This is a genomic window from Pyxidicoccus sp. MSG2 (genome assembly GCF_026626705.1).
GTDB lineage: Bacteria > Myxococcota > Myxococcia > Myxococcales > Myxococcaceae > Myxococcus.
Window position 1 is genome coordinate 3,557,420 of record NZ_JAPNKC010000001.1, and the last position, 115,343, is coordinate 3,672,762.

The window sequence follows — 115,343 nt, forward strand, 5'->3', positions numbered from 1 at the left end:
CCGCACCGGGTCGCCCAGGGTGAATGCCTGCTCGGTCTGTACGAAGAGTCCCGTATGGGACAGGTTCTCCGTCACGTCCCGGGCCTGGCGCCCGTCCGTGTAGTCCACCCTCAGCACGGCCGGGACCCGGGTGTGCTGGCGCTTGTTCTCTGGTCCCGGGCTCATAACAAGGCGTTGAAATCGCTCGGCAATTTGCTGATGGCCGCCCAGTGTAGCGTCGAGGGTTTATGTTGACAACGCAGCCATTGGGGCAATACGTACGCCCCGCCATGGCGGAGCCCCTGTTCACCCCTGAAGAGCAGAAGAAGTTCGACGCGGGAATCGCGGAGATCATCTCCCACTACCCCCCGGATCGCAAAAGCGCGGGCATGCTCCCGGCGCTGCGGCTGCTCCAGGAGCTCAAGGGTTGGCTCCCTCCGGAAGGCCTGCGGCTGGTGGCGAAGAAGCTGGACGTCACCCCGGAGCGCGCCATGGAAGTGGCGAGCTTCTACGTGATGTACCACCTCAAGAAGCCCGGCAAGTACGTCATCGACGTCTGCACCAACCTCTCCTGCTCGCTGTGGGGCGCGGAGAAGATGCTCGCCTACCTGGAGGAGAAGCTCGGCCTCAAGGCGGGTGAAGCCAACGAGAAGTTCACCTTGCGGGAGACCGAGTGCCTCGCCTCGTGCGGCACCGCGCCCTGCCTGCAAATCAACGAGGATCATCACGAGAGCCTCACCAAGGCGAAGCTGGACGCCATCCTCGCCAGGCTGAGCTGATCCTCCACCCCTTCCCTTTCAGGACGTCATCCATCATGGCCTCTACGGCAAAGGCGATTGAACCGATCATCTCGGCGGCCTGGGGCAAGCCGCAGTCCTGGACCCTGGACAGCTACCGCAAGCGGGGCGGCTACGAGGCGCTGAAGAAGGCGCTGGAGATGCAGCCGGCCGCCATCATCGACGAGGTGAAGAAGTCCAACCTCCGCGGGCGCGGCGGCGCCGGCTTCCCCACCGGCCTCAAGTGGAGCTTCGTCCCCAAGGACAGCCCCAAGCCCAAGTACCTCGCCGTCAATGGCGACGAGTCCGAGCCGGGCACCTTCAAGGACCGCTACATCCTCAGCGACGACCCGCACATGATGCTGGAGGGCATCGCCATCGCGTCCTACGCGCTGGGCGTGCACACCTGCTACGTGTACCTGCGCGGCGAGTTCAAGCACGAGGCGCAGCGCACGCAGGCCGCCATCGACGAGGCCTACAAGGCGGGCATCTTCGGCAAGACGCTCCTGGGCAAGGACTTCGAGCTCAACTGCTACCTGGTGCGCGGCGCGGGCGCGTACATCTGCGGCGAGGAGACGGCGCTGCTGGAGAGCCTGGAGGGCAAGAAGGGCTGGCCCCGGCTGAAGCCTCCGTTCCCCGCGGTGGTGGGCCTGTTCGGCTGCCCCACGGTGGTGAACAACGTGGAGACGCTCGCCAGCGTGCCCGCCGTGTTCCAGAAGGGCGCGGACGCCTACGCGAAGCTGGGCACCGACAAGTCCGGCGGCACGCGCCTCGTCTGCCTCTCCGGTTCGGTGAACCGGCCGGGCGTGTACGAGGTGTCCATGTTCACCACGCTCTCCGAGCTCATCTACGACGACAAGTACGGCCGGGGCATGCCGGCGGGTCGCAAGGTGAAGGCGGTGATTCCGGGCGGCTCCTCGGCGCCGGTGCTGGGCGCGGACGAGCTGGACGTGGCCATGGAGTTCGAGGCCCTCAAGGTGAAGCAGACCATGGCGGGCTCCGGCGGCGTCATCGTCATGGACGACGCCACCTGCATGGTGCGCAGCCTGTGGCGCGTGGCCCGCTTCTACGCGGAAGAGTCCTGCGGCCAGTGCACGCCGTGCCGCGAGGGCACGCCCTGGCAGACGCGCCTGTTGCGCAAGATTGAAGAGGGCCGTGGCGAGCCGGGCGACATCGACATGTTGTCCAATGTCGCGTCCTCGATTGCCCCCTACCCGCCCATCGGCCTGGGCAACACCATCTGCGCGCTCGGCGACGCGGCCGCGCTGCCCACGCACTCGTTCCTCATGCGGTACCGGGACGAGTTCGAGGCCCACATCCGTGAGCACCGCTGCCCGTTCGGCGACAAGCCCTGGGGTTCGTTCGGAGACTGGTCTTGAACATCGAGCTCATCCTCTTCGGGGCGTTCGCGCTCCTGACGCTGCTGTCGGCCGGCATGGTCATCTTCGCCCGGAGCCCCATCAACTCCGCCATGGCGCTGGTGTCCACGTTCTTCTTCCTGGCCGGCCTCTACGTGCTCTTGTGGGCGCACACCGTGGCGGTGATGCAGGTGCTCGTGTACGCGGGCGCCATCATGGTGCTGTTCCTCTTCGTCATCATGCTGCTCAACCTGGGTGAGTCGCCCACGCGCGGCCGGCCCACGCTGGCGCGCCTGGCGGGCGGCGCGGCGACGGTGGGCCTCCTGGCGGTACTGGCCATCACCCTGCTCAAGCTGCCCGAGGGCTCCAGCGCCATGGGCCCGGAGGCGCAGGCCTCCTTCGGCACCATGGCGACGATGGGCGAGGTCATCTTCACCCAGTGGCTGTTCCCCTTCGAAGCAGTGAGCCTGCTCTTGCTGGTGGCCATGGTGGGCGCGGTGGTCGTGGCCAAGTCGCGAATCTGATCGCCGTTTCCGGACAACTTTCTGTGCTACATGGCGGCGCACGGTTGCCGCTCGCGAGGCCCCGAATCGGCCCATGGTCCCCATCACCTACTACCTCCTGCTTGCCGCCGCGCTGTTCTGCATGGGCATGTTCGGCGTGCTGGTGCGCCGCAACGCACTGGTCGTCTTCATGTGCGTGGAGTTGATGCTCAACGCGGCGAACCTGACGTTCCTCGCCTTCGCGCGCATGCGCGGTGACAGCATCGGCCACGTGTCCGCCTTCTTCGTCATCGCCGTCGCGGCGGCGGAGGCGGCCATCGGCCTGGCCATCGTCATCGCCGTCTTCCGCAGCCGTGGCAGCGTCCTGGTGGAAGACATCCGGACGATGAAGCACTGACGCCCGCCCCGCCAGGAGCCTTCTTCCCATGAACCTTGCCGAATTCTTCCAGGTGGCGCCCGTCGCTCCGGAACTGCTGGCGCCCTCTCTGGGGCTCATCATCGCGCTGCCGCTCTTGGGCGCGTTCATCTGTGGCGTGTTCGGCAAGATGCTGGGCCGCGCCAACGTGCACCTCATCGCCTGCTCGGCGGTGGCCGGCGCCTTCGTGCTGAGCGTGCTGGCCTTCTGGGCCACCAGCCACACCGCCCCCGGCACGGGGGACGGCGCGCGGCGACTGCTCGCCTTCTACCGGAACCCGTTCGGCATCGAGGCCGACTTCGTCCGCTACGCGCTGACGTATGACTACGGCACGTGGTTCGCCGTGGGCGACTTCCGGGTGAACTTCGGGTTGGCGGTGGACCACCTGTCCGGAATCCTCCTGCTGGTCATCACCGGCGTGGGCTTCCTCATCCACCTGTACTCCACCAGCTACATGGAGCACGACGACGGGTACTGGCGGTACTTCGCGTACCTCAACCTCTTCGTCGCGGCGATGCTGACGCTGGTGCTGGCCGACAACCTCGTCCTGCTCTTCGTGGGCTGGGAGGGCGTGGGCATGGCCAGCTACCTGCTCATCGGCTTCTGGTACACGGACCCGGCCAAGGCGTGGGCGGGGCGCAAGGCCTTCGTCACCAACCGCATCGGCGACTTCGCCTTCCTCATCGCCACGTTCCTGATGGTGCTGCTGGTCTCCGCCTTCACGCGCCAGGCGAACGCCGGCGACTACGCCAACGCCGGCAGCAACAGCCAGCGCTACCAGGCCGCGCTGCAGGAGAAGGGTCCGCTCACCTTCAAGGGCCTGGAGAAGATGGCCGAGGGCCTGGTGGACACCAGCAGCGACACGGTGGACCTGTCCACCCCCATCGAGGCGGGCCCGCTGGAGGGCTACACCTTCGGCGGGGTGATGACGGCCGCGATGCTGCTGTTCCTGCTGGGCGCGGCGGGCAAGAGCGCGCAGCTTCCGCTCTACGTCTGGCTGCCGGACGCCATGGCCGGCCCGACGCCGGTCTCCGCCCTCATCCACGCGGCGACGATGGTGACCGCGGGTGTCTACCTCTTCAGCCGCATGTCCGCGCTGCTGGTGCTGAGCCCCACCGCGATGGCCACGGTGGCCATCATCGGCGCGCTCACCTCGCTGCTGGCGGCGCTCATCGCCTTCGCGCAGGACGACATCAAGAAGGTGCTCGCCTACTCCACCGTGTCCCAGCTGGGCATCATGTTCATGGGCGTGGGCATGGGCATCTTCTGGGCGGCGGTGCTGCACCTGGTGACGCACGCGTTCTTCAAGGCCTGCCTCTTCCTCGGTGCCGGCAGCGTGATGCACGGCAACGGCGACGAGACGGACATCAAGAAGCTGGGCGGCCTGCGCCACGAGATGAAGTGGACGTGGGGCACCTTCCTGGTGGCCACGCTGGCGATTACGGGCATCTTCCCGCTGTCCGGCTTCTTCTCGAAGGACGCCATCCTCCACGGCGTGCACCACAACCATCTGGAGGGCCTGCACTGGGTCTCCAGCGCCGTCTACTACCTGGGCCTGGTCATCGCCGCGAGCACGGCCTTCTACATGACGCGCCTGTACCTGCTCACCTTCGAGGGTCCCCGCTCGAAGGAGGCCCGGGTGGCGCACGCGCACGAGAGCGCCTGGCAGATGACGCTGCCGCTGGTGGTGCTGGCGGTGCTCAGCGTGGTGGCCGCGGTGTACGCCTTCCCGCTGATGCGCTCGTCCTCCGGCCAGCCGCAGGCGGTGTTCGAGAACTTCCTCAGCCCGGTGTTCGGCGGCATGAACCGCATCGTCAACGGGGCGAAGACGGTGGAGCTGGACACCAGCGTCCCGCACCTGGCCGACTACGTCTTCGCCTGGCTCGTGGCGCTGTCGGGCGGCGGGGCGGCGGCCTTCCTGTACCTGCGCTTCTTCCCGGCGCGGGCGGGCCAGCCGGCCCCGGCCTTCGCCCGGGCGGTGCGCCGCACGGCGCAGAACAAGTTCTACGTGGATGAGCTGTACGAGCTCATCGTCATCCGGCCCGTGAAGTTCATGAGCTTCATCCTCTTCCGCGTGGTGGACGCGCTCCTCATCGACACCGTCGCGGTGCGCGGCACGGCGTGGGTGACGGCCCGCGTGGGCAGCGCGCTGCGCTACGTGCAGACGGGCGACGCCCAGGCCTACGCCGCAGTGATGGCCATCGCCCTGCTGGGCGGCGTGGCCTACGCCCTCATCCAGGTGATGCAATGAGCTTCTTCGACACCCACCTGCTCAACCTCGTCGTCTTCCTGCCGCTCCTCTTCGCGGCGCTGGTGCTGGTGCTGCCCGGCAGCGAGCCCGGGCAGATTCGCACCGTCACCTTCATCGCCATGTTGGTGGACGCCGTCTTCGGGGTCTGGGCCTACCTGCGCTACGTGCCGGGCGGGCCGGAGTTCCAGCTCGAGTACCGGGTGCCCTGGTTCGAGATGTTCGGCACCAGCTACCACATCGGCGTGGACGGCCTGGCGGTGAGCCTGCTGCTGCTCACCGTGTTCCTGGGCCCCCTGGTGGTGCTGGCCTCCACCACGTACATCAGCCACCGCATCAAGGAGTTCCACCTGGCGCTGCTGGTGCTCCAGACGACGATGCTGGGCGCGCTGGTGTCGCTGGACGTGCTGCTCTTCTACGTCTTCTTCGAGGCCATGCTCATCCCCATGTACCTGATGGTGGGTGTGTGGGGCGCCGAGGACCGGCAGATGGCGGCGGTGAAGTTCTTCCTCTACACGCTGGCCGGCTCGCTGCTGATGCTGGTGGCCATCATCGCCGTGTACTTCATCAGCACTCCCGTGGGCGGCCGCTCGTTCGACTACGCCGCCATCTACAACGGCCTGCTGGACGCCAACCGACAGGTGACGGCGTGCATGGGTGGGCCGGCGGGCGCGTGTGACTCGCTGAGTGGCCTTGCCAGGACGCTGCACACCTGGGGCCCGTGGCTGTTCGCCGCCTTCGCGCTGGCGTTCGCCATCAAGGTGCCGATGTGGCCGGTGCACACGTGGTTGCCGGACGCGCACGTGCAGGCGCCGGTGGCCGGCTCCATGATTCTGGCCGGCGTCATGCTGAAGATGGGCACCTTCGGCTTCTGGCGCTTCGCGATTCCCTTCTTCCCCGCGGCCGCGCAGAACGCCCGGCCGTTCCTGGCGGTGCTGTCCGTCATCGGCATCGTCTACGGCGCGCTGATGTGCCTGGCGCAGCGGGACATCAAGAAGCTGATTGCGTACTCGTCCGTGAGCCACCTGGGCTACTGCATGCTGGGCATCCTCGCCGTGACGGCCGAGGGCGCCACCGGCAGCGCGTACCAGATGCTCAACCACGGCGTGTCCACGGGCGCGCTGTTCCTCCTCTTCGGCTTCCTCTACGAGCGTCGCCACTCGCGGCTCATGGCGGACTTCGGCGGCATCGCGAAGGTGATGCCGGTGTTCACCGCGTCCTTCCTCATCATCACCTTCTCGTCGGTGGCGGTGCCGGGCACCAACGGCTTCATCGGCGAGTTCCTGGTGCTGCTGGGCACCTTCAAGAGTGATTTGGGCGTGGCCGCCGGCAACCCGCACCTGACGTTGGTGTTCGGCGCCTTCGCCACGCTGGGCGTCATCCTGGGCGCGGCGTACATGCTGTGGATGGTGCAGAAGGTGTTCTTCGGCGGGCTCACCCACCGGGAGAACCAGCACCTGCGCGACATGAACCTGCGCGAGGGACTCACCGTGCTGCCCTTCATCATCCTCGTCGGGGTGATGGGCCTGATGCCGCAGCCCTTCCTGGACCGGCTCGCCCCGTCCACGGACCGCTTCCTCGCCCGCGCCCGCGTGGGCACTCCCGGGGCCCCGGTGCAGGACGACCAGGTGCGCGTGGAGGTGATGTCGCTGCCTTCGAGCGTCACCGCCGCCGCGCCGTCCGCGCCCGTTCCGCTGGCCGCCGTCCCCTCGCAGCGGCAGTAGGCCGAAAGAGCTTCCACCATGAACCTGCCCAATCTCGTCCTGGCAGACTTCCTCCCGCTGCTGCCCGCCATCATCATGGTGGTGGGCGCGTCCATCCTGCTGTTGTCCGAGGTCTTCCTCTCCGCGACCTCGTCGCGCGCCTACCAGGCCGTGCTGACGGTGGCGACGGCGGTGGCGGCCGGCGCGGTGGCGGTGGCGGTGATGTTCGAGCCGCCGCGCGAGGTGATGCTCGGCTTCGGCGTGCTGGACCCGTTCTCCAGCTTCCTCACCCTCGTGGTGTGCGTGGGCCTGGCGCTGGCGGCGCTCAGCGCGGTGAGCTTCCTGCGCAAGCGCGGCGCGGAGCGCGGTGAGTTCTACGCGCTGATGCTCTTCGCGTCCGCGGGCATGAGCCTGCTGGCCATGTCCAACGAGCTCATCACCGTCTTCGTCAACGTGGAGGTGCTCTCCATCGCCACCTACGCGCTGGCGGCGTACCTGCGCCGCGGCACGCGGCCGAGCGAGGCGGGCTTCAAGTACTTCATCCTCGGCGCCTTCTCCTCCGCGGTGCTGCTGTACGGCGCGGCGCTCCTGTACGGCGCCACCGGCACCACGCAATTGACGGCCATGGTGGGCCCGCTGGGCGCGGCGCTGCGGAGCCAGCCGGCACTGGTGTACACGGGTGTGGTGCTGGTGGGCGCGGGCTTCGCCTTCAAGGTGGCCGCGGTGCCCTTCCACATGTGGACGCCGGACGTCTACGAGGGCGCCCCCACTCCCGTCACCGCGCTGATGAGCGCGGGCGTGAAGGCGGCGGCCTTCGCCTCCATGGTTCGCGTGTTCATCACCGTGGGCAAGGGCATCGACCCGCAGATGCTGCTGGCCATGTTCTCCACCCTGGCCTTCCTCACCATGGTGGCGGGCAACCTGCTGGCCATTCCGCAGCGCAACGTGAAGCGCATGCTGGCGTACTCGTCCATCGCCCACGCCGGCTACCTCCTGGTGGGCGTGGCGGCCCTCTTCGTCACCGCGCCGGGTGAGAGCTTCCGCCTGCTGGGCGCCTCCGCGCTGACGGGCGGCACCGCGCTGGACGTGGCCCGCTCCGAGGCGCTGCGCGGCATCCTCTACTACCTGCTGGCCTACACCTTCAGCGCGGTGGGCGCCTTCGCCATGGTGTCCGCGCTGGAGCGCCGCGAGGACGAGGAGAAGGGCACCGCGTGGGATTTGGAGCGCTTCAGCGGGCTGGCGCAGCGCCGGCCGGGCTGGGCCTTCGCCATGGCGGCCTTCATGCTGTCGCTGGGCGGCATTCCCCCCACCATCGGCTTCATGAGCAAGCTGCTCATCTTCCAGGCGGCGGTGGACGCGGGCCTCATCGGCCTCACCATCGTCGGCGTGCTCTCCAGCGCCGCGGGCGTCTATTACTACCTGCGCGTGGTGGTCTACATGTTCATGCGGCCGGTGCCCGAGGGCGCGCAGACCCTCGAGCGCAGCTGGTCCACCGAGCTGGCGCTGGTGCTGTCCACCGCGGCGGTGGTGGTGCTGGGCATCATCCCCGGCCCCGTCATGGGCTGGCTCGTGCAGGCCAGCACCATCTTCGGCCAGTAGCCTCGCGCAGGGCCTGTGCCCTGCCCGTCCAACGCCCGCCCCGGCCTCGTGCCCGGGCGGGCGTCGTCGTTTCAGGGCAGCGGGCCGCGCAGCTCCAGCGTCTCGTTGCGCACCTCCGCGCCCGCCGCGCGCAGGAGCGCGTCCAGCGGCGCGTCGTCCGTCACCACCACGTTGAGCGACTCCACCGCGTCCCCGCACCGGGCGAAGGCGTCCTCCAGCAGCGCCCGCGCATGGCCGGGCGATGCCGCGAAGAAGGGGAAAAGGAGCTGCGACGAGGCGCGCACGTCCATCAGCCCCGGCGGGCCTTCCGCGCCCCGGCCCGGTTCCTCCAGCCGCAGCAACCGGTGCGACGCCTTCGTGGCGAAGCGCGCCAGCTTGCCCGGCATCAGCCCGAAGGCGGCCGTCAGCGCGTCCTGCTCCGCCGGCGCCACCGGCACCACCCGCAGGCCCGGCGGCGCGGCGGGCAGCCCCGCCACGTGGGCCCGCGTCAGCTTGAGGTTGGCCGCCTGGCGCGCGGGCAGCAGTCCCACCGAGGCGTAGAGGCGCAGCGCGGGCGTGTTGTCCCGCTTCACGTACAGCGCCCACCGCTGACAGCCCTGCGCCCGGAGGCGCTCCGCCAGCCGCGCCATCATCCACCGTCCCAGCCCCTGTCCGCGGGCGGACGCGTCCACCACCAACTGCCCCACGTAGCCCACCTCGCCCAGCGCCTCCGTCACCCCGTAGGCCACCACCCCACCCGGGCCTTCCGCGAAGACGGTGAGCGGCGCGAACTCGGCCGCCCACAGCGGCGGTGGAGGTGGCGGGTCATCCACCCCCAGCTCCCGGAACAGCCGGGTGAAGAGCGCATGGTCCTCGGGCCGCGCGGGCCTCAGCACCCACGGTGGCGCCTCTTGTCCCACTTGCACTGCCATCAGTCACCTCTCCAAGCGCATTGGAAGGGCAACGACGGAAACCCGAAAACTTTTTGGACGTAGAAAAGAAGGCGGCCCGGCACCCCAGAAGGGTACCAGGCCGCGGGTCTTCTCAAGGTGACTCACCGGAAGTGCTGAAGGGGTGGGGGGGAACCGCCTTCAGCCTCGCTTCGATGTGTCCCGCGCATTCCTTTAGCAGCCCTCGTGCCAGCGCCCTTTTGGGAGCAAAGTCCAATTTTCTCAAGGGCTTAGCCCATCACCTGACGTTGCTGGCACCGGCCCTTTGCATTTCAGCCCTGAAATGGAGTTGCAGATGTGAAAATACCAAGCAAATTCAACCCTTTGGCCTTTTCACCGATGAACCCCGCCCATTTCGGATCTGAATCCATGAGTGCGGAAAAGTTACACCGGTATGCCCAGGCCCCACCCCGTCGCTATTCGCGGGCCAGATCTGTGGGCGGGCGGAGGTTGAGGCGCTTCATCTTCCTCCAGAGGGTGGTGGAAGAGACGCCCAGCTCATCCGCGACGCGGGCGAGGTCCACGCCGTGCCGCTCCAGGGCCTGGGTAATCGCGTGGCGCTCGGCCTCCTCGACGACCTGGGCCAGGGTGGGCCCGGTGCCAGCGGGGCGGCTGCCCTGCCCGTCCAGGAAGGCCACGCTGGGGGTGCCATGGGACGGCGTGAGGCGGCCCTGGCGCAGGGGGAAGTCCTCGGGCAGCAGCTCGTCACCCTCCGAGAGGGCGGCGGCCTGCTCCACCAGGTTCTCCAGCTCGCGCACGTTGCCGGGGAAGTTGTAGCCCATCAGGTGCGACACCGCGGAGGCGGACAGGCGCTTGGGCTTGGGGCTGCGGGCGTTGGCGCGCTCCAGGAAGTGTTCGGCCAGGGCGGGCACGTCCTCCAGGCGCTCGCGCAGGGGCGGCACGCGCAGGGCCACCACGTTGAGGCGGTAGTAGAGGTCCTGACGGAAGCGCTTCTCGCGCACCTCCAGTTCAATATCGCGGTTGGTGGCGGCCACGGTGCGCACGTCCACGCGCAGCGCGGTGGACTCGCCCACCCGGCGCACCTCGCCCTCCTGCAGGGCGCGCAACAGCTTGGACTGGAAGGTGGGGCTGGTCTCCGTCACCTCGTCGATGAAGAGCGTGCCGCCGTCCGCCTCCTCGAAGAGGCCGCGGCGGGCCTTCACCGCGCCGGTGAAGGCGCCCTTGGCGTGGCCGAACAGCTCGCTCTCCAGCAGGGACTCGCTGATGGCGGCGCAGTTGACGGGGACGAACGAGCGCACCTTGCGGCGGCTGTGCGCGTGGAGCGCGCGGGCCACCAGCTCCTTGCCGGTGCCACTCTCGCCCTGGATGAGGACGGTGGCGTCGCTCTGGGCCACGCGCATCAGCCGCGAGGTGAGGTCCCTCATGGCGGGGCTGCGGCCCACCAGCGCGGACAGGCCGTGGCGCTGGTTGAAGTCGGTGGCGAGGTTGTCCACGTCGCGCAGCAGGCGGGCACGCTCCAGGGCGCGCTCCACGCGGTAGCGCAGCTCGCTCTCCTTGAAGGGCTTGGTGACGTAGTCGTAGGCGCCCAGGCGCATGGCCTCCACCGCGCTCTCGATGGAGCCGAAGGCCGTCATCATGATGACCTGGAGGCGAGGGGCCACCTCCAGCGCGCGCCGGAGCAGCGTGAGCCCATCCATGGGCTCCATCTTCAAGTCCGTCAGCAGCAGGTCGATGCTGCCGCCGGCCAGCTGGGCCAGGGCCTCCTCGCCGGTGGCGGCCTCGAAGGCGATGTAGTGCTCCGCCCGCAGCAGCATTGCAGTGGTGGCGCGCAGGTTGCGCTGGTCATCCACGACGAGGATGCGTCCACGAGAGGGCGGGGTGTTCGCGTCGGTCATGGGAAGGACGGGGGCTGCGACAGGGGCAGCCGGAAGGTGAAGGTGGTACCGCGGCCGGGCGTGCTCTCCACGGCGATTTCTCCCCGATGCTCCTCGAGGATGCGCTTGACGACGGCCAGCCCCAGTCCGGTGCCCTGGGCCTTGGTGGTGAAGAAGGGCTCGAAGACGCGGTGGAGCAGCTCCGCGGGAATGCCCGGCCCCTGGTCCGCCACGTCGATGCGCAACTGGTCCTTGCCCGCGTAGGCCTCGCGGCGGGCGCGCACCTGCACCATACCTCCCTGCGGCATGGACTGAATCGCGTTGACGGCCACGTTGACGAGCGCCTGGCGGATGAGCCGCCGGTCCATGGGCACCGGCGGCAGCCCCGGCTCCACGTCCGATTGGATGTGGACGGGCCGGTCCGCGCCCCCACCCTGCACCCGCGCGGCCTCCAGCGAGTCCTGTAGCACGCGGCCCAGATCCTCGTGCTGGAGCACCGGGTCTCTCGGGCGCGTGTAGTCCAGCAAGTCACCGACGATGCGGTTGAGCCGGTCACTCTCCTCGCCCAGGATGTCCAGCAGCATGGCCGCGTCGCCGCCCGGGTCCAGCAAGCGGCGCAGCGAGGCCACCGCGTTGAAGATGACCCCCAGGGGATTGCGCACCTCGTGGGCGACAATCGCGGACAGCTCGCCCAGCGCGGCCAGCCGCTCGCGCTTCACCATCTCCGCGCGGGTGGCGGCCAGCTCCGCGTAGCTGGCCCACAGGGACTCGTACAGGCGCGCGTTGGCGATGGAGAGCGCCAATTGGCCGCAGGTGGCCTCGGCCAGCTCGATCAACTCCGGCCCGAAGGCGCGCGGCCGGCGCGTGTCGTCCACCACCACCACGCCGATGAGCTCCTCGCGCGAGGTGAGCGGCAGGGCGAGCAGCGCCTTCTCCCCGAAGCGCTGGGCCAGGTGCGAGTCGAAGCCGCTGCCCGAGGCGGCCACGTCCTCGACGGCGATGGGCCGGCGCTCACGGGCCACCCGCGTGGCCAGACTGTCCCCGTGCAGCGGCAGCACCACCGTGCGGAAGAAGTCGCGGTGGGCCGTGGAGGCGGCGGCGCCGCGCAGCAGCTTCGCCCCCTCGTCGTAGAGCATGATGTAGCAGTTGGACACGTCCAGCAGGTGGACGAGGAAGTCGGACGCCACGTCGAGGATGCTGGAGGTCTCCAGCACGCCCGACGTGGTGCGTGCCAGGTCCAGGAGCAGGCGCGTCTCCGCGAGCTGGCGCGAGGACTCCGCGCGCAGCCGCCGCTGCTCCAGCAGCGTCACCAGCAGCTCCGCCAGCGTCCCCAGGAGCCGCACGTCCCGCGTGTCGAAGGCGTGGCCGGCCGCACGCAGCACCTGGAGGGTGCCGCACACCTCGCCGCCCCGGGTGAGGCGTGCCACCGCGCCACACCCCAGCCGCCCGCCGGACAAATCGCCCAGCGCCGCGCCCTGGGCCTGCGTGGACAGGCCACCCTCCCCCGCCGCCGCTACCGCCAGCAGGCCGGTGAGCCGCGCCGCGTGCTCGCCGTCGCGCACCAGGTCCGCCAGCCCCACGTGGGTGGCCAGCGCCAGCGCGCCGCCCTGCGGGGGCGTCAGGTGCAGTGCCGCGGCGCTCCCCTGCAGCAGGTCCGCGACGCGCGCCAGGAAGTCCTCCAGCGAGGGCGGGACGGGCTGCGCGACGAAGCGCGCCACCTGGGCCACGGCCTCCATCTCCCAGCGGCTGCGCGCGCCGTCCGCCTGCACGCGCGCGTCCGTCAGCGCGGCGCCCACCACCTTCGCGAAGAGCGTCAGCACCGAGCCATGGCGGGGTGCCACCCACGACCCCTGCACCCACAGCACCTCGTCCTGCGGGCCGCCCACCGGAATGTAGACGTGCGTGGGCGAGGCGCGGTCCGCGCCGCCGAACACGGGGCGCCCGTCGGACAGCGACTCCAGGCCCAGGCGCACGTCCTCCGGCAGGGGCTCGCCGTCGCGCGCCAGCAGCCGCTCACCGTCCCAGCGCAGCAGGCGGACGCGGAAGCCCGCGTCCTGGAGTCCCTTCAGCGCCACGCGGCGCACCGCGTCCTCGGAGTGCGCGGACACCAGGCTCGCGGACGTGTCCACCAGGCACTCGGCGACGGTCATCTCCGGCTGCCGGTCCTGCATGAGCAGGCAGTTGAGCAGCAGCGCGCTGCCGCCGCCCTCCAGCTGCACGCGCGTCGAGAAGAGGGCCACCTCGCGGGTGATGCCGCCCGCGCAGGGCACCTGGTAGACCTGCGTCTGCGGGACCATCGGCGCGTCGCCGGACTCCAGCAGGCGGTAGCGCTCGGACAGGCGGCTGCGCTCCTCCGGCTGGACGAAGTCCATGACGGAGCGGCCCTCCACCTGCTCGCGAGGAAGCCCCAACATCGCCAGGTAGGCCGCATTGACGGCGGACACGCGCCCGTCGACGACCGCCACCATGGGGTTGCCGAAGGGCTCGATGAGGGCGCGCAGGTCGGCCTCGCTGTAACGCTTCGTGCTCATCCGCGACGCAGCACCCGCTTCTCGCCCACCCTGAGTGTCACCTTCTCCCGGTCGAAGTACTCCGACAGCGGGATGACGAACTTGCGGCTCTGGCCGACCATTTCCTTGAAGGCCTGGGTGGTAATGTCCTTCTTCTCGCGAAGGTGGGCAACCAGGCGCTCCCGCAGGCCCGCGAGCGCCCCCGCGTCGAAGCACAGCTCGTCGCTGACGCGCACCGCCATGCCCCCCGCCACCATCACCTTCAACAACTCCTGGAGCCGGGGCATTGGCAGCTGGAGCTTCTGCGCCAGCTCATTGAGCGTGGGAGGCGCCAGCCCCGCCGCGGACAGCTCCGCGGCCAGCTTCGTCCGGGCCGCCTCGTCCCCCAGCGACAGCGTGCGACCCCGCCCCTTGAGGCGCACCACCTCCTTGTCCAGCTCCACCTTCCCCGCGTCCACCAGCGCCTGCGTCACCCGCTGGAAGGTGCGCGAGTCCAGCTCGGCGGACAGGCGCTGGCGCAGCTCCTCGCGCGGCAGGCCTTCACGCAGGGGCTCGCGCTCATGGAAGGCAGCCAGCAGGGCCAGCGCCCGCCCCTGCAGTCCCTCGAACACCTCGCCGGAGAGGTACAGCCGCCGCTCGCGGTCCACCAGCAGCGCCCCGCCCCGCGCGCCCAGCAGCTCCAGCGCGCGCGTCAGCGCCTTCGGCCCCAGCCCGGAGCGGCCGAACAGCTCCGGCTGCGTCAGCCCCCGGTAGCCGGCCTGGCGCAAGAGCCACGCCACCTGCTCCGACGGGTCCGCCTCCAAGAGCGGCGCCACCACTGCCGAGCCCCCCTTGCGGCGCCGGGGCGGCGTAATCGACAGGATGCGGCCGCCCGCCACCGTGGCCCCGCGGCCGGGCAGCGCGCGCGAGCCGCGCAGGATGAAGCGCTGTCCCACCAGCGCGCCTACGGGCCCGTCCAGGCGCAGCTGCGCGAGCGCCGTCTCGCCGGGCTCCAGCCGCTCCACGTCCAGCAGCGCCACCGTGGCCTCCACCTGCGCGGTGCCCAGGTGCAGCAGCAGCTTCCGGCGGCGTGGCAGCGCCGCTTCCGCCGCGGGCAGCAGCGCCAGCTCCACGTCCAGCATCCGCGTCTCCGGCAGCTCCCCCGAGCGCACCAGCACCATGCCCCGGTGCAGCGCCTCCGGCTCCACGCCGGTGACATTCACCGCCGCGCGCTGGCCCGCCTCCACCCTGGGCACCGCCTGCCCGTGCACCTGCACGCCGCGCACGCGGAAGGGGCCGGGCAGCCCGGGCAGCAGCGCCACCGCGTCCTCCACCGCCACCGCGCCCGACAGCAGCGTGCCCGTCACCACCGTGCCGAAGCCCTTGATGGTGAAGACCCGGTCCACCGGCAGGAAGGCGGGCCCCTCCGACGGGCGCTTCGGCAGCGCGCGGGCGGCGCGGGTGAGCGCGGCCTTCAGCGCATCCAACCCCTCGCCCGTCTTCGACGAGCAGGGCACCACGGGCGCGCCCTCCAGGAAGGTGCCGGCGGTGAGCGCGACCAGGTCCGCCTCCACCAGCGCGCGCCACTCCGGGCCCAGCTCCGCCAGCAAGTCCGACTTGGTGAGGGCGATGACGCCGGCCCTCACGCCCAGCAGCCGGCAGATGTCCAGGTGCTCGCGCGTCTGGGGCATGACGCCCTCGTCCGCGGCCACCACCAGCACCGCCAGGTCCACGCCGCCAGCGCCCGCGGCCATGGCCTTCACGAAGCGCTCGTGGCCGGGCACGTCCACCACGCCGGCCACCGTGCCGTCGTCCAGCGTCAGGTGCGCGAAGCCCAGCTCCAGCGTGATTCCACGCCGCTTCTCTTCCTTGAGCCGGTCGGTGTCGATGCCGGTGAGCGCCTTCACCAGGGACGTCTTGCCGTGGTCGATGTGCCCCGCCGTCCCGACAATCATCGCCCCACCGCGCCGGGGTTCACGCCCCCGCCTTGTCCGGGTCCTCGTCGAAGCGCGCGTCGCCGGTGGCCGGCTCGTAGTCCCACGGGAAGACCACCAGCGAGGCGGTGGCCAGCGCGCAGTAGTCCGGCGCGAAGCCCTCAGGCCGCGCCACCAGGCACGCCGTCTCCACCTGCTTCGCGCCCACCTCGCGCGCCAGTTGCGACGCCAGCTCCAGCGTGTCGCCACTGGAGGCCACGTCGTCCACAATCAGCACGCGGCGCCCCTTCAGCTCGCGCGGCATCTCCCCGGCGACCTTCGGCTTGCCCCGGGCCCGGGCACCCTCGCCCCTGTCGCGGCTGCGGCGGCTGATGCGCACCGGGAAGAACTCGCAGCCGAGCGCCGACGACAGCGCCCCGCCCACGAAGACGCCGCCGTGGGCCACGCCCACCACCGCCTGCGGTGCGAAGGACTCGCGGATGGCGCCGGCCAGTCCCTGCACGGCACGGTCGAACTCCGCCCAGGTCAGCTCGCGCACGCCCTTGGACTTCTTGCGCGACTGGTCCTTGCCCGTGGGCTGGCGGGGGGCCTCCACCTGCGGCGCCAACACCATGTCCGCGGGAATGGAGACGAGCTTCTCCGCCTGCCTCCGGTCCGCCTTCGACGCGGGGGTGGGCTGGGTGGAGGACTTCTTCGGAGAGGACTTCGCGGTGGGCTTGCGCTTGCCCTGGGCCCTGGGCCCGGGCGCTGCCCGCTTGGTGGCCACGGCGTTGACTCCGGCTGGGGTGCGTGCGGGCCCCGTCATACCCCGAGCCACACGCCCTGGCCACATCCGGCCGCCTCTTCGGCGTCAGAAGCCGAAGAGGCGACTCGCGGCCCGCCTTCAGGCGCTCAGCTTCTCTTCCACCATGCGGTCGGCCACCTGCTCGGGGCGAAGGCCGGAGTCCTTCGCGCGGGCCAGCACCGTGTCGATGGTCTCGAAGATGAGCGCGGCGCGGGCGTAGGCCTTCTCCCGGTCATACCCCGCCCACTCCTGGGCCACGTTGATGAGGCCGCCCGCGTTGGCCGCGTAGTCCGGCACGTACAGGATGCCGCGCTTCGCCAGCTGCTCGCCGTGGCGCGTGGTGAGGAGCTGATTGTTGGCCGCGCCACACACCGCCTTCACACGCAGCATCGGCAGGGTGGTGTCGTTGATGGCGCCGCCCAGCGCGCAGGGGGCGTAGATGTCCGCCTCCATGCGGTGCAGCTCGTCGGCGCTCACCGAGGTGGCCCCGTACTGCTTCACGGCATGCTCCACGCTCGCGGAGTTGATGTCGCTCACCCACACCTTCGCGCCACGCTCGTGCAGCTCCTTCACGAGGTACATGCCCACGTGGCCCACGCCCAGCACCGTGACGCGCAGCCCCTTGAGGCTCGGCCGGCCGAAGAGGTGCTTCGCCGTGGCCTCCATGGCGCGCGCCACGCCGTACGCCGTCACCGGCGACGGGTCCCCGCTGCGCTCCTTCAGGCCCACGACGTACTTCGTGTGCTTGCGCACGTGCTCCATGTCGTCCGTGCTGGTGCCGCTGTCCTCGGTGGTGATGTACCGGCCGCCGAGCGACTCCACCGCGCGGCCGAAGGACTCGAAGAGCTTCGCCCGGTCGAAGTTGCCTCGGGGCAGCATGATGACGGCCTTGCCACCGCCGTGCGGCAGCCCGGCCAGCGCCGCCTTGTACGTCATGCCCCGCGCGAGCCGGAGCGCGTCGGCGACGGCTTCCTCCTCGCTCGTGTAGGTCGACAGCGCGCGCGTGCCGCCCAGGCCCGGCCCCAGCCGCGTGTTGTGCATGCCGACGATGGCGCGCAGGCCCGTCCGCGAATCACTGAGAAGGTGGACGGCCTCGTAGCCGCCCTCGAGCAGTTGCGTGAAGTAGCTCATGGCGCGGCGGCAAGTACCGTTGAGGCCCCCTCAAGTCAAATCCCACCGGCCTCCAACATGGCCCGAATTTCCTCTCCTGGAATGACATAGCGCGTCGTGCAGAACTGGCACGTGGCCTCCGCCTGCCCTTCCTTCTCCAGCAGGTCCGTCAGCTCCTCGCGCCCCATGGCCAGGAGCGCGCGCTTCACGCGGTCCTTGCTGCACGAACAGCCAAAGCGCAGTGGATAACGCGACATCACCTCGAAGTCCGACTCGGGCAGCAGCGCGCGCAGCACCGCCGACGCGCCGGACGCCGCATGCGCCTGGAGCACGGGCACGAAGTCGCGGCGCAGGCGCAGGCCCAGCGCCTTGAAGGCGTCCATGTCCCCGCTGGGGAGCGGCTGGACGAGCAGGCCCGCGACGATGCCCAGCGACTCCGCCGCGCCGTCGCCACCGGAGGGCAGTTGGGCGAGCAGCAGGTGCGAGGGGAGCTGGTCGGACTGGTGGAGGTAGCGCTCCAGGTCGGCCGCCAGGTCGAAGTGCACCAGGTCCACCGAGGAGCGGTAGAACTCGCCGCCACCCTGATCGCGCAGCACGGACAAGAAGCCCTTGTTTCCGAACACGGGACGCCAGTGGTACTGGCCCTCGCCGCCCACGTACTCCACCTGCGGGTTCTTCACGTAGCCGCGCACGAGCCCGGAGGCGTCGCCATCCACGAAGAGGCCGCGCAGGGGGCCGTCACACTCCACCTGGAGGTTGATGCGCGAGTCGTGTTTCTGGAGGGCGCCCAGGAGGGCGGCGGCGGTGAGGGCCTGCGACAGGAGGGCCGCGGCGGCGGGCGCGGTGCCATGGGTGGCGCGCGCCTGGCGGGACAGCTCCGGGGTGGTGGCCAGCACCACGCGCAGGTCCGTATTCTTCAGCAATCCACTGACGAGCTCATCGGACATAGGCAAGCGACTAGCGTGCCCGAGCCCGCATTGCCCGCCAACGACAGAAGGCGGGCGCCCCTCCGCCCGTCGGGGGAGCAGCAGCCTGCCCCGGGGTGACGCATAAGGTCAGCCTTATGCCTTCGTGTGGGGCGGCTGGTATCCGGGGATGCGGAAGAAATCCAGCCCCCCGGCCGGAACGGTTATAAACCGCCGTCCGACTTGTCACCTGACATTGACTTGGACGCGGTACCCGCCCGCGCGCCGTCGCTGGAGACCCGATGAGCAGCCAAGCCGCCGCAGCCGTTCCGACGAAGACACCGCTCCTCAAGTCCCGCCTGGGCTCGTTCCTGGCAGTGGTGCCCCTGTCCATCTGGGTCATCAACCACATCTGGGACAACCTCTCCGCCTTCAAGGGCGCGGCGGCATGGGAGGCGTCGGTGACGACGTACTCCAACCCCTTCGGACAGGCCTTCACCTTCGTCATCGTGATTCTGCCGCTGCTCATCCACACCTTCTGGGGTCTGGCGCGGCTGTTCAGCTTCAAGCCCAACAACGCGAGCTACAACAACTACGGCAACCTCAAGTACATCGTGCAGCGCATCAGCGCGGTGGGCGTGCTCTTCTTCCTCGGCGCCCACATCTGGCTGGCCTTCCTGCACCCGCGCCTGGTGGAAGGGCACGCGGAGCCGTTCTCCGACATCTCCCGGGAGATGCACCACCACCTGCCCACGCTCCTCGTGTACCTGCTGGGCACGCTGGGCACCGCGTACCACCTGGCCAACGGCCTCCAGGGCTTCGCCATGTCCTGGGGCATCTTCGCCAGCGACCGCTCCATGCGCCGCTTCGAGCCGGTCGCCATCGGCCTGTTCCTGCTCCTGACGGCGATGAGCTGGGGCGCCATCTACGCGCTCTACACCGCGGGCGCCGCCTTCAGCCCCGAGCTCGCCTCCCTCATTCCGTGACGTGAGGCCGGGCCCGGGAGCACGGGCCCTCGCAGCGCCGCGAAAAACAACCGGCCGCCCCCCAGTTTCGGGGAGCGGCCGGTTTCATTTCCAGGGGCTCGCGCGGGTCAGAACGGGATGTCGTCGTCACCACCGGCGTGGCCACCACCCATGTTGTTGCTGTCATCCATGGGGGGCGGCTGGCCGAAGTCGGTGTCCATGCCGTTGCCGCGCTGGGGACCCCCGGAGGAGCGGCGTCCGCCACCACCACCGCCGGCGCTCATGCCCTCTCCGGCGTCACGACCGCCGAGGAACGTCACGGCGTTGGCCACGACTTCCGTGGTGTAGTTCTTCCGGTTCTCCTTGTCGGTCCACTCGCGCGTCTGCAGGCGGCCCTCGACGTAGCACTGCCGCCCCTTCTTCAGGTACTCGCCGCAGAGCTCCGCGAGCTTTCCCCAGACGACGATGCGGTGCCACTCGGTCCGCTCCTGCTTCTGGCCATTCTTGTCCGTCCAGCTCTCGCTGGTGGCGATACGGAAGTTCGCCACCGCCTGACCGCCCGGGGTGAAGCGAACCTCGGGGTCCGCCCCCAGGTTGCCGATGAGAATGACCTTGTTCACGCCTCCAGCCATGACTGCGTTCCTTTCGTCGATAGCCGACCCACCACGGGCCGGCCACTTCCCGCCAGGACAGCTCCTGGCAGGTTGGCTTCCACCTATAGCAGTGCACACCGACATCCGGTCGGGCGCCAGAAATGTTCCGGGGGGCTTGTCAGCCTGCCTGCTCCCCGGGTGTGGAGGCACACACCCGGGGTCGTGAAGCCAGAGGAACGCGGGCCTACCCGCCGGGACGCGTCTCGGCGGTGCGCGACTCGGGCGGGTTGCCGGGGCGCGGGGCGTTGCCGGCCGGGGCCACCACATTCACGGGGGTGAGGCCGTCCTTCGGCGGGGCCTTGGCCTCGGCCACCTTCTGCGACAGGGTGGAGTCCAGCCCCTTGGCGAAGGCGGCGAGCTGCGGGTCCGAGGCGCCCAGGGTGCGGCGCAGGGACTTCCAGAAGGGATGGTCCGCCTGGCCGGCCTGCACCAGCGCACGGGCCAGCAGCGTGGTGGAGGCCTCGCGGTCTCCAGCGTTGGCGCCGCGCAGGGCCACCACCAGCTCCTCGGGGGCGGTGCGGGCCACCTCGCCCAGCGCCTCGGACATCTCCTGCTGCGACTGCACGTCCGCCCCGGTGGCGCCCGCCAGCTCCAGCACGCGGGCCAGCGCCTCGGTGTTACCGCCGGCGGCCAGCTCCACCATGCTGCTGACGCCCGGCACGTCGACGGAGAGGACGCGGGCCACCTCCCTCAAGCGGCCGTACACCTCGCCGGTGGCGGCGTAGCTGTCCAGCAGCGTGCGCGCGCCCAGGTAGTCATGCGGGTTGGACTGGTAGAGGCTCTCCGCCAGCACCGCGCGCACCGCCGGGTCTCTTTCGCTGCGCCACGCGGTGCGCAGGAAGCCGATGTTGCGTTGGTCTCGCTGCCTGCCCAGGTCCAGGTACGTCTTGATGCGGGCGGCCACGTCGTTGATGGCTCCGGCCGGACGGCCGTTGTCGGCCAGCGCGGCCACCGCGTTGGACGGCCCCAGGCTGGAGCCGGTGGCGGCCACCGCCGCGCCCAGCGCGTCCAGGCCGGCGACGATGGGGCCGGCGCGGCCCGCGAAGTCGTTGGCGATGATGGAGAAGGTGAAGCGCTCACCGCCCGCGCTCGTCACGTAGCCGCTGAGCGCGGAGACGCTCTCCAGCGTGCCCGTCTTCGCGCGCAGCTTGCCCACCGCGTCGCTGCCCTCGAAGCGGTACTTCAGCGTGCCGTCCTTGCCGGCAATCGGCACGGAGGACATGTACTCGGGCGCGAAGGGGAAGCGCTCGTACATGTAGCGAAGCAGCCGGTTGAGCTGCGCGGTGGAGAAACGGTTGGCGTCGTTGAGGCCGCTGCCGTTCTTCATCACGTAGGTGCCGCGGGAGATGCCCACCTCGCGCTCGAGGAACTGCTCCACCACCTCCACGCCCTTGGTGAAGGAACCCGGCGTGCCCTTGACCTCCGCGCCCATCGTCTTGAGGAGCTGCTCGGCGACGAAGTTGCTGGAGAGCTTGTTGAGGCGCTTGAGGATGACGTCGAACGTGTCCGACTGGGACACGTACAGCATCTTCGCCTTGGAGGGCGTCAGGCCGACCTTGACCTTGCCCTTCATCTTCACGCCCCGGGTGGTCAACATCTGCTTGAGCGTCTGCCCGTAGTACATGGGCGGGTTGTCGATCTTCTTCCAGACGCTGACGGCACCACCGCGCTCGCTGGGAAGCTGGCCGCGCACGACAATCTTCTGCACCGGGCCGGACGGGTCGGACGTCACGGACACGCGGCGCGCGCGCGCCGAGCCCGTGCTGAGCTGGTTCTCCACGACGAAGTAGTCGCTGGGCGGCTCCATCTCCACCGTGCCCTTGGCACCGGGGGCGTTGCCGGGGCGCAGGTAGATGGCGGCCGCGTTCCAGTTGAGGCTCAGCGCGCCGGTGGGCGCCATGTACGCGCGGTCCGAGTCCTCCTGGTCATAGCCGGGCGGCGTGCGCTCGGCGTCGAACCAGGAGTCGTCCACGACAATCTCGCCCACCTCGCGCACGCCGGCGTGCCACAGCTCGGCGACGACGCCCCAGAGGCGCTCGGACGTCATGGATGGATCGCCCTTGCCGCGCACGTAGAGCGTCTTGACCTTGCCGTCCGCGCCCAGCTCCGGGTCCACGAGGAACTCGGTGTCGTAGCGGAACTCGGGCCCGAGCGACGCGAGCGCCGCCGCGGACGTGACGAGCTTCACGTTGGACGCCGGGTTGAGCAGTTCGTCTGCGTTGTGGCTGAACACGATGGCGCCGTCGTCCAGGCTCTGCATCTGGACGCCCACGCGACTCGCCTTCAACGGCGAGCGCTGGAGCACCTCCATCAACGCCTGCTTCAACGCCTCACGGTCCGCGCGCTTTTCCGCGGATGGAGGCGCCGACCATGCGGCGCTCGGGAGTGTCAGGAAAATGATGGCTGCTGCGGCCAAGTAGGGGCTGGCTCGATGGACCTGCACACTCTCTCCGGGGAAGTCGCTGGCCATTATGCGGAAGGGGGTGAAAGCCCGGCAAGGGAGAGAGGCAGCGGGAGTCCACGGTTGGGCGCTCGCTCTACCACCAGGCAGCAAGCGAGTACCTGGCATGTGGACTTCTTTTCACTGCCTCACTCTGAGAGTCCGAGACTGCACGGGCGAAGAATGGCCTTTCCCCCTGACATCCGACCTGTAACCGTGTGACGGACAGGTTCCGAAGGATGCCCCCTCTCCCCACCCGGGCCCTCATGCGCGGCCTCCGCGGTCGCTTCGTGCCGTGCCTGCTCGCCCTGTTCGGGACGGTGGGGTGCCGGGCGGAATCGCCCGTGGACGGCATCACGGTGCTGCTGGAGTCGCCGCCGGACAGCCTGGACGACCGCTTCGCTTTGACGGCCAACGGTCAGCGGCTGGCGGCGCTCATCACCCCGGGGCTCCTGGCCTTCGACGACGCGAGCCAGCCGGTGCCGGTGCTGGCCGAGTCCTTCCGCGAGGTGTCCCCCACCCTCATGGAGTTCACGCTCCGCCCGGGCCTCACCTTCCATGACGGCACCGCGCTCACGGCCGAGGACGTGAAGGCCACCTTCGACGGGCTGCGGGACGCGAAGGTCCGCAGTCCCCGCGCGGAGCGGTACGCGGCGCTGAAGTGGGTGGAGGCGGTGGACGCGCGCACCGTGCGCTTCCACCTGGAGCGTCCCTACGCGCCGCTGCTGGCGGAGCTGTCCGCTGGAATCATCCCCTCGGAGCGGACGGGCGCGGACAGCGTGGCGGCACAGGGCGAGCACCCGGTGGGCGCGGGGCCCTTCCGCTTCGAGTCGCATCCGGATGAGGAGCACCTCACGCTGGTGCCCTTCGAGGGCTGGTACGCGGGAGCGCCCTCCCTGCCCCGGCTGCGCTTCCGCGTGGTGCGCGACGAGACGACGCGGGTGCTGGAGTTGCTCAAGGGACGCGCGGACCTGGCGGTCAACGTGGTGTCTCCCGCGGTGCTGCCGGTGCTGCGGCGCGAGCCCCACCTGCGCGTGCTGTCGCGCCCGGGGACGGGCTTCGCGTACGTGGGCCTCAACCTGCGTGAGGGGCCGCTGGCGGACGTGCGGGTGCGGCGAGCGCTGTGCCACCTGATGGATGTGGGGCCGGTGGTGGAGCACAAGCTGAACGGGCTGGCGCGGCCTTCCCAGGGACTGCTGCCTCGCGCGAACTGGGCGTGGGCACCGTCGGCCGGGTGCCCGTATTCGCCCGAGGAGTCCGCGCGGTTGCTCGATGAGGCCGGGTATCCGGACCCGGATGGGCCAGGCGGCAGGCCGCGACTCACGCTGTCCTTGAAGACGAGCACGGACCGGCTGCGCCGCGCGGTGGGGCTGGTGCTGAAGGAGCAGCTCGCTCGCGGTGGTGTGCAGGTGGAGGTGCGGGCGCTGGAGTTCGGCACGTTCTTCGACGACGTGCGCAGGGGACGGTTCGAGCTGTTCACCCTCAAGTGGGCGTCCGTCATGGAGCCGGACCTGCTGCGGGGCGCGTTCCACTCGATGAACATCCCCACGGCGGAGAACCACTGGGGTGGGTTCAACCGGGGTGGCCTTCGCGACGCGGCGCTGGACTCGATTCTGGAGGAGGCGGCTCGCGCGCCGCGTGAGGAGCGCAAGGCCCTGTATGCGGAAGCGCAGCGGCGACTGGATGCGCTGATGCCGATTCTTCCGCTGTGGCACGAGGACAGCGTGGCCGTGGTGTCCACGCGGCTGGAGGGCTTCGAGCCCAGTGCGCATGGCCTGCTCACTCCGCTGGCCCGCGCGCGGCTGGCACCGGGCGCGCGCGAGGGCGTACCGTGAGGCGGCGGCTCGACTCCGAGGCGACAGCACACGTGGGCACCGTCCCCGTGAGGGAGGCCACTTCGTGAGGCGGCGCATCGGGTCCGCTGCGGTGGCGCTGGTGGGCGCGCTGCTCCTCGTGTCGCTCTTCCTGCATCTCGTTCCGGGAGACCCGGTGGACGTCATGCTCGGAGAGCAGGCTACCGAGGTGGACCGCGAGGCCCTGCGGCGCGCCGTGGGTCTGGACCTGCCGTGGTACTCGCAGCTCGGCGTCTTCTCGCGGCAGCTCGTCACCGGGGAGCTGCGCACGTCGCTGCCGCCCTTCCAGCGCAAGGTGCTGCCAGCCATTGGCACGGCGCTGCCGTACACGCTGGTGCTCACCGTCGCGTCCATGCTCATCGCGCTGGCACTGGCCCTCCCGCTGGGCGTGGCGGCCGCGGCACGACGCGGCACGACGGTGGATGCGGTCGCCATGGGCACCTCGGTAGCGGGAGTGGCGCTGCCGCGCTTCTGGCTCGGCCCCGTGCTCATCATCGTCTTCGCGCTGAAGCTGGACTGGTTGCCCGTCTCGGGCGCGGAGTCGTGGCGGCACCTGGTGCTGCCCGCTCTCACGCTGGGCACCGCGCTGGCCGCGTTCCTCGCGCGGATGACTCGCGCCTCCATGCTCGATGCGCTGCGCGAGGACTACGTCACCGTCGCCCGCGCCAAGGGCCTGTCCCCGCGCGTGGTGCTGTGGAAGCACGCCTTCCGCAATGCACTGCTGCCGCTGCTCACCGTGCTGGGCCTGGAGTTCGGCACGCTGCTGGGCGGCGCCATCGTCACCGAGAAGGTCTTCGCGTGGCCGGGCATGGGCACCCTGCTGCTCATCGCGATCGAGAAGCGCGACTACAACACCGTGCGTGCCACGGTGCTGGTGTTCACGCTCTGCTACGTGGCCGTCAACACGCTCACGGACGCGGCCTACGCCCGGGTGGACCCACGCGTGCGGAGGCGCGAGTGAGCCACGTCACGCGCGGCTCGGCGGCCGACACCCGGCTCACCCACCGGGTGTGCTCTCGCGTGCGGAGGCGCGAGTGAGCCGCTTCCGCCTGTCCTCCTGGGGTGGCCGCTTCGGGCTCGCCGTGGCCGCGCTGTGGGTCCTCACCGCGCTCTTCGCCCCACTGCTCGCGCCGTACGCGCCGGACCGGGTGGACCTGCCCTCCGAGCTGGCACCTCCCGGCGCCGCGCACGTGCTGGGCGCGGGGGAGAACGGCATCGACGTGCTCACCCACGTGCTGTACGGGGCCCGCGTGTCGCTGCTCGTCTCCGTGTTCGCGGTGGTGCTGTCCGGACTGGTGGGCGTGACACTGGGAGGCATCGCCGGCTACGCGGGCGGCTGGGTGGACGAGGTGCTGATGCGCATCGTCGACGTGCTGCTCGCCTTCCCTGGAATGCTCCTCGCGCTGTTCATCACCGCAGTGCTCGGCCCCAGCCTCGCCAACGTCGTCTTCGCCCTCTCCTTCACCGGGTGGACGGGCTACGCGCGGCTGGCACGCGGGCAGGTGCTCACCCTGCGCGAGCGCGAGTACGTGCAGGCCGCGCGCGCCCTGGGCAGCGGGCCCGGACGCATCCTCTTCCACCACCTGCTGCCCAACGCCGCGGGGCCGCTCCTGGTGCAGGCCACCTTCGCGCTGCCGGGCGCGATTCTGGCCGAGGCCTCGCTGAGCTTCCTCGGCCTCGGCGTCCCACCCGGCACGCCGTCCTGGGGCGCACTCGTGGACCAGGGCACGCAGTACCTCCTCGTCGCCCCGCATGTGGCCCTCTTCCCCGGCGCGGCCCTGGCCCTCACCGTGCTGGGCTTCAACCTGCTCGGGGACGCGCTGAGGGATGCGCTGGACCCGCGCCACCTGGAGCGATAACGGAAGGGATTTGGACGGCCGGCCATGGCGCCCGGCCCGGGAGAACAGTTCGATGCGAGCCGTGGTGCAGCGAGTGCTGGAGGCGTCGGTGACGGTGGAGGGCCAGCGCGTGAGTGAAATCGGCCCGGGCCTGCTCGTGCTGCTGGGCGTGGGCAAGGGCGACACCGAGGCGGACGTGGCGTGGATGGCGGAGAAGCTCGCCACCCTGCGCATCTTCGAGGACGCCGCCGGGAAGATGAACCTCTCCCTCGAGGACACCTCGAAGCAGCTCATTGTCGTCAGCCAGTTCACCCTCTACGGCAACGCCCAGAAGGGCCGGCGCCCCAGCTTCATCGACGCCATGGAGCCCACCGTCGCCAAGGCCCTCTACGAGCGCGCCTGCGAGTTGCTCCGCCAGCGCGGCCTCACCGTGGGCACCGGCGTCTTCGCCGCCGACATGAAGGTGGCGCTCGTCAACGACGGGCCCGTCACCATCCTCCTGGAGAGCCCCGGCCCCGCCGCACCGAAGCCCGCCTAGATTCGGACGCCGGAGCTCTTCGTCACCATCGCGGCCAGGCCCTGCTTCGCCAGCGCGGCGTTCCTCACGTGCGCCGTGAGCGCACCCAATTCGCGCATCCAGTTGGCCGCGCGCGGCCCCAGCCCGGAGAAGGCCACCGTCAGGGGCGGCGGCAGGGCCACCTTCCCCATCCAGTAGGCCAGCACCTCGTCCTTCTCCGGCAGCGAGGACAGCTTCATCCGCTCCTGCTCTCGCGCGAGCAACCGCTCCAGCTTGCGCGGCAGGTTCACCTGCCAGTGCGCCACCATCCGCGACGGGCGCCAGGCCCAGTCCGCGAAGGCGAAGCGCCCGCCCGGGAAGTACTCCCCGCGCCCCTGGGTGCTGAAGACGCGGTCCGGGGGAAACTCCGGGAAGGGCTCCCACTGCCCCGCCAGCAGCGAGGCCAGCCCCATGTCGGCCATGGGCCGGAAGCGGATGCCGTCCCGCACCTCGCGCGCCCCGCGCGCGTCCCAGTACGGATAGCCCGGCTCCTCCAGCATCAGCGCCAGGTGCAGCGCCTCGTCCCAGACGTCCGCGTAGCCGGCCTGCACGCCGCCCACCTCCCAGCCCGCCGGGCCCTCCTGCCAGAGCAGGAAGATGAGCCGGTCCATCAGCTCCGCCCAGGGCTCCGCGTCCACCCCGCCCAGGCCTCCGGGCACCGCCGTGGACAGCATGCGCTCGCAAAGCACGCGGGCCTGGGGGTCCCCCAGCCCGTCGAGCAGGGCCTCCAGCGCACCCGGAGCATCCGCCATGGCACGGGTGAGGAACGGCAGCACCTGCTCGTGGAAGAACCGATCGTTGATCGGCCTCAGGACGACGTCCATGTTGCTCCCCCCGGAGAAAGCCTCAGGGCCGTGCGTCTTCCTGGATGATGAGGGCGTGGATGTCCGCGGCCGTGGGCGCCTCGAGGATGGCGGTCCGGAAGCGCGGGTTCTTGAAGAGCCGGGAGATGCGGGCCAGCGCCTTGAGGTGCACGCCCGCGCTGTTCTCCGGCGCCACCAGCGCGAAGAACAGGTGGGTGGGCCGCCCGTCGATGGCCTCGAAGTCCACCCCCGCGCGGGACACGCCGAAGGCGGCCTGGAGCTGGGCCATGCCCGGCAGCTTGCCGTGCGGAATGGCCACCCCCTCGCCAATGCCGGTGCTGCCCAGCTTCTCCCGCTCGCGCAGCACCTCCACCAGGCGGTCCGCGGGGAGCGCCGGGTGGGCGCGCACCAGCGTGGCGCTCAGCTCGCGCAACACCTCCGGCTTCGTCCGCGACTGCATGTCGGCGATGACGGCTTGGGGGCTGAGGAACTCGGCGATTCTCACTGACGCTCCCGCGCTGGCGCTCCTGATGGCCGCAATTACTCCTCGCCCTTCCATAGCGCAAGGGTCGCCTGTCTTCCGGAGACCATCTGCGCCCACTGCGCATCATGGCGGACGGGCCAAGGGAGCGCCACACGACGCGGCAGCCCTCCCGTACTGGGGGGCGATATGCGATTCACGGCGCGGCGTTTTTCGGAGCGAGTCCACCACGCACCACTGGACGCGAAGGAGCCGCCATGAAACGCCTGCTGCTGTCGACCGCCACTGCCCTCTCCCTGCTCGGCACGGGCTGCGCCGCCACCTCGGGCGCCCATGCCTCCACCAGTAGCGTCGCCCTGGGTGACGCCTCCGGCGAGCCCCTGCGCATCGAAGGTCCGGCCATCACCGGTCCCCACTCGTCCCTCGTCATCGGGGAGGACGGCATGCGCGGCCGCTTCCGGACCCGGAACGTCTCCCTCAAGTGGGACTACCAGCAGATGACCGGCTCGGTAGGGGACCTCGCCACCGACCTGCAGCTCGCGGAAGGGGACGACACCCGCGTCTGGGGCACCTTCGGTGGCCTCGCGGTGGACCTCACCGAGGACGGGACGTGGCTGCATGGCCGCGTGGGCGAGTGCGCCTACGCCCTCAAGCGCGAGGGGGACGGGTTCAAGGGCATGCGGGAGTGCGGCCAGGTGCTGGAGAAGGACATCGACGTATCCTTCCCCCAGGCGCTCGCCACCCGGCCGGTGGGCGAGCGGGCCGCGCTGATGACGCTGATGCTGGTGAACACCAAGGCGAAGCCCGTGGCGCCCCGGATGGGCATCGCGCCCAGGGGCGGCGTCGAGCGCAACAACAAGTTCAGCGACTGCCGCTACGCCAGCTTCTGAGGGGCCCCGCGACAGTCCGGCAGATATGCGCCCGACGGGCGGGCGTTCTGCTGGGGGAAGGTTTTCGAGACATGCCCTGGCCACACACCGGGCCAGGGCTCGCGCGCTCCGTCACCTTGAGGGGGGTGACGGGGCGCGCTTTTTTTCAAGCCCCGGGGCTCAGGTGCCCGTGGCGGCGGCGGGCGTCGCGGGCTCGTGGGGCTCGATGAGGCCGTACTGGCCATCCTTGCGCCGGTAGACGATGCACAGCGCATCCGACTCCACGTTGTGGAAGACGTAGAAGTCGTTGTTCATCAGGTTCATCTGCATCACCGCGTCATCCACCGACAGCGGCTTGACGGCCAGGTGGGTGGCCCGGACGACGCGCGCGGAGGGCGGCACGGAGTTCGTCGTCATGGGCGCCACGGAGGCCGGCCTCGGCTCGGGGGCCGCGCCCTGCGCCTCGTCGGTGTACGTGGCCACCTCGTCGGAGTCCGGAGGCATCTCGAACACCGCGTGACGGACCTTGAGGTGATTCACCAGGTCCTGCCGGTGGTGGACGCGCTCCTTGCCGTGATGCGTCTTCAGCTTGTCCCGGTAGCGCCGCAGCTGCCGCTCGATTTTGTCCATCGCCAGGTCGATGGACGCGTACATGTCGTCGCTCTTCTCACGCCCTCTCAAGACCCACGCGCCCGAATGGATGGTGATGTCCGCGTGGTGGAGGTGCCGCTCCAGCGAGAGCACCACGTGGGCTTCCCCGGCCCTGTCCAGCAATCGGTTCACCCGTTCGACCTTCTCTCGGGCGTACTCCTTGAGGGAATCCGACGTGCCGAATTGACGGAAGGTGATGTTGAACTGCATGCGCGGCTGCCTCCTAGGGAGAGAGGGGAGCTCCGTGACAGATCAGAAACGGTCTGACCCCGCGAAAGCAACCCGCCCCCCCAGGTTCCCTCTTCCCGAGCGCACCGCGCGTCCGAGGCCGGACATCCGGAAGCAACCGGGCGTCGCTGGCCTCGGCCCGCATTGAGTCCCGGGCCCGCGAGCCTGCTAGACTCACGCGCCGCGTCAGCTCGGACTACTGGATGGTGACGACCCGCTCCTCCGAGTGGAACACCGCTCCGCTGCACGAGGCCACGCCCGCGCATTCCAGCACCGTGGCGCTCGCGCTCCCGCTCAGCGTCAGCAGGTGGTTGGCCACCGGCGTGCTCGCGGGGATGGTGAAGGTGACGAGCCCTCCGTCCTGCGTGGAGGGCACGGTGGCCGCGGCCGTGCCGCCCTCGCGCAACAGGGTGACGGTGACGGGGCCGGGGACTTCGTCGCTCGGCTGCCAGCGGTACGAGTAGGCCTGCCCGCGCGACAACCGGTCCGCGGCGCCAGCGCCCTCGAAGGAGAAGGTGCGCTTGGCCTTGCCGTTGTCGAGGACGAGGGACACGGTGCCGCTGCCGTCCTGGATGACGAAGCGGGCGTCCTCGACGGGCTGCTGCGCCCAGACGTTGGGGTCCACGTCGAGGAAGGCGCGGGTGGGCTCGCACACGTCCCGGCCCGCGGTGCCGTTGATGCCCCCGAGCTCCAGCGTCATCGGCTGGCCGTTGAAGGTGGCCGTGGCGCCGTCATTCAGGCGGGTGCAGCGCTCACCGCCGGCCAGGGAGAAGTCGAGCGTGACGCGGTGGGCGCCGGGCGGCTCCACGCCCTCGAAGACGTCCACGTCGCTGATGGCCCAGGTGAGCGTGCGGTCCGCCAGCCCGGTGAGGGAGAGCGTCTCGGATTCGGCGTCGTCACCGCAGCCCGTCAGCAGGCCGACCGTCACGAGCGAGCCCACGACGGTGACGGCCGCACGACGAAGAGAGGAGAGGAGGTGCATACGTGCCGCACCCTATACCCACCGGGCCCCGGAACCGGGAGCGAACGGCGGGGCAGGTGTCCGGTTTCAGCGGGCGAGGAAGCCCTCCAGGCGGGCCTTCACCTCGGGCCACTCGGTGTCGATGACGCTGTAGTACGCGCTGTCGCGCACGAAGCCGCCCCGCACCAGCATGTGGTTGCGGAGGATGCCCTCGAACTTCGCGCCCATCCGTTCAATGGCCGCGCGGGAGCGCACGTTGCGCCGGTCCGTCTTGAGCTGGACACGCATGCACCCGAGCGTCTCGAAGGCGTGGCGCAGCAGCAGGTATTTGCACTCGGTGTTGATGCGCGTGCGCCAGACGCGGCGGGCCAGCCACGTGAAGCCAATCTCCAGCGTCCGGTTGTCGCGCTGGATGTCCAGGTAGCGCGTGCTGCCCACCGGCTGGCCCGTCTCGCGCTCCAGGATGACGAAGGCCTGGTCCGTGCCGCGCTCCGCCCCGGCGAGCGCGCCGGAGATGAAGTCCTCCACGTCCGCCCGAGTGCTCAGCACGCGCGAGAACCAGGTGAAGATTTCGGGCTCGCACAGCGCCGCCAGCGCCGGCGCATGCTCCCGCCGCAGCGGCTCCAGTCGGACGGCCTGCCCCTCCAGGACGACGGGCGGGACGACGAGCGGCACGGGCTCGCGGCGGGGCGAGTCAGCGGAATCAGACGGGGAAACGCTCATGGCACGGCACTGTGCCGCCATGCGGGCACGGTGACCAGGGACAGTCTCCCGAGGGGGAGGCCGTCACAGTCACCGGCCCGGACTTCGGAGCCTGTTCGAGGCTCAGTAGTACCGCTTGCGCTTGCTGCTCGGGAGGATGCCCAGCACCTCTCGGTACTTGGCCACCGTGCGGCGGGCAATCTCGGTGCCCTGCGCGCGCAGGAGCTCCACAATCTTCTGGTCCGAGTACGGATTGCGCGGGTCTTCCTGCGACACCAGCTGCTTGATGTGGTGCTTCACCGCCTCGCTCGCGGTGTCCTCACCGGAGACGCGGGCGATGGACGAGTTGAAGAAATACTTCAGCTCGAAGATGCCCTGCGGCGTGTGCACGTACTTGCTGGTGGTGACGCGGCTCACCGTGGACTCGTGCATGCCGATGTCCTCGGCCACGTCGCGCAGGATGAGCGGCTTCAGGTGGGCGATGCCCTTGTCCAGGAAGTCCCGCTGGAACTTGATGATGCTCTCGGTGACCTTGTAGATGGTCCGCTGGCGCTGGTGGATGGAGCGGATGAGCCACATCGCGCTGCGCAGCTTGTCCTGGATGAAGTCCTTCGTCTGGCCGGGGCCCACGGCGCCCGTCTTCAGCGCGTTCCGGTAGGTGCCGGAGATGCGCAGCTTGGACAGGCCGTCGTCGTTGAGCACCACCGTGTAGTCTTCCCCCATCTTGTAGACGAAGACATCCGGGGTGATGTACTGCGCGTCGTCGCCGCTGAAGTTGCGGCCCGGCTTCGGGTCCAGCTTGGGCAGCAGCTTCACCGCCTCCACCACCTCCTCCATGGGGACCTTCAGGTCCTTGGCGATGGCGGGCAGGTTCTTCGACTCCAGGTACTTCATGTGGCGCTTGATGATGAGGCCGAGCAGGGCCGCGCCCTTCTCCTTCATCCCCTGGAGCTGGATGAGCAGGCACTCCTGCAAGTCACGAGCGCCGCAGCCGCGGGGCTCCAGCCGCTGGATGCGGCTCAGGGTCCGCTCCGCCACGTGCATGGGCACGTCCGCCTCGTTGGCCAGGCGGATGAGCGGGTCTCCGTCGACGTCCGGCAGCTTGAGGTAGCCGTCGTCATCCAGGTTGCCGAGGATGAGCATGGCGACGCGGCGCTCGGCGTCGTTCAGGCGCAGCGTGCCCAGCTGCTCCTGGATGTGGTCGACCAGGTCCTCCTTCTTCACGAGGTTGGCCTCGAACGACGGCAGGTCGTCCGTGGCCACGTTGCCCTTGTTGGAGGCGGTGGTCGGCTCGTTGAACTGGTAGCTGTTGAGGTACTGCTCCCAGTCGATTTCCGGCGGGCCCTCGCCGTCGGCCTTGAACTCGGGGGCGGTGTCGGCCGTGGCGGCCGGCATCTCCATGTCGCGGGGCACCTCGGCGTTGTCCGCCTCCAGGGAGGCCTCGCCCGGCTCCTTGTCGACCAGGTCGCCAGGCGCCTGCTCGTCCGGCTGCTCAAGGAGCGGGTTCTGCTCCATCTCCTCGCGGACCTGCTCGAGCAGTTCCATGCGCGAAAGCTGGAGGAGCTTGATGGCCTGCTGCAGCTGCGGCGTCATCACCAGCTGCTGCGCAAGCTTCAGGCTTTGTTTCAGTTCCATCGCCATGAGACGGGGCTCCCGAGTTGACTCAGTCCCTCACAATCTGGGACCACAATCAAAGACCGTGCCAACGTAACAAGATGCCCCGGGTTCGTCTAGTGGCGAAAAGGTGGTCCCTTGCTTGCATAGTTCAAATTCTGCAAGGAAACCAACATGTTACACACACTCCGCGTGAGGCGCGGGTGTTCACCGGCCGACGCAAAAGCGAGGCCAACCCATCTTAGTCACTCGGTTGGCTGGTGGGGAGTCGTGTTCAGAGCGCCTGTTGCAGGCGGAAGCGCTCTCCCAGGTAGACGGCGCGCGCCTTGGGGGAGGCGGCAATCTGGGCGGGAGTGCCCTCTTCGAGAATCTGCCCCTGTGCGATGATGTACGCGCGGTCGCAGATGCCGAGGGTGTCCTGGACGTTGTGGTCGGTGATGAGGACGCCGAGGCCGCGCTCGCGCAGGAGGAAGATCTGCCGCTGGAGGTCGCCCACGTTGATGGGGTCCACGCCGGCGAAGGGCTCGTCGAAGAGGATGAAGCGGGGCTGGGGAATCAGGCTGCGGGCAATCTCCGCGCGGCGGCGCTCGCCACCGGAGAGCGTCTCGCCCAGCGACTCGGCGACGTGCGAGAGGCCGAACTCCTCCATGAGGGCGTCGGCGCGCTGCTCGCGGGTGCGCTTGTCCAGGCCCTTCTGGAGCTCCAGCACGGACAGGAAGTTGTCGCGCACGGTGAGCTTGCGGAACACGGAGGCTTCCTGCGGCAGATAGCCCACGCCGCGGCGCGCGCGGCGGTGCATGGGCAGGTGGGTGAGGTCCTCGTCGCCCACGCGCACGCGGCCGGCGTCGGGCGTCACCAGGCCCACCACCATGTTGAAGCTCGTCGTCTTGCCGGCGCCATTGGGGCCCAGCAGGCCCACGACTTCTCCGGGCGCGACGGTGAAGGACACGCCCCCCACCACCTTGCGCTTGCGGTAGGTCTTCTCCAGGCCTTCAGCGGAAAGCTTCGCGCTCACTTCGCCGTGCCTCCCTGCGCCGCGGGCGGCGCGGCCGGTGCTGGTGCCGCCGGTGACGGGCGGGCGGGAGTGCCAGCGCCCTTCCGCCGGGGCGGCGTGGGGGCCGTCGAGGGCGGCGGCTCGAAGATGATGACGGCGTTCTCCACTTCGAGCCGTTCGCTACCCAGCGTGAGGCGAACCTTCGTCCCCCGCATGTACGTGGTCCCCTGCCGGGCCTCCGGGGAGCCCGTCACCACGAGCGCACCGCTGGCCACGTCGTACTCGGCGCGCTCGCCGCGGGCCATGCGGTCGCCGTCCTCGGCCTGCACGCCGCCGGTGCACACCACGCGCGTCACCACGCGGGGCTGGGTGTAGTAGGCAATCATGCGGTCGCAGCGCAGGTTCATCGTCCGGTGCGTCGCCTTCACGTTGCCCGTCAGGGTCGCCTGGGTGCGCTCGCCCTCGATGCGGTCGGCCGAAATCTGCACCGGCTCCTTCAGGTTCGTCGGCGCCAGCGAGCTGCCCGGGCGCGAGCCCGCGTCGGCGGCGGGCGGCACTCCCCCGTCGACGGGAGCCGCCGCGGCGGCGGGCACCGGTTGGGCGACGAAGAAGGCCATCACGAGGAACTCAATCACTCTGCCGCTCCCAGCACGGTTTCCACCGAGCCATCGAAGATGAACGTCTCGTCCTGCGTGGACAGCTCGAAGCGGTCCGAGCGCAGCCGGTAGTCCGGCCCCTTCACCGTCACGCCCTCGTTTCCTCGCGCCTGCCCGGTGGTGGCGTCGTACGTCAACCGGGGCGTCTCCACCACCATGCCCTCCCCCGTGCGGATGACGACGCCGCCGGAGGCCACCAACTGCTTGGACGCGAGGTTGCCTTCCATATTCGGGGCGCGCACCACCATGCCCCCCGAGGTGCCGGCCGGGCCCTTCACCGCACCCTGCCCCGGGGGCACCTTCAGCACCGCATTCGTCCCCTGCACGTCGCCGCCGGCCCGCTGGTACGTGAGCCGCTCGGCGGTGCCGGACAGGGTGAGCTGCTCGCCCTGGTAGGACTCCAGGCGCGCGCCGTGGAGCACCACCTGGGGTGGAGGCTGCTCCTGGGGCCCTTCCTCGCGGGGACGGGGCGTGCAGGCGGCGAGCATCAGGACGGCGAGGCTGGCGGCGGGCAGACGCGGCACGGGCCCCTCCTTATCACCGGGCCGGGGCCGGCGCCGCCTCGGGAAGCGGCGAAGGTGCGGCGGGGGACGGACGCGTCTTCCAGCGCTGGTGCATCCACACCCACTGTTCGGGCGTGCGGCGGATGGCGGCCTCGATTCTCGCGGACAGCGCCGCGGTCAGCTCGAGGGCCGCGGTCTCGCGGTCGTCAGCCTGGGGCACCGGCACCTCTTCCATGGACAGGCGGTACCCACCCTCCACGCGGTGGCAGAAGCCCGTCACCACCGCGGCGCCGGTGCGGATGGCGAGGTCCGCCGCCGCGCGGGGCGTGGCCGCCAGTTGTCCGAAGAAGGGCACGAAGAGCGACTGCACCCGCGTGTCCTGGTCGATGAGGATGCCGAGGATTTCGCCACTGCGCAGCGCGCGCAGCATGGCCCGCGCCGCGCCCTCCTGGCCGCGCCAGATGCTCCGCACGCCGCCGCGCTCGCGAAAGCGCCCCACCAGCTCCGTGAGCCGGGGGTCGGTCGTCTCCTTGGCGATGCTCTGGCTGGGGTAGCCCGCGCGCGCCACGCGGCGGGCGAGCAACTCCCAGTTGCCCACGTGCCCGGAGACGAAGACGACGCCGCGCCCTCGGGCCAGCGCCGTCTCCAATACGCGACGGTCCTCCTCCGGCCAGGCGACGAGGCGCTCCAGCCCCCGGTCCAGCGCGCCGGTGCAGGCCACCTCCAGGGCGGCGGCGCCCAGGTGGCGGAAGGCGGCGCGGGCCACGGCCTGCCGCTCCGCGTCGGACTTCTCCGGGAAGGCCACGGCCAGGGACTTCAGGGCCTTGCGCCGCTCACCGCCGGCCAGCGTGTAGGCCAGTGCCCCCAGACGTGCGCCCAGGGCCCGGGCGACGCCCAGGGGGAGGGGTTGAAGGAGCAACAGCACTCCGCGGATGAGCACGTAGCGGAGGAAACGTTTGAGGCGCTTTGCTAAGGGTGGACGCTCCACGAGGCGTTCAATATCCCATGCGCGAATACAACTTCGACGGGCTCGTCGGCCCCACCCACAATTACGGCGGCCTCTCGCCCGGCAACCTGGCGTCGCAGAGCCACGTCGGAGAGCCGAGCCACCCCCGGGAGGCGGCGCTCCAGGGCCTGGAGAAGATGCGCTTCGTGTCCGGCCTGGGCGTGGGCCAGGCCGTGCTGCCGCCCCAGCCGCGCCCGTCCCTGCGCGCCCTGAGGGCGCTGGGCTTCACCGGCACCGACGAGGAAATCATCACCCGCGCTGCGCGCGAGGCGGAGCACCTGCTACGGCTGACCTCCAGCGCGTCCGCCATGTGGACGGCCAACGCGGCGACGATTGCGCCGAGCGCGGACACGGCGGACGGCCGCGTCCACCTGACGCCCGCCAACCTGTCGCAGATGTACCACCGCGCGATCGAGGCGGAGACGACGCACGCGGTGCTGCGCTCCATCTTCGCGGACGAGCGGTACTTCACCGTGCACCCGCCCCTGCCGGGCAGCGGCCACTTCGCGGACGAGGGCGCGGCCAACCACACGCGGCTGGCCACCCCGGGGCACCCCGGCATCCACCTGCTCGCCTGGGGCCGAAGCGCGTGGCAGGACGTGCAGGGGCCAAAGCGCTTCCCGGCGCGGCAGACGCTGGAGGCGAGCCAGGCGCTGGCGCGGCTCCACAAGCTGGACCCGAAGTCGGTGCTCTTCCCGCAGCAGCACCCGGCCGGCATCGACTCGGGCGCGTTCCACACGGACGTGCTGGCGGTGGGCAACGAGCGCTTCCTGATGCTGCATGAATTGGCCTTCGTGGACCACCCGGGGCTGCTCCAGGTGCTGCGCGAGAAGCTGGGCCCGGACTTCCGCGCGGTGGTGGCCAGCAGCGCGGAATTGCCGCCGAAGGACGCGGTGAAGTCCTACCCGTTCAACTCGCAGGTGCTGACGCTGCCGGATGGCACCATGGCGATTGTCGCGCCCATGGAGAGCCGCGAGACTCCCGCGGCGCGCCAGTTCCTGGAGCGCGTGGTGGCCGAGGACACCCCGGTGAAGGCCGTGCACTACCTGGACGTGCGCCAGTCGATGAACAACGGCGGCGGCCCGGCCTGTCTGCGCCAGCGGGTGTGGCTGACGGACGCGGAGCGCAAGGCGGTGACCGCGGACGTCTTCTACACGCCCGCGCTGCACGACTCGCTGGCCGCCTGGGTGCGGCGCCACTACCGCGAGGTGCTGCGGCCCAAGGACCTCCAGGACCCGCAGCTGGTGCGCGAGACGATGAACGCGCTGGACGACCTGACGCGCCTGCTCAAGCTCGGCAGCGTCTACGACTTCCAGCGCTGAAATCCGGCTCCCCCGCTCCCCTGCCCTACCGGCGGGCCTCCAGGCCCCCGGTGGGTGGGAATGCCCACGGTGGAGCCAGACGGCGGCGTCGTACCATGGTCTCAACCGGCGGGACGCATCACCTTCTCCGACAAGGAGGTGACATTCCCCATGATTCCGGAATCCATCCAGCATTACCTCCAGCGCCACCGCGTGCGCTTCGAGCGCTACTGGCATCCGCATGCGGTCAGCGCCCAGGAGTTGGCGGAAGCGCTGCATGTCTCAGGCTGGCGCGTCGCCAAGTCCGTCATCGTGCTGGCGGACCGGCAGCCGTGGATTGTCGTCGTGCCCGCGGCGGGCACGGTGGACCTGCAGCAGGTCCGCGACATCCTCAGCGCGCGCAGCGTGCGGCTGGCCACGGAGGCTGAGTTCTCCAGCCACTTCCCCGACTGCGAGGTGGGCGCGGAGCCCCCCTTCGGCGAGCTCTATGGCCTGCCGGTGGCGGTGGACGAGTCCCTCAGCCTGACGGAGCGCCTGCTCTTCCGGGCGGGCTCGCATGAGGAGGCACTGGAGATGCGCTTCCAGGACTTCGCCACGCTGGAGTGGCCCCTGGTGGCGTCGTTCATCCGGCGTGAGCAGCGGCAGGCGGTGGGCATCCCAGCGGTGGCGATGGAGTCCCACGCTCCCGCGTGACGACGCGAGCGGCACGGGCTACGGGATGTCGGCCGCTTCGCCCGCGCCACCGGTGTTGCCCAGCAGGTGCTGCAGCTCCTGGGCGTGCGGGTCGTCCGTGAGCTCCTTGCGGCGCGTGTCCACCCGGGTGCGCTCCTCGGCCTCCAGCCGGGCCGCCCAGGCCTCGGCCTCCTTGCGTGAGCCGGCAGGCAGCAGGCGCAGGCCCTCGTGGACCGAGCGGGCCGCGGCGTCATACCGGTGCAGCGCCTCCTGCGTGCGGGCCACGGCGAACCAGGCATCCGGTCCGGGTGCCAGCCGCGCGGCGGTCTGCCGCAGCTCCACGGCGCGGGACAGCAGCCCCTCACGCTCCAGGCACGACGCCTCCATGGACAACAGCCGCGCGCGCTGCGCGTAGTCGGTGAGGAACGGGGACACCGCCTGCAGCGTGTCCTTCGCCCGCCGCGTCAGCCCCGCGTCCAGTTGCTGCGAGGCCAGCGTGAAGGACAACTCCACATGGCCCGGGAAGCGCGCCAGCAGTCGCTCCAGCGTCTGGAGTGCCTCGTCGCGTCGGCCCTGGGCCCGCAGCACCTCCGCGCGCAGCAGGTGCGTGTCCAGGGACTCCGGCTCCAGGCGCTCCACCTCGGCGCACGCCGTCTCCGCGGCCGGCAGCTCGCTCTTGCGCAGCCGCAGCCGCGCCTCGCGCGCCCACAGCGCCGCCTGGCCCGGGCGGCCCTCGAAGTGCTCGCGTGCCCAGCCCGAGTAGGCCAGCGCCGCGCCCAGCCGTCCCGGCGTGTTGCCCAGCGAGTCCAGCAGCCGCACCGCCACTTCCGGCGCGTCCGGCGTCAGCGCGGCCAGGTCCTCCAGCGAGCGCACCCGGCGCAGGGCCTCGCCCTGGAGCACGGACAGGTCTCCGGCCTCGTACGCCAGCCGGTACTCCAGGAAGCCCTGCGAGCGGCGTCCCAGCTCCAGCAGCGCCCGCGCGGCCACCCGGTGCGCGACGGCGTCATGGGGCGACAGGTACAGCGCGCGGTTGATGAAGGCCAGCGCCTCGCCCGCGACCTCGGGGCCCCGGGCCGCGTAGGCCGAGGCCACCAGCCGGTAGAGCAGGTAGTCCGAGGGGTGCCGGTCGATGAGCGTCTGCCCGCGCGCGCGCACGTCGGACTCCGGCGCTCGCGCGGTGACGAGCCCCGCCAGCTCCGCCTCCGCGTCGGACAGGTGGTGCCGGCCGGGCACCAGCGCCACCAGGGCCAGCCCCGTCAGCGCCACGCCCGTGCCCAGCACCCAGGCGGAGGGCTTCACGCACCCCGGCTTCGTGGCCCCGGTGCGCTCGCGCTCGCGAGGCCGGGCCACCGCGCCCAGCACCACCAGCGCCGCCACCGCGCACGCCGGCAGCTCCAGGCTGAAGTCGAAGAGGTCATGCAGCGCCAGCGCCGCCACGCCCGCCAGCGCGGACAACTCCAGCGCGTCCAGGCCCTCACGGCGCAGCAGGCGCGCGAAGCCCCATGCGGCCACCGCCAGTAGCAGCAGGCCCGGCACGCCCAGCTCCACCGCCCCTTGCAGCACCGCGTTCTCCGGGTGCGTGAAGGTGTTGGGGTTGGGCTCGGACTGGTAGCGCGGGAAGGCCGCCTCGAAGGCGCCGCGCCCCATGCCCAGCACGGGGAAGGCGCGCGCCGTCCGGGCCATCATCGGCCACAGGCCCACCTTGGAGTGGCGCAACTCCTCCACGCTGTCCGCGCTGCGCGCCTCCGCCCACAGCCGGTCCGCCGCGGTGTACGCGCCCACCGCCAGCACGGCGAGCAGCCCCAGCAGCGCGGCGGCGCTTCGAGCCCACACCGGGGGCGTGCGCCCCGCCGTTTCACGACGCCGGCGCAGCAGCAGCACCGCCAGCAGCGCCTGGCCGAAGACGAAGAAGGCGATGCCGCCGCGCGACAGCGTCAGCACCACGCCCAGCCCGCCCGCCCCCGCCGCCAGCGCGTACGGCAGCGCGCGCGAGCGGGGCCGCGTGGTGAGCGCCAGCCCCAGCGCCACCGTGGAGGCCAGCCCCAGGAAGCCCGCGAGGTGGTTGGGGTTGCCGAAGGGCGTCACCAGCGTGGGCCGCGCGTCGACCCAGGGCAGCACGCCGAAAAGGGACTGCACGCCGAGCAGCGCGTGCCCCAGCCCCACCACCACCAGCGCCGCGCCGGTGAAGGCCAGCACCGCCAGCAGCCGCTCGCGGCTGAGGCGCGCGCGGCACACCTGCACCGCCGCGAGGAAGGAGAGGAGATACGCCACGTGCTTCGCCAGCTCGCGCCAGGTGGCCGGCGGGTCCAGCGACACGGGCCGCGCGCCGCCCAGGCCCATGGGTACCAGGGCGAAGTCGCGCAGCGCCGCGGCCTCCGGGCTCAACACGTCCAGCACGCCCGCCGGCAGCGGCACCAACTGCACCGCGCACAGCACCGCGCCCGCGGCCAGGGGCACCGCCAGCAGCGGGAAGCGCAGCGACTGGCCCTGCCGCCTCGCGGCCACCGCCGCCAGCACCGCCGCCGCACCGGAGAGCGCCACCAGCGGCCACAGCACCCAGCGCGCCGCGCCACCGAGCGCCACCGGGCCCAGCACCACGAGCGCCGCCAGCGCCGCTTCGGCGAGCAGGGTGAATCGGGACGTGCCGCGGTGGGAGGATGACATGGGGGGCGGGGGGCCGGCGGAGTATGTCACGGCCCTTCACACCCGCCCGCTTCCGGCCCCTCCACCCGGCCGTAAAGGGGCCGGGCGTGCGTGGGGCGGCGCGTCAGAAGCGCAGGGCCACCAGGGGCAGCGTGGGCCGGGGCTGCCAGCGGCGCGCCTGCAAGGTGCTGCGCGCGTCGCGGCGGGCCTTCAAGTCCCGCAAGTCGTCCTCCATGCGGATGCGCTCGCGGACGAGCTCCTCGCGCCGGGCCCGGTTGGCGCTGGACTCCTGATAGCCGGTGACGAGGCCCGCGATGAGCAGCCCCGCGCCCACTGCGCCCGCCACGGTCAGCCCCGTGCCCAGGTTCACCAGCGTGTCCCGGTCATCGACGTTGTCCTCATCAACGCCGATGATGATGAGGGGGATTCCAATCAGCGCCAGCGGCGTCAGCACGTAGCCGAAGTACGCCATCACCAGCGAGCCGATGGGGAAGTTCACGTCGATGGAGCGAATCTCGCTCTGGAGCAGGCCCACCTGGGTGGTCAGCTCGCGGATGCGTGCGTCCAGCTCCGCGTCCCCGGGAAGCGCCGCGGGCGGCGCGGAAGGCGGCGCGGGCGCCACGTCCGGGGCGGTGTCCTGGGGGGCCTGGGCCACCAGCAGCCGCGCGGACAGGTGCCGGCCGGAGGTCGGGGGCTCCGGGGACAGCAGGGATGGCCGTTGAGAAGCGGGCGAAGCGGCCAGCAGGACGGTGACCAAGAGTGACAGCATGAGGCGGGTCCCCCCGGAGTGTGGAGCAGGCGGGCAACCCTAGCATCCGCCCCGCCACTCCTGACCTCGCGGGCTGCTTGCATCCGGGGGTCCTTCTGGCATCTTCGCCGCACACATGCGCCGCCTCCTCATCACCGCCGCCCTCCTGTGCTCCACCCTGACCGGCCTCGCCGGCTGCAAGGGCGCCTGCCGCGAGCTGTCGGAGAAGCTCTGCGACTGCTCCACCAACTCCGTGGAGAAGGAGCTGTGCCTCCAGCGCGCCGCCCAGGAAGAGAGCCGCGTGGAGCCCACCGAGGAGGACGAGGCCGTCTGCGAGGGGCTCGTCGAGGGCTGCGACTGCCGCGAAATCGAGACCGAGGCCGGCAAGCGCGCCTGCGGCCTGTCCCGCTGACGTTCCTCCGCGAGGCCGGGGCCCGCGAGCCCGAGGCTCAGGCCCCCGGCACCACCGGCCGCGCTGACACGCGCGACTCCCCGTCCACCCACGGCTGAAGCGCCCTGCGCACCCGCGAGCGGGAGGGCGTCTCCACGTAGCGGTGCACCACCACCGAAGCCAGCACGCTCAGCGCCAGCACCAGCAGGGGCGACTGCAGGTCCACCCACTGCCCCAGCGCGACGAAGCCCTCCCATAGCGGAAACTGGAGGAGGTAGAGCGCGTAGCTGGCCCCGCCCAGTTGCACCAGCAGCGGGCGCGACAGCAGCCAGCCCAGCGGCCCGCCTCCGCGCGCCAGCCCGTACACCAGCAGCCCCGACGCGGGCGCCAGCAGCGCGTTGTGCATCAGCGGGTACGGAATCCGCGGGCCCGCCGCGCCCGCCGCCACCAGCAGGGCCGCGCCGGTGAAGGCCAGCACCGCGCCGCTGCCCTGCTTCACTCCCTCCGCGCGCTCACGGACGAAGCACCAGCCGAGCAGCACGCCGAAGAGGAACTCCGGCAGGCGCAGCAGCGGGTTGAACTTGATGATGGCCAGCCCCGTGGACCAGGTGGACGCGTCCACCGGGGGCGCCTCGTCCGGGCGCAGCGCCAGGAACAGCAGCGGCGGCACCAGCCCGAGTACCCACACCGCGCCCATCAGCGCCGGCAGCCTCGAGGGGCGCAGGCGCGGCAGCAGCCCGAGCGCGAGTCCCGGAAAGAGGACGTAGAAGAAGGCCTCCACCGCCACGGACCAGCCTGGCGGGTTCCAGTACAGCGCCAGCCGGGGCACCCACGCCTGCACCAGCGCCAGCGAGGTGAGGCCGCCCACCGCCAGCTTCCCCGCGGCCACCGACCACCCGTTGGCTTCCACGGACAGGGCGATGGTGGGCGCCGCCGACAGGAGGAACGTCAGCAGGTAGACGGGGTACACCCGGGCCACGCGCGCGACGAAAAAGGCGCGCGGCCCCGTCTCCATGCGGCCGTCCCGGTCCAGGTAGTTCCAGGCAAGGACGAAGCCCGACAGCACGAAGAAGACGCCCACGGCGGAGTAGCCCGCCCCCACCCAGTTGCGCAGTCCCTCCGGCGCCGTCACCAGGTACGGCCGCGCGAAGTGGAACAGCACCACGTGAAGGGCCGCGAAGAAGCGCAGCCCCGTGAGGGAGTCGAGCGACCCGCCCCGGCTCATCGGCGGCCGATGCCGTAGTACGTGAAGCCCAGCTCGCGCATGCGCACCGGGTCGTACACGTTGCGGCCGTCGAACACGACGGGCGACTTCATCAGGCCCTTCATGCGCTCGAAGTCCGGGTGACGGAACTCGTTCCACTCCGTCACGACGAAGAGGCCGTCCACGCCCTCCAGCGCCTCGTAGGGCACCGTGGCGTAGCGGATGCGGTCACCGAAGACGCGCTTCGCGGTGTGCGCGGACACGGGGTCGTGCGCCACCACCTGCGCGCCCTTGCCGATGAGCCCCTCGATGACCTCGATGGCGGGCGCCTCGCGCATGTCGTCCGTCTTCGGCTTGAAGGCCAGGCCCCACACGCCGAACTTCTTCCCTTCGAGCGTGCCGTAGTGCTTCACGGCCTTGTTCACCAACAGCTTCTTCTGGCGCTCGTTGGTGCGCTCCACCGCGCGCAGCAGGTCCAGCTCCAGGCCGTAGTCGCGCGCGGTGGCCACCAGCGCCTTCACGTCCTTGGGGAAGCAGGAGCCGCCGTAGCCCACGCCCGGGAAGAGGAACGGGTAGCCGATGCGCTTGTCCGAGCCCAGGCCCTTGCGCACGAAGTCCACGTCCGCGCCGACCTTCTCGCACAGCGCGGAGATGTCGTTCATGAACGAGATGCGCGTGGCCAGCATCGCGTTGGCGGCGTACTTCGTCAGCTCCGCCGAGCGCGTGTCCATGTAGATGACCGGGTTCTCGGTGCGCACGAAGGGCGCGTACAGCTCGCCCATCACCTTGCGGCCGCGCTCGGAGTCCACGCCGATGACGACGCGGTCCGGCTTGAGGAAGTCGTCCAGCGCGGCGCCTTCCTTGAGGAACTCGGGGTTGGAGACGACGTCGAACTCGATGCTCGTCACCTTGCGGATGGCCTCGCGCACCTTGTCCGCGGTGCCCACCGGCACGGTGCTCTTGTCCACCACCACCGTGTACTGCTTCATCGCCTTGCCGATCTGCTCGGCGGCGGCCAGCACGTACTGGAGGTCGGCGTCGCCGCTCTCGCCCTCGGGCGTGCCCACGGCGATGAAGACCACCTGCGCGGGGGCCACGGCCTCGGCCAGGTCGCGCGTGAAGAACAGGCGCTTCTCACGCACGTTCTTCTTGATGAGCTCCTCGAGACCCGGCTCGTAGATGGGCACCTCGCCCGCCTGGAGCATGCGGATCTTCCGCTCGTCGATGTCCACGCACGTGACGTCGTTCCCCGAGTCCGCGAAGCAGGTACCCGCGACGAGGCCGACGTAGCCCGTTCCGATGATGGCAATACGCATTGAAAGAGTCCCAGTTGGGAAGTGTCCGGAGCAGGACTCATACGCCGGGAGGCGCACCGAAAGGAAGCCCGTCCCCCAGGGCAGGAGGGCAGGCGGGCGGACTTACTGGCCTGTGAGAAGCCGGCGCACCCGCTCCAGCCCCTTGAGGGCCGTGGACCGGCCGGGGGTGCTCACAGGACCCACCACCGTCCTGTCGAGCAATTCACGCGTGGCCCGGCGCAGCGGGGGGAAGGCGGCGGTGGCGTCCGCGGCGGCCTCCGGGAAGAGCCGCGCGACAATGGACAGGGACGTGTACAGGGCACGCTCCAGGCGCCACTCCGCGGCCCGGGCCAGCAGGGCGCCCACGTCCACCGGGCGCGAGTACGGGCCCCCCATGGCCTTCGCGCCGGTGACGAGCTCGCGCACGTCCAGGAACGACAGCCAGGGTACCTCATAGCCCTGACGTGCCTGCTCCAGGACGGCCAGGAGCAGCGCGTCCTCCAGGTCGGCGCGGAACACGGACGGGCCGTACATCTTCATGGGCCGGGCCCGCTCGAGGATGCCGGAGACCTGCTCCTTGCGCTGGGGACCGAATACGTCCGAGTAGAGGAGGATGAGGGTGCGCCCGTCGGACACCACCTTCGTGGCGCCGGAGCCGGCGGCGTCCTCGGGCTTGAACTCGTGGTTGGAGAGGAAGCCCGCGAAGCCGTCCACGTCCAGCCGCCGCATCAGCAGTTGCAATTCCGTCACCGGGCGGAAGGCGACGTGGGGGTAGAGCGAGTCGGCGAAGGCGGCGCCGCCGAACAGCACCAGCCTGCGGCCCTGAAGGTCGTCCACCATCTGCTTGAAGTTGACGAGCTTCATCACATTGTCGTTGGCCGAGCCCTGGTAGATGGCCAGCAGCCTGTCGCGCACCCACTCCGGCACGGCCGCGCCGCCCAGCCGGTACTGGAGGTTGTACGCGGCCAGGGGCGCCAGGCCCTGGGCGATGGCCCAGTCCACGTACTCCTCCCACGGCGCCCCCCGCAGCGAGACCCGGGGTGGGTCGAAGGAAGCGAGGACGCGGAAGGTGTCGAGGAGGCTGGGCGGCATGGGGGCCCCCTTTAACGGGCCGGACGCGTGGGCCGCAACGCCCGCTTTCTGTTGGTGGCCGGACGAAATCGAGGGCGAATGATGCCCGGATGACAGGGCGCGGCCCTTCGGGGTGGGTCCGGGAGCCGGGTCGAATGAATACCTGGGCCCCTCGGTACGTCGCGGGCCGGGCAGGCAGCCGAGGGAGGTCGTTACATGAGGCAGCAGGGCTGGACGGACAGGCGGGCGGGCCAGTGGTGTGTCCTGGGGGCGCTCGGACTGGTGGCGTGCAGCGGCACGGCCTCGGAGGCGCCCGCGGCGCAGGGCTCCACGGCGGTGGTGGAGGTGGAGGCAGAGGCCCGCTGCGAGGTGCGGCCCCCCTTCGACCCGCACTTCGAGCCGGAGGTCGAGTGGGCCTGGACGGACAGCCCGGTGATGCCCACGCACACCAACGTGGAGAGCACGCCCGTGGTGGTGGACGTCAGCGGCGACGGCGTGCCGGACGTGGTGTTCAACAGCTTCGAGGGCTGGAACTTCAAGACGAACGGCGTGCTGCGCGCCATCAGCGGAGCGGACGGCTCGGACTTGTGGGCGGTGACGGACCCGGCGCTCCGGACGCGGGGGGCGTCGAACGTCGCGGCGGGAGACATCGACGGCGACGGGAAGGTGGAGCTGTGCACCGTGCCGGAGAGCGCGGTGGGCATCATCTGCTTCGAGAACACCGGCGCCTTCAAGTTCCGCGCGGACGGGCCCCGGCTGGACTGGGGAGGCGTGTCGCTGGCGGACCTGGACGGGAACGGGACGGTGGAAATCATCGCCGGCAACCACGTCTACGACAGCACGGGAGTCCTGAAGTGGGTGGGCAGCGACGGGGTGGGAGGCGCGCCGAACGGCATCGGCCCGCTGGCCTTCGCGGTGGACCTGGACGGGGACGGCAAGCAGGAGGTCGTGAACGGCCGCAGCATCTACCGACATGACGGCACGCTGAAGTGCCGGGCCGAGGCACTGGGCCATGGCCTGTCGGGCGTGGGCAACTTCGACACCGACCCGCAGGGCGAGGTGGTGGTGGTGTGGACCGGCCACGTGTCGCTGATGGAGGCCGACTGCACGGTGCGCTGGACGGCGGAGAACCTGGGCCTGGGCGTGGGCGGGCCGCCCAACATCGCGGACTTCGACGGGGACGGGCAGCCGGAAATCGGCGTGTCCGGCATGGCCTTCTATTCCGTCTTCGAGGCGGACGGGACGCTGAAGTGGCTGACGCCGACGCAGGACACCAGCTCCAACAGCACGGGCTCGACCACCTTCGACTTCGAGGGGGATGGGCACGCGGAGGTCATCTACGCGGACGAGACGGCCCTGCGCATCTACGACGGCGCCACCGGTGCGGTGCGCTTCGAGGCGCCGCACAGCTCCTGCACCGCATTCGAGAATCCGGTGGTCGCGGACGTGGACGGTGACGGCAACGCCGAAATCGTGGTGGCGCAGAACACCGCGTGTGACTTCGGCCCGTTCCACGGCATCCGCGTGTTCAGGGACAAGAAGGATGGCTGGGTGAACACGCGGCGCATCTGGAACCAGCATGCGTACTCCGTCACCAACGTGGGGGACGACGGCTCCATCCCCGCGCACCCGGCGGCCAACTGGCTCACGCCGGGGCTCAACACGTTCCGCACGAACAGCCAGGGGGCGGGCTCGGTGGAGCCCTTCGCCGCCCCGGACCTGGTGGTGGAGGCGGTGAGCGCCACGTGTGACAGCGAGGGCGTCGTGAAGCTGGGCGCGCGGGTGAAGAACGCAGGGGATTCGCCGGCCTCGGCGGGGGTGCGGGTGGCCTTCTACCGGGGGCCCGCGAGCGGGAGCGGCACGCTGCTGGGTGTGGCCACGCTGACGGACAAGGTGGACGCGGGCGGCGAGGCGTGGGCGGAGCTGGAGCTCGGCACCGCGCCCGGGGGACGGGGTGAGGTGTCCGCGGTGGTGGATGACGACGGCACCGGGACGGGGCGCGAGCTGGAGTGCCGCGAGGACAACAACACCGGCTCGGCGCTGGTGGGGCTGGAGTGCGGCGGCGAGGCCAACGTGCCTCCGGTGGCGGTGTGCCGTGACGTGACGGTGAGCGCGGATGCCATGTGCCGGGGCTCGGCCAGTGTGGACGATGGGAGCCATGACCCGGACGGACAGCCGGGCCCCTTCAGGGTGACGCAGGTGGCGCCGGGACCGTTTGGACTGGGGAGCCGCGAGGTGACGCTGACGGCTTCGGACGGTGAGGACAGCGCGGTGTGCACGGGCACGGTGACGGTAGTGGACACGACGTTGCCGCGCATCGTGTGCCCGTCGCCGCAGGTGCTGGAGTGTGTGTCGGGCGGGGCGCAGGCCACGTATGCGGCGCACGCGGAGGACAACTGCGGCCCGGTGTCGGTGACGTGCACGCCGCCGACGGGCGCCGTCTTCCCGCTGGGGCGGACGGTGGTGGACTGCAATGCGGTGGATGGAGCGGGCAATGCGTGCGGGTGTGGCTTCACGGTGTCGGTGCGGGACACGCGGCCTCCGGTGCCGGGGAGCTCGCTGGGGGTGAAGCTGTGGCCGGTGGACCACCAGTACCGCACGGTGACGCTGGCCGAGTGCGCGGGCCCGGCGAAGGACGCGTGCATGGGTGACCTGCCGCTGGAGCAATACGGCCGGATTGTCCGGGTGACGTCGGATGAGTCGGAGGACGCCGGAGGGACGTGCGACGGCGACACTTGCGACGACATGGCGGTGCGCGTGAATACGACGTCGGTGCAGCTGCGTGCCGAGCGCGACGACACGGGTGATGGCCGTGTGTACACGGTGCACTACGTGGTGGAGGACCCGTCCGGCAACAAGGCGGCAGGCAGCTGCACGGTGGGCGTGCCGCGCGACACGTATGGACAGCAGCCGCCGCAGGACAGCGGGCCGGAATACTGCGTGGGCCAGGGGTGCCCGTACGGCATGGGTGGCAGCTACCTGTGCCCCTGAGGCGGTCGTAGCTCAGCGCGCGGCCCGCACTGCGTTCCCAACCCGGCGCAGCGCATACCGCGCCATGGCCCCGGTCCGGGGCGCCAGCAGCAGCTTCGCCGCCACCCACGCCGGCTTGCTGCGCGCCAGGTCCGCGCCCAACAGCCGCGCGTCCGAGAAGAACCGCCCCGCCAGCACCCGCTGCCACCGGGGCGGAGCCAGCGCCTCCAGCACCTCCGACGGCACTGGCGCATCCAGCAGCCTCCGCGCCACCTCCCAGCCGTACCACGCCAGGTGCGGGAAGGCCGTCCCCCGCGCGCCTTCCACCACGCCTCGCCAATCCAACCCCTTCAGCGCCAGCAACTTCAAATCGAACACCCACGCCAGCCGCTGCAACAGATGGTTGCTCGCATGCAGCGCCAGGTACACCGCCTCGTCCTCTGGCCGCAGCCACCACACGCGCCGGCCCTCCACCTCGCCCTCCACCGCCCGCGCCATCAGCGCGTCCCCTTCCAGCGCCTCGCCCCACCCCGCCAGCGCGCGGAAGTGCAGTTCCACCAGCCCCGCCGGCCCCACCAACTCCACGTGGTGCGAGTCCTCCTCGCCATGCCGCGCGCCATCCCCCGCCCGCACCGCCAACCCCAGCCCCGTGAGCGCCCGCATCGCCGCGTCCACGTCGCCGCGCGCCACCAGCAGGTCCACGTCCGTCGTCGCCCGCTGCAACGGGTCCGGGTACAGCCGCCGCGCCAGGCCGTACCCCTTGAGCAGCACCGGCACGCAGCCCACGGAGTCCAGCGCCTCCAGGCTGCGCGTGAGCAGCACCTTCACCCGCATCACCCGCGCCGCGCCCAGCAGCGACTCGCGCCGCAGGACCGCGCGAGGCTCCTCGGGCAGCACCCATCCGGCCCGCGCCACCGCGTGCTCCACGAAGCCCGCGAGCCCATGGTGCACCGCCGCGCGCACCAGCCCGTCGGCCTCCGCACCCACCGGGGCTTCACGTGAAGGGGCCTGGGGCCAGGACCGCAGCAGCGCCCCCAGGGCGCGCGCGTCCACCGCCGTCACCGCCGCAGCGCGATGACGCGCCCGGGCTCCACTTCCACCGGCGCATGCAGCCGCGCGGCGCGCTCGGCCACCGCGTCCGCCACCACCTCCAGCGCCAGTTCCTCATCGCGGCTGATGGCCGCCCGCCCGTCGCGCCACACCAGCAGCAGCGCCCCGAGCACCTCCTCCTCGTCCTTCACGTCGATGCGCACCTCGAGCGGCAGCGCGGTGCCCGACGAGCGCTGCGTCTCGAAGACGATGCCGTCCGTCTGCCCGCCGGACACGCGCTGGAAGCGCAGCTCCTGCCGCGCCACGTCCATCGCCTCCGCCAGCGGCCGCAGCGCATTCCACACGTCCTGCAACGACGGCGACTGGCGGACCCCGCGGGTGACGTCCTTCACCAGCGTGCGCAGCCGGATGTTGCGCTGCCGCACCTGCTGCACGTCCGACGCGCGCCGCAGGTCCAGGTAGCCCAGCTTGCGCATCAGCACGAAGATGACCACGCCCATGCCACACAGCAGCATGGCGCTCTGCGCGCTGTTGGCGAAGTTCAACCCCAACGCCGTCAGCGTGAACAGGCCGCACAGCCCGTAGAGCACCAGCACCGTGGAGCGGTGGCTGAGCACCATGCGGCTCATCACCCGGTGGTGGATGTGCTCCTTGTCCGCGCTGAACATCGGCCGGCCCAGCATCGAGCGGCGCACCATGGCCAGCAGCGTGTCCATGATGGGCAGCCCCAGCGCCATCACCGGCACCAGCATGGCCACCGTCGTCCCGCTCTTCGTGCTCGTCTTGATGGCCACCGCCGCCAGCACGAAGCCCAGGAACATGCTCCCCGTGTCCCCCATGAAGATGGAGGCCGGGTTGAAGTTGAACACCAGGAACCCGAGGATGGCGCCCGCCAGCGCCGCCATCAGCAGGCACAGCAGGATGTCCCCTCGCGACAGCGCGAGGATGAAGTTGGTGCTCACGCCGAAGAAGGCCACTCCGCCCGCCAGCCCATCCAGCCCGTCGATGAGGTTGAGCGCGTTCACCACGCCCACCATCCACAGCACCGTGAAGGGCAGGCTCAGCGCCCCCAGGGACAGCTCCGGGCCGAACGGGTTGGCGATGACGTCGATGCGGAAGCCCATCGCGTACAGGCCCAGCGCCACCGCGAGCTGCACCCCGAACTTCAGCCGCGCGCCCGCGCCCCTCAGGTCGTCATACAGGCCCAGCGCCGCAATCACCGCGCCGCCGATGAAGAGGCCCGCCACCAGCTCACGGTGCGAGCGGAAGTTGTGCCCCACGCCCGAGTCCACCAGGAACAGCGCGCACAGCGGCGCGAAGAAACCGCCGACGATGCCAATGCCTCCCAGCCGGGGAATGGGACGGACGTGCACCTTCCGACTGGAATTGGCCTGGTCCAGCCACCCCCACGCCACGGCCCGGTTGCGCACCAGCAGCGTGAGCACCAGAGCCACCATGAGCGAGACGAGGAACGCGACGAAGAAGGTGATCATTCGGTTGAGCCACTCACCACTGTGACGGCCACTGGCCTGGCGCGTCAATGCACGCGAGTGTGTGCTAACAAATAGACCCTGCGGTCGCTCCTCCAGCCACCAACCAGGCAGAATTCATGGCTTTCTTTGGTTGCGGAGAAGCGTCTCGTAGAGCGAGAGGGTGCGAGCGGCGATGTCTCGCCACGTGAGACTTCTCACCTCGGACTGCGCCGCCTGACGCAGTGACTGCAATTGTTCACGGTTCTCCGCGAACGCGCGCAACGCACCCACCAGACCCGACACGTCGCCAATGGGAATGAGCATGCCTGTCTGCCCATTCCTCACCACCTGCGGGGCCACGCCCACTGGCGACGACACCGGTGCCAGCCCGCAGGCCATGGCCTCCACCAGCGCCATGCCGAAGCCTTCCGAGTGGCTGGGGAAGAGGAGCACTTCCTCGGCCTCCAGCAGCCGCGGCAATTCGGTGCGCGGATAGCGAGGCACCACGCGCAGCCGCTCCCGTACCTGCGCGGGGAAGGCCGCGAGCACCTCGTCCTCCTTCGCGCCCGTGCCGTACAGCGACAGCGAGAAGGCGACGCCCTCCGCGTGCAGCCGCGTGGCGACGGCCACCATCTCGTCGCGGCCCTTCAGCGGCAGCCAACTGCCCACGCAGGCCACGCGCAGCGGCGCACCGGGAGCCGAAGGCCGGGGAGCTGGCAGCCCGTGGAAGGGCGCATCCAGCCCATGCGGGATGACGCTGAGGTGGTCCGCGGGCACGCCCAGGTGCTCGCGCGCGTACGCGGCGTCGAGCGTGTTGAGGAGCACCGCGTGGTCCGCCAGCAGCAGCGACTGGCGCACCTCCCAGAGGCGGAAGCCCCCATGGTAGAGCGGGTACTTCCAGCTCAGGCGCAGGTGGCCCTCGCGAGCGGACGCGCGCAGGCGCTCGGAGAAGGTGTGCTCCAGGCCATGGCTGCGCGTCACCAGCGCATGGCGCTCGCGCGCACCGGGCCGGCCCAGCCGCGCCCAGGCCCACGCATCCCCGGTGGTGATGTCGAGGACATCGTACCTGCGGGCCTCGCGCGCCAGGTGCGCGGCGACCTTCCACGGGAAGCGCACGCCGTGCAGCGAGCCGTGCTCGCGCGTGCCGGGAAACGCCTCGTGGTAGCTGTAGTAGTCCACCTCGCAGCCCAGCGCCGCCAGCGCCTGTCCCAGCGCGAGCGTCACGCCCGGGGCGCCCAGGTTCGGGTCCAGCGGATGGTGGATGCCGAGGAGGACTCGCATGCGAAGGCGTGCCTTCTAGGCCATCGCGCCAGGGAATGGGGACCTCTTCGTTCCCTCCTTCCCTGCGGACGGCCGCCTCCCTGGTCGCTATTGACGCGCTGGCCCCCCGGACGACAATGGGCGGCCCGCCCCTCCATGTCCCCTTCCTCCCGACCGACGCTGCAGGCGTGCCTCGAGGGCCGCCGCAACAACCTCGACTTCCTCCGCTTCGCGGCGGCGGCGGGCGTCATCCTCAGCCACGCCTTCCCGCTGGGCGAGGGCCGAGGCACGGTGGAGCCCCTGGACGTCTTCACCCGCGGCCAGCTCTCGCTGGGGCGGCTGTGCGTGGCGGTGTTCCTGGTCATCAGCGGCGTGCTCATCACCCGGAGCTGGGAGCGCACGCCGGACCTGGCGCGCTTCACCTGGGCGCGCGTGCTGCGCATCTTCCCGGGCCTCGGGGTGATGCTGGTGCTGACCACCCTGGTGCTCGGCCCGGCCTTCACCACGCTGCCGTTGCGCGACTACTTCACGGCGGCGGACACGCACCTGTACTGGCTGCGCAACTTCACTCTCGCCTTCCCGCAGTGGAACCTGCCCGGCGTCTTCGAGACCAACGTGTACTCGAATGCCGTCAACGGCTCGCTGTGGACGCTGAAGTACGAGGTGGGCTTCTACCTGCTGACGCTGGCGCTCGGGCTGGCGGGCCTGCTGCGCAAGGGCATGGTGGCCTTCGGCTGGGTGGGCGCGGCGGTGGCGCCGTTCGTCACCGGGCGGCTGGGCTTCTGGCCGGAGCTCTACCTGTACTTCGGCGGCGGCGTGGCGCTGTACCTGTGGCGCGACAAGGTGCGGATGAGCCCGTGGCTGGCGCTGGCGTGCACGGCGGGGTGGCTCGTCCTGGCGCGGCTCGGGTATGGCCGCATCGGCTCCGGCCTGTTCGGCGCGTACGTCGTGCTGTACCTCGCCTACCTTCCGGCGGGCGCGCTGGCGGGCTTCGGCCGCTGGGGTGACTTCTCGTATGGCGTCTACGTCTACGCCTTCCCCGTGCAGCAGGCCGTGAGCGCACTGTACGGCGCGAGCATGCCGTGGTGGCTCAACGCGGCGGTGTCCCTCCCCGTGGTGGTGGCGCTGTCCGCGCTGTCCTGGCACCTGGTGGAAAAGCCCGCGCTGAAGCTCAAGGACCGGCCGCCCGCGCTGCTCCAGCGACTCCAGCTCGGAGGCTCGCGCCGGCTCGCGGAACTTCAGGCCGCCGCGCCCCGGTCGCCGGGCTCGCACTGAGCGCCCCGCGCTCTTCCCTCCAGCCAGTCGCGCCGCGGCCGAGGTCGCGCTGAGCGCCCGCCTACTTCCCGCCGGCCAGCTGCTCCCCATGCGCTGCCGGGGCCACGCTGAAGCGCTCACCCACCAGCCGGTCATACGTGAGCAGGCGGTAGCGTCGCAGCCACTCGGCGGACGAGCCCGGTGCCGGTGACACGGCGTCGCGCTCCGTCAGCGGCAGGTACTCACCCGCCGCGCTCTTGAGCAGGTCGCCCCGCACCACCGGAACGGCGCGGGACAGCCCTTCCAGGAAGGCGAAGAAGCCGTGGGGCTTCATCCCGGCCGCTTCGAGAATGCGCGGCGCGAGCTGCCCCATGCTCAGGTGCACGTCCTGCTTCGGCAGCGTGAAGTTCGACCAGAGGAGCACCGGCACCTCGGCCATGCGCTCGCGCTGGGCGTCCGTCCACGGCTCCTTCAGGAACCCCGTCTCCCGGTAGAGGGCGTAGTTGGGCCCGAGCATGGGCAGGTGGTCGCCGAAGACGACCAGCAGCGTCTTGCGCGGCCTCGCCTCCAGCGCCCGCACCAGCCGCTCCAGGGCGCGGTCCGTCTGGCGAAGCTTGTGCGCGTAGTTCGTCAGCAGGAGCGTGTTGTCGGGCGACAACTCCCCCAGCACCTGCACCTCCTCTCCGCCAGTGAGCGGGAGGCTGTAGGGGCCATGCGTCGACATGGTGATGGCCATGATGAACCGCGACCGGTGCTCGTCCGAGAGCTGCGCCAGGATGTGGTCCACGACGGCCTCGTCCGACACCCAGGGCCCCTCCAGCTTCGCGTCCGCGAAGTCGGTGAGGGACTGGAACTCGTCGAAGCCGAGCAGCGGGTACACCACGTCGCGGCTCCAGTACCAGGCATGGAAGGGATGGATGGCGGCCGTGCGGTAGCCCGCCTCGCGGAACAGCGAGGGCAGCGCCTCCACGGGCTTCATTACATAGTGCTGGTAGGGGAAGGAGCCGTCGGGGGCGAACGACGCCGACATGCCCGTCAGCAGCTCGAACTCCGCGTTGGCCGTGCCTCCACCGAACGTCGGGCTGATGAGGTGTCCCGAGCTGTGCGAGGCCATGAGGCCGCGCAGGAAGGGCAGCGGGTCCGTGCTCAGGCGCACACCGAGCTGCGTCGGGTCCCAGAGCGACTCGGCCATGTAGATGATGACGTCCACCGGCTCCGGGGGCGTGGCGGCGGGGGGCTCCGCGTCACGGCCCAGGGCCGTGCGCACGCCGTCCGCCGAGTACGCGCCGCCCGGCTCCAGGCGCAGGCCCTCCCAGTTCCAGAGCATCATGAGCGGCAGCCCGTTGATCTGGAAGTTGGAGCGCTGGTCCCACACCTGGTGCATGACGCCGAAGCGCATGAACGCCTTCGGCAGCAGTGGCACGTGCGCGTAGAAGGTGATGGCGAGCAGGTACACCAGCGACGCCACGGCGAGGCCCCCGCGCGCGAGCCCCGGCAGCGGGAAGCGGGGCCGGCCGCGCCGCACCGCGCGCACCCCGGCCACGAGAGCGGCCAGCACGAGCAGTCCGGCGAGGATGGCGAGGAACGTCCCGGCGCCCGGCAGGAGCGTGGGCGCGAGCGACGTCACCTGCCGCCACTCGAGGAAGTCCCACGGCAGCAGCGGCCGGCCGATGAGCTGGAGCTTCCGGATGTGGAGCGAGGAGGTGAAGAGGAGTCCCGCGCCCACCAGGGCCAGCGCGACGCCGAGCCGGTTCGTCGCCGTCCACAGCAGGCCCGCCACGGCGGTGATGACGCCCACGCTGATGGCCATCGACCACGGGTTGCGCTCGTGGATGCCCTGGAGGCCCGCGGGGGAGAACGCCGCGATGGCCAGCTCCGTCGCGGCCACGAGTCCGGCGGCGGCCAGGATGACGGCAACGCAGGGCCAGAAGACGGACCGCGGCTTCTTCGCGAAGAAGAACGCGTCAGGACTGTGTGGACGGCGGGTCAACTCCGGCAGCTCCAAGCGACAATCAGGCGAAATCCCGCCAGGACGCGAGCCTATATCCTCACAAGCACTTGCTCCACCAATCAAAAGCAGCCGCAATGACTTTCACCGGCCCCCCAGTCGCCTGACTGCCGTCACGGCTGGCGGCCTTCACCGGCCGGCACGGGTGACAGTCTTTCGTCCCGAGCGCGGCCCTCGAAGCGCTCCAGCAACCGGTCCCGCCACCTCAGGCAAGGCTGCTCCACCGCGACATACGTCACCCAGGCCACCGCCAGCGTGGCACCCAGGTAGGCGAGCAGGTCCAGGGGCCATGCGCCCAGGGAGAGGTGCGTGCGCTCGAGGACCCGCACCACGGAGCCGTGCCACAGGTACGCCCCATAGGAGAGCACCGCCACCTGGTAGATGCCCCAGCGCGGCCCGGCGGGAAGCCGCATCGACTCGGTGCCCACCAGCAGCAGGCCAAAGCCCACCGACAGTCCCGTGAAGACCCACAGCGCGCCCACTCCCGCCAGCATGGGGCCGCACACGCCCACGGTGACGGCCAGCACGACGGCGCCCAGGACGCCACAGGCCGCGCGCCAGGAGGCCGCCCACCGCTGCCAGACGGGCGCGGTCTTCGCCAGGAACACGCCCACCGCGAGCCCGTCCAGGTGGTGCAGCGTGGGCCAGGAGAGGAGCGCGGGGAGTTGTGGAAGCGGCAGACCCTCGGGGAGGTCCCTCCAGGTCAGCCAGCGGGCGGTGAAGCTCACTGCGATGGGAAGGCACCACACCCAGGCGGGCCATCGCCTTCCCCGCAGTCCGAAGGCCAGCAGGGGGAGCACCAGGTAGAAGTGCTCCTCCACGCAGAGCGACCAGCTCTGCACGAAGTCGCTCAGCCCGGTGAAGTTCTGGAGGAAGAGCACGTAGTGCCAGCCCCCGCCGGAGAAGGGCGTGCCGAAGGTCCACGGCTTGAGCGCATAGAACGCGAGCACCCCGTAGTAGAGCGGCAGCGTGCGACCCCAGCGCTTGAGCCAGAAGGTGCGCAGCTCCGCCCACCCACCCTGCCCCTCGTGCCGGCTGAACACCTGCCGTCCCACGAGGTAGCCGGAGAGGACGAAGAACAGGTCCACCCCCATCCACCCGTGCGCGAAGGCCACCCGCAGGCCCATGGGCAGCGCGTCGTGGACGACGGCCGGCGCATGGAAGGCGAGCACCGCCAGGATGGCCAGGGCCCGCATCACATCCAGGCCATCCCTGCGCGGAGCTGTCGGTTGAGCCGGTGAGGACATGAAGTGGGGGCCCCAGGGCAGCGGGCGCGCCATTGTCGTCCACGGCCCCTCGCGGTCAACAGCGACCAGACGGGCGTCCGGCCGGAGGAGCGATTGCGCGCTTCACGTCCTCACTTCATCGGAGGCTGGGAAAGCAGCGCGGCGCCAATGGCCCCGGACAGCTCGCCCAGCTCGACCACCAGCACCGGAGGTTGCCGCTCGGGGACGAAGATGTGCGGGCGCATGGCGTCGCGGATGCGTCCGGCATAGACGGGCCCCAGTCGCGTGCCCAGCCCTCCGCCGAGGATGACGGCCTCCACGTCCAGCAGGTTGATGGCGGAAGCCAGGCCCGCGCCGAGCATCCGCACGGCCCGGTCGATGAGCCACGTCGCCAGCCCGTCCTCCTCCGCGAGCGCCTTGTCCCAGATGCTGCTCGTCAGGCGCGGGCGTCCCTTCTTGCGCATCAGGTCGAAGAGCACCGTCTTCTCGCCCTGGCGCTCGGCCTTGCGCGCCCTGCGCTCCATGGCGGCGCGGCCCGCGTAGGCCTCCATGCAGCCGCGCCGGCCACAGCCGCACCGCGCGCCTCCCGGCTTCACCACCACGTGGCCAATCTCTCCCGCCGCTCCGCGGCCCCGCCAGGGGACGCCATCCAGCACCAGCCCGCCGCCCACGCCCGTGCCCCACCACACGCCCAGCACCGAGCGGTACGGCCGGCCCGCGCCCAGGCGGTACTCCGCCGCCACGGCCACCTGCACGTCATTGCCGAGCACCACCCGGCTCCCCACCAGCTCTCCCAGGTCGGCGGCCACGGGGTACGGCTCCGTCCAACCCCTGCCCACGTTGCTGACGTGCCTCAGCGTGCCCTCATTGGCGTCCACCGCGCCGGGCGCGCCCACGCCCACGCCCGCGAGCTGCTGCGGGGTGGTGCCCGCCGCGCGCGTCGCGTCCACCAGCGCGCCGTACATCGCCTGCACCACGTCCTCCACGCTGCCGTCCCCCGGCGTCGCGTGCCGGGCCCGGCCGAGGACGGCGCCCGCCGTGTCGATGACCACGGCCTCTATCTTCGTCCCGCCCAGGTCGATGCCTCCCCAGGCTCTCGACGTATCGACGACCGGCCCCTTCTTCGCCTCGACGCCCACCGAGGTCGCCTCGTCCATCACTCGCCTCCGGCTCCGGCTGACTGCTTCACACGAAGATGCGCATTCCCATGTCGGGACGGCTGGGAGCGCCCGGAGGGCAGGGGGGCAGCCGTCCCGGGACGCGGGAGGCCATGGCAGGCCCAGGGCGCCTCGTGTGCTTTCTCAACGCTTCCGCGTCAGTCATTGCGTGGCCGGGGGCGATTCTCGCTAAAAGGCACCTTCCAGGCGGACGCAGGCCTCGTCACACGGAAGGAGCACGGGATGGACCTCATCGGACAGCTCTCGCAGCAGCTCGGAGTGAACGGTACGCAGGCGCAGGGGGTGGCGGGCTCGCTGCTGAAGCTGGTGCAGGGCACGGTGAAGGAGAAGCTGGGCCCGGACGCCGCGAACCAGCTGGGCAGCGCCATTCCGGAGATGGACTCCTGGCAGCAGGCCGCGGGCGCGGCGGCGCCCTCGCAGGGCGGCGGGTTGATGGGCGCCCTCGGTGGGCTCGTGGCGGGGAACGACGGCGGAGGCGGCGGAGGTGGCGGCGGCGGCATGGGCGCCATGCTGGGCGCCATCGGCGGCGTGGCGACGCAGGCCGGTGAGGTGGCCGCCGTCGTCTCGCTGCTGGGCCGCTTCAACATCGACTCGAGCAAGGCCTCGCTCGTGGCCCCGCTGCTCCTCAACTTCCTCAAGTCGCGGCTGGACCCGGGGCTCGTCGGGAAGATTCTCGCGGTGGTGCCCATGCTGGCCGGCGCGGGCGGCGGTGGCGGCAACACGCCGGGCGGCGGTGGCCTGGGCGGAATGCTCGGCGGACTGCTGGGCTGAGGCCGCTAGAAGCGGCCCGCGCACTTCACTGCTTCGATACGCGCTGGCGCACGGTGGTGGCCACCGCCCACGGCGGGAAGCCCAGCACGTAGCGCCAGCGCGGAGCGGCCAGGTGGAAGGGCAGCCCGCGCCGATACAGCGCCAGCGCCAGGTCCACCCGCCGCAGCGACAGCAGCCACTGCGACACGTGGCGGAGGTTGTAGAGGAGCATCTCCAGCCGCTCGCGCCTGCGGGCGGCACCTCCCGGGTAGAGCCCCTGCCGCTCCTGCTCCAACTGGTACAGCGTGCCCTGGTAGCTCAGCTCCAGCGCGCTGGACGACGAGCCCCCGTGCTGGCGGTAGCCCACCGTCACCGGCGCGCGCACCCACGCGAAGCCAGGCTCCGTGCCCAGCCGGTAGAGCAAGTCGTAGTCCTCGCCGTTGATGCGCAGCGGGGTGAAGCCGCCCACCCGCCGCAGCGCGTCCGTGCGCACCGCCACCACGCAGGCCGTGCGCGGCGTCCGGTCCTCCGCGCTCGCCAGGTAGTCCGCGAAGCGCACCACCTTCGGAGGCTCGCGCGTCACCCCGGCCAGTTCCTCGCGCCGCGCGAAGGACGCCGCCGTGCCCATCACCACCGAGGGCCCGCCCTGCTCGCGCAGCACCTGCCGGTACGTGGCCAGCGTCCACGGGAACCACAGGTCGTCACTGTCGAGGAAGACGACGTACTCGCCCTGGGCCTCCTGGATGCCCAGGTTGCGTGCCGCGCCCGGGCCCGCGTTGCGCTGCTGGAACACGCGCACCCGCTCGCCATACCGGGCCAGCGTCTGGAGCGTGTCGTCGGTGGACCCGTCGTCCACCACGAGCACCTCGTAGTCGGTCTCCTCCTGCGCGAACACGGACGCGAGCGTCTCCTCCAGCAGCCGCGCCCGGTTGTACGTGGGGATGACGATGGAGAAGAGCGGCATGCCGGGACGACCTCACACCCGGGCGCGCAGGCCCATCTCGGAGATGCGCAGGAAGGTGGAGAGCTGCCGGCGGTACTCCGTCAGGTTGGTGCGCCCGCGCAGCAGCGTCTGCGTCAGCACCGCCGCGTTGTACGGCAGCGTGCCCACCAGGATGGCCCGCATCGCCACCTCGTGCAGCCGGCCGTGGTGCTTGCGGAAGTACGCCAGCCGCGTGCGCCACAGCTCGATGCGCACCTTGTCCGGCCCCGTCGCGGACGGCCGGAACGAGCGGCTCGCCAGGTGCGTAATCACCGCCTCCGGACAGAAGGCCACCTCCCAACCCGCCTTCCACGCCCGCACGCACCAGTCGGTGTCCTCGGTGTTGCCCAGCGGGGACATCGCCTCGTCCAGCAGGCCCACCTGGGCCAGCGTCTCCTCGCGCACCACGATGCAGGCGCCGAGCACCCAGTTGACCCGGGCCTCCTCGTGCCCGTACTGCGCCGGGTCGATTTCCATCCGCTTCAGGAAGTGCAGCGGGCGCGGCAGGAAGACGAGGTCGAAGAGCTGCCCGGACAGCGACATGGGCCGGAAGGTGCAGTTCTGGATGGTGCCGTCCGCATTGAGCAGCCGCGCGCCCGCCATACCCACGCGCGGGTGCTCGTCCATGAAGCGCACCAGCGCGTCGAAGGCCCCATCGTGGACGATGGTGTCGTCGTTGAAGATGCAGATGTAGCGGCCTCGCGCGGCGCGCAGCACCTGGTTGTGGTTGGCGGAGAAGCCCTTGCGCTCGGTGTTGAAGAGCCAGCGCACCTGCGGAAAGTCGCGCCGCATGGCCTCCACGCCGCGCCCGTCGGTGGCGTTGTCGACGATCCACACCTCGAAGGTGATGTCGCGCGTCGTCGCGTAGAGCGTGCGCAGGCAGTCGTGCAGCAACTCCGGATTGGAGTGGTTGACGATGGAGATGACCAGGTCGACCTTCTTCATCGAATCGCTCGCGTCCTTCATCACGAAGCCGGGCTCACCGGAGCGGACCGCTCGGCCCGCCGAGCCCGGACGAATCCCAGGATGCCCTTCAGCTCGCCGAGGAGCGACAGCGTCCCCGGCAACCGCTCGCGCGCCAGCACCAGCCCCGCGAACAGCACCGCCCCCACCAACGCCCTCATCCAGTTGCCAGCGCCCGGCAGGGACAGCACCGCCGCGCACGCGCCCGCCAGCAGCAGCCCCACCGTGACGAAGGGCTCCACCACCTGCGACACCAGCCCGCGCAGGGCCGGGTTGAGGCGCGCCACCAACCACGCCGTCACCCACAGCTCCGCCAGTCCCACCAGCACGCCCACGGGCCCGATGGCCGCCAACCCGAAGCGCTGGATGGCCCACGTCCCCACGCCCCACTTCGCCGCGCCCACGCCCACCACGACGGCCAGCCGCTCCCACGGGCGCCCGCCCGCGTTCTGCGCCGTGGCCAGCAGGCCCGTCAGCGTGGTGAGCACGCACTCCAGGCTGAACCACTGCACCAGCCCCACCGCGGGCACCCAGCGCTCGCCGAAGAACAGCGGCACCGCCACCGGCAGCACCAGCACCACGCAGGGAATGGCCACCAGCAGCACCGCGGACAGCCGGCGCAGCGACGTGCGCAGGTACTCCGCGAAGCCGGCCGGGTCCTCCTGCATGCGGCAGTAGGCGGGGAAGGCCACGCGGTTGAGGACGATGCTGAGCATCATCGGCGTGGAGGCCAGCGCCCAGGCCCAGTTCACCAGGCCCACCGCCTCCTTGCCGAGGATTCCGCCCACCACCAGCGGCACCCAGCCGGCCACCATTGCCGCCACCAGCGGCGGGAGCTGGAACGCCAGCCCGAAGCTCAACAGCCGCTTGAGCACGTCCAGCCGGAAGGCGCCGTGCGGCCGCCACGGCGAGGCCCACCAGACCAGTACCAGCCCCACCGCCCCGCGCACCAGACCGCCCAGCGCCAGCGCCCACGCGCCGAAGCCGAGCGCCGCCAGGGAGATGGTGGTGATGACCTGCACCACGTTCTCAATCAACTCCGCGCGGGCGATGACGGGGAACGCGAGCTTGCGCTCCAGCGCCATCAGCGGAATCACCCGCAGCGAGGACAGGAACAGCCCCAGCGCCAGGGCGCACACCATGGGCACCGCGCCCTCGCCCAGGGCGTAGCCCTCCGTGAGCCGGGGTGCGAGCGCGCAGACGGCGGCGACGATGACGGCGGTGAGCGCCTGGTGGCACCAGAAGATGGTGAACGTCTCATCGCGGGTGGGCTCGTGCGGCTGGCGCACCAGCGCGGCGCTCAGGCCCAGGTCCCCGAGGAACACGCCCAGCGACGCCGCATAGGACACGATGCCGAACAGGCCGTAGTCCGAGGGGAAGAGGAGCCGGGACAGGAACAGCGCGCTCACCACCCGCAGCCCCTGCGAGGCCACGGTGCGCGCGGCCAGCACGAACATGCCCTTCAGGGCACGCGCCTTCACCTCTCCAGTGCTCACCTCGGGTACCGCTGTCACTGTCATGTTCCTGGGCGGCCCGCGCCGGGCGTCCTTCGTTCAGGAGGGCCTGTCCGAATCGACATGCCTCCGAAAGCGCGCGGCACGAGCAGGGGGCGAAATGCTACCGGTGGCGCTCCAGGCCCACAAGCAACGCGAGGCGTCCATGTGGAGGCCGGAGGCTCGCCTGCCCTGCGTGTGCGCACCGCCGGACAGGCGCGAGGGCGGGGCGCGGACGCCCGCCTGGATGCTCGCGCGCTTGTTGCGAGGGATGGAGCGGCGGGGCTACGGTCCGCGCCGCATGCTCCCTGGCGGCAATCTCTTCCAGTTCCTGAAGCGCGAGGTGCTCGTCGGCGAGCACGAGGTCCTCCACCGTACGCTGAAGGAGGCGTTGGTGGGCACGTGCGACAGCGTGCTGGACATCGGCTGTGGTTCGCGCTCGCCACTGCACAGCTTCTCGAACCAGATTCCCCACACGGTGGGCATCGACGGCCACGCGACGAGCATCGAGCGCAGCCGCGCCGCGGGCATCCACCGCGAATACCACCAGATGGAGTTGATGGACGCGGGCCGCCGCTTCGGGCCCAAGAGCTTCGACGCCGTCGTCGCGCTGGACGTCATCGAGCACTTCGAGAAGCCGGACGGCTTCCGGCTGCTGGAGATGATGGAGTCGATGGCCCGCAAGCGCGTCATCATCTTCACGCCCAACGGCTTCCTCCCGCAGGACGAGTGGGACAGCAACGTGCACCAGGTGCACCGCTCCGGCTGGGAGGTCTACGACTTCGAGCTGCGCGGCTACCGCGTCACCGGCATGAGCGGGTGGAAGCCGCTGCGGGGCGACTACGCGCTGCCGACCATCCGTCCCTTCCGACTGGGCAGCCGCCTGTCCATCCTCACCGAGCCCTTCGCCACGCGCTTCCCGCAGTACGCCTTCCAATTGCTCGCCATCCGCGACATGGAGGCGTCCTAGCTCCGGCCCGGTGGCTGGAGCCGTGGCCCCATGCCCTCCTCCTCCACCGCCCCCGCGTGGCACGTCCTCACGGGCGAGTACCCACCCCAGCCGGGCGGCGTCAGCGACTACACGCGCCAGGTGGCCACCGCGCTCGTCCGCGCCGGGCAGGAGGTCTACGTCTGGGCGCCGGGTGACTCGGGCGTGCACGTGGAGGACGGCGTCACCGTGCATCGTGTCCCCGGCCTCTTCACGCCCGTGGGCCTGACGAAGCTGGCGCGCGGGCTGGATGCGTGCGCGGGGCCTCGCCGGCTGCTGCTCCAGTACGTGCCGCATGCGTTCGGCATGAAGGCGATGAACGTGCCCTTCTGCGCGTGGTTCGCCGCGCGCCGGAAGGACGAGCGCTGGGTGTTCTTCCACGAGGTGGTGTACCCGTGGAGCCCGCGCGCACCGCTGCGGCACCAGGTGCTCGCGGGCACCACGCGGGTGATGCTGCGGCTGGTGGCCGGGGCCGCGGACCGCGTCTTCGTCTCCATCCCCACCTGGGCGGAGCACCTGCCCGCCCGCGTGCGTCGCCGCGCGGAGTGGAGGCCGGTGCCCAGCACCCTGCCTCCCGAGGCTGCCGAGGGCGCGGTGGCGGCGGTGCGCTCGGCGCTGGGGCCCGGACCGTGGCTGGGGCACTTCGGCACCTATGGCGCGCTCACCGTCGGGCCGCTGGAGGCGGTGCTGGTGCCGCTGCTGCGCGCGGGCGCGGAGCGCAAGGCGCTGCTGCTGGGGCGCGGGAGCCGGGCGTTTGGTGAGGCCCTGGGCGCGCGCCATCCGGAGCTGGCGGGACGGTGGGTGACTCGGGATTCGCTCGCGCCGGAGGACGTGGTGGCACACCTGGCGGCGTGTGACGTGCTGGTGCAGCCCTATCCGGATGGCGTGAGCGCGCGCCGCACCACCACCATGGCGGGGCTGGCGCTGGGGAGGCCGCTCGTCACCAACACGGGGCACCTTACGGAACCGATGTGGCGCGGGCTGGGCGCGGTGGAGCTGGTGGAGGGCACGGCGCCGGAACCGCTGGTGGCGGCCACGGAGCGGCTGCTGTCCGACGTGGCCGCGCGCACCGCGCTGGGCGAGCGCGCCGCGCGGGTGTACCGCGAGCGCTTCGCGCTGGAGCGCACGCTGGAGGCGCTGCTGCGTCCCGGGGTGGAAGGGACGCGCTCGTGAGCCAGGGCTCCAGGCCTGCTTCGCCGCCGCGGCTCGCGCTGCTGATGGACCCGCGCGAAGAGGGCTGGCCTAGCATGGACCTCGTGGGCGAGGCGCTTCTGGAAGGACTCGCCGCACACCCCACCGAGGTCTCCGCCGTCAGCGTGCGTCCGTCGATGCCCTCCGTGGCGCGCCGGCTGCCTCGGCTGGGCACGCGCAACGCGGCCTTCAACGTGGACCGCATGCTCACCCGCTTCGGCCTGTACCCGGGCCACGCGCTGCGCTCGCGCACCCGGTACGACGCGTTCCACGTGGTGGACCACACCTACGCGCAGCTCGTGCACGCGCTACCGGCCGGGCACACCGGCGTCTTCTGCCACGACCTGGACGCATTCCGCTCCGTGCTGGAGCCCGAGCGCGAGCCGCGCCCGGCCTGGTTCCGCCTCATGGCCCGCGCCCAGCTCGCGGGGCTGGAGCGCGCCGCGCTCGTCTTCCACAGCACCCAGGCGGTGCGCTCGGAGCTGCTCGCGCGCGGCGTGGTGGACGCTTCGCGGCTCGTCTGGGCGCCCTACGGCGTGTCCCCGGAGTACCGCCCCGAGCCGGTGCCAGGAGACCGGAGCGAGGAAGTGCTCGCGCCCCTCGGCAGCCGGCCCTATCTGCTGCATGTCGGCAGCGCGATTCCCCGCAAGCGGCTCGACGTGCTCTTCGCCGTCTTCGCCGCGCTTCGCGCCCGCCACCCGGAGCTGCGGCTGGTGCAGCAGGGCGGCACGCTGAACCCCACGCAGCGCGCGCAGATAGAGGCGCTCGGCATCGGTGATGCGCTACTCCAGCCTCCGCGACAGGAGCGGCCCACACTTTCAGGACTCTACCGGCGCGCCCGGGCCGTGCTGGTGACGAGCGAGGCGGAGGGCTTCGGCCTGCCCGTCATCGAGGCCCTCGCGTGCGGCGCGCCCGTGGTGGCCAGCGACCTGCCCGTGCTGCGTGAGGTGGGCGCGGAGACCTGCGCCTGGTGTCCGGTGGGTGAAGTGCCGGCGTGGGTGGACACCGTGGACGCGCTCCTCACCGGAAGCCACCCTCCCCCGCCGCGCGAGGCCCGGCTCGCCCGTGCCGCGCGCTTCACCTGGACCGCGCACGCGCGCACCGTGCTGGATGCGTACCTGCGACTGCTGAGCGGCGCATCGCGAGCAGCACGCCCATCACCGCCAGCACGGTGAGCGCCAACGAGCCTGAGCTCCCGCCCGACGCGCAGGACCAGCCCAGCGGGGAGCGGGGGTCTCCCTCGTCCTCGCCACCATCGGTGCCACCATCCGTGACGCCTGCATCCGTGCCCGTGCCGCCGTCGGACGTCCCACCATCCGAAGAGGTGCCACCGTCGGAGGTGCCGCCATCGGACGTGCCCGCGTCGGTGCCCGCATCCGAACCGGCGTCCGGCTTCGGCGTCACCATGAAGGAACTCGACGACGCGGTGACGGACAGGCCCACGGCGTTGGTGGCGCGCACGGTGACGTAGAAGGGCCCCGCCTGGGCCGGCTGGAACGCGGGAAGCCTGGCGGTGAGCTCGCCGCCCACGAACTCGTAGTGCCGCACTCCGTCGGTCCCCGGGAACATGTCGATGCCCCACTCGTAGGTGAGTGACAGCTCGGAGTCATTGAAGCCCGACCACGTCGCGGTGAGTGCCCCCTCCGGAGAAACCTGAACGGACACCGTGCCCGGGGTGGGCGGAGTGGAGTCCACCGCCACGCTGAAGAGGAAGCCGTCCGTGCCACCGTTGGAGGTGAGGTCTACGCCCGCATTCGCGATGAGCACGTCGGGCGCGTTGGAATGGCCCCCCAACGTCAACCGGCCCTCGCGACCCGCGGCGAGGCTCCGCACCCATTCATCACTCGTGGCGAGCCCACCCACGTAGGACTTCCAGATGACCTCCTCCGCCGCCGGGTTCACCATGGCCGCGAACCCGTCAGAGTTGTTGTTGACGTTCCCGGAGAAGCTGGAGTCGAAGGCGTTGAAGGCGAAGCCCGACTGCGTGGTCGTCCTGCCACCCACGTAGATGTTGCCGTACGGGTCCATGGCGGCATGGCCCTCGGTCCGCTCGGTACCGCTGCTCCCGTCGCCCACGCGAAGACCGACGCCAACCGGGACGCCCTCCGCGCTCAGGTTGAGCACGAAGACGTCCGTGCCGCTGCCGGACACCGGAGCGCTCGTGGAGTCGGTGTTGCCCACGACAGCGACGCCACCGGCCGGCCGCGCCAGCACCGACCTCACCTCGTCATCCCCGCTGCCACCCACGTAACGGAACCAGGAGATGCCGGCATCCACTTCCACCCGCGCGGCGAAGCCGTCGTTGTCTCCCGAGCCGAAGGAATTGAGGATGCCGACGGAGCCACCCGAGTACGTCGACCCGATGATGCCACCCACGAACACCACGTCCCCCCGGGTCGTCACCGAGTACGCGAGGTCGTTCTCGTCGCTCTTGAGCATGCGGGTCCAACGGACGACCGGGTCCCCCGGCGCGGAGACGTCCACCTGGGAGACGAAGGCCTCGAAGGCGCGGAGCCGCTCATTGCTCAGCGCATTGTTCGGAGGAAAGGGGATGGGCGTGTCGTCGGACCTGTTGCCGATGCCATCGTCCCTGCCCGTCTTTCCGACGATGTAGACCAGGCTCGACCCCGGCGGCCCCAGGGCGATGTCGCGAGCCTCGTCATCGAGCGTGCTGCCCAGGTACATGAACCAGTCCAGCGTGCCATCCGCGGTCACTCGCGCGAGGAAGCCGTCCACCCGCCCCAGGAAGCCGTACTGCACGGAGCGCGGGGCCTCCATGCCCGGGGCGACGTTGACGGTCTCCGAGCGCGTCGTGCCCACGACGTACGCCGTGCCGTCGGGCGCCACCACCACGCGCGTGCCGACATCGTCCTCGGAGCCGCCGAAGACGCGGGTCCACCGCAGCGTCTGTCCATCCGCCGAGTAGCGGGCGACGAAGACGTCCTTCTTGCTCGCGGAGGCGGTGGGCAGCCCCGTGTCCCCCGGGAAGGTGCGGGCGTTCGTCCAGCCCGTCACCACGACGTCGCCGTCGAGCGCCAGGGCCACGGACTCAATCTGGTCGTCCTTGTTCGACTCGACGCCGCCGTCCGGCAGCGTCCCGCCGCCGAGGTACGTGTTCCAGGTGACGGAGGGTTGCCAGGCCTGCGCCGCGGCCAGGACGGGCAGCAGCAGGACGAGCGCGAATGAAGAGGACACGGCGGCCACGAGGGCGCCACGGAGCGAGCGCGGGTGCACGGACATCCCTTCCTTCACGGAGACAACAGGTCGAAGCCGAGACCCGTGGACGCGGTCAGCGCGAACTTGCGGTAGTTCTCGTCGGAGACGTTGAAGAGCTCGGCGCCCACGTCCACCAGCGCGGTGAAGCTCGGCCCGAGCCCGAAGCGCGCGCCCACTACCGGCCCGCCGCCGTACGCGGACAGCCCGGGGATGGCCGTGGCTCGCAGCGCCACATGCGGACGGAAGGCACCGTCACCCAGCACGAGCCCCACCTGGAGCCCCGCCGCCACCTGGGTGCCCATCAGCGCGCGCGCGCCTACTTCGAATGCGCCGCTGCCGTACGTCAGCCCGCCGCCCACGCCCACCGACCTGCCCGAGGGGTCCGTGAAGCCGAACACCTCGGGTAGCAGCCGCGAGCGGCCCGACGACGGAGCGGGCTCCTCCGACACCTCGGGCGGCTCCCCGGGAGTCGCCGTGCTGTCCACCTGGGGAGCCTTTGGCTCCGGAGGCGGCCGGCGCTCAGCCACCACGTGTTTGCGGGCCTCGGCGGCCAGCACCACGAACTCGGGCGGGAAGAGGGCGGGGGCCACTGGCTGATCCGGATGGCTGCGTGCCAGCTCCTCCAGCTCGGCGCGAGTCGCCGCCAGCTCGCCGAGCTCGTGCAGGGACGCTGCGAGGTACAGACGCGCGGTGGCCCGCTCGCGCTCGGCGAGGCCCGGAGTCTTCAGCTCCGCCTCCAACGCGCGGCGGGCCTGGGCGTACTCGCCCCGCTCGTACAGCGCGACACCTCGGGACTGCGCCAGGGCCGCCGACGGCAGCAGCCACAGGACGCACAACAGGATGCTCGGCCTCATCTGGCTCTCGATGCGGGGTTCACGGGATGGGCTCGAGCACCACGTGGTGCTCGGTCCGCTCACCGGACAGGATGGTGACGGGGCTGCTGTAGGGCAGGGTGAAGGTGTTGCCACGTACCTCGAGCTTGTGGACGCCCGGGGACAGCTCCAACTGTCGCGTGCGCCCCTGGCTCTGGCCATCCACGAGGACTTCCTTCACGTAGCCCGTCACCTGGAGCGTCAGCACGCCGGGGACGGCGGGCGCGGGCTGGGTCTCCGTGCTGGAGTGGGTGCGGGCACTGGCGCGGCCTTCGCGCGTCGCGCCCACCGCGCGCGCCGGCCGGCGCGTGGGGCGGGCAGGCTCGTCCTCGGAAGCGCGCGACGGCTGCGTGTCCTTCGCCAGGATGGTGGCGGCCAGCACCGGCTTCTGCCCGCCCGCCGCGTGGACGTCGCCCAGGGTGTCCTGGGGCGCGCTGTCCTCGGACGGCCGTGCATCGGACGCGGGCATCTCGAGGCGCGGGGCACGCGGCGCCTCCACCGGCACCGGAGGCGTCGCGGCAGTCGGCGCCATCTCACGCAGCGGCGGCATCGTCGCGGCCGGCTGCGTATCGCGAGACGTCCAGACCCCACCCACCGCGAGCAGGGCGAGCAGCACGGCACCGCCCGCGCCGAACATCACCGCGCGCGAGCGACCCGAGCCGACGGCCGACAGGTCCAGGTCCGTCGCATCCACCGCCAGCAGGTCCGGGGCCGTGGGGGCCGTGGGGGCTGGCGTGGCGCGCCGGGGCCCCGGGGCCGACCCCGGGCGGCGGCCCGGCGGCGCCGCGAAGCGATCGGTGCGCACGCGCGGAGCCGGCGCCGGGACGGCCACGGCCTCCTGGGAGACAGTGGAGGGCGCTCCGCCCCGGGGCTGCTGCGACAATTGCGTGGCGTCGCCGGAGAGCTGCTTGAGGATGACCTTCAGCTCGCGGCGCACGGCCTCCGCCGACGCCGGGCGCTCTTCCGGCGTCTTCGCCAGCAGCCGCATCACCAGCGACTCCAGCTCCGGATTCAGGTCCACGTACTGCGAGGGCAGGGGCGGTGGCGTGCGCACGTGGTGCACGGCGATGGCCATGGGCGAGGGCCCCTCGAAGGGCAGCCGCCGCGTGAGCATCTCGAAGGCGATGACGCCCACCGCGTACAGGTCCGTGTGCGGCCCCACCTGCTGTCCGCAGGCCTGCTCCGGAGCCATGTACTCGGGCGTGCCCACCATCATGCTGGCGCGCGTCTGCGGCGTGGTGCTGTTGGGCGCCTCGGCGCGCTTGGCCAGGCCGAAGTCCAGCACCTTCACGTACTCGTTGCCGCTGCCGTCGCGCACGACGAAGACGTTGCCCGGCTTGAGGTCGCGGTGGATGACGCCCGCCGCGTGGGCCGCGCCCAGCGCGCCCAGCAGGTCGTCCAGCACCGTGACGACCTCCACCTCCAGCATGGGCGCGCGCTGCGCGATGATTTCGTCCAGCGGCGCGCCGTCCAGGTACTCCATGACGAGGTACTGGCCCAGGCCGGGGATGCTGCCGAAGCCGAAGATGTCGATGATGCCGCGGTGGCGGATGGCCGCCGCCGCGCGCGCCTCCGAGGCCAGGTCCCGCGAGCGCGCGCCCTCGGCGAAGTCCGGGCGGAGGATCTTGATGGCCACCTTGCGGCCGATGACGGGGTGCTCGCCCTCGTAGACGATGCCCATGCCGCCCGCGCCGATGCGGCGCTTCACCACGTAGTCGCCGAGCTGCTTGCCCACCAGCACGTCGCGCGCGACGGACTTCTCCCACGAGCCCTCGCCCTCCTCCACGTCCGTGAAGGCCGCGGGAGCCCCCACGACGAGCGGCCGCGCGGTGGCGGGAGTCGGGACAGGCTTGCGCGTGAAGGTGACCTCGTTGTCGTCGAAGTCGTAGGAACCGGCGGACACGGGCTCGGAGGTGTCCCGAGGACAGCGCGTGACACCCGCCGGGTGGGCCGACCCGCAGCGGGGGCACTTACGGAGATTGCTCGTCGTCTCGGTCATCATCGCCCGTCCCGATGCGCGCTGGCCCTCCCCGGCTTGAAGGGTCTCACCTGACCCTTTCCCCTCTGGTCGAACCCACACGCCTTCCCAATGCAACGAAGCCCGGTGCGGGAAGTCGCACGGAATTTTCGAAAATCACGCCGGCCCCCTGGCGGGGCCAGAATGAATTCCCTGTTTCACCCATGGCACAGGGCTGATTCATGGAGCGGCGCTAATTGCGGGAGAGCGGGCGGGCGAGCCGGAGCGGACTCCGCTCCGGGCCGCGCGGCGATGCCTTGACCCACCTGGAGGGGTCTGCTTCGGTCCAGGCCACCGTGCGCATCCTCTTCCTCAACCCGGTGGGCATCCTCGGCGGAGCCGAGCGCGCGCTGCTGGACTTGATGGCGTGCCTGAAGCGGCTGGACGCGGGGCTGTCGCTCCACCTGCTCGCGGGCACGGTGGGGCCGCTGGTGGACGAGGCTCGCGCACTGGGGGTGGAGGCGCGCGCACTGCCATTACCGGAGCGGCTGTCCGCGCTGGGGGACAGCGCGCTGCGCGGGCGGGGGCCGCGAGAGGTCTTGCGCTTCGCATGGGGACTGGCGCCGACGCCGTTGCTGCTCGCGGACTATGGCCGGGCGCTGCGCCGTGAAGTGGCGGCGGTGGGGCCGCACCTGCTGCACTCCAATGGCATCAAGACGCACCTGCTGAGCCCGGTGACGGTGGGCCTGCCGCTGAAGCGGGTGTGGCACATCCACGACTTCCTGGGCGAGCGGCCGCTGGTGCGCCGGGCGATGGGGACACTGGCGCCGCTGGCGGACGCGGCCATCGCCAACTCGGGCGCGGTGGGTGAGGACACGCGCGAGGTGCTGGGCGGAGTGCCCGTGCACGTGGTGCACAACGGCGTGGACGTGGAGCGCTTCTCCCCGGGCCCCGGGGATGGCGCCCGGCTGGACGCGCTGGCCGGACTGCCTCCCGCGCCCGAGGGCACGCTGCGCGTGGGACTGGTGGCCACGTACGCGCGCTGGAAGGGGCATGACGTCTTCCTGGAGGCGGCGGCGAAGTTGATGCGGAAGCACCCCGCCCTGCCCGCGCGCTTCTACCTGGTGGGGGCGCCGTTGTACCGGACGCCCGGCTCGCAGTTCTCCGAGGAGGAATTGCGCGGGCTCATCGAGTCGAGCGGGCTTGGGGGCCGCGCGGGGCTGGTGCCCTTCCAGGCGGAGCCGGCCGCCGTGTACCGCGCGCTGGACGTGTTCGTGCACGCCAGCACGCGGCGCGAGCCGTTCGGACTGACCATCGCGGAGGCGCTGGCCTGCGGGCGGGCAGCGGTCGTCTCACGCGCGAGCGGCGCGGCGGAGGGGCTCACGGATGGCATGGACGCGCTGACCGTGGCTCCGGGAGATATGGGCACGCTGGTGACGGCGCTGGAGTCGCTGCTGGAGGACGGCGCGCGAAGGGCGCGGCTGGGCGAAGCGGCGCGGCGCACGGCGGTGGAGCGGTTCTCCAGAGAGCGGTACGCGCGCGAGGTGCTCGCGGTGTACCGCTCGCTCGTGCCTGGGGCCTAGGGAAGGTTGTCGGGCTGGCTGTCGAAGAACACTACCGCGCGCTCTGCTTCGCCTTCTCCTCGGCGGGCCGGGGCTGCGGGCGGTTGGGCCGGGCGCGCGTCGTCCGCTCTATGAACAGCAGGCCGTCGTAGTGCTCCAGGAAGTGGGCGTTGCTCATCTGGTAGCCCTCGTCCGAGTAGATGGCGCCCGGGTCTCGCGTGCGGTGTGCGCGCCGCCACCACTCCCGCACCGGCCCGGTGGCGGGCACCGCTCGCAGGTCCAGCGCCAGCAGCGGGAGCCCCGCGCTCGCGAGCGTCGCATCCAGGCTGTCCTCCGGCGCCGGCGGCACCGTGAACTCCACCAGGCCCTGACGGCCGGGCTTCGGCGCGTTCGATACGTTGAGGGCCTGGAACGAGCCCTGGTTGAAGGCGAACCCGAAGACATAGAGCCCCTTGCCGAAAACGTCGCCCAGGTGCCGGCCCATCGGGGCATCCGCCCACTCCCCCGCCGAGCGGGCCACGTGGGCATTGTGCGCCCACACCACTGCCTTCGTGCCCGGCCCCTCGTGGTCCAGAATCCAGCGCAGGTTGTCCGCCATCGCCCGGTCCCGCAGCTCGTAGTTCTCCGGGTCCAGCATCGTCTCCACCGCCTGCGTCGCCACCGTGAGGTCCTGCCTCGCCACCGCCGGGTCCTCACGGCTGGAGCGGCGCGTGTACTCCGCGCGCCGGGCTTCGAGACGCCGGGCCACATCTCGCAGCGTGTCCCGCGCCGCCTCCTTCTGTTCCTTCGTCAGCTTCGACGTATCCAGCTCATTCAGCGGGGTCAGCGACGGCTTCACCTGCGCGGCATACGCAGCGTCCACCGTCTCCAGGTACTCGAGCATGCGCGCGGTGGCCACCTTCGCGACCTGCATGTCCACGCCGTAGAACTTCACCTTCTTCTTGTGCGAGGGGTCCTCGTTGTAGCGCCGCATCCAGCGGATGAGCTCCAGCACCTCCTCGGTGTTCCACGTCCAGAAGTACAACCCCGCCAGCGCCAGCGCCGGGTCCCCCTTCCCCGTGAGCACGTACTCGTTGACGGCGCGCGCCTCGGTGAAGTTCGCCTCGATGGCGAACACCGTGAAGCCCAGCTCCGACACGAGGAACTCCAACATGCGGTGCTTGAGCTGGAAGAACTCGCGAGTGCCGTGCGTGGCCTCTCCCAGCGCCACCACGCGCGCGTCCTTCAGCACCGGCGTCAGCTTGCGCAGGTCCTCGAAGCCCGCCCCCGCTTCCACCGACTTCAGCAGCACCCCAGCCCCCTTCACCCACTCCACCGTCGCGCGCCGCTCGTCCGCGGTGGGCAGGCGCTCCAGGCGCACCTCGACGGGCTCCCCCGGCCGGGGCTCCACGCGCATCATCCGAGGTGCGAAGCCCGGCGCGGAGCCGACGAGGCTGTAGTTGCCGGCCCCGAGGAACACCTGGAAGCGCCCCTCCGGGAGCGGCGGCAGGAGGGCCACCTCGTCGAAGGGAATCACGGGCCGCACCACGCGCAGCACCGCGCCGGGAAGAGGCTGGCCCGCCTCGTCCACCACTGCGCCCTTCAGCGTGACGGGAGTCTCGCCTGGGCGCAGCTCCATGGGCGGCACGGCCTTGCCAGCCTCCAGCTCGACGGGCTCGGCGAAGACAACCGTTCCGTCCGCCAGTGACGCGGCGACACCGTACGTGCCGGGCGCCAGCGGCCCCACCTCGAAGCGGCCGTCCGGCCCCGCCTGAACGGTGGCCGCGAGGGCATCCCTGCGCAAATCCCACGACACGTCATGCAGCAGAACGTCCACCTTCGCGCCAGCCGAGGGCGCTCCGTCGCGGTCCAGCACCTGACCGGAGAGCGGCACCTTCTCGGGTTCGGAAGGCCTGGGCTCCGGGGGCGCCGCCTGCGTCGGCTTCGCATTCACGACCTCTGCCCCCGGCGCGGTCGCTGCGTGTGTGACCGCCGCGGGCGGCGACTCCGAGCGAGGCGTCGTGGAACAGCCAACCAGCACTGCAAGCAGCACGAGCGGGGAGCTTCGCACGGGAGTCCTCCTGACGCGGGAAGAGGCGTCAACCATGCTCCGCAATCCTGGAGCCCGGCCAGGAAAACGTCTCCGCGTGGGATGTCTGGCGCAGGCACCCTCCCAAGGCCATGCCTTGACCCGCCCCGGCGGCTCTGGTTCGGTCACACGCGCACCCGAGGTCTCCCACGTGAAGCGGCCACGCAGGCTCGTCACCGTCTCGCATTCCTACGTCGTCACCCTCAACCGCCGGCTCGCCAACGAGCTGGCGCGCGTGGGTGGAGGCGACTGGGACGTCACCGCCGTGGCGCCCCGCTTCTTCCATGGCGACCTGAGCCCCCTCACCCTCCAGCGAGAGCCGGGCGAGCCCGCGCGCGTGGAGGACGTGCGCGCCCTCTTCAGCCGCTCGCTGCACGGCTTCGTGTACGGGCCGGAGTTGCGCGCGCGGCTGTCCGGCGGCGTGGACCTGGTGCACTCGTGGGAAGAGCCCTACGTGCTGGCGGGCCTGGAGGTGGCGCTGCTCACCCCGCGCCGGGTGCCGCTCGTCTTCTGCACGGCGCAGAACCTCTCCAAGCGCTACCCGCCGCCCTTCGCGCAGATGGAGCGCTTCGTCGTCCAGCGCTCCGCGGGCTGGGTGGCCTGGGGCGAGACGGTGAAGGACAACCTCCTCTCCCGTCCCGGCTATGCGCAGCGGCCCGCGCGCTACATCCCCATGGGCGTGGACACCGAGCTGTTCCGCCCGGACCGCGCTTCGGGGGAGACACTCCTGCGTGAGCTCGGGTGGGAAGCCTCGGGGCCGCCCGTGGTGGGCTACCTGGGGCGCTTCGTGCCGGAGAAGGGCGTGCCGCTGCTGATGGAGGCGCTGGAGCGGCTGACCACGCCGTGGCGCGCGCTCTTCGCGGGCGGCGGCCCGCTGGAAGGAGCGTTGCGGGCCTGGGGCGCGCGTCACGGGGACAAGGTGCGCGTCGTCACCGGCGTGCCGCATACCGGTGTGCCGCGCGTGCTCAACGCCATGGACATGCTGTGCGCGCCCAGTCAGACGGCACCGAAGTGGAAGGAGCAGTTCGGCCGCATGCTCGCGGAGGGCTTCGCCTGCGGAGTGCCCGTGCTCGGCAGTGACTCCGGTGAGGTGCCGCGCACCGTCGGCGATGCCGGCCTCGTGCTGCCCGAGGCGTCCCCGCACGCGTGGACCGAAGCGCTCGCCGGACTGCTGGAGAGTCCGGAGCGCCGCCGCGAGTGGTCCGCACGAGGCAGGGAGCGCGCCGTCACCCGCTTCGCCTGGCCGGTGGTGGCGCGCTCGCACCTCGACTTCTTCACGGAAGCGATGGACGCGCGATAGCGGTGCCTCAGCCCTCGCGGTCCACCACGTCCACAATCGCGGCGGCCATGCCATCCCACGTCTGCGCGCGCAGCGACTCGGACAGCGCGGCCACGTGAGGCGCCCAGGTCGCCTCACTCTCCCGCCACGCCTCCAGCCGCAGCACCAGCCCGTCCACGTCGTCCGGGTCGTCCAGCAGCAGTCCTTGCAGCGCGGCCGGGTAGCGCTCCGCCACGCCCGCCGTGCGGCTCACCAGCGCGGGCAGCCCCGCGCACAGCGCCTCGTGCACGCCCAGCCCGTAGGCCTCGTACCGCGTGGGCGCCACCAGCAGGTCCGCAGCGGACAGCAGCACGGGCACGTCCTTGCGGAACCCCAGGAACTGGATGCGCTCACCCAGCCCCTTCGCCTGCGCCTCGCGCTCCCACGCCTCGCGCTGCGCGCCCACGCCCACCACCTTGAGGTCCACGCCCCAGTCCCCGCGCGCGCACAGCCGCGCCCACGCATGGAACAACGTGTCGAAGCCCTTGCGCCGGTCTCCCAGCGCGCCCACGAACAGCGCCACCCGGCGCGACTCCGGCCAGCCCAGCGCCGCCCGTGCCGCGCGCCGCTCCTCGGGCGAGGCGGGCCGGAAGCGCTCCGGGTCTCCACCGTAGTAGACGACGCGCACCTTCGACTCCGGCACGCCCGTGGCCGCCACCAGGTCCGCGCGGGTGCGCTCCGAGTTGGCGATGATGACCCGCGCGCGCCGCAGCGCCTCGCGCTCCCCGCGCAGGTAGAGCCGGTGACTCAGCTGCCCCTTGAGCCGGCGCAGCGCGCCGCCCACGGGCTCGGAGACATAGGCCCCGTGGACGTAGTGCACCCAGTTGGCACCGGGCACCGGACAGTTGCCACCGTTGGCCAGCACGCGCCCGCCCTCGGCGCGGGTGCGCAGCGCCCACGCGCGGCCCACCACGTCCAGCAGCGGCTCGCCCAGGAGATACGCGTTGCCCGGCTTGGGCACGCGCACGAAGCGCACGTTGGAGTAGCCGAGCAATTCGTCCGCCACCCGGTGCGCCACCAGCCGCACCGGGCCGCCCTGCTTCGCCAGCCAGAGCGCCAGCGCCAGGTTGGCGCGATCCATGCCACCGGTGGCGACGAAGTCACCGGCGATGAGCGTGTACGGTCTTCGCATGTGCCATGGCGCCGAAGAGCGCCGCGTTGAGCAGCCAGAACTCCATGCCCGTCTGGCTCAGGAAGAAGGCGTAGCTGAAGGTCAGCGCCAGGGCGCCCAGGTTGTACGCGAAGATGACGCTGCCCCACAGCCAGAACTCGTCGCCCGTGTCGTCCTTCCGCCGCGCGACGCGGAACACCCACCACAGCGTGGCCAGCATCGCCAGCGGGTAGAGCGCCACCACCAAAAAGCCGCCGTCGTAGACCCAGGCCGTCCACTGCACCTCGGCCCACAGCGACGGGTACTCCGGGTCGCTGTTGTCACCGAAGTACGCGTTGGCCATGCCGTAGCGGCCCAGGCCCGCGCCCAGGGGAAACTCTGGCAGCAGGTGCTCGAAGGTCCGCGTCACGAAGCCACCGCGGTTCTTCTGGTAGACGTCCTCGGGCCGGCCCTCGAGCAGGGTGCTCCAGCGCGCCGTCACCGCGTCACCGCCCACCGTCACCGCCCAGGCGAAGGCACCCACGCCCGCGCCGCCCACCACCGCCAGCAGCGCCACCATCCGCACCAGTCGGCCGCTGAGCGCGAGCACGCACGCCATCGCCAGCAGGCACACCCCCAGCGTGACGAAGGTGGCGCGCACCTGGCAGAGGTAGACGCAGAGCAGCCCCATCAGGATGCCGCCCGCGGCCAGCACGCGCACCAGCCCGCGCCGGGACGACAGCAGGAAACCGCCGCCCAGCAGCACGGCATAGAAGCCACCCGTGGCCGCGCCGCCCGGCGTGTCCGTCAGGCCCATGGGACGGAACACGCGCTCGCCGCTCGCCGTCTCGAACTCAAGGCTGCGCACGTAGCCTTCGCCCAGGCCCTGCACCACCTGCGACACCGGCGGCTGGAAGCGGCCGGGGAAGTACACCTGCAGCACGCCCACCGTCGCGCTCGCCACGTTGAAGAGGAAGAGCAGCGCCAGCGTGCTGCGGAACGTCTTCCCGTCGATGGACAGCCGCGTCACCCACAACAGCGGCGCGATGATGGAGAGCTGGATGCCCAGTTGCACCAGGCCCGCCAGCGGACTCGACGTACCGGGGTGGAAGAAGTTGAGCGCGGTGACGGCCATGGCGCCCAGGATGAAGGGCAGCGCCGGGTGCTTGAGGCTCCGGCCCCGCACGAGCACCAGCAGCAGCAGGCTGACGCCGAAGGCCAGGATGCGCACCACCACGCGCAGCGGCGCAATCGCCGGCACCAGCAGCGCCAACTGGCAGGCCATGAGCAGGCCGATGAAGAGCGGCACCAGCTTCCCCGACGCGAGCAGTCCTCCGCGAACGGGAGTCGGAGCCGCCGCCGTCTCCGAGGCGGCGGACTCCACTCGTGCGCCGGGCGCCAGGGCCTCCAGCGGAGCCCCCGGTGCGCGGCGCACGTACCGGCGTCGCAGCACACCCGGGCCCTGCAACTGCGGCCTCACCACGCCGGGCGCCATCGGCGGACGCGGGCTCCTCATGATGCGCGCAGCCCTCCGGCGACGACGTCGCGCAGGGCCTCGTCCAGGTTGCGCAGGTAGACGGACGGGTCACACAGCTTCGCCGCGCGAGCCGGCCCCGCCGCGCCCAGCCGCTGGCGCACCTCTGGATGCTCGATGAGCTTGCGCAGCTCCGTGGCCAGGGGCGCCGGCCGGGGCGGCACGAGCACGCCACACGAGTAGTCGACGATTTCCAGGGGCCCGCCCATGGCCGTGGTGACGACGGGCAGCCCGGCCTGCAGGGCCTCCACGAAGGCGATGCCGAACGGCTCCGCGGAGACATTGGGCTGGCAGTGGATGTCCGCGGCCCGCAGCAACTGGGGCACGTCCGAGCGCTGCCCGAGGAAGCTCACCCGGTCCGTCAGCCCCAGCCCTTCGGCCTGGGCCTTCAGCCCGGCGAGGTAGGTCTCCTCCTCCGGACGCTGCGCGCCACCGGCCACCCAGGCCCGCCAGCCCGGCACCTGGCGCAGCCGCCCGAGCGCCTCCAGCAAGAGCCGCTGTCCCTTCCACTCCTGCATGCGGCTGGTCTGGACGATGACGACGTCACCGTCGCCCGCGCCCAGCTCCGCGCGCAACAGGGCCCGGCCCTCGGTGTCCGTCCGCGCCGGCGCGAGCACCGGGCAGTAGGCCAGGCGCGAGCGCGCATGGGGATAGACGGCGGCCAGCGTCCCCGCCGAGTAGCGGCTGTTGGTGATGACCAGGTCCGGCGCGGTGACACGCGCCCAGCGCTCCAGCCAGTGCCGGCCATTCAGCGCGTCGTGCTGGTAGAAGACGAGCGGCACACCGGCCGCGCGCGCCACCGGGCCGAACAGCGCCTGCGGCCAGATGGCATGGCAGAGGACGGCGTCGTAGCGCTCGCGCTTGAGCAGCTCCCGAAGCGCCACCCGCGCGCGCCACACCGTCCACGGGCGGCCCACCCGCGCCTCGCCCAGCAGGTGCAGCTCCGCGCCCGTCTCGCGCAGCTCGGCGGCCAGCCGGCCCTCGAAGCAGAGCGCGAAGGCGTGCGTCAGCCCGGGCTGGCGCCCCTGCTCCCGCGCCACGGTGTGGAGGAAGGTCTCCACGCCGCCGTAGAGGTTGCCGCTGTAGACATGAAGCACGCGCATGGGACGCCTCACGCCCTTCCCGCGGCGGCGCGCTGCGTGACGGGGGCTTCCGCCTCCACCACCGGCGCGGGCCGCCCGAGCGCTTCCGCGTACAGCGACAGGCTGCGCATGGCCATGACGTCATGACCGAACTCGGCCGCCGCCCGCTCGCGCGCCGCGTGGCCCAGCCGCTTCGCGAAGCCCGGGTCCTCCACCAGCCGCCGCGCGGCGATGGCCAGCGCCGGCGCGTCACCCACCGGCACCGTGAGCCCCGTCTCCTCGTGGCGGCTCACCCACGGCACGCCCGAGTGCGGAATCGCGGTGTTGAGCACCGGCAGCCCGCTGGCCATGGCCTCCACCTGCGACAGGCCATACGCCTCGCTGCGCGCGTTGCTCGGGAACCACAGCGCGGTGGCCGCGCGGTAGGCGCCGGTGAGCGCGTCCGGCGGAAGGTAGCCCGCCCACGTCACCCGGTCCTCCACACCCAGCGCCCGCGCCCGCTCCCGGCCTTCCGCCTCCAGCGGCCCCTGGCCGACCACCACCAGCCGGCCCGGCACTCGCGAGAGCGCCTCCAGCGCGGTGAACAGCCCCTTGTAGTAGACGAGCCGGCCCACCATCAGCCACAGCGGGCCGCCCGAGGCCTGGGCTCGCCAGCGGGTCTCCGCCGCCAGCGCCTCGGCGGACGGCTGCAGGTACGGCGTCAGGTCGATGCCCAGCGGCAGCGCGCGCACCCGGCTCCGGAAGGTGCGCAGCAGCGGCGAGCCCGGCACGTACGCCTCGCTGGTGGCCAGCACCCGCCGGGCGCGCGCGTACAGCAGCGCCTCGAAGGGACGGAAGAGCGCGCCCGCCACCCGCTGGCGGATGACGTCGCTGTGGTGGGTGATGAAGAGGGGCGGCAGCCGGGGCGCCACGTCCAGCGCCAGCAGCATGCTGGGGTTGGGCGTGTGCAGGTGCAGCACGTCCACGCCCCGCGCCAGCGCGCGCCGCAGCACGCCCGGCAAATCCGGCATCACGTCCATGCGCGCCACGGAGGCCGCGCGGCCCAGGCGCACCACGCGCACCGGCCCGTCCCAGTCCTCGCGCGTGGGGCTGCGGCCGTGGAACTCGTGGCTGGTGCCCGCGCCGTCCGCCGAGTGGTTGGCGCACAGCACCTCCACCTGCGCGCCCAGCTCCGCCTGGGCCCGCGCCAGCGTCTGCACGTGGCCTTCCATGCCGCCGGAGGCGGGCGGATAGAACTTGCCCAGGTGGAGGACCCGCAGGCCCGCCCCGGCTGACGGCCCGCTCACGACTGGGCCACCCCGTCCTTGGACTCCTCGGCGTACTGCCCGTAGCCCTGGTAGGCCAGGTACGAGTCCCCGTAGCGCGGCGCCTTCAGGTCCACGTCGTTGAGGACGGCGCCGTACATGCGCGCCTGCACGTCCGCCAGCGAGCGCAACGCGCGCCGCGCCGACTCCCGGTTCGTCTTCCCCGCCTTCAGCACCAGCACCACGCCGTCCGCCTGCGTGGCCAGCACCGCCGCGTCCGCCACCGCGTTGATGGGCGGGCTGTCCAGGATGACGCGGTCGAAGCGCTCGGCCATCGACTTGAGCAGGTCCGCGAAGGCCTGCGTGTGCAACAGCTCCGCCGGGTTGGGCGGCAGCGGGCCGCACGGCAACACGAAGAGGCCGGGCACCTCCGTGCTCTTCACCGCCTTCTCCAGCGTGCCCTCCCCCACCACCAGCGAGGAGATGCCCATTTCGTTGGGCACCCCGAAGGCGCGGTGCAGCCGCGGCCGGCGCATGTCCGTGTCCAGCAGCAGCACCCGGTTGCCACTCTGCGCCATGGCCACGCCCAGGTTGATGCACGTGGTGGACTTGCCCTCCTGCGGGCCGCTGGACGTCACCACCAGCGTCTTGAAGGGCTTGTCCGGCGACATGAAGAGCAGGTTCGTCCGGATGGCCCGGCAGCACTCCGCCACCGACGACTTCGGCTCGCGGTGCACGTGCAAATCCCTGTCACGCGGCGCCTTGTTGCCTTCGATGCGCGGCACCACGCCGAGGAAGGCCAGCCCCAGCCGCTCCTCCACGTCCGCCTGCGTGGCCACGCTGTTCTCCAGCATCTCCAGCAGGAAGGCCATGCCCAGGCCCGCCAGCAGCCCCATCACCAGGCCCAGCGCCAGGTTGCGCTGCACGTTGGGCTTCACCGGCCCGTAGATGGGCCGGGCCGGGTCCAGCACGCGCACGTTGCTGGTGCGCAACAGGCCCGACAGCTCGATGTCCTTGAGGCGCTTGGCCACCAGCTCGTACAGGCGCTGGTTGCTGTCCGAGTCGCGCTTGAGCCGGTCGAACTCGATGGCCTTCTTGTTCACCACGAAGGCCTCGGCCTTGGCCGTGTCCAGCAGGCGCACCAGGTTCTTCTCCTGCGCCACCGCCTCCGCGAGCGACGTCTCCGCCGCGCGCACGATGTTGCTCAGGCTCTTGAGGAAGTCCTCGCGCACCACCGACAGCTTGCGGCTGCACTCCAGGAGCTTCGGGTGCTCGGGGAGGTAGCGCTCGCCCAGCTCCGCGCAGTTGACGCGCAGCTCGGTGTAGCTGCGCTTGAGGTCCTGGATGGGGCCCTCGTTCATCCCCGTGAGCGCCTCCGCCCAGGTCTCGTCCTCGGGCGACGCCTTGCGCAGCTTGCTGATGGCCTCCACGCGCGCCTGCTGGGCCGCAATCTGGATGCGCACCTCGGTCAGCTTGAGGTTGTACGAGTTGATGCGCTCGCTGACGATGCTCATCCGCGACTCGAGCGACGTGGACAGCATGTCCGCGTCCTTCTTGAAGTCGTAGACGGCCATCTCGCTGGTCTTGGACTTGGACTCCAGGTCGGCCAGCCGGCCTTCCAGCCAGGTCCGCGCGTCCTCGGTGATGCGCAGCTTGAGGGCCAGGTTCTCCGCCATGTACGCGGAGGCGACCTCGTTGGCCAGGAGCGCCGCGCGCTTCGGGTCCAGGTCATCCACCGCGATGTCCATGACGCGCGAGTCCTTCGCCGGCACCACGCGGATGCGCGACTGGAGCGCCGCCACCGCGTCCGTGGACTGCATGGCCTGCACGCGCAGCTTCTCGTCCTGCACCTGGGAGAGGCCCAGGAAGTCCGCGTCCATCGCCAGGCCCAGCTTGTCCACCACCCGGCTCGCCACCGCGCGCGAGGTGATGATTTCGCTCTGCGTGGCGTAGTACTCCTTGTTGAACCAGTAGTTGCTGCGCTCCTCGCCCATGACCTCCTTCACTTCCCCGTCGAGGAAGCGAGGCGCCATCACGTCGATGATGAGCGAGGTGCTGGCCGAGTAGACCTTGGGCTGACGCAGCGTGTACGCGGCCGACAGCGCCGCCACCACCACCGCCACGCCGAGCACGACCCACTTGCGCCGCCACAGCGCGCGCACGTGCTGCATCATGCCCGCGGGCGTCAGGGCACCGGCACCACCGCCGGCCGGGTCGAACACGGTTCCGTCCACGTCTCGTCTCTCCTGGAATGCCTCTGCAGCGGCCCGGCCCGAGGGGCCTCCGCCCGACCTTCACCCACACGAAAAAAGCGCCGTCGAGCGTGCCGGTTCCACGCCGGGTTGTCCATCGTTCCACCGTCGCCTGGACGCCCTCCATCCATTCATCTTCCAGGCCCGCACGTCCCAAGACGCGCGCGTCCTGGCGCCCTGTGCTACTCACCGCCGCGTGAATTCCTCGCTCTCCTTCGTCCTGCCCTACTCGCCCCGCAACGCCGACACCGCCGCACGCTTCGCGCGGGAACTGTCACGGCATGCCGAGGTGGTGCTGGCGGGCGAGGGCCCCGTGGAGGTGGACTCCCACCCGCGCCTGCACGTGCTCGCCGTGCAGGGAGGCAAGGGAGCGGCCATCCGCGCCGCGCTGTCCCGGGTGACGGGCGCGGTGACGGTGCTGCAGGACCCGGACACCGACTGGTCGCCGGAGGTGTACGACACGCTGGTGGGCCCCATCCGCGCGGACACCGCGGACGCCGTGTTCGGCCGCCGCACCTTCCAGGGCCTGGGCCAGGGACTGGCGCCCGAACAGCTCGCGGACCGGGCCCTGGGACACGTCACCCGCTTCGTCACCGACGTGGCGCTGGCGGACCCGCTCACCGGCCTGCGCGCCTTCCGCACGGACGCGCTGCGCTCCGTCACCCTCACCAGCGACGACGACGCGGTGGACGCGGAGCTGGTGGTGAAGCTGGCCGCGCAGCTCTTCCGCCTCACCGAGGTGGACCTGCCGCCCACGCCGGTGGTGCCGCGCCGCCCGCGCGCCGCCCAGCACCTGTCCCGGCTGCGCACCCTCTTGCGCTACGCCACCGTGCGCGACGACGCCGACAACCAGCACGAGGGCTACACCACGCTGGAGCGCATGGACGGCGCCACCCACTACAACCAGTGGCTGGCCCGCCGCTTCCGCGAGCACCTGGGCCGCCGCGTGCTGGAGATTGGCTCGGGCATCGGCACGATTACGCGCGAGCTGGAGTCGGGCCTCGAGCTGCTCATCGCGCTGGAGGTGGACCGCTTCTACGTGGACCGCCTGAAGAACCTCTTCCGCGGCAAGCCCCACGTGCGCCCCTACCTGTCCGACGTGGCGCTGGCGGACTGGGAGTCCCTCAAGGCCGAGCAGCTGGACACCATCGTCCTCTCCAACGTGCTGGAGCACATCCCCGACGACGGCTCGGCGGTGCGGCGCTTCCGGCAGATTCTCTCCCCCGGCGGCCGGGTGGTCATCCTCGTCCCCGCGCTGCCGCAGTTGTTCGGCGCCATCGACGAGGCGGTGGGCCACCACCGCCGCTACACGCCCGCCACGCTGCGCGCGGTGCTGGAGGAGAATGGCTTCGCGGTGGAGAAGCTGGAGTGGATGAACCTGGTCGGCATGCCCGGCTGGTTCGTCAACAGCCGCCTGCTTCGCCGCCGCTCGGTGCCCAAGCTCCAGCTCAAGCTGTACGACACGCTGGCGCCCCTCTTCGCCCAGGCGGAGTCCCACGTGAAGCTGCCGGTGGGCATGAGCCTCTTCGCCGTGGCCCGCGTCACCGGGAGCGACGCGTGATGGAGCCGCGTCCATGAGCGCCGCGCCCGAGCCCACGTCCCCTCGCGAGCCCCCACCGGCGGAGGCACCGGCCAGTCCCGCCGAGCGCCCCGTGTCCCCGGAGAAGGGCGCGCCCCGAGCCGTCTGGGCCGCGCTGGCGGCGTTGTACGTGCTGCTGTTCCCCTACCACCCGGGCCTGCGCTCACCGAACGAGCTGTGCCGGCTGTGGCAGACGCGCGCGCTGGTGGAGTACGGCACGCTCGACATCAACGGCGCGCTGCGCGACTACGGATACGTCGGTGACCTGTCCGTGAAGGACGGGAAGTACTACCCCAGCAAGGCGCCGCTGCTGTCGTTCGCCGCCGTGCCGCTGTACGCCGCCCTGCGCGCCGTGGGCGGAGGCCACCGCCACGCCGTGCCGGAGGTGCCGCTCGTCTTCTTCTCGCGCCTTTGGCTCACCGTGCTGCCCACGCTGGGCATGCTGTGGCTGGTGCGCAGGTACCTGCGCGCGCACCTGACGGCGCCCGTGGCGGACGCCCTCACGGTGACGTACGGGCTGGGCTCGCTGGCCTTCAGCTACTCGCTGCTCTTCATGAGCCACCAGACGACGGCGGTGCTCCTCTTCGCCGGCTTCTATGCGCTGTGGCGCTGCGCGCGCGGCGACTGGCGCGAGCGGGGCTACGTGGTGGCGGGCGCCTGCGCCGGAGCCACCGTGGCCGCCGAGTACACCGGCGCGCTCGGCGTGCTGGGCCTCGTCCTGTACGCGGCGCTCACCGTCCTCTTCCAGCCGGCCCCCCTGCGCGAGCGCCTCGTGCGCCTGGGCCGCGCCGCGGGGCTCGCCATGCTGGGCGCGCTGCCCTTCGTGGTGGCCCTGGCGCTCTACCACCAGGCCGCCTTCGGCCACCCGCTGACGACGGGCTACAAGTACCTCAACGACGCGGCCTACCAGCCGTGGCACCTGGGCGGATTCCTCGGGATCCGCACCCCGGACCCGCGCGCCTTCGCCCTGTCCTTCTTCTCGCCGCTGCGCGGCCTGTTCACCCTGTCCCCCTTCCTCCTGCTGGCGCTGCCGGGCCTGGCGCGGATGCAGCGGCGCCCCCCGGCCGCGCCCGAGCCGCGCGCGGTGGCGTGGATGGGCGTGGCGCTGCTGGCGGGCTACACCTACTTCACCTCGTCCTTCTCGTATGACTCGTGGGGTTGGACGACGGGGCCGCGACACCTCACCGGACTGGTCCCCTTCCTCCTGCTGCCCGCCGGCCTCTGGCTGGAGCGGCTGCGCTCCTCCGGACGAACGTGGGTGCTCGGCGCCGCCGCCATGCTGTGCGCGGCGTCCGTCCTCACCACCGGCGTGGCCACCTTCGTCAACTACATCCCCGACGACGTCTCCAACGCCGTGGGCGGGCTGGCGCTGCCGCTCCTGGACGCGGGCTACTTCCCCGCGGGCGGGCTGTCCTTCCTCGGGCTGCCCCAGCCCGCCGCGGGACTGGTGCTGCTCGCCGCGCTCGTGGCCGTGGCCGCGTGGGTGTACCGCGAGCTGGCGCGCGGCCCCTCCCGGCGGTGGCCCTCTCCCGCGGCCCTCGGCGCGGGCCTCGCCACGCTGGCGCTCGTGGCCACCCTCCACGCCCTCACCACCGAGCACGACGACGCGGACCGCAACGCCGTGCGCTTCCTCCAGTCCGTGTGGCTCTCCCCGCCCGGGCGCCACGTCCCCTTCTGGCCCCGCTCCGGCACCTGAAGTGGCACCGGGATTCCACCGCTTACGGCGATTCCGGTATCTCACATTTCAAGAGAAACCCAGTTGCAAGGGCTGAGCTCCGTCCATCCTGCCTCGCAACTTTTGCGGACCATGCAAAAGGTTGTCAGCTCAACACGTGTCACCTTTCACCCAGGTCCGTGCCAAAGGGCTGAAAAAATTGAAGTCCGCACGCCCTTTCCGTGGGCCCGGGGATTGCTGAGCGTGTGACACCGCTCTTCCCCGTTGCCTGTCCGGCAAGGAGCCTCAGGTGAACCGTCCCCCGTCCCCTTCGTGCGTGCCCACGCGCCAGCGCTTCCGGCGCGGCTTCACGCTGTTGATGGCCATGGGGCTCATCGCCATGACCACCGTCGCGGTGATGGTGGCGCTGCGCGCGGTGACCATGGAGAGCAACCTGCAGGCCCACGAGCGCCGCGCCCGCGAGGCCTTCTTCGCCGCCGAGGCGGGCATGGCCGAGGCCCGGGTCATCGTCCAGGCCATCGTGGGAGACAACCAGCAGTACAACGGGGTCTTCACGGAGCTGGGCAACCAGTTCAACGGCACGGGCCTCGCCGGGTACATCAACGAGGCGGGCCTGCCTTCGGGTCCCTCCCCGGCCGCGCAGTGGTTCCAGGTCATCCCCTGGACCGAATACAAGATGACCCGGGGCACCGTGGGCGCCGGAATCGACCCGGGCATCACGGCCGCGAACCAGGAGCTCTACGGCCCGGACGGCCTCATCACCAACTACCCTGAGCCCAACAACGTCCGCTACCGCGTCTTCGTCGTGGATGACGCGGACGGAGACCCCAGCCGCACGACCGACACCAACAATCAGGTCTGGATTGTCTCCGTCGGCGAGGTGAGCTCGAACGGCGGCCAGCCCTACCGCACCATCGTCCGCTCGCTCGTCACCAACGAGAACGGCGTCGGCGGTGGCGGCGGGTACGGGACCAAGCTTGGCGGCGGCAGCAACGGGGGCGTCTACGCGGGCACGATGCCCACCTGGACCCCCTGAACTGAACTCTCTTCAATATCTCCTTGCCCCGAAAGGGGAGACACCATGCGCTTGAAGCGGATCATGATGGTCGCGGTGGCCCTGGCTTCGGCCGGCGGAGTAATCGCCCAGGCACAGACCGATGCGGGAACGCCTCCCGCCACGGCCGACGGAGGCACCCTCCAGAGCCTCTGTATCGACACCACGGGTGATGACAAGCAGCCCGACTTCCGCGCGGATGCCGGCATCCCCTCCGCCATCCTCGTCATCGAGAACGAGCCACCCGGGAGCAAGCCCAAGCTGCGGTTGAACACCAACCTCAACAAGCTGGACCCCGAGCGCATCATCCTGCCGTTCGACCAGAACCTGGACGCCCTCATCGTGGACGACCAGGCCGGCAACGGCGCGTCCCACACGCTGGGCTGGTTCTATTACGACGAGCTCGTCGCCGCCGGGTATGTCGACATCCGCGACGCGGGTGACCCGAACGACGACGTCCTCCGGGATACGAACAACAACCGCGTCCCCGACTTCCACGAGGACCTGTACAACGTCTCCGCGGGCGCCAATGCGCGCCCGTACGTGGGCATCTCGCCCCGCTGCACCGGCCGCACGTTCACCCATAACCTAGCGGACGGCGGCGGTACCGTCACCCTTCGGGACCCGGACCTGCTCACCGGCCCCTGCACCGCCACCAGCAGCTACATCGCCAACTACGGCCCCAAGCGCTGGGACGATGGCCCGGGTTATCCGGCCCAGCCCACCGGCAAGGGTGGCGTGGTGGGCCAGCGCGTCCGCGACTTCACCGCCGCGCTCCTCGACGGCAGCGGCAACCTGAAGGCGGGCGCCATCCCCACCCTCGTCGACACGTACTTCAGCGACCAGGGCCTGTTCCCCCACATCCCCAACCTGCTGGAGCCCCGGCACGAGCTCAACGGCAACCGCGGCATCGGACACTTCGTCTTCATGAGCACGGACGACGACGACAACAAATGCAACGCGTCCAACACCTCCGAGTGCTTCGCGCCGCGCATGGCCTGGAAGCGGCTGGAGGACGGCGGCACGACCTTCGTGGGCCCCATCTGGGACACCGTGACCAATGCCAACGGCGTGCCCGACTACAGGGCGAGCGCCATCGACCCGTCCGGTCAGGTCATCGGCGACGAGAGCGTGACGGTGCCCGCCACCAAGGCCGAGGACCAGCGCGTGCAGTTGGGGAGGATCGATGGCAACCGCGAGATCGTCTTCTTCCTCAACACCTACGTGGAGCAGATCTACGGCGGCACCGACTCGTGCCTCATCACCCGGCCCTCCGGTGATGCGCGCCAGCTCCAGTGCGACCTGTGGCTGCACGGCGACATCAACACCTTCTTCTCGAAGTCGCTGCTCAACATGGACCTCCACCAGAGCACCGACCCGCTGGTGGTGGACGACATGAACCTGAGGGACAGCTGGCTCGGCGACCTGGGTTACGACCGGCTCCGGACCGACCCGGCCTACGGCGGTCTCACGTTCCCCGCGGGCCAGACGCAGGACGTGAAGTCGTACAACCGCCGCGCGGCGCACACGCTGGTGGGCGCGCCCAGCAACAACCCGCTGGTGTGGCTGCTCGGCTGGGAGGACCAGGTCGGCGGCGGTAACCGCACGTACAACGACATCGTCGTCCTCATCAACAAGCAGAACAACGGCTCGTTCCGCTCGGACGTCGTCTCCGACATCCCCATCGACGTGGCCGACGACTTCACCATCACCGAGGTGGCGTTCGACGTGGTGGACCAGCCCTTCTTCGTGCCGGACGGAGGCAGCCTCAGCAACTGCACGAAGACGGTGCCCCTGGCGGACGGCGGCACCGGCCCGCTCAGGCCGGACATCCGCTACGAGGTGGCGCTCGACTGCCAGGTTCGCGGCGCCGACGGCGGGCTCATGACCAACCCGGAGCCGAACTGGCTGGAGGTCAACCTGGGCGGCAGCGACGGCGGCATCCGCGACGCGGGCACGGTGATGACGGACCTGATGGAGCGTGGCCGCGTGGGCACGCAGCTGTGCTGGCGCGCCGTCCTGGAGAGCCCGGGCGAGGCCTGCCAGCCCACCATCGTCAACGTCAACGTGTCCTACAAGGCGCAGCGCAGCGGTCAGTACGGCCGGGCCTCCGTCATCCCCATGGCCAACGTCGTCGTCTACGGCGTGCGCGAGACGCCGGGCCGCACCTGGTTCGACGGCGGCGTGGACGAGGTGTCCACGCGCGTCTTCGACGGCTACGCGGACACCGTGGACCGCGGCCACCTCCACCTGAAGAAGCTCTACAACCCGGACACCACCAACCTGCAGCCGTATGACCCGGCCGACCCGGTGTGGGACTCCGGCAAGTGGCTGCGGGACCTGATGGACACCCTGGAGGGACCGAGCACGGTGACCGACCCGGCCACCCGGCGCCACCTGCTCACCCGGGACCCGGGCGGACAGACTCGCGAAGTGGCGACCTACCTCGAGGCTGCCAACACCACGAGCCCCGCCTTCCCCAACACGCTCTGCAACGCGCCCTACCGGAGCGGAACCACGTACCTGTACGACCTGGACCAGAACGGCACGTGCAACGCGGCCGACCGCACCTTCCTGCGCGACTGGCTCTATGGCTGGGAGAACCGGGCCGCGGCGAACGTCAACGACCGGCTCCGCACCTGGCCCATGGGCGGCATCATGCTCTCCACGCCGGCGGTCATCGGCCCCGCGGGCGTCCCGGCCTGGGTGCTGCGGACCTCGAACCGGACCGAGCAGGACCAGTACCTCAACCGCTTCATGCGCCTGAGCACCGTGGCCAACCGGCCCACGGTGACGTACGTGGGGACCACGCAGGGCTACCTGCACGCGGTGAAGACCGGCTCCTACAAGCCCGCGGACGACGCGTGCACGCCCCGCCCCGACGGCCAGGGCTACTTCGGCCGCGCGGGCGCGTGCGGCACCGCCCGCGACTACGGTGACGGGACGGAACTGTTCGCGTACCTGCCCTACAAGATGCTGCCCTACTACGTGGAGAACTACCGCCGCACCAGCAGCGTGACTGGCAACACCACCGTCGACACGCGGGCGAAGCTGCGCGCCAACATGGATGCCACGCCCAACGTGGCGGACGTCGACCTGGGCCAGGGCACCGAGTACGACGTCGCGACGGGTTACACGCCGACCGACGCCCACGCCTGGGTGCTCAACAACACCGATGTGAACCAGGGCGCGAAGACGGTGCTGGCCAGCGCTACCGGCCCCAGCCAGAGCGTCTTCTTCGCCATGGACGTCACCGACCCCACCAGCACCACCAACTACCCGAAGGCGCTGTGGGAGTTCGACATGCAGAACGACGCCTTCGGCGCGACCGGCACGCCGTGCTCCCCCGTGAGCGCGACCTGTCAGACGCTGCCGACCCGCTTCACGAACGCCGGCGCCCTCGTGAAGCCGGACACCGTGGGTTCGCGGCACGCCCCCGCCATCACCCGCATGGACTTCGGTCCCGGCGGGAAGAAGTGGGTGTCCATCTTCGCCACGGACTACGTGCCGGCGTCCGGCACGGTGGGCACCGTCTACATCATGGACGTGAAGACGGGCCTGCCGGTGCAGGTGCCGGGCGCCAACCTGCAGTCGAGGCTGGCAGGCGTGGTGACGCTGGGCAAGAACGCGGCGGAGGACCTCAACCAGGGCATCGGCGGCGAGCCGGTGGCGGTGGACATCAACCAGGACGGCATCGATGACGTCATCTACGTCGCGTCCACGTCCGGGAAGGTCTACCGCATCAACCCCACGATCGTCGTCAACAACAACGCGAACAAGCTGGGCAAGGTGCTCTCCTCGTGCGTCGTCGCCGATGCCAAGACGGCGCCGGGCGTCAAGCCGACCTCCAAGACCTTCCAGCGCATCTTCTCCAGCATCTCCGCGCAGGTGGTGACGAGCGCCGGCGGCAACTCGGTGCGGCTGTACTTCGGCACCGGCAACAACCCGGACCTCGCCAACGAGGCGGCCGACACGGCGGTACCGCGCCCGAACTACTACGTGATGGCCTACGACGACCGCGACCCGACGCCCAGCGGCAGTCCCGCGGACGGCAACTGCTTCGCCACCCACGCCTGGAGCAATGAGCTGGATGCCGGCCAGGTGGTGTGGGGCGGCGTGGCGGCGACCGACTCGGGCGTCTTCACCACCACGGCGGTGGGCAAGTCCGCCAACGTCTGCGGCCTGAGCAGCTCCGAGAGCGGCAAGGCCTACGCCTTCACCTCGGCGGGCACGGCCTCCGCCGGCAACGGCACGGACCTGGGAGGCCATGGCACGCACGCCCCGGTGGTGCACGACCGCCACCTCGTCTTCCTCACGGCGGACGGCAAGGTGGTGTCGAAGGGGAGCGAGAACTACGGCAGCAATGGGAACGGCGGCGCCGGGCGCAAGTCCAACATCCTCATCTGGGACGTGCGCTCCGGCACGCGCATCCAGGAGGCGGTGCCGTAATGCCGCACGCTTCTCCCCGCTCCCGCCGGCACGCGCGCGGCCTCACCCTGCTGGAGACCATGGCGACCACCGCGGTGCTCATGGTGGGCATCCTCGGGGTCCTCACGGTGCTGGTGGCGGCCTCCCGGCAGAACCGCCGGAACAACAACCAGACGCAGGCCACGCTCATCGCCGAGCAGGAGCTGGAGCGCATCGTCGCGCTGCGCTGCATGGGCAACGACGCGGCGCCCTGCTCCAACATCCAGGCCCTGGATGACAGCGTGCGCAGCGTGTGGTGGTCCGCCAACGGCGAGATGTCCGAGGTGGCACCCGCGCCCGGCACGACGCCGCAGCTGCAGTACACCGTCGCGGTGGACGTGGATCCGCCCGTCGAGGGCGGTGAGGAGGGCTCGCCGAGCCTCACCCGGATTGTCGCCGGCCAGACCCTGCCGGCGGGCATGGTTGTCAACGTGCGCGTCACGGTGAGCTGGCGGGAACCCTCGGTCGCACGTCGCGCCGTGGCCTTGCAGACCCGGATGGCCCGATGACCCAGAAACGCCAGTCCGCCCCGCGCGGCTTCACCCTCATCGAAGTGCTCATCGCCACGACCATCTCGCTGATTGTCCTCAGCATGGCCGTGGTGGTGGGCGTGCAGCTCCAGCACCGTGGCTTCATGGAAGAGCGGACGGTGGAGACGCAGAACGCGGCGCGAGCCGCGCGCGACCTGATTGCATCCAGCGTCCAGCGCGCGGGCGCGGGCGCGGGCAGCCTGCCGCTCGCGGTGGGCACCAACGGCGCGGGCGCGGCGGACCTGCGCTATGCCGTATGGCCCGTCACCAACGCGAACTTCACCGACGGAGGCTTCTCGCTGCCGACGGGCCGGTACGCAAACCTCGCCTCGGACGTGCTGGAGGTCTGGGAGACGGACCCCGGGGTGCTGATTCCCCTGAAGACGTGCGATGGCACCTCTTCGCCCTGGCAGGGAACCAAGCTGTGCACCTCGGTGGCGCCCCCCAATTCAATGCTGGGACGGATGGCGGCGGTGGTGGCTCCGGAGCCTTCGTCGCGCACCTCGGTCTGCGTGGGCGTCGTCGGCGCGCTGGACCAGGCCATCAATCCGCCGGGTGACCGCGACTACGGCCTCGATTGGACGCCGGGCATGCCGGGCAACGCCCTTCCCGGCGGCCACCCCTGCGCCAGCTATCCCGCGAGCACCAACGGCACCGTCTGGGGGGCCGCGGACATCTACCTCATGCCGCTGACGGCCCGCTCCTTCCGCGTGAACTGGACGGGCGACCAGCCGGCGCTGGAGATGGACCCGGACGGTTTCGCCGGCCCTCAGGGCTACACCGTCGTGTCGCGAGACATCGAGCAAATCAAGGTTCGCATGGGCGTGGTGAACCCCGAGGTGGCGGGCGGTGCCGTGCTCTACTTCCCCGACCCCGTCGCCGCCCGCCCGGCGCTGGACACGTGCACGCACGCGACCTGCGCGCCCCTCATCACCTGGGACGCCGGCTCTCCCGTGGCCGGCAACGAGGGGCCGGGCAGCGCGCGCGACGAGCTGATGAAGCGCGTCCGGCTGGTGGAGGTGGAAATCACCGCGCGCTCCCAGCGGATGGACACGTCCGGCCAGACGTCGGACGGTGGCGTGGACGCGGACGGCAACCTGATGGACGGCTTCAAGCGGCGGCACACCGTCATCCGCCTGGCGCCGCGCAACTTCGGCTATTCGGGGTTCTGAGATGCGAACGCGTCGGACTCAGTCGGGCATGACGCTGATTGAAATCATGGTGGTGGTGGCCATCCTCGGCCTGTTCGCCACCCTCGCGGTGGCGGGCATCCAGGGGATGATGGACCGGCAGCGCGTCAGCAGCGCGCAGCGGGAGCTGCTCATGGTGGCGCAGGAGGCCCGTCAGAAGGCGCGCTCCACGCTCCAGCCGGTGCGGCTGTCCGTGACGACCACCGTCGAGCCCGGCGGCAGCGTGACGCGCCTGCGCTGGGAGGCGCTGGCCTGCTCGAATGCGTGGGGCTCGGTCTGCCCCATGACGAACTGCGAGAGCAACGCCTGCGGAGCGAGCGGGTGCACCTGCACGGAGACGGGGACGCCCGTGGTCGTCCCCCGGGGCCTGGACGTCACCCCCCTGGACGGCCTGTGCTGGCTGGGCACCCAGGAGCCCGGCGGCGCCACGCCGCCCGCCGTCGTCCGCACCGGTGGGCGGGCCTGCCTGCCCGGCAGCCCCCGCCCCACCGACGGACAGCTGGTGCTGAAGCGCAACCGGGGGTCCCTCCAGTCTCCCCAGTGGCACAACGATACGGTGATGGTGGTCGACGGGCTCACGGGCGCCGTCCGCTCGGTGGACTGCGGCAAGACGCCCTTGGCCCCCGGCTGCACCTGAGCCTCCGGGCTTGCCTCACGAGCCCGGACCGCCTTGACTCTCCAGTCCCCCGTTCCCTTCGAGGAGACAGCAACGATGATGAAGCGGCTCGCCCTGGTGATGGCCCTCAGCCTGGCCACGACTGCCCACGCGGAGGACGTCGGCGACGTGTGGAAGGCGAAGTGCAAGTCCTGCCACGGCGAGGACGGCAAGGCGAAGACGAAGATGGGCCAGAAGGAGTCCATCGACGACTTCTCCTCGCCTGCCTGGCAGAAGGCCGAGTCGGACGCCGAAATCCGCGAGGTCATCTCCGACGGCTCGTCCAAGAACAAGAAGATGAAGGCCTTCAAGGACAAGCTCACCCCCGAGCAGATTGACGCCCTGGTGGGATACATCCGCACAATGAAGGCGAAGTAGCCGGCTTGAATTTCCCCGCGAGGCCGCACGTCATGGGAGGTGAGAATTGGAGCCGCCCATGAAGAACCTCACCGTTGCCCTCGTGTTCTGCGCATCCATGGCCAGCCTCTTCACCTCGCTGCGCGCGGACGCCCTGTCCTCCGTGCGCATCGAGCAGGGGCTGTCCCGGCCCGCGCCGCTCTCCGCGCTGCACAAGGGCGACGGCAAGGGTGGGGGCAAGGGCGGCGGGGATGACGACAAGAAGGGCGGCAAGGACGACGACGAGGAGGACGAGGAGGAGTACCGCGCCCGCTACTCCGGCCTGTCCCAGCGCGCCGCCCTGGAGATGGTGGACCCGGGCGGGCTGGAAGACGTGCTCCGCGTCCGCGCGGGCCTGAGGTTCGGCGCCCGCTAACGCGGGCCTGGAGGCCGGGCGACGCGGGGCAGCGTTACCGCGAAGCAGGTGCCGGCGTCCACCGACGACGCCACGTCCACCCAGCCTCCGTGGGCGGTGACGATTTGCGACACGATGTAGAGCCCCAGGCCCAGCCCGTGGTGCTGGGGCTTCGGCTGGCCCGGCTCGGGCGTCGCGCGGTGGAAGGGCGCGAAGAGGCGCGGGCGCAGCGAGTCCGGAATCGGCGGTCCCCCGTTGTGCACCTCCAGCCGTTGGAAGTGCGCGTCCGCGGCGGCCAGCCGCACCCGCACCTGAGTCCCCTCCGGGCTGTGCTGGAGCGCATTGCCGACGAGGTTGGACAGCACCTGCCCCAGCCGCTCCTCGTCCCAGATGCCGCTCGAGTCGCCCTGCACCTCCAGGCAGACGCCGCGCTGCGGGTGGGCGGGCTCCAGCTCGGAGATGATGCGGCGGCACACCTCTTCCAGGGACACCTCGCGCGGGCGCAGGGGGATGCCGCCCGCCATGCGCGCGCGGGTGAAGTCCAGCAGTTGCCGCACCAGCCGGGCCATGCGCCCGGCGCTCCCGTCGATGCGCTCCACCACGCGGCGCACGTCCGGCGTCAGCGTGTCCCTGGCGAGCAGGGCCGCCGCGGACAGGCGCACCGCGGCCAGCGGGTTGCCCAGGTCATGCCCCAGCACGCCGATGAAGCGCTCCTGGAAGCGCGCCTCCTCCTGGCGCTCCTGCTCCACGCGGTGACGGGCGGTGACGTCCCGGCTGATGCCGAAGAGGGCGTAGATGGTGCCGTCCCCGCGGCGCAGCACGCCCTTCGTCGTCTGCCAGATGCAGTCCGTGCCGGGGCCGCCCTCGGAGTCCTCGTAGGTGGCCGTCTGCCCGGACTCCGCCACCGCGCGGTCATGCTCCAGCGTGGCCACGGCGGCGTCCGGTCCCAGCAATTCCGCGTCCGAGCGCCCGAGGATTTCATGCGGCTCGCGGTTGAAGGCACTCGCGGTGGCGGGGTTGAGGAGCACGTAGCGCCCGTTCAAGTCCTTCACGTAGATGGCGTCGGTGGCGCTCTCGATGACGGCGTGCAGCAGGTCATGGTCCCTGCGCAGCGCTTCTTCCGCGGCCATGCGCTCGGTGAGGTCCTCCAGGAAGACGACGGTGCCGTCCTCCCAGGGGGACACGCGCGCCTGCAGCCACACGGTGCCCACGGGGGACTGGCGCGACAGCCGCGTCACCTCGGGCTCGCGGCGCACCGCCACGCGGACGCACACGGCGAACAGGCCGCACTCGCCCACCCACGGGGCCTCCTCCAGGAGGCGCTGGCGCACCAGCGGGCGTTCCTCGCGGCCCAGCCAGCGCTCCGCGAAGCCATTGGCGGAGACATACTCGAAGTCGAGGATGCCCCCCACCGCGGAGCGGACGCTGCGCAGCACGACGACGGCCTCGGACGGAGAAATCTCCGCCACGCCTGGCGGGCGCTTGTTGCTCCCACGAACGGATTGCATGGATGGAACGGCACCCCCCAGTGATGCCCGTTGGAGGGAAAGCCTAGCCCCTCCTGCGGGCGGGCGGCCAACCGGCCCCCGGGGTGGCTGAAGCGTGCCGGACCGAACCTGGCGGGCGGTGTACCCCCTGGCGATACGACAGGCGCCGCGCTCTGTCGTTGATTTGGTCCAGGCGGGCCCCTAATTACCCCGGGGCCCTCAGGGGTCCACTCATGGACACTCCTTTCTCTCAGACGCTGGATGCCGAGGCGGCGGTGCACGGCGCCGTGCCTCCGGTGGCAGGTGATCCGCTCGCCCAACTCCTGGATGCACTCCAACCCGGCCGCCGCGTGCGGACGCAGGGCTTGAAGGGCGCGGCGCGCGGCCATGTGCTCGCCCGCCTCCACCAGGCGACGAAGGCGCCGCTCGTCTGCCTGGCTGTGGACGAGGAGGCAGCCGACGCCCTGGCCGCCGACCTGGCCTTCTTCCTGGGAGGCAACGGCAGCCTGCTGGAGCCGCGCGTGCTGCGGCTGCCCGCGGACGAATTGCTGCCCTTCGACGAATTGTCCCCCGACACGCGCACCGTCACCGAGCGGCTGGGCGCGCTGTTCCACCTGGGCCAGGGCACGCGCTTCCCGGCGCTGGTGCTGTCGGTGCGCGCGCTGTCGCGCCGCGTGCTGCCGCTGGAGGTGATGACGTCGCTGTCGGAGCGCGTGGTGGTGGGGCAGGACTTCGACCGCGACTCGCTGGCGCTGAAGCTGGCACGCATGGGCTACCAGAACAGCCCGCTGGTGGAGGACGTGGGGACGTTCTCCGTGCGCGGCGGCCTGCTGGACGTCTTCAGCCCGCTCTACGACAAGCCGGTGCGCCTGGAGTTCTTCGGGGACACCATCGAATCCATCCGCGCCTTCGACCCGCAGTCGCAGCGCACGGTGGACTCGCTCAAGGAAGTGTCGCTGGTGCCGGCGCGCGAGGTCATCCTCACGGACGAGACGCGCCCGCGCGCCGAGGCCGCCGCCCGCGCGGTGGCGGACCGCATCAACCTGCCCACCATCCAATTGCGCGAGCGGCTGGACGCGCTGCGCGAGGGGCTGCCCGGCTTCGGCCTGGAGGGGCTGTTGCCCGGCCTCTTCGAGGGTGGGCTGTCCACGGTGTTCGACTTCCTGCGCACGTGGAGCAAGGAGTCCCCCGTCTTCTACGTGGACGACCCGCTGGGCGTGGACCGCGCGGTGGACGAGTTGTGGTCGGAGCTGGAGCGCTCCTTCACCGCGGCCCAGGAGCGGCAGGACCTGGTGTGCCCGCCCGGCGAGCACTTCCTCACGCGCGACGCGGTGGCGGAGCGGCTGGGCGCCTTCCGCGTGGTGGAGGGCGGCGGCCTGTCACTGGCGCAGACGGAGCGGCCTCCGGTCCTCTTCAACTTCGGAGGCACCCAGGATTTGCGCGAGGCCATCCTCGCGCACCACGGCGAGGAGGGCGCGCTCAGCCCGCTGGTGGAGCGGCTGCAGCGCTGGCGCGACATGGGCGTGGCGTGCGCGGTGGCGTGCGGCACGCTGAGCCAGGCGGACCGGCTCAAGCGGCTGCTCTTGGACCGCAACGTCATGGTGAAGCTGCACACGGAAGCCCTGGAGGACGCGTCGAAGCTGTACGAGCCGTCCATCTGGGTGCACCTGTTCACCGGCGAGGTGAGCCACGGCTTCGTGGACGGCGCGGGCGGGCTGGCCGTGCTGGCGGACGAGGAAATCTTCGGCGTCCGCGCGCGACGGCGCCCCAAGCGCAGCAAGAAGCTGGACGCGTTCGCCTCGGGCTTCGGGGACCTGAAGGAAGGGGACCTCATCGTCCACACCGACTTCGGCATCGGCCGCTACGCGGGCCTGACGAAGATGGAGGTGAACGGCGTGCCCGGGGACTTCCTCGTCCTGGAGTACGCGGGGCGGGACAAAATCTACCTGCCGGTGGGCCGCATGCGGCTCATCCAGAAGTTCTCCGGCGGTGACCCGGACAAGGTGCAGCTGGACAAGCTGGGCACCACGAGCTGGGAGAAGACGAAGAAGCGCGTCAAGGAACAGCTCCTCAAGATGGCGGCGGAGCTGTTGCAGATTGCCGCCGCGCGCAAGGCGCACCCGGGCCATGCGTTCAGCGCGCCGGACCGGTACTTCGCCCAGTTCGAGGCGGACTTCGAATTCGAGGAGACGCCGGACCAGGCCAAGGCGATTGAAGACGTGCTGGCGGACATGCAGAAGCCGCAGCCCATGGACCGGCTCGTCTGCGGCGACGTGGGCTATGGCAAGACGGAGGTGGCCATGCGCGCCGCCTTCAAGGCCGCGCTGGACCGCAAGCAGGTGGCGGTGCTGGTGCCCACCACGGTGCTGGCGCAGCAGCACTACCTGTCCTTCAAGAAGCGCTTCAAGGACTACCCCGTCACGGTGGAGGTCATCTCCGGCATGAAGAAGGCGCCGGAGGTGCGGGAAATCCTCAAGCGGGCCAAGGAGGGCAAGGTCGACATCCTCATCGGCACGCACAAGCTGCTCGGCGGCGACGTGGCCTTCAAGGAACTGGGCCTGATGATTGTCGACGAGGAGCAGCGCTTCGGCGTGAAGCAGAAGGAGTCGCTCAAGAAGTGGCGCTCCCAGATTGACGTGCTGACGCTCACGGCGACGCCCATCCCCCGCACGCTGCACATGAGCATGTCGGGCGTGCGCGACATGAGCATCATCGCCACCCCGCCGGAGGACCGCCGCGCCATCCGCACCTTCGTGATGAAGCACGACGACGCGGTCATCAAGGAGGCGATCGAGCGCGAGGTAGGGCGCGGCGGTCAGGTGTTCTTCGTCCACAACCGCGTGGAGTCGCTCCCGTCGATTGAACAGCAACTGAAGACGCTGGTGCCCCAGCTCAGCATCGGCGTGGCGCACGGGCAGATGGGCGAGGGCCAGCTGGAGCAGGTCATGCTGGCCTTCACCGAGCGCAAGCACCACGTGCTCCTGTGCACCTCCATCATCGAGAGCGGCATCGACATCTCGAGCGCCAACACGATGATTGTGAACCGGGCGGACCAGTTCGGCCTCGCGCAGCTCTACCAGCTCCGCGGACGCGTGGGCCGCAGCAAGGAGCGCGCGTACGCGTACCTGCTGGTGCCGTCACGGCGCGCGGTGACGAAGGACGCGCAGCGGCGCCTGGAGGTGCTCCAGAACTTCACCGAGCTGGGCGCGGGCTTCTCCATCGCCAGCCACGATTTGGAGATTCGCGGCGCGGGCAACCTGCTGGGCGACAAGCAGTCGGGCGCCATCGCCGAGATTGGCTTCGACATGTACGCGCAGCTCCTGGAGGAGGCCGTTGCGGAGATGCAGGGCCAGCCGCCGCGCACCCAGGTGGAGCCGGACGTGACGCTGCCCATGCCGGCGCTCATCCCGGACGACTACGTGAGCGACGTGCACCAGCGGCTGCTCTTCTACAAGCGCTTCAGCCAGGCCAGTCACCCGGACGAGGTGACCGACTTGCGCGCCGAATTGGTGGACCGCTACGGCGAGGCGCCAGACGAGGTGGACTCGCTGTCCGAGCTGACGCTGCTGAAAATCGACATGCGGGATTTGCGGCTGCGCGCGCTCGAGGTGGGCACCGGGCGGCTGGTGGTGACGCTGGGCGCGGACGCGCTGCTGGACGGCGCGAAGGTGGCCGGGCTGGTGCAGCGCTCGAAGGGCGTCTACCGGCTCACCCCGGACATGAAGCTCATCGTCCGCATGCCCCAGGGCGCCAGCGGGCATGACCTCATCGCCGAGGCCAAGAAGGTGCTGAGGGACTTGAGCCACTGCGCCCTGCCGCAGGCGTAGCGCGGCCGTGAAACGCGCGGAGGCTCGGGACCTCACGGCTCCGGGCCTCTGTCATGTCGAATGCGCACTCACCTCAGGCGGCGCGCGGCTCCACCGTGATGGGACGCACCAGGAACTCACGGGCCGCTTCGAGCGCGCGGCTGTCGGTGAGCACCTGCCCCGGCGCGGAGCCATGGCCGATGAGGGCCCCACGCCAGCGCAGGCCCAGGTAGTCCGCGGACAGGCTCAGGCTCTGGATGGGCGGCTGCGCGACGGCGTCGTCCTCCTCGGAGGAGTGCGCGGTGACGAAGGACAGCACCTTGCCGCGCATCCGCTCGCGGAAGCGCAGCTCCGGCACGCGCAGCCACCAGGACCAATGCTCCAGGTAGTGCTGCGCCGTGGAGGACAGGTTGTACCAGTACACCGGCGACACGATGACCAGCTCGTCCGCCGCCAGCGTGCGCTCCGCCAGCGCGAGCAGCTCCGGCCCCGGCTTCGGATAGCCGCCCGGCGCGTGGCGCAGGTCGCGGAAGGGCTGGCGCAGGTGCTCCTCCAGGCGCAGCCAGTCCACCACCGTGCCGGACGGAAGCGACCGCGCAGCCTGGCGCGCGAGCTGCTCGGCGTTGCCGCCCTCGCGGGAGCTGGAGAGAAGGAAGAGGACGTTGCGGGAGGTCGTGCTCATGGCGGGCCCGAGGCGAAAACCGGCCGCTCTCTTAACAGCGCCCACTCGCGGGCGCAGACCCCCGTTGACACGGGCGAGCCCTCCGTCGTTTACCCGGGCCATGACCCTGAATACACGACAGACCAGAACACCCAGAAGACTTGGAGTCCTTGGCACCCTCGCCGTCACCCTCGCCTGCCTCGCTGTGTCCGCCTCCTCCGCGCACGCACAGGCGTGGACGCTGAGCACCGCGCAGCGGCAGGCGTTCCTCCAGTACTACGCGCCCATCGTCTTCAAGCGCGGCAACGGAAACGACAGCCGCCATGGCTACGACTGGATTACGAACTTCGACTTCGACCAGGACGGGGACTTCTCCAACAACAAGCTGCACTGGAAGAGCATCAACCAGTACGTGGATGCGGCGCGCGCCGGGACTGGCGCGTACAGCCACTGGCGCATCCGCCCCACCCTCTACACGTCGCTCATCGAGTTCATGGACGGAGGAGCGAAGAACCTCGTCCTCACCTTCCACATCTACCACGCGCTCGACAAGAACGCGGCCGGTGACTGGCAGCTCCACGACTGGGAGCGGGTGGAGATTCTGGTGAAGAACGTCGTCGGCTCACCAGGCAACGGGGAGTCCGTCGCGTACGCCGTCGTCACCCAGCACAAGCGCAACGTCATCCGCGACCAGGGCAGCGCGGAGCTCAACTTCATGCAGACGACCACGGGCAAGCACCTGCTCATCTGGCAGGCCGAGTGGTCCGACAAGCTGCTGGCCCCCCACGGTCAGGAGCTGCGCTTCGTGGGCGACACGTATGCGTGGATTGCCACGCAGATGGCCTCGTCCACCGCGAAGGCGGAGGTCGACGTCAACAACGACGACGGCCGGAAGAAGGTGCACTACGCCTTCGTGCCGCAGGGCTCGCCCGCGGCGGTCTCCGCCTTTGGAGCGCGCGGCATCACCTACGCCACGGCGGACTCGCTCGCGAGCCGTACCGACAATGGCACCTCCGTCACGTGGCCCAACTTGAAGCGCGTCACCTACGAGCTGCAGGACCTCGCGGACATCCTTCCCACGCATTGGCAGTACGGCGGCTATGCGACGCACTGGCTGACCACCGACCCGGTGGTGGACGTCTGGATGGAGAGTCCCATCGCGAGCGAGTCCGGCGTGACGCAGGTCAGCAGCGGAATGAATCGCTTCTTCGCGAAGACGCGCGACATCGAGAACGAGGACGACCGCGAGGGCTACCCCGCGAAGAGCTGGTTCTTCGGCACCTACGAGCTGAATGCCAATGCCTCGGACACGGGCGGCGGCGGCTCGGGCGCCTTCAAGGACAACTCGTACGCCAGCACGGCGGTGGACTCGCGCGGCCAGACGCGCGCGAGCGCCAGCGGCTACAGCACGTCCCCCAACTCCTTCTGGTGGCAGCACGACTACTTCGTCCACGCCGGCACCGTCGACTCCACGGACGGCGTGGAGGCCGGCTTCTGGCTGCCGGGGCCGTGGTACCTGCCGGCGTCCGGCGGCTTCGACGGCCGCTGGGTGCAGCTCTTCGACGACCGTCCCGGCCAGGAGCCCTGAGCGCGCGGGCTCAGCGCGCGCCGCAGAAGTGAGCCACGGCGCGCGACAGCGCGGCCTCGCAGCGCACCAGGTCTTCCATGGGGACGTACTCCCCCGTCTGGTGCGCCACGCGGATGTCGCCGGGGCCGAACACCACGGCCTCGGCGCCCAGCTCCGTCATCTGCGGGGCCTCCGTGCCGAAGGACACCGTGGTGGACGCATTGCCGCTGGCCTCCGCCAGGAAGCGCACCACCTCCGCGTCCGCCCGCGTATTCACGCCCCGGTCCGTGCGCACCACGCGGATGTGGGCCTCGAAGGCGGGCTCGTCTCGCACCAACTCCTGGCGGATGGACTCCAGGAGCAGCGGCACCCGCTCCGTCGGCTGACCGGGGATGGGGCGCCACTCGACGATGAAGCGGCACGCGCCGGGGATGATGTTCTTCGCCTTGCCGCCCTGGATGACGCCGACATTCACCGTGGTGAAGGGCGGCTGGAAGCCCTCGTCGCGGTCGTCGCGCAGCACCGTGGTGGCCAGCTGCTCCAGCCGCTGGAGGAAGCGCCCGGCGCGGAAGATGGCCGACGCGCCCGACTCCGGATACGCGCTGTGGCCCTCCTTGCCCAGCACCTCCACCTCCGCCAGGCAGTAGCCCTTGTTGGCACGCACCGGAGTGAGGCGCGTGGGCTCGCCGACAATCGCGTGGCGCGCGCGGCCCAGGCCCGCCTCCACCAGCTTCTTCGCGCCCACGAGGCCCACCTCCTCGTCGGCGGTGAGCACCACCATCAGTGGGGCCCGCACGCGCTCGGCCTTGAGGGCGGCGTGCAGCGCGCAGGCGATGAAGCCCTTGGTGTCACACGCGCCGCGCGCGTAGAGCTTCCCCTCCTTCTCCGTCAGCCGCAGCGCGTCCTTCCACGCCGGGTCGAACGGAACGCAGTCGGTGTGCCCCACCAGCGCCAGCTCGGCGCGGCCGGAGCCGGAGCCGCCCTTCACCGCGACGAGGTTCACCTTCTCCACGCCCGCGTCGTCGGTGTAGCGCTGGCGCTCGGCGGTGAAGCCCGCGGCCTCCAGCTTCGCCTGCGCGTAGTCCACCAGCGGTGCATTGGGGCGGGCGGACGTGGTGTCCATGGCCACCAGCTCCGTCAGGGTGGCTCGCAGCGCGGGCAGCGTGTCGCTCATGGGGGACGACCTCCAGGAGCCGCGTCATGCCACCGCCCGGCACCGCGCGCCAGCCCCTGGAGGCCCCCTGCCCTTCAGCGGACGGATGCCACCGGGTACACGGGCACCGGGTGCACGGAGTCCTCGCCCTCGCCCGGACGGCCCAGGCCCTTGAACACCGCGGGCGCCGACGCGCTCACCGGCCCCACGTAGAAGACGCCGTGGTAGCCCGCATCGTTCGCCCCGTCCCACACGTGGACGAAGAAGCGGTCGCCATTGTCCCGGCCCTTCGCCTCGCGCACGCCGCAGTCCAGCCGGTCCTTCGCGCCCTTGCTGTCCACCGCGCAGATCCACGCCGAGCCGCTGTCGTACGCCATGTCCAGCGCCACCACGCCCTTCACGTGCTTGGACAGCAGCAGGCCCATGGGCTGGTACTTCCCGTCCCACGGCAGCCCGGGCTTCGTGCGCGGATGGATGTTGCCGCTGACCACCAGGAAGAAGCGGTCCGGCGCGTGCTTCACGCGCGCCATCACCGTGGCCGCCATGGCCTCCTCGCGCATCTGTCCCTGGAGCTTCGGGTGGTCGAAGACGAAGACCTCCACGTCCAGGCCGCGGGCGCGGAGCTGGCGGAGCTGCTCCAGCATGTTCGCCATCGCCTCGCTGCTCCGCCCGTCGGGGTACGGGCTGCGCCAGAAGGGCGCGTCCATCAGCTTCAGCCAGTCCGAGTCCGTGCCCTCGCTGGTGAGGAAGCCCGCCACGCGCTCCTGGCTCTCCACCGGCAGCTCCAGCCCCACCGTCACCGGCGTGCCCGCCACCACCGACTGGCAGGACGCCTGCGCCAGGAAGCGCGGCACCTCCTGCGTGCCGTGCAGCTCTCCCAGCAAAAGCACCCCGCCCTTCTTCACCTGCTTGCCCAGCCCGATGATGGGCAGCCCGCACTCCATGGCCGCGGCCCCCGGCGCCTGCTTCGCCTCCGGCGCCTTCGCCACCTGCACCGGCCTGGGTGCGTTCTCCGCCTTCGCCAGCTTCGGCGCCACGACGCGGAACACCTTCCACTCCATGGTCAGGTCTCGCGCGCCCTGGCCGGACTCCGCGAAGAAGGAGTTCTCTCCTTTCGGCGCATCCAGCATCTCCTCCCAGTCCTCGGGACTCGTGGTCGGCGGGGAGAACTCGCCGCCGGTCGAAGCCCCCCCGTTCTCGCTTCCTCCGCCGCCATGCCCTACGCGGCTGACACCCCAGTCCAGCTCCTTGCCCGCCTGGGACAGCGCCTTGTTCGCGCTCTTGGTGATGCGGATGACCCACAGCTTGCTCTTCGTGGGCGACTCGCGCTTGCCCAGCACCAGGTAGCGGTGCCAGTAGCCCGACACCTTCGAGCCACCGAACTCCTCGCGCCACTCCGTCTGGAGCACACGGCTGCCCTTGTCCTCGCGGAAGGGGAGGTTGTTGTCGGTGAAGAACTGGCGGACCTCCGGCCAGACCTCTTCCAGCGGCCGGTCGTAGATGGCCTCCCGGTCCGGCAGGTCCAGGTCTCCCTGGCGGGCCGCACAGCCCGCCAGGGCAATCATCAGCATTACCGCCGCATATACCCTCGAGCGCATTCGCCCCTCCGCTTCTGACAGCCCCGCGCAACAAACGCAGCGCTCCACGCGGGCATATCGGGTGCGGCAGCGGCCTTACGGGTACAGCAAACGGGACAGCGCGTGGAAGGCGCGGCCGCACTCCTCCGCGAGCGGGTGACGGCCATCGCTCACCACCACGCGTCCGGCCACCGCCACCTCGCGCACCGCCGCCTTGTCAGCGCCGAAGACGATGGCGGCGAGCAACGACTCCACGCTCGCGCCGGTGAGGGACGGGTGGTGCAGGTCCACCGTGAAGAAGTCGGCGGGCTTCCCCGGCTCCAGGGTGCCCGTGGACAGGCCCAGGCTGTGCGCGCCCTGGGCGGTGGCCATGTCCAGCAGCCGCGCCGCCAGGCCATCCATCGCGCCCCGGCCCGGGTCCAGCACCGCGCGCCGCAGCCGCGCCAGCCGCAGGTGGCCTTCCAGTTGTCGTGCCTCGTCCAGCAGGTCCACCGTGGCCTGGCTGTCCGAGCCAAGGCTGATGCGCGCCCCCGCCCGCACCAGCGCGTCCGCGGGGACGATGCCGTCGCCCAGGTTGCGCTCGGTGGAGGGACACGCGCACACCGTCGCCTTGGCCCCGCCCAGCAGCGCCACCTCCGCGTCCGTCAGGTGCACGCCGTGCACGGCGGTGAAGCGCGGCCCGAGCAGCCCCAGGTCCGCCAGCAACTCCACCGGACGCCGGCCATGCTCGGAGAGACACGCCTCGATTTCCTTCGGCTGCTCCGCCACGTGCATGTGCACGGGCCAACTCCGGGAGGCCGCGCTGGCCACCGAGGCCAGCCACTCGCGAGTCACCGCGCGCACGCTGTGCGGAGCGAGGCCCACGCTGACCGCCGCGTCGTCCCGCGTCTCGCGCTCGAGCGACTCCGCCGAGGAGAGGAAGCCGTCCACGTCCCTGTCGATGAAGCGCCGCTGGCGGGGGTTGGCCGGGACGTTGAAGCCGGCGCGCGCATAGCCCACGCGCAGCAGGCAGATGCGCAGGCCCACGTCCCTGGCGGCGCGGATGACGGCGTGCGCCAGCGTGTTGCGGTCCGCGTACGGGGTGCCGTCCGCCTGGTGGTGGAGGTAGTGGAACTCGCCCACGGTGGTGATGCCGGCCAGGGCCATCTCCACGAAGGCCTGCCGGGAGGCGGTGTACACATCCTCCGGTCCCAGCGACTCGGCGGCGCGGTACATGGCCTCGCGCCAGCTCCAGAAGTCGTCCGCCTCGCGGCCGGAGGCCACGTACTCCGTGCGGCCGCGGATGAGGCGCTGGAAGGCGTGCGAGTGGCCGTTGACGAGCCCCGGCAGCAGCGCGCGTCCTGGCAGCCGGACGGTGCGCGCCCCGGCGGGCACGGGGCCCTCATGAAGGACGAGGCCGTCCGCACTCACGCCCAGGGCGCGGCCTTCGTGGAACCGGCCTCCGGTGTAGAGGAGGTCTGGCTGGTAGACGATGGTTTCGCTCACCCGGTCAGCGTATGCCAGCCGACCGGGGGCCGCAGCAGCGGCGAGGCCCCCCGCCGCGTGCCACCGTCAAGGCCTGGACGCGAACGCGGAGCCCTCGTCCTTCAGCGGATGCGCCGAGTTGTCATTGCTCCCCGGGCGCCCCAGCCCCTTCTGCACCGCGGGTATCGACGCGTTCACCGGGCCCACGTAGAAGACGCCGTCGTAGCCCGCGTCGCTCGTGCCATCCCACTGGTGCATGAAGAAGCGGTCGCCGTTGTCCTTGCCCTTCGCCTTGCGGATGCCGCAGTCCAGCTTGTCCTTCACACCCTTGCTGTCCACCGCGCAGATCCACGCCGAGCCACTGTCGTACGCCATGTCCAGCGCCGCGACTTCGTCCAGCTCATCCTTCAGCAGCAGGCCCATGGGGCGGTACTTCTTGTCCCAGGGCAGCCCCGCCTTCGTGCGCGCGTGGATGTTGCCGGACAGCACCACGTAGAAGCGGTCCTTCCCCGACTCCACCTGCTGCTTCACCGTGGCGGCCATCGCCTTCTCGCGCTCCTGGCCCTGCGCCTTCGGGTGGTCGAAGACGAACGCCTCCACGTCCAGCCCGCGCGAGCGCAACTGACGGAGCTGCTCCAGCATGTTGGCCACCGCCTCGCTGCTGCGGCCATCCGGGTACGGGCTGCGCCAGAAGGGAGCTTCCATCAGCTTCAGCCAGTCGTCCTCGGTGCCGGCGCTCTCCAGGAACGCATCCACGCGCGTCTGGTTCTCCAGCGGCAGCTCCAGCCCCACCGTCACCGGCGTGCCCGCCACCGTCGTCTGGCACACCGTCTGCGCCAGGAAGCGCGGTACCTCCTGCGTGCCGTGCATCTCTCCGAGCAGCAGCACCCCGCCCTTCTTCACCTGCTTCGCCAGGCCGATGATGGGCAGCCCGCATTCGATGTCCATGGCATTGGGCGCTTCCTTCGCATTCGGCGCCTTGGCCACGCGCACCGGCTTCGCGACGTTCTCCGCCTTCGACAGCTTGGGGGCGATGCCGCGGAACACCTTCCACTCCATCACCAGGTCTCGCGTGCCCTGGCCCGACTCCGCGAAGTAGGAGTTATCCCCCTGCGGCGCATCGAAGTAGGCCTCCATGTCCTCAACGCTCAGGAAGCCGCCGTCTCCATCGGGTCCCCCAAGGGCCCGGCTGACGCCCCAGTCGATTTCCTTCCCGGGACGGGACAGCGCCTTGTTCGCGCTCTTCGTGATGCGGATGATCCACAGCTTGCTCTGCGTGGGCGACTCGCGCTTGCCCAGCACCAGGTAGCGGTGCCAGTAGCCCGCGATTTTCGAGCCGCCGAACTCCTGCCGCCACTCCGTCTGGAGCACCATGCTGCCCTTGTCCTCACGGAAGGGCAGCTTGTTCTCCGTAAAGAAGGTGCGCACCTCCGGCCACATCTCTTCCAGGGGCCGGTCATAGATGGCCTCCCGGTCCGGGATGTCCAGCTCACTGCGGTGTGCCGCGCAGCCCACCATCATCCATGTCAGTGCAACAGCCGCGTATGCCGAGAGGCGCATCCATCGTCTCCTTCCAATACCTGACCTGGGAGGTAACGAGAGCCTACCAACGGCATATCGGCCACGCGAGCACACCCGCCCGCGTGGCCCTGGAAGACATGCTCAGTGGACAGAAGCGTACGACGCGCCCTCGTCCTTCAGCGGATGCGCCGAGTTGTCATTGCTCCCCGGGCGCCCCAGCCCCTTCTGCACCGCGGGTATCGACGCGTTCACCGGCCCCACGTAGAAGACGCCGTCATAGCCCGCGTCGCTCGTGCCATCCCACCGGTGCATGAAGAAGCGGTCGCCGTTGTCCTTGCCCTTCGCGTTGCGGATGCCGCAGTCCAGCTTGTCCTTCACACCCTTGCTGTCCACAGCGCAGATCCACGCCGAGCCGCTGTCGTACGCCATGTCCAGCGCCGCGACTTCATCCAGCTCGTCCTTCAGCAGCAGGCCCATGGGACGGTACGTCTTGTCCCACGGCAGTCCCGCCTTCGTGCGTGCGTGGATGTTGCCGGACAGCACCACGTAGAAGCGGTCCTTCCCCGACTCCACCTGATGCTTCACCGTGGCGGCCATCGCCTTCTCACGCTCCTGCCCCTGCCCCTTCGGGTGGTCGAAGACGAAGGCCTCCACGTCCAGCCCACTCGAGCGCAACTGGCGGAGCTGCTCCAGCATGTTGGCCACCGCCTCGCTGCTGCGGCCGTCCGGGTACGGGCTGCGCCAGAACGGAGCCTCCATCAGCTTCAGCCAGTCGTCCTCGGTGCCGGCGCTCTCCAGGAAGGCGTCCACGCGCGTCTGGTTCTCCAGCGGCAGCTCCAGCCCCACCGTCACCGGCGTGCCCGCCACCGTCGCCTGACACACCGTCTGCGCCAGGAAGCGCGGCACCTCCTGCGTGCCGTGCATCTCCCCCAGCAGCAGGACTGCGCCCTTCTTCACCTGCTTCGCCAGGCCGATGATGGGCAGCCCGCATTCGATGTCCATGGCATTGGGCGCTTGCTTCGCATTCGGCGCCCTGGCCACGCGCACCGGCTTCGCGACACTCTCCGCCTTCGCCAGCTTGGGGGAGATGCCGCGGAACACCTTCCACTCCATCACCAGGTCCCGGGTGCCCTGGCCCGACTCCGCGAAGTAGGAGTTATCCCCCACCGGCGCGTCGAAGTAGGCCTCCAGGTCCTCGGGACTCAGGTAGCCGCCACCTTCACTGGGTCCCCCGAGGGCCCGGCTGACGCCCCAGTCGATTTCCTTCCCGGGCCTGGACAGCGCCTTGTTCGCGCTCTTCGTGATGCGGATGACCCACAGCTTGCTCTGGGTGGGCGACTCGCGCTTGCCCAGCACCATGTAGCGGTGCCAGTAGCCGGCAATCTTCGAGCCGCCGAACTCCTGCCGCCACTCCGTCTGGAGCACCATGCTGCCCTTGTCCTCACGGTAGGGCAGCTTGTTCTCCGTGAAGAAGGTACGCACCTCTGGCCACATCTCTTCCAGGGGCCGGTCATAGATGGCTTCCCGGTCCGGGATGTCCAGCTCACTCCGGTGTGCCGCGCAACCCACCATCATCAACGCCAGTGCCACCACCGCGTGTGCCGCAGAGCGCATTCCATCCCTCACGAGAGCAGGCTTTCGTGAGGGAACGCGGGCATGGCCCTGGCATATCGGGACCCACAGGTCGGAGCCCGAAGCCCGAAGGCGGCCTCAGGCCTGGGCTTCGGAGCCGTGGGTGACGGCCGCGCGGTCCTTCTCCCAGGGGCGGCTGCGGACGGCCTCGCGAATCCAGATGACATGGCGCCGCTCGTCCTCGCGGTGCTTCTCGATGAGGGCACGGACCTCCGGGGTCCACTCGAAGCGCAGGGCGACTTCGTAGGCGCGGTTGGTGAACTCCTCGTTGCCCATCATCGCGACCAGCGCGGCCTCGGTGCCCATCATGCTGGTCATCGCCGTCAGGCTCTTCATCGCGGCGCCCTTGAGGTCCGGGCGCAGGTCCACGGGCTCTCCGCCGAGCTGGGTGATGAGGACGTTGAGGTCCTGCACGTGCCGCATGTGGTCGATGCGGTACGCGTTGAGCCGCTCGCGCACCAGGGGCTCCGGGATGCGGGACAGCGCGGCGTCGTACGCCCCCACCGCGTCCGCGTCGAGCTGGGCCAGGCTGCGAAGCTTCGCGACTGCGGAATTCTCGGCCATGTCGACCTCCTCGAACGGGGGACCTCGGGCAATGTGAGATGGCCCTTCCCGACGGCCAACCCGTCCCCGGGGACTGGCCTCTACCCGGCCCGAGGGCAGGCGGGCAGGCACGCGAGGGTGCACGGATGGGGCATGCGCACTTTTGTCCCGCAACCCCTTCCGCCGGAGGAAGCCATGAAGAACGAAGACCTCGCCACCACCCGCGTCGAGGAGGCGACCAGGCACATTCCTTCCATTGGCCTGCTGGGCTTCGCGGTGGGCTCCGTTGTCGCCAGTGCGACGCTGATGGCGCTGGGCCGCAAGCAGGCGGCGCTCTTCGTCGGCCAGTGGGCGCCGACCGTGCTCGCCTTCGCCGTCTACAACAAGATCGTGAAGACCTTCTCCGCTCCCTACGACGAGGACCAGCGCCTGAAGCACGGCGACAACGCGTCGTTCATCAAGTCGGCGGAAGAGGTGCGCCGGCAGGAGTCGCTCCGCCCCCTGAGCTGAGCGCCGTCAGGCATGGACGGGCCGGGCAGGCTCCCGGCCCTCCGCGCCGCGCTGTGGCGCCCCACGCCTGCGCTCCGCGCGGCGGTGCCTGAAGACGATGAAGACGCCCACGATGGCGCTCAGCAGCAGCAGGGCGTTCGTCACCACGAACACCCAGTTGTGCACCATGACGCTGTAGAGGGTGAAGCCCGCGGAGGCGGTAATCTGCCCCACGAAGAGCCACTTGGAGACACCTTCGCTGGAGCCGGACTTCCACTGTTTGTGGACCTGCGTGCCGATGGTCAGCACCAGGACGAACGAGCTGAACCAACCAATGGCTTCGGGCCCCATGCACCCTCCGGGCACAGAGGATGCTCACGCCCGCACAGGAGGGCATCCTCCGGGGCCCGCTTCCCCTCCGGGCATGCCGCGAAGCTCCGCGTGCAAAACGCGCCGGAGCCCCTACCCTGAGGAGTGAGGGGTGAGCAGTAGACGCGGACACGCGCTCCGAGCCCGGTCTCAGCGGGGCCCGGTCGGCTGGCGGCTCTCCGGACAGTGGGTGGGGGCCCGGGGCGCGTGCCACTCCTCCATTCCTTCCATCGCGTGATTTGCCGCTCGCAGGCTGGATGCCAAACGTTGAGGCGTGAGCCGCCCCAACGCACGCCTCAAGACCTACCGGAGCAAGCGCGACTTCGCCCTCACGCCCGAGCCGGCCCCCGACCTCGAGGCCCGGCCCCATACGCAGACGGCGGTCCGGACGCCGGAGGCGCTGCTGGAGCGCGTCTGGCCTCCCATGCTCGCGAGGCTCTCCGTGCCGGAGGCGGTCAGCGACACCACGCACGTGTACGAGGTGAAGTACGACGGCTTCCGCGCGGTGGCCTCGCTGGTGGGCGGGAAGCTGGCCTTCCACAGCCGGCGGGGCAATGACCTGTCGGCGCGCTTCCCCGCGCTCGCGGAGGCACTGCGCGGACTGGACGTGCGCGACGCGGTGATGGACGGGGAAATCGTCGCGCTGGACGCGAAGGGGCGCTCGCGCTTCCAGCTCCTGCAGAACCAGGCTGGGGTGGAGCAACGCTACGTCATCTTCGACCTGCTCTGGCTGGACGGAGAGGACCTGCGCGGGCTGCCGCTGGAAGAGCGGCGCGCACGGCTGGAGCAACTGTTGAAGGGCGTGAAGCCGCCGCTCCAGCTCTCGGAGCGGGTGGAGGTGTCACTGACGCGAGCGCTGGCCACGGCGCAGCGGCGTGGGTGGGAGGGACTCATCGCGAAGCGGAAGGGTTCCGCGTATGTGGGCACCCGCTCCGACGACTGGCTGAAGCTGAAGGTGCTGGCGGGCCAGGAGGTGGTCATCCTGGGCTACCTGCCCATCCAGAACGAGCGGGCGAAGACGGAGATTGGCGCGCTGCTGCTGGGCGTCCACGACGAGGCGGGCTTCCACGACGTGGGCAAGGTGGGCACGGGCTTCTCGACGAAGGACCGGCGCTCGCTGCGCAAGCTCCTCGACAAGGACCGCGTGAGCCAGCCGATGGCGGCGGACGCGGAGCCTCGCAAGGGCGCGGTGTGGGTGCGGCCGAAGCACGTGGCGCAGGTGCAGTTCACCGAGTGGACGGAGGATGGGCGGCTGCGCCACCCCGTGTACCAGGGCCTGCGCACCGACAAGCAGCCGGTGGAGGTGGTGCGCGAGCTACCCGCGCCCGTCGCGCGCAAGGCACGGCGGGCCGAAGCAGGTGCATTGCCGGAGGCCGCGAGGAACAACGTTCGCCCGGTGCGTGAGGGCACGGCGGGCCGCGAGGGAACGTCAGTGGCCTCGCTGAAGGCAGCGCGTGCGGGGGCGCGGACGACGCGAGCCGGTACGGCAGGCAGGCAGGAGCGCGCCACCACCGGAACCCGACGCGCGCCGACGGCACTGGCCGCTCGCACGGCGGCGGTGCATGCGAAGGACGTGGAGACGGAGACGAGCGTGGGGCGCGCGAAGCTGACGCACGGCGACCGCGTCATCTTTCCGGACAGCGGCCTCATGAAGGCGGACGTCTTCGCGTACTACCGCGAGGTGGCGCCACTGCTGGTGCCCGTGCTGGAGACCGCCCCATCTCCATGCAGCAGTGGCCGGCGGGAATCAAAGCGCCGGGCTTCTTCCGGCACGAGATGTCCGGCATGCCCGCGTGGCTGCCCACGCTGCGCGTGCGCCACGAGGAGAAGACGCTCCGCCACGTCAACGTGAAGGACGAAGAGGCGCTGCTGTGGCTGGCGAACCAGTCCGCGCTGACGCTGCACATGTGGCTGAGCCGGGCGCCGAAGCTGGCGCAGCCGGACATGCTGGTGCTCGACCTGGACCCGGGCACGGGCGGCTGGTCGGACGTGGTGACGGTGGCCATGTCGCTGCGCGAGAAGCTGGAGGCGTACGGGCTGCGCGGCCACCCGAAGACGTCCGGCAAGCGCGGCCTGCACGTGGTGGTGCCGCTGGCGCCGGGGCACACGTACGCGCGGACCCAGGCCTTCGCGGACCGGCTCTTCTCCGAGCTGGAGGCCGACCTGGGCGACATCGCCACCACGGAGCGCTCCATCGGCAAGCGCGGCGGGCGGCTCTACCTGGACGCGGGACAGAATGCGCGCGGCAAGACGGTGGTGGCGCCCTACTCGCTCCGCGCGAAGGACCGCGCACCCTTCTCCGCCCCGGTGAAGTGGAGCGAGGTGACGAAGAAGCTGGACCCCTCGCGCTTCAACCTGAAGACGCTGCGCAAGCGCCTGGACGCCGTGGGCGACCTCTTCACCGAGGCCATGAAGGACAAGCAGACGCTCCCGAAATGACACGGGCGCATCCGGCCGTGCTACTCCGTCGCGCCCATGTCCTCCGCCTCCACAACAGGTCCGGTGAAGCCGGGTGGCCCGCTGAAGGTCGCCCTCGCCTACTGCACCTGCTTCCTGCTGTGGGGCTCCACGTGGTCGGTGGTGAAGGTGGGCCTCCAGGATTTGCCGCCGCTGCGCTTCGTGGGCATCCGCATGCTGGTGGCGGGATTGGCGCTCCTGCCCTTCGCCCGCTCCCGCGGCGCACCGCTCGGGCCGGGCATGGGGTGGCGCATCGCGGGACTGGGGCTGTTGCAGATTGGCATTCCCTTCGGCCTGCTCTTCGTCGGGCAGCAGTGGATTCCCTCGAGCTGGGCGGCGCTCCTCTTCTCCACCTTCCCCATGTGGCTGCTGCTGGTGGGCCGGGTGATGATGCCGGACCAGCACCTCACGGGCCGCAAGCTGCTGGCCGCGGGGCTGGGCGTGGCGGGCGTCGCGGCGCTCCAGCACTCCGGCCTGGGCGCGCTGGAGGTGACGGGGCAGATGCTGCTCGGGTGCCTCCTGTGCCTGGGCTCGGTGGCCGCCATCTCCGTGGCCAACGTGCTGGCCAAGAAGCACATGGGCCAGGTGCCCGCGCACGTGCTGGTGTTCGGCCAGACGTTCAGCAGCGCGCTCCCGCTGCTCGTGCTGTCGTTCCTGCTGGAGGCGGGACAGCCCTCGCACTGGAACTCGCGCTCGGTGCTCGCCGTGCTGTACCTCGCGCTGTGCGGCACGGTGCTCACCTACCAGTGCCTCTACTGGCTCCTGCCGCGCATCTCCCTCGCGGCGCTTGGAGCCATGGCGTTGCTGGACACGCTGGTGGCGGTGGTGCTGGGCGTGGTGTTCCTCGACGAGCCGCTCACCCTGTCGCTGCTCGTCGGCGGCGCGCTCATCCTCGGCGGGGCCGCGCTCGCCAACCTCATCCCCGCCGAGGAGCCTTCCGCATCGAAGGCCCCTTCGCGCTGAGGATTCAGCCGGCCTGTCGCGCCTGCGCCCCGCGGTGCTGCTCAATCCACGCGCGGGCCTGCTCCAGCGTGTCCACGTACACCACGTCCAGCGGCTCGCCGCCGCTCAGCATGGAGCGCACCATGAGGCTCTTGGTGGTGGCCTTCTGGTCCAGTCCCGCGCCGATGTAGACGATGCCGCGGAACCAGTCCGGCTTCGCGTGGTTCACGAGGTAGCCGCGCGACTCCGGGCTCAGGTGCGAGCCGGTGATGTCCGCCGCGAGGTAGAAGCGCCCCGACGTGGACATCTCCCGGTACACGGCGCAGGACCACTGCGACGTCTCCAGCGTGACGGCGCCACGGAACTTCGCCCAGAGGATGTCCGGAGCCTCCACCCACGCCCGCTGCTCACCAAACGCCCACTCTGATTGCCGTGACATGGGACTCCTACGATTTGAACGGAACAATACTAGGGCCGTTCTCACGCGGAGACCAACGGTGTCACGGCAGCCCCGTTAGAAGGCGAGCGGAAGGGCGAAGGCCGTGCCGTTCTGCGTGCCGGTGCGGTAGCTGCGAGGCGCGCCGATGACGAGCATGGGCGGAACTCCGGTGGAACCCGGAATCAGTCCCACGTCTTGTCCGAGAGCACTGCGCTCCGCTCCATCTCCCACCACCATGAGGAACGGGGAAAGCGCGCCCTGCTGCGTCTTTCCGCCCGCGTAGAGGAACACGGCGCCGCCGCCGTCCGAGGCATCCGACGCGCCCGGCGCGCCCACCAGCAGGTCCGGCACGCCGTCGCCCGTCAAGTCACGGCCGCCCGCCAGCGAGGTGCCGAAGCTCACCGCGCGCGTGCGGTGCACCAGCGTCACCGGCTCCACGCCGTCACTCAGCGCACCAATCACCAGCGGCTGGCCGGCGGACTGCCGGGCGTTCATCTCCGCCAGCAACTCCGCCTTGTCGTAGAGGAGCACCACCGGCTGCGTGACGCCCTCGAAGGGGATGCTGGTGGCGCTGACGGCCACGAAGTCGCGCGCGTCGTCGAGGAACTTCCCCGCGCGGGTGATGGCCACGCCCAGGCCCAGGTTGTTGAGCTGCGATTCAATGTCGCCGGCCAGCCGCAGCACGGTGGC

General features: G+C 70.8%; 93 protein-coding genes (2 of these 93 running past the window's edge). 39 read left to right on the forward strand and 54 right to left on the reverse strand.

The genetic code is table 11. The features are described from left to right. A protein-coding gene (locus OV427_RS13430) for a TIGR02266 family protein (protein ID WP_267856487.1) crosses the window boundary here: on the reverse strand, positions 1–165 show its beginning. Its footprint begins 585 nt before the window's first position; 165 of the gene's 750 nt are visible here — the first part of the coding sequence; its start codon is at positions 163–165; its stop codon lies beyond the left edge, outside the window. Positions 166–269: 104 nt separating this feature from the next. On the opposite strand from OV427_RS13430, the gene nuoE reads away from it, so the two are divergent. The 7 genes from nuoE to OV427_RS13465 all read left to right on the forward strand — a co-directional run bounded on the left by nuoE (position 270) and on the right by OV427_RS13465 (position 8,581). After that, positions 270–758 carry a complex I 24 kDa subunit family protein gene (nuoE, locus tag OV427_RS13435; protein WP_267856488.1) on the forward strand — a complete coding sequence of 163 codons (489 nt, stop codon included), beginning with the start codon at positions 270–272 and terminating at the stop codon, positions 756–758. A gap of 35 nt (positions 759–793) precedes the next feature. Next, positions 794–2,134: an NADH-quinone oxidoreductase subunit NuoF gene (nuoF, locus tag OV427_RS13440; protein WP_267856489.1), complete on the forward strand. Its 1,341-nt coding sequence runs from the start codon at positions 794–796 to the stop codon at positions 2,132–2,134. After that, on the forward strand, positions 2,131–2,637 hold the full coding sequence (locus OV427_RS13445; protein WP_267856490.1) for an NADH-quinone oxidoreductase subunit J: 507 nt from the start codon (positions 2,131–2,133) through the stop codon (positions 2,635–2,637). The genes nuoF and OV427_RS13445 overlap by 4 nt, the downstream gene beginning before the upstream one ends. A 73-nt stretch (positions 2,638–2,710) precedes the next feature. Then, positions 2,711–3,013 carry an NADH-quinone oxidoreductase subunit NuoK gene (gene nuoK, locus OV427_RS13450; protein WP_163990562.1) on the forward strand — a complete coding sequence of 101 codons (303 nt, stop codon included), beginning with the start codon at positions 2,711–2,713 and terminating at the stop codon, positions 3,011–3,013. A gap of 28 nt (positions 3,014–3,041) precedes the next feature. After that, the gene (nuoL, locus tag OV427_RS13455) at positions 3,042–5,282 is read left to right on the forward strand and encodes an NADH-quinone oxidoreductase subunit L (protein WP_267856491.1); all 2,241 of its coding nucleotides are present in this window, start codon (positions 3,042–3,044) and stop codon (positions 5,280–5,282) included. Continuing rightward, complete coding sequence (locus tag OV427_RS13460; RefSeq protein WP_267856492.1) at positions 5,279–7,003, forward strand: complex I subunit 4 family protein; 1,725 nt, start codon at positions 5,279–5,281, stop codon at positions 7,001–7,003. Before nuoL ends, OV427_RS13460 begins: the two co-directional genes overlap by 4 nt. A gap of 18 nt (positions 7,004–7,021) precedes the next feature. Further along, complete coding sequence (locus OV427_RS13465) at positions 7,022–8,581, forward strand: NADH-quinone oxidoreductase subunit N (protein WP_267856493.1); 1,560 nt, start codon at positions 7,022–7,024, stop codon at positions 8,579–8,581. A 71-nt stretch (positions 8,582–8,652) separates the two neighbouring features. On the opposite strand, the gene OV427_RS13470 is transcribed toward OV427_RS13465, so the two are convergent. From OV427_RS13470 to OV427_RS13500, 7 genes are all read right to left on the reverse strand, one after another. Next, on the reverse strand, positions 8,653–9,492 hold the full coding sequence (locus OV427_RS13470) for a GNAT family N-acetyltransferase (protein WP_267856494.1): 840 nt from the start codon (positions 9,490–9,492) through the stop codon (positions 8,653–8,655). Between the two features lie 434 nt (positions 9,493–9,926). Beyond that, the gene (locus OV427_RS13475) at positions 9,927–11,366 is read right to left on the reverse strand and encodes a sigma-54-dependent transcriptional regulator (RefSeq protein ID WP_267856495.1); all 1,440 of its coding nucleotides are present in this window, start codon (positions 11,364–11,366) and stop codon (positions 9,927–9,929) included. Beyond that, entirely contained in the window at positions 11,363–13,876 is a 2,514-nt protein-coding gene (locus OV427_RS13480; protein WP_267856496.1) for an ATP-binding protein, read from the reverse strand. Before OV427_RS13480 ends, OV427_RS13475 begins: the two co-directional genes overlap by 4 nt. After that, positions 13,873–15,789, reverse strand: coding sequence for a selenocysteine-specific translation elongation factor (gene selB, locus OV427_RS13485; RefSeq protein WP_267856497.1), 1,917 nt, complete (start codon positions 15,787–15,789; stop codon positions 13,873–13,875). Before selB ends, OV427_RS13480 begins: the two co-directional genes overlap by 4 nt. Before the next feature lie 19 nt (positions 15,790–15,808). Continuing rightward, positions 15,809–16,534, reverse strand: a complete 726-nt coding sequence (locus OV427_RS13490; RefSeq protein ID WP_420718265.1) for a phosphoribosyltransferase — start codon at positions 16,532–16,534, stop codon at positions 15,809–15,811. Positions 16,535–16,651: 117 nt separating this feature from the next. Further along, positions 16,652–17,683: a Leu/Phe/Val dehydrogenase gene (locus tag OV427_RS13495; RefSeq protein WP_267856499.1), complete on the reverse strand. Its 1,032-nt coding sequence runs from the start codon at positions 17,681–17,683 to the stop codon at positions 16,652–16,654. Positions 17,684–17,718: 35 nt separating this feature from the next. Beyond that, positions 17,719–18,609: an Hsp33 family molecular chaperone HslO gene (locus tag OV427_RS13500; RefSeq protein ID WP_267856500.1), complete on the reverse strand. Its 891-nt coding sequence runs from the start codon at positions 18,607–18,609 to the stop codon at positions 17,719–17,721. A gap of 260 nt (positions 18,610–18,869) precedes the next feature. Here OV427_RS13500 and OV427_RS13505 point away from each other — a divergent pair, with 260 nt between their 5' ends. Continuing rightward, on the forward strand, positions 18,870–19,553 hold the full coding sequence (locus tag OV427_RS13505) for a succinate dehydrogenase (protein ID WP_267856501.1): 684 nt from the start codon (positions 18,870–18,872) through the stop codon (positions 19,551–19,553). Between the two features lie 107 nt (positions 19,554–19,660). Here the strand turns inward: OV427_RS13505 and OV427_RS13510 are convergent, their stop codons facing one another. Beyond that, positions 19,661–20,164 (reverse strand): single-stranded DNA-binding protein, encoded by a 504-nt coding sequence (locus tag OV427_RS13510; protein WP_267856502.1) that lies wholly within the window; start codon positions 20,162–20,164, stop codon positions 19,661–19,663. A gap of 205 nt (positions 20,165–20,369) precedes the next feature. Continuing rightward, entirely contained in the window at positions 20,370–22,628 is a 2,259-nt protein-coding gene (gene dacB, locus OV427_RS13515) for a D-alanyl-D-alanine carboxypeptidase/D-alanyl-D-alanine-endopeptidase (RefSeq protein ID WP_267856503.1), read from the reverse strand. Between the two features lie 236 nt (positions 22,629–22,864). Between dacB and OV427_RS13520 the strand changes: the two genes are divergently transcribed. The 4 genes from OV427_RS13520 to dtd all read left to right on the forward strand — a co-directional run bounded on the left by OV427_RS13520 (position 22,865) and on the right by dtd (position 26,854). After that, complete coding sequence (locus OV427_RS13520; RefSeq protein WP_267856504.1) at positions 22,865–24,460, forward strand: ABC transporter substrate-binding protein; 1,596 nt, start codon at positions 22,865–22,867, stop codon at positions 24,458–24,460. 64 nt (positions 24,461–24,524) lie between these two features. Then, a complete protein-coding gene (locus OV427_RS13525; RefSeq protein ID WP_267856505.1) occupies positions 24,525–25,439 on the forward strand; it encodes an ABC transporter permease in 915 nt (304 codons plus the stop codon). 73 nt (positions 25,440–25,512) lie between these two features. Continuing rightward, positions 25,513–26,337: an ABC transporter permease gene (locus OV427_RS13530; RefSeq protein WP_267856506.1), complete on the forward strand. Its 825-nt coding sequence runs from the start codon at positions 25,513–25,515 to the stop codon at positions 26,335–26,337. Positions 26,338–26,389: 52 nt separating this feature from the next. Continuing rightward, entirely contained in the window at positions 26,390–26,854 is a 465-nt protein-coding gene (dtd, locus tag OV427_RS13535; RefSeq protein WP_267856507.1) for a D-aminoacyl-tRNA deacylase, read from the forward strand. Here dtd and OV427_RS13540 read toward each other — a convergent pair. After that, a complete protein-coding gene (locus tag OV427_RS13540; RefSeq protein ID WP_267856508.1) occupies positions 26,851–27,696 on the reverse strand; it encodes a hypothetical protein in 846 nt (281 codons plus the stop codon). The genes dtd and OV427_RS13540 overlap by 4 nt on opposite strands. A gap of 22 nt (positions 27,697–27,718) precedes the next feature. Then, positions 27,719–28,180: a PTS sugar transporter subunit IIA gene (locus tag OV427_RS13545; RefSeq protein ID WP_163990524.1), complete on the reverse strand. Its 462-nt coding sequence runs from the start codon at positions 28,178–28,180 to the stop codon at positions 27,719–27,721. A 233-nt stretch (positions 28,181–28,413) separates the two neighbouring features. Here OV427_RS13545 and OV427_RS13550 point away from each other — a divergent pair, with 233 nt between their 5' ends. Next, on the forward strand, positions 28,414–29,046 hold the full coding sequence (locus OV427_RS13550) for a hypothetical protein (protein WP_267856509.1): 633 nt from the start codon (positions 28,414–28,416) through the stop codon (positions 29,044–29,046). Between the two features lie 159 nt (positions 29,047–29,205). Here OV427_RS13550 and hpf read toward each other — a convergent pair whose 3' ends face one another. The 8 genes from hpf to OV427_RS13590 all read right to left on the reverse strand — a co-directional run bounded on the left by hpf (position 29,206) and on the right by OV427_RS13590 (position 36,322). Then, on the reverse strand, positions 29,206–29,886 hold the full coding sequence (hpf, locus tag OV427_RS13555; protein WP_267856510.1) for a ribosome hibernation-promoting factor, HPF/YfiA family: 681 nt from the start codon (positions 29,884–29,886) through the stop codon (positions 29,206–29,208). Between the two features lie 214 nt (positions 29,887–30,100). After that, complete coding sequence (locus OV427_RS13560; protein WP_267856511.1) at positions 30,101–30,886, reverse strand: hypothetical protein; 786 nt, start codon at positions 30,884–30,886, stop codon at positions 30,101–30,103. 66 nt (positions 30,887–30,952) lie between these two features. Beyond that, a complete protein-coding gene (locus tag OV427_RS13565; protein WP_267856512.1) occupies positions 30,953–31,588 on the reverse strand; it encodes a GNAT family N-acetyltransferase in 636 nt (211 codons plus the stop codon). Positions 31,589–31,690: 102 nt separating this feature from the next. Then, positions 31,691–33,208, reverse strand: a complete 1,518-nt coding sequence (gene rpoN, locus OV427_RS13570; RefSeq protein ID WP_267856513.1) for an RNA polymerase factor sigma-54 — start codon at positions 33,206–33,208, stop codon at positions 31,691–31,693. 247 nt (positions 33,209–33,455) lie between these two features. After that, positions 33,456–34,196 (reverse strand): LPS export ABC transporter ATP-binding protein, encoded by a 741-nt coding sequence (lptB, locus tag OV427_RS13575; RefSeq protein ID WP_267856514.1) that lies wholly within the window; start codon positions 34,194–34,196, stop codon positions 33,456–33,458. After that, positions 34,193–34,810 carry an LptA/OstA family protein gene (locus OV427_RS13580; RefSeq protein WP_267856515.1) on the reverse strand — a complete coding sequence of 206 codons (618 nt, stop codon included), beginning with the start codon at positions 34,808–34,810 and terminating at the stop codon, positions 34,193–34,195. The genes lptB and OV427_RS13580 overlap by 4 nt, the downstream gene beginning before the upstream one ends. Next, the gene (locus OV427_RS13585) at positions 34,807–35,355 is read right to left on the reverse strand and encodes a hypothetical protein (RefSeq protein WP_267856516.1); all 549 of its coding nucleotides are present in this window, start codon (positions 35,353–35,355) and stop codon (positions 34,807–34,809) included. The genes OV427_RS13580 and OV427_RS13585 overlap by 4 nt, the downstream gene beginning before the upstream one ends. Positions 35,356–35,368: 13 nt before the next feature. Next, complete coding sequence (locus OV427_RS13590) at positions 35,369–36,322, reverse strand: lysophospholipid acyltransferase family protein (RefSeq protein ID WP_267856517.1); 954 nt, start codon at positions 36,320–36,322, stop codon at positions 35,369–35,371. A gap of 17 nt (positions 36,323–36,339) precedes the next feature. Between OV427_RS13590 and astB the strand changes: the two genes are divergently transcribed. Together astB and OV427_RS13600 are read left to right on the forward strand one after the other, a co-directional pair. Further along, on the forward strand, positions 36,340–37,662 hold the full coding sequence (astB, locus tag OV427_RS13595) for an N-succinylarginine dihydrolase (protein WP_267856518.1): 1,323 nt from the start codon (positions 36,340–36,342) through the stop codon (positions 37,660–37,662). A gap of 150 nt (positions 37,663–37,812) precedes the next feature. Next, positions 37,813–38,334 (forward strand): aminoacyl-tRNA deacylase, encoded by a 522-nt coding sequence (locus tag OV427_RS13600; protein WP_267856519.1) that lies wholly within the window; start codon positions 37,813–37,815, stop codon positions 38,332–38,334. Positions 38,335–38,352: 18 nt separating this feature from the next. Here OV427_RS13600 and OV427_RS13605 read toward each other — a convergent pair whose 3' ends face one another. Both OV427_RS13605 and OV427_RS13610 read right to left on the reverse strand, forming a co-directional pair. Further along, positions 38,353–40,977: an O-antigen ligase family protein gene (locus OV427_RS13605; RefSeq protein WP_267856520.1), complete on the reverse strand. Its 2,625-nt coding sequence runs from the start codon at positions 40,975–40,977 to the stop codon at positions 38,353–38,355. 103 nt (positions 40,978–41,080) lie between these two features. Continuing rightward, positions 41,081–41,725, reverse strand: a complete 645-nt coding sequence (locus OV427_RS13610) for a hypothetical protein (RefSeq protein ID WP_267856521.1) — start codon at positions 41,723–41,725, stop codon at positions 41,081–41,083. 100 nt (positions 41,726–41,825) lie between these two features. On the opposite strand from OV427_RS13610, the gene OV427_RS13615 reads away from it, so the two are divergent. After that, positions 41,826–42,116 carry a hypothetical protein gene (locus OV427_RS13615; RefSeq protein WP_324290058.1) on the forward strand — a complete coding sequence of 97 codons (291 nt, stop codon included), beginning with the start codon at positions 41,826–41,828 and terminating at the stop codon, positions 42,114–42,116. A gap of 37 nt (positions 42,117–42,153) precedes the next feature. On the opposite strand, the gene OV427_RS13620 is transcribed toward OV427_RS13615, so the two are convergent. The 3 genes from OV427_RS13620 to OV427_RS13630 all read right to left on the reverse strand — a co-directional run bounded on the left by OV427_RS13620 (position 42,154) and on the right by OV427_RS13630 (position 45,686). Then, positions 42,154–43,320, reverse strand: coding sequence for an acyltransferase family protein (locus OV427_RS13620; RefSeq protein WP_267856523.1), 1,167 nt, complete (start codon positions 43,318–43,320; stop codon positions 42,154–42,156). After that, positions 43,317–44,615 (reverse strand): UDP-glucose dehydrogenase family protein, encoded by a 1,299-nt coding sequence (locus OV427_RS13625; RefSeq protein WP_267856524.1) that lies wholly within the window; start codon positions 44,613–44,615, stop codon positions 43,317–43,319. Before OV427_RS13625 ends, OV427_RS13620 begins: the two co-directional genes overlap by 4 nt. Positions 44,616–44,717: 102 nt before the next feature. After that, a complete protein-coding gene (locus OV427_RS13630; RefSeq protein WP_267856525.1) occupies positions 44,718–45,686 on the reverse strand; it encodes a nucleotidyltransferase family protein in 969 nt (322 codons plus the stop codon). 195 nt (positions 45,687–45,881) lie between these two features. Between OV427_RS13630 and OV427_RS13635 the strand changes: the two genes are divergently transcribed. Beyond that, positions 45,882–48,656, forward strand: coding sequence for an FG-GAP-like repeat-containing protein (locus OV427_RS13635; protein WP_267856526.1), 2,775 nt, complete (start codon positions 45,882–45,884; stop codon positions 48,654–48,656). 12 nt (positions 48,657–48,668) lie between these two features. Here OV427_RS13635 and OV427_RS13640 read toward each other — a convergent pair whose 3' ends face one another. The 3 genes from OV427_RS13640 to OV427_RS13650 all read right to left on the reverse strand — a co-directional run bounded on the left by OV427_RS13640 (position 48,669) and on the right by OV427_RS13650 (position 52,438). Beyond that, positions 48,669–49,688 carry a nucleotidyltransferase family protein gene (locus tag OV427_RS13640; RefSeq protein WP_267856527.1) on the reverse strand — a complete coding sequence of 340 codons (1,020 nt, stop codon included), beginning with the start codon at positions 49,686–49,688 and terminating at the stop codon, positions 48,669–48,671. Between the two features lie 5 nt (positions 49,689–49,693). After that, positions 49,694–51,178 carry an MraY family glycosyltransferase gene (locus OV427_RS13645; protein WP_267856528.1) on the reverse strand — a complete coding sequence of 495 codons (1,485 nt, stop codon included), beginning with the start codon at positions 51,176–51,178 and terminating at the stop codon, positions 49,694–49,696. 114 nt (positions 51,179–51,292) lie between these two features. Beyond that, the gene (locus OV427_RS13650) at positions 51,293–52,438 is read right to left on the reverse strand and encodes a glycosyltransferase family 4 protein (RefSeq protein WP_267856529.1); all 1,146 of its coding nucleotides are present in this window, start codon (positions 52,436–52,438) and stop codon (positions 51,293–51,295) included. Between the two features lie 135 nt (positions 52,439–52,573). Here OV427_RS13650 and OV427_RS13655 point away from each other — a divergent pair, with 135 nt between their 5' ends. Continuing rightward, positions 52,574–53,692: an acyltransferase family protein gene (locus tag OV427_RS13655; protein WP_267856530.1), complete on the forward strand. Its 1,119-nt coding sequence runs from the start codon at positions 52,574–52,576 to the stop codon at positions 53,690–53,692. Positions 53,693–53,753: 61 nt separating this feature from the next. Here OV427_RS13655 and OV427_RS13660 read toward each other — a convergent pair whose 3' ends face one another. The 3 genes from OV427_RS13660 to OV427_RS13670 all read right to left on the reverse strand — a co-directional run bounded on the left by OV427_RS13660 (position 53,754) and on the right by OV427_RS13670 (position 58,062). Continuing rightward, positions 53,754–55,661 (reverse strand): LTA synthase family protein, encoded by a 1,908-nt coding sequence (locus OV427_RS13660; RefSeq protein ID WP_267856531.1) that lies wholly within the window; start codon positions 55,659–55,661, stop codon positions 53,754–53,756. 131 nt (positions 55,662–55,792) lie between these two features. Then, positions 55,793–56,926, reverse strand: coding sequence for an acyltransferase family protein (locus OV427_RS13665; RefSeq protein ID WP_267856532.1), 1,134 nt, complete (start codon positions 56,924–56,926; stop codon positions 55,793–55,795). A 110-nt stretch (positions 56,927–57,036) separates the two neighbouring features. Continuing rightward, positions 57,037–58,062, reverse strand: a complete 1,026-nt coding sequence (locus tag OV427_RS13670) for an ROK family protein (RefSeq protein ID WP_267856533.1) — start codon at positions 58,060–58,062, stop codon at positions 57,037–57,039. 165 nt (positions 58,063–58,227) lie between these two features. On the opposite strand from OV427_RS13670, the gene OV427_RS13675 reads away from it, so the two are divergent. Further along, a complete protein-coding gene (locus tag OV427_RS13675) occupies positions 58,228–58,854 on the forward strand; it encodes a DUF2780 domain-containing protein (protein WP_267856534.1) in 627 nt (208 codons plus the stop codon). Positions 58,855–58,879: 25 nt separating this feature from the next. On the opposite strand, the gene OV427_RS13680 is transcribed toward OV427_RS13675, so the two are convergent. Genes OV427_RS13680 through OV427_RS13690 form a run of 3 tightly spaced genes read right to left on the reverse strand, consistent with a single transcriptional unit; the run spans position 58,880 to position 62,298 of the window. After that, positions 58,880–59,797 carry a glycosyltransferase family 2 protein gene (locus OV427_RS13680; RefSeq protein ID WP_267856535.1) on the reverse strand — a complete coding sequence of 306 codons (918 nt, stop codon included), beginning with the start codon at positions 59,795–59,797 and terminating at the stop codon, positions 58,880–58,882. A gap of 12 nt (positions 59,798–59,809) precedes the next feature. Further along, positions 59,810–60,760, reverse strand: coding sequence for a glycosyltransferase family 2 protein (locus tag OV427_RS13685; RefSeq protein ID WP_267856536.1), 951 nt, complete (start codon positions 60,758–60,760; stop codon positions 59,810–59,812). Positions 60,761–60,780: 20 nt separating this feature from the next. Beyond that, the gene (locus tag OV427_RS13690; protein WP_267856537.1) at positions 60,781–62,298 is read right to left on the reverse strand and encodes an oligosaccharide flippase family protein; all 1,518 of its coding nucleotides are present in this window, start codon (positions 62,296–62,298) and stop codon (positions 60,781–60,783) included. 274 nt (positions 62,299–62,572) lie between these two features. On the opposite strand from OV427_RS13690, the gene OV427_RS13695 reads away from it, so the two are divergent. From OV427_RS13695 to OV427_RS13705, 3 genes are read left to right on the forward strand one after another with little or no spacing between them, the layout of a single operon-like run. Next, positions 62,573–63,241: a class I SAM-dependent methyltransferase gene (locus OV427_RS13695; RefSeq protein WP_324290059.1), complete on the forward strand. Its 669-nt coding sequence runs from the start codon at positions 62,573–62,575 to the stop codon at positions 63,239–63,241. Between the two features lie 30 nt (positions 63,242–63,271). Next, positions 63,272–64,432: a glycosyltransferase family 4 protein gene (locus tag OV427_RS13700; RefSeq protein WP_267856539.1), complete on the forward strand. Its 1,161-nt coding sequence runs from the start codon at positions 63,272–63,274 to the stop codon at positions 64,430–64,432. Positions 64,433–64,476: 44 nt separating this feature from the next. After that, on the forward strand, positions 64,477–65,625 hold the full coding sequence (locus OV427_RS13705; protein WP_267863421.1) for a glycosyltransferase: 1,149 nt from the start codon (positions 64,477–64,479) through the stop codon (positions 65,623–65,625). Here OV427_RS13705 and OV427_RS13710 read toward each other — a convergent pair. From OV427_RS13710 to OV427_RS13720, 3 genes are read right to left on the reverse strand one after another with little or no spacing between them, the layout of a single operon-like run. Continuing rightward, positions 65,528–67,690 carry a hypothetical protein gene (locus tag OV427_RS13710; RefSeq protein WP_267856540.1) on the reverse strand — a complete coding sequence of 721 codons (2,163 nt, stop codon included), beginning with the start codon at positions 67,688–67,690 and terminating at the stop codon, positions 65,528–65,530. The two genes, OV427_RS13705 and OV427_RS13710, sit on opposite strands and share 98 nt — an antisense overlap. A gap of 8 nt (positions 67,691–67,698) precedes the next feature. Beyond that, entirely contained in the window at positions 67,699–68,520 is an 822-nt protein-coding gene (locus tag OV427_RS13715) for a tetratricopeptide repeat protein (RefSeq protein ID WP_267856541.1), read from the reverse strand. A 19-nt stretch (positions 68,521–68,539) separates the two neighbouring features. Further along, positions 68,540–70,441 (reverse strand): serine/threonine protein kinase, encoded by a 1,902-nt coding sequence (locus OV427_RS13720; RefSeq protein ID WP_267856542.1) that lies wholly within the window; start codon positions 70,439–70,441, stop codon positions 68,540–68,542. Positions 70,442–70,851: 410 nt separating this feature from the next. Between OV427_RS13720 and OV427_RS13725 the strand changes: the two genes are divergently transcribed. Beyond that, positions 70,852–72,078: a glycosyltransferase family 4 protein gene (locus tag OV427_RS13725; RefSeq protein WP_267863422.1), complete on the forward strand. Its 1,227-nt coding sequence runs from the start codon at positions 70,852–70,854 to the stop codon at positions 72,076–72,078. Positions 72,079–72,109: 31 nt separating this feature from the next. On the opposite strand, the gene OV427_RS13730 is transcribed toward OV427_RS13725, so the two are convergent. Then, on the reverse strand, positions 72,110–73,990 hold the full coding sequence (locus OV427_RS13730) for an erythromycin esterase family protein (protein ID WP_267856543.1): 1,881 nt from the start codon (positions 73,988–73,990) through the stop codon (positions 72,110–72,112). A gap of 286 nt (positions 73,991–74,276) precedes the next feature. Between OV427_RS13730 and OV427_RS13735 the strand changes: the two genes are divergently transcribed. Next, a complete protein-coding gene (locus tag OV427_RS13735) occupies positions 74,277–75,425 on the forward strand; it encodes a glycosyltransferase family 4 protein (protein ID WP_267856544.1) in 1,149 nt (382 codons plus the stop codon). 7 nt (positions 75,426–75,432) lie between these two features. Here the strand turns inward: OV427_RS13735 and OV427_RS13740 are convergent, their stop codons facing one another. Genes OV427_RS13740 through OV427_RS13760 form a run of 5 tightly spaced genes read right to left on the reverse strand, consistent with a single transcriptional unit; the run spans position 75,433 to position 82,627 of the window. Next, the gene (locus tag OV427_RS13740; protein ID WP_267856545.1) at positions 75,433–76,575 is read right to left on the reverse strand and encodes a glycosyltransferase family 4 protein; all 1,143 of its coding nucleotides are present in this window, start codon (positions 76,573–76,575) and stop codon (positions 75,433–75,435) included. After that, positions 76,544–78,049: a hypothetical protein gene (locus tag OV427_RS13745; protein ID WP_267856546.1), complete on the reverse strand. Its 1,506-nt coding sequence runs from the start codon at positions 78,047–78,049 to the stop codon at positions 76,544–76,546. Before OV427_RS13745 ends, OV427_RS13740 begins: the two co-directional genes overlap by 32 nt. Beyond that, a complete protein-coding gene (locus OV427_RS13750) occupies positions 78,046–79,170 on the reverse strand; it encodes a glycosyltransferase (RefSeq protein ID WP_267856547.1) in 1,125 nt (374 codons plus the stop codon). The genes OV427_RS13745 and OV427_RS13750 overlap by 4 nt, the downstream gene beginning before the upstream one ends. Positions 79,171–79,178: 8 nt before the next feature. Next, positions 79,179–80,435 (reverse strand): glycosyltransferase, encoded by a 1,257-nt coding sequence (locus tag OV427_RS13755; RefSeq protein WP_267856548.1) that lies wholly within the window; start codon positions 80,433–80,435, stop codon positions 79,179–79,181. Further along, positions 80,432–82,627 (reverse strand): GumC family protein, encoded by a 2,196-nt coding sequence (locus OV427_RS13760; protein WP_267856549.1) that lies wholly within the window; start codon positions 82,625–82,627, stop codon positions 80,432–80,434. The genes OV427_RS13755 and OV427_RS13760 overlap by 4 nt, the downstream gene beginning before the upstream one ends. Before the next feature lie 214 nt (positions 82,628–82,841). On the opposite strand from OV427_RS13760, the gene OV427_RS13765 reads away from it, so the two are divergent. The 9 genes from OV427_RS13765 to OV427_RS13805 all read left to right on the forward strand — a co-directional run bounded on the left by OV427_RS13765 (position 82,842) and on the right by OV427_RS13805 (position 94,567). After that, entirely contained in the window at positions 82,842–84,206 is a 1,365-nt protein-coding gene (locus OV427_RS13765) for a bifunctional glycosyltransferase/class I SAM-dependent methyltransferase (protein WP_267856550.1), read from the forward strand. 13 nt (positions 84,207–84,219) lie between these two features. Continuing rightward, positions 84,220–85,920 carry a hypothetical protein gene (locus OV427_RS13770; RefSeq protein ID WP_267856551.1) on the forward strand — a complete coding sequence of 567 codons (1,701 nt, stop codon included), beginning with the start codon at positions 84,220–84,222 and terminating at the stop codon, positions 85,918–85,920. A gap of 268 nt (positions 85,921–86,188) precedes the next feature. Beyond that, complete coding sequence (locus tag OV427_RS13775) at positions 86,189–86,935, forward strand: hypothetical protein (RefSeq protein WP_267856552.1); 747 nt, start codon at positions 86,189–86,191, stop codon at positions 86,933–86,935. 45 nt (positions 86,936–86,980) lie between these two features. Then, positions 86,981–91,402, forward strand: a complete 4,422-nt coding sequence (locus OV427_RS13780; RefSeq protein ID WP_267856553.1) for a pilus assembly protein PilY — start codon at positions 86,981–86,983, stop codon at positions 91,400–91,402. Next, positions 91,402–91,929 carry a type IV pilus modification PilV family protein gene (locus OV427_RS13785; protein WP_267856554.1) on the forward strand — a complete coding sequence of 176 codons (528 nt, stop codon included), beginning with the start codon at positions 91,402–91,404 and terminating at the stop codon, positions 91,927–91,929. Before OV427_RS13780 ends, OV427_RS13785 begins: the two co-directional genes overlap by 1 nt. Then, complete coding sequence (locus OV427_RS13790; protein WP_267856555.1) at positions 91,926–93,122, forward strand: PilW family protein; 1,197 nt, start codon at positions 91,926–91,928, stop codon at positions 93,120–93,122. Before OV427_RS13785 ends, OV427_RS13790 begins: the two co-directional genes overlap by 4 nt. A 1-nt stretch (position 93,123) precedes the next feature. Beyond that, positions 93,124–93,777 carry a pilus assembly FimT family protein gene (locus OV427_RS13795; protein WP_267856556.1) on the forward strand — a complete coding sequence of 218 codons (654 nt, stop codon included), beginning with the start codon at positions 93,124–93,126 and terminating at the stop codon, positions 93,775–93,777. 75 nt (positions 93,778–93,852) lie between these two features. Then, positions 93,853–94,173, forward strand: coding sequence for a c-type cytochrome (locus tag OV427_RS13800; RefSeq protein ID WP_267856557.1), 321 nt, complete (start codon positions 93,853–93,855; stop codon positions 94,171–94,173). Between the two features lie 58 nt (positions 94,174–94,231). Continuing rightward, positions 94,232–94,567 (forward strand): hypothetical protein, encoded by a 336-nt coding sequence (locus OV427_RS13805; protein WP_267856558.1) that lies wholly within the window; start codon positions 94,232–94,234, stop codon positions 94,565–94,567. Here the strand turns inward: OV427_RS13805 and OV427_RS13810 are convergent. Continuing rightward, complete coding sequence (locus tag OV427_RS13810) at positions 94,564–96,054, reverse strand: PAS domain-containing sensor histidine kinase (RefSeq protein WP_267856559.1); 1,491 nt, start codon at positions 96,052–96,054, stop codon at positions 94,564–94,566. The genes OV427_RS13805 and OV427_RS13810 overlap by 4 nt on opposite strands. Before the next feature lie 212 nt (positions 96,055–96,266). Between OV427_RS13810 and mfd the strand changes: the two genes are divergently transcribed. Continuing rightward, complete coding sequence (gene mfd, locus OV427_RS13815) at positions 96,267–99,860, forward strand: transcription-repair coupling factor (RefSeq protein ID WP_267856560.1); 3,594 nt, start codon at positions 96,267–96,269, stop codon at positions 99,858–99,860. Positions 99,861–99,933: 73 nt separating this feature from the next. On the opposite strand, the gene OV427_RS13820 is transcribed toward mfd, so the two are convergent. Then, positions 99,934–100,521 (reverse strand): flavodoxin family protein, encoded by a 588-nt coding sequence (locus OV427_RS13820; protein WP_267856561.1) that lies wholly within the window; start codon positions 100,519–100,521, stop codon positions 99,934–99,936. 184 nt (positions 100,522–100,705) lie between these two features. Here OV427_RS13820 and OV427_RS13825 point away from each other — a divergent pair, with 184 nt between their 5' ends. Beyond that, positions 100,706–102,088, forward strand: coding sequence for a hypothetical protein (locus OV427_RS13825; protein WP_267856562.1), 1,383 nt, complete (start codon positions 100,706–100,708; stop codon positions 102,086–102,088). A gap of 10 nt (positions 102,089–102,098) precedes the next feature. Here OV427_RS13825 and argE read toward each other — a convergent pair whose 3' ends face one another. The 6 genes from argE to OV427_RS13855 form a co-directional block, all read right to left on the reverse strand. After that, positions 102,099–103,241 carry an acetylornithine deacetylase gene (argE, locus tag OV427_RS13830; protein WP_267856563.1) on the reverse strand — a complete coding sequence of 381 codons (1,143 nt, stop codon included), beginning with the start codon at positions 103,239–103,241 and terminating at the stop codon, positions 102,099–102,101. Between the two features lie 74 nt (positions 103,242–103,315). Next, on the reverse strand, positions 103,316–104,818 hold the full coding sequence (locus OV427_RS13835; protein ID WP_267856564.1) for a hypothetical protein: 1,503 nt from the start codon (positions 104,816–104,818) through the stop codon (positions 103,316–103,318). A 75-nt stretch (positions 104,819–104,893) separates the two neighbouring features. Next, complete coding sequence (gene hutF, locus OV427_RS13840; RefSeq protein WP_267856565.1) at positions 104,894–106,282, reverse strand: formimidoylglutamate deiminase; 1,389 nt, start codon at positions 106,280–106,282, stop codon at positions 104,894–104,896. A gap of 66 nt (positions 106,283–106,348) precedes the next feature. Further along, a complete protein-coding gene (locus tag OV427_RS13845; protein ID WP_267856566.1) occupies positions 106,349–107,821 on the reverse strand; it encodes a hypothetical protein in 1,473 nt (490 codons plus the stop codon). A gap of 102 nt (positions 107,822–107,923) precedes the next feature. Further along, positions 107,924–109,396 (reverse strand): hypothetical protein, encoded by a 1,473-nt coding sequence (locus tag OV427_RS13850; RefSeq protein ID WP_267856567.1) that lies wholly within the window; start codon positions 109,394–109,396, stop codon positions 107,924–107,926. Positions 109,397–109,492: 96 nt separating this feature from the next. Then, positions 109,493–109,978: a ferritin-like domain-containing protein gene (locus tag OV427_RS13855; RefSeq protein WP_267856568.1), complete on the reverse strand. Its 486-nt coding sequence runs from the start codon at positions 109,976–109,978 to the stop codon at positions 109,493–109,495. 174 nt (positions 109,979–110,152) lie between these two features. Here OV427_RS13855 and OV427_RS13860 point away from each other — a divergent pair, with 174 nt between their 5' ends. Further along, positions 110,153–110,467: a hypothetical protein gene (locus tag OV427_RS13860; protein ID WP_267856569.1), complete on the forward strand. Its 315-nt coding sequence runs from the start codon at positions 110,153–110,155 to the stop codon at positions 110,465–110,467. A 6-nt stretch (positions 110,468–110,473) separates the two neighbouring features. Here OV427_RS13860 and OV427_RS13865 read toward each other — a convergent pair whose 3' ends face one another. Next, positions 110,474–110,797 carry a hypothetical protein gene (locus OV427_RS13865; RefSeq protein WP_267856570.1) on the reverse strand — a complete coding sequence of 108 codons (324 nt, stop codon included), beginning with the start codon at positions 110,795–110,797 and terminating at the stop codon, positions 110,474–110,476. A gap of 292 nt (positions 110,798–111,089) precedes the next feature. Between OV427_RS13865 and ligD the strand changes: the two genes are divergently transcribed. From ligD to OV427_RS13880, 3 genes are read left to right on the forward strand one after another with little or no spacing between them, the layout of a single operon-like run. Then, complete coding sequence (gene ligD / locus OV427_RS13870; protein WP_267856571.1) at positions 111,090–112,667, forward strand: non-homologous end-joining DNA ligase; 1,578 nt, start codon at positions 111,090–111,092, stop codon at positions 112,665–112,667. Further along, a complete protein-coding gene (locus OV427_RS13875) occupies positions 112,562–113,254 on the forward strand; it encodes a hypothetical protein (RefSeq protein WP_324290060.1) in 693 nt (230 codons plus the stop codon). Before ligD ends, OV427_RS13875 begins: the two co-directional genes overlap by 106 nt. 36 nt (positions 113,255–113,290) lie before the next feature. Next, complete coding sequence (locus OV427_RS13880; protein ID WP_267856573.1) at positions 113,291–114,235, forward strand: DMT family transporter; 945 nt, start codon at positions 113,291–113,293, stop codon at positions 114,233–114,235. A 4-nt stretch (positions 114,236–114,239) separates the two neighbouring features. On the opposite strand, the gene OV427_RS13885 is transcribed toward OV427_RS13880, so the two are convergent. Together OV427_RS13885 and OV427_RS13890 are read right to left on the reverse strand one after the other, a co-directional pair. Then, entirely contained in the window at positions 114,240–114,653 is a 414-nt protein-coding gene (locus OV427_RS13885; RefSeq protein ID WP_267856574.1) for a hypothetical protein, read from the reverse strand. A 75-nt stretch (positions 114,654–114,728) separates the two neighbouring features. Further along, on the reverse strand, positions 114,729–115,343 hold the final stretch of the coding sequence (locus OV427_RS13890; RefSeq protein ID WP_267856575.1) for an FG-GAP-like repeat-containing protein. Its footprint extends 3,120 nt past the window's final position; only the last 615 of its 3,735 coding nucleotides appear in the window; its start codon lies off the right edge, out of view — the gene reads right to left on this strand; its stop codon occupies positions 114,729–114,731.

Coding starts and splice junctions, on each gene's coding strand:
- OV427_RS13805 (WP_267856558.1), top strand. CDS start 94,232: ATGAAGAACCTCACCGTTGCCCTCGTGTTCTGCGCATCCATGGCCAGC.
- argE (WP_267856563.1), bottom strand. CDS start 103,241: ATGAGCGACACGCTGCCCGCGCTGCGAGCCACCCTGACGGAGCTGGTG.
- OV427_RS13705 (WP_267863421.1), top strand. CDS start 64,477: ATGGACCCGCGCGAAGAGGGCTGGCCTAGCATGGACCTCGTGGGCGAG.
- OV427_RS13510 (WP_267856502.1), bottom strand. CDS start 20,164: ATGGCTGGAGGCGTGAACAAGGTCATTCTCATCGGCAACCTGGGGGCG.
- OV427_RS13540 (WP_267856508.1), bottom strand. CDS start 27,696: ATGGACGTCGTCCTGAGGCCGATCAACGATCGGTTCTTCCACGAGCAG.
- OV427_RS13620 (WP_267856523.1), bottom strand. CDS start 43,320: ATGAGCCGGGGCGGGTCGCTCGACTCCCTCACGGGGCTGCGCTTCTTC.
- OV427_RS13855 (WP_267856568.1), bottom strand. CDS start 109,978: ATGGCCGAGAATTCCGCAGTCGCGAAGCTTCGCAGCCTGGCCCAGCTC.
- OV427_RS13565 (WP_267856512.1), bottom strand. CDS start 31,588: ATGAGCGTTTCCCCGTCTGATTCCGCTGACTCGCCCCGCCGCGAGCCC.
- OV427_RS13645 (WP_267856528.1), bottom strand. CDS start 51,178: ATGATCACCTTCTTCGTCGCGTTCCTCGTCTCGCTCATGGTGGCTCTG.
- OV427_RS13550 (WP_267856509.1), top strand. CDS start 28,414: ATGAAACGCCTGCTGCTGTCGACCGCCACTGCCCTCTCCCTGCTCGGC.
- OV427_RS13685 (WP_267856536.1), bottom strand. CDS start 60,760: ATGAAGAAGGTCGACCTGGTCATCTCCATCGTCAACCACTCCAATCCG.
- mfd (WP_267856560.1), top strand. CDS start 96,267: ATGGACACTCCTTTCTCTCAGACGCTGGATGCCGAGGCGGCGGTGCAC.
- OV427_RS13610 (WP_267856521.1), bottom strand. CDS start 41,725: ATGCTGTCACTCTTGGTCACCGTCCTGCTGGCCGCTTCGCCCGCTTCT.
- nuoK (WP_163990562.1), top strand. CDS start 2,711: ATGGTCCCCATCACCTACTACCTCCTGCTTGCCGCCGCGCTGTTCTGC.
- OV427_RS13630 (WP_267856525.1), bottom strand. CDS start 45,686: ATGCCGCCCAGCCTCCTCGACACCTTCCGCGTCCTCGCTTCCTTCGAC.
- OV427_RS13835 (WP_267856564.1), bottom strand. CDS start 104,818: ATGCGCTCGAGGGTATATGCGGCGGTAATGCTGATGATTGCCCTGGCG.
- OV427_RS13695 (WP_324290059.1), top strand. CDS start 62,573: ATGCTCCCTGGCGGCAATCTCTTCCAGTTCCTGAAGCGCGAGGTGCTC.
- OV427_RS13465 (WP_267856493.1), top strand. CDS start 7,022: ATGAACCTGCCCAATCTCGTCCTGGCAGACTTCCTCCCGCTGCTGCCC.
- OV427_RS13505 (WP_267856501.1), top strand. CDS start 18,870: ATGAGCAGCCAAGCCGCCGCAGCCGTTCCGACGAAGACACCGCTCCTC.
- nuoL (WP_267856491.1), top strand. CDS start 3,042: ATGAACCTTGCCGAATTCTTCCAGGTGGCGCCCGTCGCTCCGGAACTG.
- OV427_RS13480 (WP_267856496.1), bottom strand. CDS start 13,876: ATGAGCACGAAGCGTTACAGCGAGGCCGACCTGCGCGCCCTCATCGAG.
- OV427_RS13880 (WP_267856573.1), top strand. CDS start 113,291: ATGTCCTCCGCCTCCACAACAGGTCCGGTGAAGCCGGGTGGCCCGCTG.
- dtd (WP_267856507.1), top strand. CDS start 26,390: ATGCGAGCCGTGGTGCAGCGAGTGCTGGAGGCGTCGGTGACGGTGGAG.
- OV427_RS13635 (WP_267856526.1), top strand. CDS start 45,882: ATGAGGCAGCAGGGCTGGACGGACAGGCGGGCGGGCCAGTGGTGTGTC.
- OV427_RS13785 (WP_267856554.1), top strand. CDS start 91,402: ATGCCGCACGCTTCTCCCCGCTCCCGCCGGCACGCGCGCGGCCTCACC.
- nuoF (WP_267856489.1), top strand. CDS start 794: ATGGCCTCTACGGCAAAGGCGATTGAACCGATCATCTCGGCGGCCTGG.
- nuoE (WP_267856488.1), top strand. CDS start 270: ATGGCGGAGCCCCTGTTCACCCCTGAAGAGCAGAAGAAGTTCGACGCG.
- OV427_RS13860 (WP_267856569.1), top strand. CDS start 110,153: ATGAAGAACGAAGACCTCGCCACCACCCGCGTCGAGGAGGCGACCAGG.
- selB (WP_267856497.1), bottom strand. CDS start 15,789: ATGATTGTCGGGACGGCGGGGCACATCGACCACGGCAAGACGTCCCTG.
- OV427_RS13470 (WP_267856494.1), bottom strand. CDS start 9,492: ATGGCAGTGCAAGTGGGACAAGAGGCGCCACCGTGGGTGCTGAGGCCC.
- OV427_RS13700 (WP_267856539.1), top strand. CDS start 63,272: ATGCCCTCCTCCTCCACCGCCCCCGCGTGGCACGTCCTCACGGGCGAG.
- OV427_RS13475 (WP_267856495.1), bottom strand. CDS start 11,366: ATGACCGACGCGAACACCCCGCCCTCTCGTGGACGCATCCTCGTCGTG.
- OV427_RS13625 (WP_267856524.1), bottom strand. CDS start 44,615: ATGCGTATTGCCATCATCGGAACGGGCTACGTCGGCCTCGTCGCGGGT.
- OV427_RS13865 (WP_267856570.1), bottom strand. CDS start 110,797: ATGGGGCCCGAAGCCATTGGTTGGTTCAGCTCGTTCGTCCTGGTGCTG.
- astB (WP_267856518.1), top strand. CDS start 36,340: ATGCGCGAATACAACTTCGACGGGCTCGTCGGCCCCACCCACAATTAC.
- OV427_RS13670 (WP_267856533.1), bottom strand. CDS start 58,062: ATGGACGAGGCGACCTCGGTGGGCGTCGAGGCGAAGAAGGGGCCGGTC.
- OV427_RS13790 (WP_267856555.1), top strand. CDS start 91,926: ATGACCCAGAAACGCCAGTCCGCCCCGCGCGGCTTCACCCTCATCGAA.
- OV427_RS13690 (WP_267856537.1), bottom strand. CDS start 62,298: ATGACAGTGACAGCGGTACCCGAGGTGAGCACTGGAGAGGTGAAGGCG.
- OV427_RS13810 (WP_267856559.1), bottom strand. CDS start 96,054: ATGCAATCCGTTCGTGGGAGCAACAAGCGCCCGCCAGGCGTGGCGGAG.
- OV427_RS13770 (WP_267856551.1), top strand. CDS start 84,220: ATGAGCGCCGCGCCCGAGCCCACGTCCCCTCGCGAGCCCCCACCGGCG.
- OV427_RS13850 (WP_267856567.1), bottom strand. CDS start 109,396: ATGCGCTCTGCGGCACACGCGGTGGTGGCACTGGCGTTGATGATGGTG.
- OV427_RS13605 (WP_267856520.1), bottom strand. CDS start 40,977: ATGTCATCCTCCCACCGCGGCACGTCCCGATTCACCCTGCTCGCCGAA.
- hpf (WP_267856510.1), bottom strand. CDS start 29,886: ATGCAGTTCAACATCACCTTCCGTCAATTCGGCACGTCGGATTCCCTC.
- OV427_RS13560 (WP_267856511.1), bottom strand. CDS start 30,886: ATGCACCTCCTCTCCTCTCTTCGTCGTGCGGCCGTCACCGTCGTGGGC.
- OV427_RS13495 (WP_267856499.1), bottom strand. CDS start 17,683: ATGAGCTACTTCACGCAACTGCTCGAGGGCGGCTACGAGGCCGTCCAC.
- OV427_RS13795 (WP_267856556.1), top strand. CDS start 93,124: ATGCGAACGCGTCGGACTCAGTCGGGCATGACGCTGATTGAAATCATG.
- OV427_RS13745 (WP_267856546.1), bottom strand. CDS start 78,049: ATGAGGAGCCCGCGTCCGCCGATGGCGCCCGGCGTGGTGAGGCCGCAG.
- OV427_RS13800 (WP_267856557.1), top strand. CDS start 93,853: ATGATGAAGCGGCTCGCCCTGGTGATGGCCCTCAGCCTGGCCACGACT.
- OV427_RS13665 (WP_267856532.1), bottom strand. CDS start 56,926: ATGTCCTCACCGGCTCAACCGACAGCTCCGCGCAGGGATGGCCTGGAT.
- OV427_RS13740 (WP_267856545.1), bottom strand. CDS start 76,575: ATGCGAAGACCGTACACGCTCATCGCCGGTGACTTCGTCGCCACCGGT.
- OV427_RS13710 (WP_267856540.1), bottom strand. CDS start 67,690: ATGTCCGTGCACCCGCGCTCGCTCCGTGGCGCCCTCGTGGCCGCCGTG.
- OV427_RS13820 (WP_267856561.1), bottom strand. CDS start 100,521: ATGAGCACGACCTCCCGCAACGTCCTCTTCCTTCTCTCCAGCTCCCGC.
- OV427_RS13460 (WP_267856492.1), top strand. CDS start 5,279: ATGAGCTTCTTCGACACCCACCTGCTCAACCTCGTCGTCTTCCTGCCG.
- OV427_RS13680 (WP_267856535.1), bottom strand. CDS start 59,797: ATGCCGCTCTTCTCCATCGTCATCCCCACGTACAACCGGGCGCGGCTG.
- OV427_RS13750 (WP_267856547.1), bottom strand. CDS start 79,170: ATGCGCGTGCTTCATGTCTACAGCGGCAACCTCTACGGCGGCGTGGAG.
- OV427_RS13520 (WP_267856504.1), top strand. CDS start 22,865: ATGCCCCCTCTCCCCACCCGGGCCCTCATGCGCGGCCTCCGCGGTCGC.
- rpoN (WP_267856513.1), bottom strand. CDS start 33,208: ATGGCGATGGAACTGAAACAAAGCCTGAAGCTTGCGCAGCAGCTGGTG.
- OV427_RS13500 (WP_267856500.1), bottom strand. CDS start 18,609: ATGTCCGATGAGCTCGTCAGTGGATTGCTGAAGAATACGGACCTGCGC.
- OV427_RS13600 (WP_267856519.1), top strand. CDS start 37,813: ATGATTCCGGAATCCATCCAGCATTACCTCCAGCGCCACCGCGTGCGC.
- OV427_RS13845 (WP_267856566.1), bottom strand. CDS start 107,821: ATGCGCCTCTCGGCATACGCGGCTGTTGCACTGACATGGATGATGGTG.
- OV427_RS13780 (WP_267856553.1), top strand. CDS start 86,981: ATGCGCTTGAAGCGGATCATGATGGTCGCGGTGGCCCTGGCTTCGGCC.
- OV427_RS13650 (WP_267856529.1), bottom strand. CDS start 52,438: ATGCGAGTCCTCCTCGGCATCCACCATCCGCTGGACCCGAACCTGGGC.
- OV427_RS13715 (WP_267856541.1), bottom strand. CDS start 68,520: ATGAGGCCGAGCATCCTGTTGTGCGTCCTGTGGCTGCTGCCGTCGGCG.
- OV427_RS13655 (WP_267856530.1), top strand. CDS start 52,574: ATGTCCCCTTCCTCCCGACCGACGCTGCAGGCGTGCCTCGAGGGCCGC.
- OV427_RS13885 (WP_267856574.1), bottom strand. CDS start 114,653: ATGTCACGGCAATCAGAGTGGGCGTTTGGTGAGCAGCGGGCGTGGGTG.